A 112978-nucleotide genomic window follows, 5' to 3' on the forward strand; every position below is an offset into this window, starting at 1 on the left:
CGGGCGCGGGCCGAGGCGTTGATGCCGGATTTGGCGCTGGAGGTGAAATTGCTCGATCAGCCGGTGCATCGGCTTTCGACCGGGGAGCGGATGCGGCTGGCGTTGATCCGGATTTTGTTGAACGAGCCTGCGGTTTTGCTGCTCGACGAGCCGACCGGGGCGCTCGATCCGCATGCGACGGCGTTGGTGGAGGGGATTTTGCTGGACCGGTTGCGGGCGGGGGTTTCGGTGATGATCGTGACGCATGACATGGCGCAGGCGGGGCGGCTGGGGGCGCGGCGGTATCATTTGGCGGCGGGGGTTTTGAGTCCGGCATGAGTCCGATTTTACTGACGCCGGTCGATCTGCTGGTGGCATCGTCGCTGGTGGTGCTGGATGCGGTGGTTTCCGTCTGGCTGGGGTTGCGGCTGCACAAGCAGGTGCTGGTGGCGGCGGTGCGGTGCGCGGTGCAGCTGGTGCTGGTGGGGTATTTGTTGCGCTATGTGTTCGCGATCGACACCCCTGCCCTCACCCTGGGTTTGATTCTGGTGATGGTGGCGATTGCCGGGCGGGAGGTGGCGGCGCGGCCGGAGCGGCGATTGGTGCGGTATGGCAACCAGATTGCCGGGCTTTCGGCGGTGGCGCTGGCGACGTTTGTGACGGCGACTTTTGCCCTGGCGACGGCGCTGCGGCCGCACCCGTGGTATGCGGCGCGGTATGCGATTCCGCTGGCCGGTATCATGCTGGGCAATGCGTTGAATGCGGCTTCGTTATCGCTGGACGCGCTGCTTTCGGGGGTGATGCGCGAGCGATCCGCGATCGAGGCGCAGTTGGCGCTGGGGGTGCGGTTTGGCGAGGCAACGAAACCGTTGATCCGGGCGGCGGTGCGGCGGGGGATTTTGCCGATCATCAATGTGATGTCGGCGGCGGGCATTGTGACGTTGCCGGGGATCATGACCGGGCAGATTCTGGCGGGGTTGTCGCCGATCGAGGCGGTGAAATATCAGATCCTGTTGATGTTTCTGCTGGCGGGGGCGACGGGGATTGCTGCGGTGGGGGCTGCGTATTTCGCGATGGCGCGGTTGACGGACGGGCGGGAGCGGTTGCGGGTGGATCGGCTGGTTTAGAGCGATCGGGTCATATTTTGTTGCGATATCGTAACAATATAGGCGTGCTGCAATGTGGGGTCAGGCGGGTCGAAATTTGCACTCGTGGGGTGGAATTGGGGCGTCGTCGTGGCTGGGTTCTGGCGCGCCGAAGATGATGTGGCGGCGGGAATCGGCGATCGGCGGCAGGTTGGGCGCGAACGGCGGTTCGGGGGGCAGCTCGATGCCCATGGCGTTGTAGAGCGGGGTCAGGATGCGGACGAGTCTGGGGTTGGCGGCTAGAAAGCCGGCGAATTCGGGGTCGGACAGCAGGTGTTGCAGGCTGAAGCGGGCGAAGCCGGTTTCGGGGAGCAGGCGGTAGAGCCAGGATTCGCGGCAGGGCAGGGTGAGGCGTTTGCGGCGCGGCTTGGACGGTGGCTCGGTTTCTGGTGCGGTTTCGGGTGTGACTGCGGGTTTGGTGATCGGGCGGGGTTTGCGGGGTGGGACGTGGCCGCGGGCTAACGCTGCGAGGAAGCGGGCGGTGAGGTTGCGCAGGCGGGTCCAGATCAAATGGACCATCGGGGCGGGGATGTAGGCGGCGCGGCCTTTTTCGGCGACGACCGTGCAGAGCGCGTCCATGATGACGGCGAAGCATTCGATCGTGAAAGGGGCGCGGGTTTCTGACACGCCGGCACCTTAGGCCGGGTGGGTGGGGGTGCGAAAGCGTTTTGTTAGCGTTTTTGTTAGGATCGAGATCAGGGATTTTTGGGGGATGGATTGCATCGCCGCACCGGTGTCTCGCGATGACCTGATGGGGCTGGTGAAATGGGGTTGCTCAACGATCACTAAAACGTGACTTTGCTCTGCAAAGTAGTTTGTGGTTATCCTGGGGCCGGAAACAGGAGGGCTGCATGACCATTTCACCGATCGAGGCCGAGGCTTCACTGGCGGCGATCGCGGCGACGCGGCGCGATGCGAAGGATTATCTGTTCCAGCGCGGCTTGATCGTCGCGCTGGCCATTGGCGGGGTTGCCGCGGGGTTGTTGGCGGCAGGTGCGGTCGTGTTGTCGCCGGCCGATGATGCGACGGCTTCGATTGTCGTGAATTGTTCTGTCTCGGTGGCGTTCTTCGTGCTGCTGTATCGGCAGGAGGTGAAGCGTGGGCGCTCGGACGGATCGGGTAGTTTGGCGCTTCGATTGGAGGCGTTTGCGAGCTTCATTGTGATGATCGTGATCTGGGGCGCGCTGCATTACGGGCGCATCGCGCTGCATTTCAATATCGATCAGGCGAATTGTGCGGAACTTGTGGGGCTCGGCCTGTTGTTTGCGGGATTCGGGCATGGGCGTGGCATGGCTGGGCTGGTGACGACCGGGTTGGTGTTTGGTTTTTGCGGACTTGCCGGATTGATCGGGGTGACCGTGTTTGCGGTAATTCATTATGAAGCGTTCACCAGCCTCGCGTTGCTTGGGAGCGCCTGGGCTTTGAGCCGGGTGGGTTGGAGCCGGGCGCTATGAGGATGTCATGGGGTACGGTCACGGTTTTGCGAGTAGCGATCAAGCCCGGTCTTTGGTTGCGGCGGGCCTGAGCGATGGACATTTCAGGGCCTGACGAGACGATCCATCAGATTGTGCGGCTCAGGATCATGGCGGCGCTGACGGCGTTGCCGGAGGGGGAGATGCTGGAATTCATCCGGTTGCGGGCGATGGTGGCGGCGAGCGATGGGAATCTGGCGACACATTTGAATACGCTGGATGCGGCGGGATATGTTAGCGTTGTGAAAGATTATGCCGGCAGGAAGCCACGCACGCGGATTGCCGCGACGGCGGCGGGGCGCGCGGCGCTGGAGCGGCATGTGGCGTATCTGCGGTCGATCATCGATGGTGAAGGCGGCGGTGATGGCGTGACGACGGCCGGGCGGGCGGCGGTGGTGGTTTCGTGACAGGAGGTTTCGATGGTGGATCGGATTGAGGCTGCGCAATTCGCCCGCAAGCAGGGGGCGGGAATTGTGACGGAGGCGTTGGTCAATTTCATCCTGCCTTATGTGATCTATGTTTATGCCAAGCCGGGGCTGGGTGATGTTCATGCGCTGATGGCGTCTTCGCTGCCGCCGATTGCGTGGAGCCTGGCCGAGTTTGCGCGCAAGCGGCGGGTGGATGCGATTTCGCTGATCGTGATTGCGGGGATCGTGCTGTCGCTGCTGGCGTTCATCGGCGGCGGGTCGGTGCGGTTTTTGCAACTGCGGGAGAATTTGGTCGGCGGGCTGGTGGCGCTGGTGTTTCTGGGCTCGGCCGCGATCGGCAAGCCGCTGATCTATCAGTTTGCGCGGGCCGGCGCGGCGCGGAAATCGGCCGCCGAGGGTGCGAAACTCGAGGCGCTGCGCGCGGATGCCGGCTTCAAGCGGGTGATGCTGATCATGACGCTGGTGTGGGGGTTCGGGCTGCTGGCCTCGACTGTGGTTTCCTGCGTGCTGGTGTTTGCCATGTCGATCCGGAATTATCTGCTGGTCAGCCCGTTCATCGGGTACGGCACGATGGCGGCGCTGGGGGTCTGGAGTTTCGTTTATGGCAATCGGGCGCGGCGGCGGGGTGAGGCGCGGCGGGCGGCGGGCGGTCAGGGTGGTGCGGTAAGCGGTTAGGCGGTGATCAGGCGAGCGCCTGTGCGCGCACCAGCCGTGCGAAAGCCCCGTCTTCGGCGAGGAGGTCTTCATGCGTGCCGCATTCCAGCACGCCGCCATCCGCCATCACCACGATCAGGTCGGCATCACGCACCGTGGCCAGGCGATGCGCGACCACGATGGTGGTGCGGCCCCGGCGGAGCCGCGCGAGGGCTTGCTGCACGGCGGCTTCGCTTTCGGCATCGAGCGCGCTGGTCGCTTCATCGAGCAGCAGGATGCGCGGGTCGCGCAGCAGGGCGCGTGCCAGCGCCACCCGCTGGCGCTGGCCGCCGGACAGGCGTTGGCCGTTGACGCCGACGCGGGTTTCGAAGCCTTCGGGCAGTGCCGCGACGAATTGCGCCGCCGCCGCGTTGGCCGCCGCCTCGATTTCCGCCATCGTCGCGTCCGGCCGGCCCATGCCGATGTTGGCGGCCACGGTATCGTCGAACAGTAACGAATCCTGGCCGACATAGGCCAGCGCGCGGCGCAGGCTGGCGAGCGAGACCTGGCCGATATCCGCGCCGTCGATCAGGATGCTGCCGCGATCGAGGTCGTAGAGGCGGGGGATCAGGGCCAGCGCGGTCGATTTGCCGGCCCCCGAGGCACCGACCAGGGCGAGGGTTCGGCCTGGTTCGGCGATGAATGACAGATCGCGCAGGCCGGGCCGGCCATCCGGGTAGGCGAAGCCGACGTGGCGAAACTCGAGCCTGCCGGGGCCGGGCGGCAGAGGTGGCGCACCGGGGGGTTCGTGCGCGGCATCCGGTTCGTCGATCACGCGGTAGACGCGCTCCAGCCCGGCCATGCCCTCCTGCACCGCCGCGTTCATGGTGCCGAGCGCGCGCAGCGGGCGGGATGCGATGAGCAAGGCGGCGACGAAGCCGGTGAAATTGCCGATGCCGGACGCGCCGGCGGCGTGGCGCCAGCCGGCAAAGCCGATCACCAGCGCGATGGCGAGGCCGCCCAGCACTTCCAGCATCGGGTCGAGTGCGGCGCGGCCGCGGATCATGCGCATCAGGGCGCGGTACAATTGGTCGAACGCGCGCTCGGCGCGGCGGCGCTCCTGCGCTTCCAGCCCGTAGGCGCGCACGGTGCGGGCCTGGGCGAAGCTTTCGTTCAGCATCGAGGCGGCTTCGCCCATGCGCTCCTGCATGCCGCCGGAGGCGCGGCGGATGCGCCGGCCGATGCGCTGGATCGGCAGGCCGGCCAGCGGATAGAGCACGGCGGCGATCAGGCTCAATGACCAGTCGATCCAGATCATGGTGGCGATCAGCCCGACCAGGGTGAACGCATCGGCGATGCCGTTGACCGCGCGGTTCATCGCTTCGCGGATCACCGTGGCATCGGTGGTGAAGCGCGCCGCCAGGGCCGCGGGGGGTTCGCGATCGACGCGGGCGAGTTCGGCATCGGTCAGGTGGGCGAACATCGAGCCTTGCAGGCGGCGGATGGTGCCGAGCACGACCTGCTGGGTCAGCAGGGTCTGCGCATATTGGGCGAGCGCCTTGATGACGGTGACGGTGAACACGATGACCGGCACCTGATAGAGGATGCGGGGATCGCGCTTGGCGAACATGGTGAAGGCGCGGTCGATCAGCGCGGGATAGAGGGCGGTGGTGCCGGACATGATCAGCGTTGCCACCACGATGAGGGCGACGCGGCCGCGATAATGGCGGATGTGGTCGCGCCAGAGCCGGCGGGCCAATCCCATGCTTCCCAGAGGTTCGATCATCGGCGCTCCTACTGGCGCGGGCCTGACGGCAGGTCAATGTGCGGCACCGGTGCGGCATGGTGGCCGCTGACATCGTCGCCCGCTTCGGCGGCGAGGCGGGCGCAGATCGGCACCGAGATCAGGCCGATCGCGCTGATGATGATGAAGGCCCAGGAATAATCGGCGATGCTGGGGGCTGCGTGGCCGGACAGGGCGGTGGCGACCTCGAGCGAGCCCGCCGCGATCGAGATGCCGAGAGTGATGGTGATCTGCTGGAAGGTTGCGTAGAAACTGGTCGCCGCACTCATGCGGCTGCGCGGCACATCGGCGTAGGCGATGGTGTTGAAGGCGGTGAATTGCAGCGAGCGGAACACGCCGCCGATCAGCAGCACGGCATCGAGGGCGAGGACCGGCCAAGACGGGCGGAACGCGGCACAGGCGGCGGTGAAGGCGACCGAGAGCAGGCCGAAGCCGACCATGGAGATCCGAAAGCCGAAGCGGCGCAGGATGGGCTGGGCGAGCGGCTTCATTGCCAGCGCGCCGATGGCCGCCGCGAAGGTGACGGTGCCGCTTTTGGCGGCCGATTCGCCGAAGCCGAGTTGCAGCATGAGCGGCAGCAGAAACGGCATGGCGCCGGCCAGCACGCGGAAGAAACTGCCGGCGATGGTGGAATTGGCGAAGGTGTCGATCTTCATCAGGGTGAGATCGAGCACCGGATGTTCGTGGTGCTGCGCGTGGCGCCAGTAGGCCCAGCCGGACGCGCCGCCGACCGCGAAGCAGGCGAGGCTCCATGGCACCGCGATGATGCCGCGGCCGATGGTTTCGATGCCGGCCATCACCAGCGCCATCGCGAGGCCGGACAGGATCAGGCCGATGATATCGAGCCGTCCCGCGTGTTCGCTGTCGCGCACTTCGCGGATGAACAGGCTGACGGCGACGATGCCGATCAGCCCGATCGGGACGTTGATGTCGAAGGTCCAGCGCCAGGAGACATAGGTGACGATGAAGCCGCCGAGCGGCGGGCCGATGATCGGGCCGATCAGCGCGGGCATGGTGAGCCAGGAGGTTGCGGCGAGCATGTCGCGCCGGCGCACCGATTTCAGCAGCAGCAGCCGGCCGACCGGCACCATCATCGAGCCGCCGACGCCCTGGAGGATGCGGGCGGCGATGAGTTCGCCGAGGCTGTGCGCGAGGCCGCACAGGACCGAGCCGATCGTGAAGATCAGGATCGCGGCGCGGAACACCGTGCGGCTGCCGAAACGATCGGCGAACCAGCCGGAGGCGGGGATGAACACCGCGAGCGAAAGCAGATAGGAGGTGAGTGCCAGGCTCATGTGCAGCGGGTCGGCGTGGAAGCTTTTCGCCATGGCCGGCAGCGCGGTGGCGACGATGGTGCTGTCGAGATTCTGCATGAACAGAGCGGTTGCGACGATGACCGCGGTGATCCGCATCTGCCGCGTCGTCAGTGCGGACCGGTCGTCGTCCTCATCATCGATCATCTCCGGCTGTGGGTCACTTGGTCGGTGTTGCCGCCGGTGCCGGCCAGACCAGCGGCGGCACATCGGCGGCTTTTTTGCCGTTGGCGGTCAGCACGCCGCCGGCGAGGGCGAAATTCACGGTCAGGCGCTGGGCATCCGACGGCGCCTTGCTCATGTAGGGGGCGGTCTGGGCGGAGAGCGCGCTGATCATGCCCACAGCCGCCGGATAGGCGTTGGCGATGTCGCCGAGGAAGGCGCCCACGCCATCGGCCACCAGGGTCGCCTTGCCGGCGGGCTGCACGGTGGTATCGAAGCCGAAACTGCCGTGGGTGTGGGCTTTGAGCGGACCGAGATCGACCGCGAGGGTGAAATCACCGTGGCCGCCGCCCTTGGCCCAGTCGTGCACCGCGGGGCCGAGTTGCTGCCAGGCGGCGATCGCGGCGTCCGGGTTGGTCGTCACGCCGGCGGTCTGCGGGGTCAGCACCGATTGCGTGAACGGCGGCAGTTGCGGGCCTGAAAAATCGGCGTCCAGTTGCAGGGAGGCCAGTTTGCCATCGAACGGCAGGTGCGCGAGGGTGACGAAAATCGGCGACAAAGCAAGGCCGGTCAGGGTTTCATGCACGGTGAACGCGGTATCGCTGCGCCCGGCGGCGGGGTTGCGCGTGAAGTCGGTATGGAGGGACGCGAGGCTGATCAGGGTGAAATTGGTGTCGGCGCTGTCGATCCGCATGCCGGTGAAATTCAGCGTGCCCGACCGCAGCGGGTCCGGCGCGTGGTCGAGCAGGGCGTTCGGGTCGAAGTGATATTGATCGCTGATGGTGGTGAATTGCAGCGTGAAGGCCGGGCCTTGCGACATGGCGACGTGCCAGGCGAGCGGGAGGCCGATGTCGAGCGTGAAGGGTGAGGTGATTTTCGCGCGCATCACGAAACTGGGCAGGGTGATTTTCGGCGTGGGCAGGCCGCGATCGGGTGGGCTCAGGGTGAGATCGGTGACGGAATAGGTCGCCGCCAGCGGTGAGGACCCGCGCGCGGTGGCGCCGTGGCTCATGGTCCAGCCCGCCTGGCGCAACATGTGCTCCTGGGCGCGAAACGCCATCGCCATCCGCCCCTGGACGTACCACCAGGCACCGACATAGGCGATCGCGAGGACGACGATCAGCAGAACCAGGAACCGCAACACACCGCGCATCAATCATCCTTTCGGGGCCAGACCGGCCGCGCCACCATACCCATCGCGGCGCGGCTTGGCCAATGACCGGGGTAGGCGGCGGCCGAGACTTGACCCAAACGGGCGATCCGGGGCCATGTGCCACCGCCCGACCCATTCCGGCACACTGGAGTTGCCCATGCCATCCTGCGTTCCCTTCGAACAGTTACAAATCGGCCAGACCGCCTCGCTCGGCAAGACCATCACCGAGGCCGATATTCTGCTGTTCTCCGCCGTTTCGATGGATACCAACCCGGTGCATCTGAACGAGGAGCTTGCGGCGGAAACTCTGTTCAAGGGCCGCGTCGCGCACGGGATGCTGTGCGGCAGCCTGATTTCGGCCGTGCTCGGCACCGTGCTGCCCGGGCTCGGCACGATTTATCTCACCCAGTCGATGCGGTTTCGCGCGCCGGTGCGGATCGGCGATACGGTGACCGCCGTTGTTGAAGTCGCAGCACTCGACCATGAGCGGAAACGCGCGACCATGCGCACGCGCTGCCTGGTGCGCGGCAAAGTGGTGATCGAAGGCGAGGCGGTGGTGATTCCGCCCGGCGAAGCGGTGGTTGCGGTCGCTGAAACCCCGCGCGCCGCCGAATGATCCGCGTGGTTCGCGACTGGCGCGCGGTTCCGGGCGAGGCGCGCGGTGCCTCGGTCGCGCTGGGGAATTTCGATGGCGTGCACCGTGGGCATATCAAGGTGCTGCAGGCGGCTCATGCGGCGCGGCCGGATGCGCCGCGCGCGGTGCTGAGCTTTGCGCCGCACCCGCGCGAGTTTTTTCGCCCGGACGATCCGCCGTTCCGCCTGACGCTGGAAGCCGAACGCGCCGCCGCGCTGCAGGCCCAGGGCGTCGATATTCTGTATGAGCTGAGGTTCGACCGCGCGTTTGCGATGAGTCCGGCGACCGATTTCATTGGTGATATCCTGCACCGCGGCATCGGCGCCTGCCACCTCGCCTGCGGTGCGGATTTCGCGTTTGGCCACCGGCGTGGCGGTGATGTGGCGCTGCTGCGGACCGAGGCCGAGGCGCTCGGCATCGGGCTTTCCATTGTGCCGCATCTCGATGATGCGGAAGGGCCGATTTCCTCGACGCGCATCCGCCGCCTGCTGCAGGATGGCTACCCCGAGCGCGCGGCCGCCCTGCTTGGCCGGCCGCACACGATTCGCGGCATCGTTGCGCATGGCGATGCGCGGGGCCGCACGATCGGCTTTCCCACCGCCAATATCGCCCTCGGCCGCCACCTTGAACCGGCGCGCGGTGTTTACGCGGTTACCGCGACGCTGCCGGATGGGCGCGTGGTGCGCGGCGTTGCCAATATCGGCCGGCGCCCGACCGTTGCCGAAGGGGCGATCGCGCGGCTGGAGGCGCATCTGTTCGATTTCGACGGCGACCTGTATGGGCAGGATCTGGCGGTGTCGCTGCACCATTTCATTCGCGATGAACGTAAATTCGAGAGTTTTGCCGCGCTGCAGGCGCAGATCGTGCGGGATGCGGAGGAAGCGAAGGACAGGTTAAGGACTGCTTTTTTGTAAAAAAGAAGCAAAAAACTTTGATTTTTCATTGGATTGTTGCTTATCGGCTGTTCTGGAACGGCTTAGCGTTGCGGCATGGAGACGATTCCCCGCAAACGTCATTCCGTTTTAGAACGGAATTGTTAAGGTTTCGCTGTTAGCGTGCGCCGGCGTGTTTCGGCGAGACAATCGGGTCTGCCGCAGCCAGAGGGATTGTCTGATTGACGCGGAAACCTCGCGACCCGGTCGCAATCATACCTGGCACGGCGCTCGCTGGTACGTCCGAGTTGCCCTGGCGGTCGCTGCCGGGGCTCGATCAGCTTCTGGTCGCGCCGTTGGACCCGATCGGGTTCATGGAAATCCTGCTCGATATGCTGATGACGATTCCCGGGATCGATGCCGCCTGGATCGGCCACCCGAACGATGATGGGCGCCTCGTGCCGGAGGTGGTGCGCGGCCTGCACTCAGGCGTGATCAGCGATCCGGCACAGATGATCGATCTCTACGATGGGCCGCGGTCTCTGGGGCCGGCCGGCCGCGCGTGGCATAGCGGCAGAGCCGAGTTGTCGGCGGACGTCGTTGCCGATGGCGGGTTGGCCCCCTGGCGGCAGGATTGGCTGCGTTTGGGCTTGCGGGTCGGCGCATCGATTCCATTGACCGGGGTGAAGGGGGTTCATCGTCTCCTCAATCTCTATTCCGGCGAGCCGGAATTTTTTCTGCTGAACTGGCCGGTTGCCGTGTTGACCGAATTCGGCCGGGTGATCGGCACCGCGATCGAGAATCGCCTGAACCAGCGGGCGTTGCTGCGCGCGAACCGCCTGCTCGATACCTTGCTGGTCGGCGTTGAAACCCTGCTCGATCCGGCCAGCGAAGCCTCGGTTCTGCGCGACATCTGCAAGCGGTTGAGCGAGACCGATCTCTTTAGTTGCGCCGCGATCGGGCAGGTCGATCAGGACGGGGTGTTCGGTTATGCGATTGCCCATGGCAAGGCTGCGGAGGACGTGCGCGGACTGCGCCAACCGCTCGATCAACACGAAAGCCAGCAACTGCTGGGTGTTTTGGCGTGGAAAACCGGGGTGTTGCAGACGGTCGATGATTACGCGTCGTTGGCCCGGCTGCAGCAATGGCGCGAGTTTGCGCTGCGCGGCGGCTGGCAATCCGCCGCCGCCGCGCCAATCCGCCGTGCCGGCGCGTTGTTTGCCGTTTTGTTTCTGGTCTCCGAGGATAATGCGGTGATCGATGGCGACACGCGGCGGCTGATCAGCCAGCTTGCGAACAATATCGGCCGTGCGCTTGACGAGGTCGATCTGAAGGCGGCGCTGCGGGCCGAGCGCGAACAGCAGAGCGTCATCGCGCGGCACGACAAGCTGACCAACCTGCCCAATCGCCGCGCCTTCGAGGAGACCCTGCCGGTGTCGCTGGCGCATGCCGGCCGCCACGGCATGGTGCTCGGCCTCGGCATGCTCGATCTCGATAATTTCAAACCGATCAACGATCGCTATGGCCACGCCGCCGGTGACACCGTGTTGCGCACGCTGGCCCGAAGGCTGCGCGGTGCGTTGCGCGATGTCGATTTCGTGGCGCGGCTTGGTGGGGACGAATTCGCCCTGATCATCGAGGATCTGAATTCCATCGAGCGGCTCGGGGGATTCTGCGATCGGCTGGCCGCCATCGTCCGTCAGCCGATCGAACTCGATCATGGTGAGCTTGTTGTGGTCGAGGCGAGTCTCGGCTTCACGTTTTATCCGACCGATCCCGAACCGCCCGAAATGCTGATCCGCCACGCCGATATCGCGCTTTATGCCAGCAAGGCGGCGAAGACGACACGAACCCGGTTCTGGATGACCTATCAGGAGTTCATCGGCGCCGCGCCGGCGCAATCGCATTATCGCGCGCTGCTGCAAAGCCAGTCCGTCGAGGTTCATTTTCAACCGATCATTACGGTCAGCACCGGAGCGGTCACCGCGATCGAGGCGCTGGCACGCCTGCGCGATGGTGAGCAACTGCTGGCGCCCGCGGCCTTTTTGCCGGATTTGAACGCCGAGGATCGCGAAATCCTGTTCGATACGGTTCTGCGCCAAGGCATCGCGGCGCTGCGGCACCTGGCACCCATCGCCCCGGAATTGCTGCTTTCGGTCAATGTCGATGCCGAGGTGCTGACGCGGGGTGCCGTCCTGCCGATGATCGAGGCTGCGCTGGCGGGGAGCGGGATTGCGCCCGGCCGGTTGATCATCGAATTGCTGGAAAGCCACGAGTTTTCCGATCATGGCGTAGCGCAGGAGCGATTGGACGGGTTGCGCCGGCTTGGGATTGCCATCGCGATCGACGACCTTGGGATCGAATTCTCGACGGTGCAGCGGGTGCAGAAATTGAAGGTCGATCACCTGAAGCTCGACCGGGCGTTCCTGGCCAACGTGATGAGCAATCCGAACAATCTGGTTTCGCTGGCAAGCAACATCACCATGGCGGCGAGCCTGGGGTTGAGCCTGTGCATCGAGGGGGTCGAGACGACCGACATGCTCGATGCTCTGCGCATTCTTCGTGCGCCGCTCGCGCAGGGTTTCGCCATCGCTCGTCCGATGCCGCTCGCGCCTCTGACACAGTTTCTCGCGCGGGACGTGACGCATAAGGTCGGTGATCAGCCACGCAGTCTACTCGGTGCCTATGCAACACACATTCGCTGGGTGCGCGTGTTTCTGTTCGCGCCGGACGAGCCGGCGGTGTGGCATCATCTACGCCGCGCTTCGACTTTATCGCTGACGAAGTTCTTGCACCGGAACGGTTTAGACCAGACACCGTTGGGCGAGGCCTATGCGGCGCTGATGGCGCTGACCGATCAGCCGGAGCTTGATATTACGGCCGTCGCGACCGCTTCGGACCTGGTTCGAACCAGGCTGTGTGAGGCGATCATGGCACAGGGCTCGAGCGCGGCCGCTCCTCCCACGCTTCAGTCTGACCGTGCGCGACAGAGAAGCGTCGCCCGCGGATTGGTTTAGCCACGCGCAGTCTTTTCTGAGATTTGACGAAGGGGCACGCTGCCGGATCTGAACTGATTGGAACATGCTTGATCGTCTTGCGGTGACCGGATGGCGCTATGCCGGTTTCGGCGATTGGCCCGGCAGGTGGAGCCACGCCGGTGGGTGCCCCTGTGGCACGGTAAGCCCCGGATCGATCTTGCTGATCAGCAGCAACACGAGCAGGACAACAATGAGCGCTGCCAGGAATCGGCCGAACAGGCGCACCGCCAGCACGATCAATAATGCCGCCACGATGACCAGCAGAATGGTCTGCACGTTCGCCGGGATGCCGATGGCGGTCATCATACGTGCCAGCAATCCATCGATATAGGCGACGAAATCCATCACGAGCCCGGCGATTGCCAGGATGACGGAGACGATAACGTTAATCGCGTTGCTCATCGCTGGGTTCCTGATACTAGATCCGATACATGGGGACTGCTGCGCCGATTTTGCACTGCTCGATCAGGATGGGCCGCGACGCGATGGAGCATCTGCCTTCGATCGATCTTAGGGTTCGATCGGGGCCCGGCGGGCTTGCAAAATAGGGGATTGGGTGGCGGAGAGGGTGGGATTCGAACCCACGGTACCCGTGAAGGTACAACGGTTTTCGAGACCGTCCCGATCGACCACTCCGGCACCTCTCCGTCTCGGGGCGGCTTATAGGCAAAGGTTTCGGGGGAGGCAACTGGAGCGCGCATGGCGCACTCTTGACGCGATGAGGCCAAAGACGCTTTGTCCCGCCATGAACGACCAACCGGAGAGCAACACCCCCCGCACCCACGCCGAAATCGTGGCCGAGGCGCGGCGGCGGCGGGAGGCGGCGGCGTTGCGCGCCAACCTCGGCCGGCGCAAGGCGCAAAGCCGCGAACGGTCCGAACCCGATGACCTGACACCGCCCCATGACCCGAGACAGAAAGAGACAACATGCCGGTAATGCCCGATCGCTGGATTCGCGAACAGGCGCAGACCCGCGCCATGATCGAACCCTTCGTGGAAACCCAGAAACGCGATGGCGTGATTTCCTACGGCCTGTCGTCCTACGGGTACGACGCGCGGGTGGCGGATGATTTCAAGATTTTTACCAATGTCGATTCCGCCGTGGTCGACCCCAAGGATTTCGCGCCGAGCAGCTTCGTCGATCGCAAGGGGAAGGTCTGCATCATTCCGCCCAACTCCTTCGCACTCGCCCATACCGTGGAGTATTTCCGAATTCCACGTGATATTCTGGTCATCTGCCTCGGTAAATCGACCTATGCGCGTTGCGGCATCATCGTGAATGTGACACCGCTGGAACCCGAATGGGAGGGGCAGGTGACGATCGAGATTTCCAACACCACCCCCCTGCCCGCACGGATTTATGCCAACGAGGGCATCTGCCAGTTCCTGTTCCTGCAAGGTGCGGGGCCGTGCGAAGTCAGCTACGCCGACAAGGCGGGCAAATACATGCGCCAAACCGGCGTTTCATTACCAAAACTGTGAGGATTTGTGGATAGAATTCGAATTGTGGGCGGCCGGCCGCTCGAAGGCATTATCGATATTTCCGGCGCGAAGAACGCGGCCCTCATCCTGATGACCGCTGGCCTGCTCACCGATGAGCGACTCGTGCTGACCAACGTGCCCGAGCTTGCGGATGTCGCGACCATGGGCCAGCTGCTCGCCCAGCACGGCATCGCGGTCGACCCGATCGCGCCGCGCACGCTCTCGCTCGGCGGGGTGATTACCAATACCGAAGCGCCCTACGATATCGTTCGCAAGATGCGCGCCTCGATCCTGGTGCTCGGCCCGCTGCTGACCCGGACGCGCGAGGCGCGGGTTTCGCTGCCGGGCGGGTGCGCCATTGGCACGCGGCCGGTCGATCTGCATCTCAAAGGGTTGGAAGCCATGGGTGCTGAAATCCGGCTGGAGGGCGGCTATATCGACGCCACCGCGCCCCACGGGCTGCACGGCGCCACTATTACGTTCCCGTTCGTCTCGGTTGGCGCCACCGAAAACCTGATGCTCGCGGCAAGCCTGGCCGAGGGCGAGACCGTGCTGATCAACGCCGCCCGCGAGCCGGAAATCAGCGATCTCGCCGCCTGCCTGGTCGCGATGGGCGCGCAGATCAGCGGCGTCGGCACCGACCGGCTGACCATCACCGGCGTCAAGGCGCTGCACGGGGCCGAACACGGCATCATCCCCGACCGGATCGAGGCCGGCACCTACGCCTGCGCCGCCGCCATCACCGGCGGTTCGGTGCTGCTGCGCGGCGCCCGGCCGGATGATCTGGGCGCGGTGCTCGCAACCCTGGGCCAGGCCGGCGTCGATATCAGCACCACACCGGATGGGCTCAAAGTCAGCCGGCGCAACGGGCTGCACGGCACCGATGCGATGACCGAACCCTTCCCCGGATTCGCAACCGACATGCAGGCCCAATTCATGACGCTGATGGCCGTGGCGGAAGGCGCTTCGATGATCACCGAATCGATTTTCGAAAACCGCTTCATGCACGTGCCCGAACTCAACCGGATGGGTGCGCGCATCAATGTCCATGGTTCGTCGGCCATCGTGCGCGGCGTTGCCGCCTTGTCCGGCGCGCCAGTGATGGCAACCGACCTGCGCGCCTCGTTCTCCCTCGTGCTCGCCGGCCTCGCCGCCCGCGGGGAAACCATCGTCAACCGCGTCTACCACCTCGACCGCGGCTACGAAGCCGTCGAACGCAAACTCGCCGCCTGCGGCGCCACCATCGAACGACTGGCCGCTTGATTTCGGGCTCTGGTGGGGTGGGCCATGGGTAAGGAAGGCCAGGGGCTCTGCCCCTGGACCCCGTTAAAGGCGGAGCCTTTAAAATCCATTAGTTTTAGGCAAGGGGAGGGCGACACGGGCCAGATCGACGGAAAGTTCCAGGCAGCGCCCTCCCCTTGCCTAAAACTAGCGGGTTCTAAGGGCTAAGCCCTTAGTGGGGGGTTCGGGGGGCAAAGCCCCCTGATCTTGCTCGCCCATAGCCCACCCCACCAGCGGCCAAAATGACGCCGCCGGGCGGTCAGACTTTTTCGACTTGGGCGTATTCGAGTTCGACGGGGGTTGAGCGGCCGAAGATCGAGACGGAGACTTTGACGCGGCCTTTTTCTTCATCGACGTCTTCGACGACGCCGTTGAAGCTGGTGAAGGGGCCGTCTGCGACGCGGACTTGTTCGCCGATTTCGAACACGACGGCGGGGCGGCGGGTTTCAGCGCCTTCCTGGACCTGGCGCATCATGCGTTCGGCTTCGGAGTCCGAGATGGGGGTGGGGCGGATTTTGGTGCCGAGGAAGCCGGTCACTTTGGGAATGTCGCGCACCAGATGCCAGGCATCGTCGCTCATTTCCATTTTGATCAGCACGTAGCCGGGGAAGAATTTGCGTTCGGCGTTGACCTTTTGGGCGCGGCGGATTTCCACCACTTCCTCGGTCGGGACCAGGACCTGTTCGATTTCGTCGGACAGGCCTTTCTGGGCCGCGGTTTCGGTGATCTGGTTCGCGATTTTCTTCTCGAACCCGGAATAGACATGCAGAACATACCAGCGTTTTGCCACGGCTTTAACCCCCTACGCCGAACAGGAACCGCATGCCCAGCCCGATCACCTGATCCACCACGAGAAAGAACACGATCGTCAGCGCGACCATGGCGAGCACGACGCCTGTGGTCACCAGGGTTTCCCGCCGCGACGGCCAGGTGGTCTTCGAGGCCTCGATGCGCACGTCGCGCAGGAACTTCGCCGGGTTGAACGCCAATGCAGTCATGCTCCAGATTGCCTAAAAATGTCGTGTTGCGTGCCGGCCCAGAAAGACCGGTTGGCAGGGGTGGAGGGTCTCGAACCCACAGCCTCCGGTTTTGGAGACCGGCGCTCTAGCCAATTGAGCTACACCCCTGCAGTGACAGGTCGCTTGCGGACAACACGCGTCCGCTGGCTTGCACAACGTGCGGGCCCCGATGTCAAGGGCCGGCGCAGAAATGCCTGCCGGGCATTGGAGCGGGTGACGGGAATCGAACCCGCACAACCAGCTTGGAAGGCTGGGACTCTACCGTTGAGCTACACCCGCAACATCGTCCGTATAATGCGGTGGCGGGCCAGCTTCAATGGCCGGGGTGGCGAACCGAGAGCGCTGCCACCGGAGCGGGCCGTGAATTCGATTGAAACCGTTGCGGATCGCCGTTATGGGGCAAGATCATAACGTGTAGCAAAGGAGGTGTTTATCATGGTGGCCATCCTTCTTTCATTTGCCGGGACGCTATAGGGCGGGGTATTACACCCGCGATCGGTGACGGCGCCCGGCCTTCACCAAGCGAGATTTGAATGTTGAACCTTGTTCGTCTGACTGACGATCATTTCGCCGTGCTGCTGGGCGAATGCGAGAATGACTCCGGGCTGTCGCTGCCGGAGGGCGGTGTTGATGATGTCGGCATGATCAGAATGCTCCGGCGCATGGTTGCGCGCCTGCATGCGGGCGGGTCGGACGGTCATTGGCTGATGGTGTCCGACGGTGAGATTGTCGGGCTGTGCGGCTATAAGCGGCCGCCTGATGCTGCGGGCATGGTCGAAATCGGCTATGGGGTGGCCGCATCGCGCCGCAATCGTGGCTTTGCGACCGGGGCGATCGGGCTGGTGCAGCGGGCGGCACGCGCGGACCCGGCGGTGGCGACGCTGGTTGCGGAGACCGCGGTGGAGAATGTCGCCTCGCAGCGCGTGCTCGAGCGGAACGGGTTCAGCCGTGCGAGCGTGCGCGACGATCCGGAGGACGGGGCTTTGATCGTGTGGCGCTGGCCGGTGTGATAGCGCGGCCGGGCGCGCGCCGATCAGGGGATCAGCCGGTCGGCGCGGAGCTGGGTGAACAGGTCGTAGAACGCATCGTCGGTGGGCTGGTAGGCCGCAAAGCCGAGGCGGCGGCTTTTCGACATGTCGGTGACCACCTCGATCGGGCGGCCGAGGTCGGCATCGGTATGCCAGGGCGAGGCGAGACGCGCGAGGTCGGGTTCGGCGAGGCCGTGGCGTGCGGCGATATCGCGCCAGAGCGGTGCGTCCTGCGCCATTTGCTGTTCCAGCGGGCGGGTGGTGCCGTCGAACGGTGCGGGGGCGATGCCGAACCATTGCGCGATGCGCCCCCACATCCAGCTCCAGCGGAAGATGTCGCCGTTCACCACGTTGAACGCCTGGTCGCGCGCGGCCGGGGTGGTTGCGGCCCAGAGGATGTGTTGTGCGAGCAGACGGGAATCGGTCATGTCGGTCAGGCCGTGCCATTGCATCGGCGAGCCGGGAAAGGTGAATGCCCGGCCCTGTTCGCGGCAGATGACAGCATAGGTGGCGAGCGTGGTGCCCATGTTCATCGCGTTGCCAACCGCCTTGCCGATGATGGTGTGCGGGCGGTGCACGCTCCAGCCGAATCCGTCGCGCGCGGCGGCGGCGAACAGTTCGTCTTCCTGGGCGTAGTAGAAATTCTCGACATCGAGCCGGCCCTGGGTTTCGCGGAACGGGGTCTGCGGCAGGGTGCCTTTGCCGTAGGATTCGAACGGGCCGAGGTAGTGCTTCAGGCCGGTGACCAGGGCGACGTGGGTGACCGAGCCGGCGGGGCGCACGGCATCGAGCAGATTGCGGACCATGGTGCCGTTGACGCGGATGTTCTCGGCCTCGGTGGCGCCGCGAATCCAGGTGGCGAGGATGACGAGGTCGGGTTTGATTGGTTTGAGCGCCTCGGCCAGGGCTGCCGCGTCGCGCAGGTCGGCGGCAATCGGGGTGACGCCTGGTTGCGCCTGCGGGTGGCGGGCGAGGCCGTGGACCTGCCAGCCCTGATCGAGCAGATGCGTGCATGACGCGCTGCCGACGATGCCGCTCGATCCCACCACCAATGCCGTGCCTGCCATGATCCGCTCCGTTGTTGTGCAGGGCGAGATCTGGGGATGGCTGGCGGGGTGTGCCAGCGCTTCATGGCTGGGGTGAGTGCGGCGACAGGCGGCGCCGATCGGCCTATAGCGGTTGCATGATCGCGACCCATGACAGCATCAATCAGGTCGGTGAGCCGCCTGATTACAATGTCTATACCGCGGATGTCGCGCTCGGCGGCGCGGTGGCTGCGTTTGGCGGGGCGTGGGCGGAGGATCGGCTGGGCGCGTGCGGTGCGCGGGTGGGGTCCGCCCGGCTGCGGGGGTTGGCGCGGGATGCCAATCGGTACGGGCCGGAGTTGCGGGCGTTCGACCGGTTCGGGCAGCGGATCGATGAGATTGCCTATCATCCGGCCTGGCATGAGTTGATGGGGTTGATCCGCGGCGATGCGTATCATGCGCTCGCCTGGACGGCGGCGCGGCCGGGGGCGCAGGTGGCGCGGGCGGGGATTGCGTATGTATGGGGCCAGGGCGAGCCGGGCGTGTGCTGCCCCGAAGCGATGACCTATGCCTCGATGGCGGCGCTGCGCCACGCGCCGGAATTGCTGGCGCGGTTCAGCACGGGGATTCTGGCGACGGCGTATGATCCGCGCGCGCTGCCGCCGGATGCGAAAGTGGCGCTGACGGTCGGCATGGCGATGACCGAAAAACAGGGTGGCTCGGATCTGCGCCAGACCCGGACGGTTGCGCGCCAGGACGGCGGGCGATGGGCGCTGACCGGCCATAAATGGTTCTTTTCGGTGCCGATGAGCGATCTGTTTCTGACGCTGGCGCGCACCGATGCGGGGGTGAGCTGTTTTCTGGCGCAGGGCTGGCGCGATGACGGATCGCGCAACGCCGTTCGGATCCAGCGGCTCAAGGATAAATGCGGCAATCGGTCGAACGCTTCATCCGAGGTCGAGTTCGACGGGCTGGACGCCGTGATGGTCGGTGAGCCGGGCCGGGGCATCGCGACGATCATTGAAATGGCGCATCTGACCCGGCTGGAATGCGCGATCGGTGCTGCGGCGCTGATGCGCCATGCGACCAGTCTTGCGGTGTTTCATGCAAGCCGGCGCACCGCGTTTCAGCGCGCGTTGATCGATCAGCCGGTGATGCGCGCGGTGCTGGCGGATATGGCGCTCGATGCCGAGACGGCGCTGTGGCTCGCGATGCGGGCGGCCGCCGCGATCGATGCGGCGCCGGGTGATCCGGCCGAGGCGGCGCTGGCGCGGGTGATCGTGCCGGTTGCGAAATACTGGAATTGCAAGCGCGCGCCTGGTCTGGTTGCCGAGGCGCAGGAATGCCACGGCGGCAACGGGTTCATCGAGGAGCATCCGATCGCGCGGCTGTATCGCGAAGCACCGCTGAACGGTGTGTGGGAGGGTGCGGGCAATATCATCTGCCTCGATGTGCTGCGGGCACTCGCCCGCACGCCGGGGGCGGCGGATGCGCTGCTGGCCCTGCTGGCACCGGCGCGCGGGGTGGATGCGGCGCTGGATGGGCTGATCGCGGGCGTTGGGGCGGTGCTGGCGGCATCGGATGCGCCGGAAGCTGCGGCGCGGCGGTTGGTGGAACACATCGCGCTGGCGATCGCTGCGGCGCTGCTGGTGCGCCACGCGCCGGTGTACGTGGCCGAAGCCTTCATCCGGGCGCGGATTGCGGACCCGGGTCTTGCGTATGGTGCGTTGCCGGCCGATCTCGACCAAGCGGCCCTGGTGCGCCGTGCTGCGATCATTCCAACCGACTGAGGATAGATGCCGATGCAAGATGCGATAATCACCGAATACGGCACCACCGCCGATGGCGCGCTGGTGCGGCAGGTGACCTTGCGCAACCGTGCCGGCATGAGCGTCGCGGTGCTGGACTATGCCGGGGCGATCACCGCGATCATGGTGCCGGACCGGGAGGGCGCGTTCGGCAACGTCGTGCTCGGCTGCACCAACATGGCCGATTACGAGAGCAAGAGCCCATATTTCGGCGCGCTGCTCGGGCGCTATGCCAATCGGATTGCCGGCGGGCGGTTCAGCCTGGATGGCGAGGTGTTTCATCTGCCGGTGAACAACGGGCCCAATACGCTGCACGGCGGGTTGAAAACCGGCGCCACGCCGAATTTCGGGCATCGGATCTGGGATATCGTGACCGCGAACGCGCGGTCGGTCACGCTGCAACTGGTCAGTGCAGATGGCGACAACGGGTTTCCCGGCACGCTGACCGTGACGGTGGTGTACACGCTGGAGGAGGACAATGCGGTGCGGATCGACTACGCGGCGCAGGTGGAGGGCCGGCCGACCGTGCTCAATCTGTCCAACCATACCTATTTCAATCTCGCGGGGTCGGGCAGCGCGCTCGATCAGATCGTGACGATTCCGGCCAGTTTTTTTCTGCCGACCGATGCCGGGCAGATCCCGACCGGGATTCTGCTGGCGGTGGCGGGCACGCCGATGGATTTTCGCACGCCGCACGCGGCCGGTGCGCGGATCGGCGCCCCCTATGAGCAACTGACGCTCGCCGGCGGGTATGATCATTGCTACGTCCTCGACAAGCCGGCGGGCGCGATCGGGCCGGCCGCGACGCTGCACGATGCGGTATCCGGCCGGGTGCTGAGCATCGAGACCAGCGAACCCGGCATGCAATTCTACACGGGCAACAATCTGACCGGCACCATTACCGGGCAGGATGGCGCATTGATCGGCCCGGGGGACGGTATTGCGTTCGAGACCCAGCACTACCCGGATGCGCCGAACCAGCCGCATTTTCCGACCACGCGGCTCGACCCCGGGGACGCGTTCCGCTCCACCACGATCTGGCGGTTTTCGGTCGCCTGAGAACATCATAGGAACAAATAGTTAATAAATCCTTACCAGACGCGTTGCTGTTCTGTTCTCTCCATGCGAAACTCATACTCGACGAGTCGCATCGTGAAGCCTATGGTTATTTCCCGCCTAAGTTGCGCTGCCGATCCTGAAACACACGCTTGAGGAGTTGACCGATGGAAAAAAACAAGGCTCTCGACGCTGCCCTGGTGCAGATCGAGCGGGCATTCGGCAAAGGCTCGATCATGCGGATGGGCGCGCGGCCGGGCAATGAGGAGATCGACGTGGTGCCGTCCGGCTCGCTCGGGCTCGACCTCGCGCTCGGTATCGGCGGGTTTCCGCGCGGCCGGGTGATCGAAATCTACGGGCCGGAATCCTCGGGCAAGACCACGCTGGCGTTGCACGCGATTGCCGAAGCGCAGAAGCGCGGCGGCACCTGCGCGTTCATCGACGCGGAACACGCGCTCGACCCGATCTATGCGCGCAAGCTCGGCGTCGATGTCGATAACCTGTTGATCTCGCAGCCCGATACCGGCGAGCAGGGGTTGGAAATTGCCGATACGCTGGTGCGCTCCGGCGCGATCGACGTGCTGGTGATCGATTCGGTGGCCGCCCTGGTGCCGCGCGCCGAACTCGAGGGTGAAATGGGCGACAGCCATGTCGGCCTGCACGCGCGGTTGATGAGCCAGGCGCTGCGCAAGCTGACCGGGTCGATCTCGCGCTCGAAGACCATGATGATCTTTCTAAACCAGATCCGGCTGAAAATCGGCGTCATGTTCGGCAATCCGGAAACCACCACCGGCGGCAATGCGCTGAAATTCTATGCCTCGATCCGGCTCGAAATCCGCCGCATAGGCGCGATCAAGGACCGCGAGGAAGTGACCGGCAATCAGACCCGCGTGAAAGTGGTGAAGAACAAGCTGGCGCCGCCGTTCCGCCAGGTCGAGTTCGACATCATGTATGGCGAGGGCATCTCGAAGGTCGGCGAGTTGATCGATCTTGGGGTGAAGGCCGGAATCGTCGAGAAATCCGGCGCCTGGTTCAGCTACGACAGCGTGCGCGTCGGCCAGGGGCGCGAGAACGCCAAGCAGTTTCTGCGCGATCATCCCGACATGGCGGCGGCGATCGAGAAGCGCATTCGTGATCAGGCCGCGGTGGTCGAGAAATCGATGATGGTGGCACCGTCCGAGAATGAGGTGGCCGAAGCGGCGGAGTAACGCAGCAGGGTTGGCTTTCGCGACCGACCGGACGCGATCGCTTCGCCCCGAAAGATGACAGCGATGCCATGAGGCGGTATGCCTGGGAAACAAGCCGATTTTCCAGGGACACCTCGCCGCTCCATGACATCCAGCAACGATATCCGCGCCACGTTCATCGATTATTTCCAGCGCCATGACCACGAGGTGGTGCCGAGCGCACCGCTGGTGCCGCGCAACGACCCGACCTTGATGTTCGTCAATTCCGGGATGGTGCCGTTCAAGAACGTCTTCACCGGCCAGGAGAAGCGCCCCTATGTGCGCGCGACCTCGGCGCAGAAATGCGTGCGCGCCGGCGGCAAGCACAACGACCTCGACAATGTGGGCTACACCGCGCGCCACCACACGTTTTTCGAAATGCTGGGCAATTTTTCGTTCGGCGATTATTTCAAGGAACAGGCGATCACCAATGCCTGGACGCTGTTGACGCGGGATTTCGGCCTTGCGAAAGATCGGTTGCTCGTCACGGTCTATCACAGCGACGATGAAGCCGCGTCGCTCTGGCGGAAGATCGCCGGGCTTTCGGATGAGCGGATCATTCGCATCAAGACCGATGATAATTTCTGGCGCATGGCGGATGTCGGGCCGTGCGGCCCGTCATCGGAAATCTTCTACGATCATGGGCCGCACATCGCGGGCGGGCCGCCGGGCAGCCCCGAGGAGGATGGCGACCGGTTCATCGAAATCTGGAACCTCGTGTTCATGCAGTATTTCGAGGATGCGGCGAAGACGCTAACCCCCCTGCCCCGCCCCTCGATCGATACCGGCATGGGGCTGGAACGGTTCGCCGCCATCATGCAGGGCAAGCACGACAATTACGATACCGATACGCTGCGGGCACTGATCATGGCCTCGGTCGAAGCCTCTAACACAGATCCTGACGGCGTGCATAAAACCAGCCACCGGGTGATCGCGGATCATCTGCGCGCCACGGCTTTTATCATCGCCGATGGCGTGCTGCCCTCTAACGAAGGGCGCGGCTATGTGCTGCGCCGGATCATGCGCCGCGCGATGCGCCACGCGCATCGGCTAGGCATGCGCGAGCCGTTCATCTACCGGCTGGTGCCGGCGCTGACCCGGCAGATGGGGGTTGCCTATCCCGAATTGCAGCGGGCGGAACCGCTGATCGTCGAGACGCTCAAGCTCGAGGAGGCGAAATTCGCGATCATGCTCGAGCGTGGCTTGTCGCTGCTCGATGACGAGGTGGCCCGGCTTGACGCGAGCGCGCCGCTGGCGGGATCGGTCGCGTTCAAACTGTACGACACGTTCGGTTTTCCGCTCGACCTCACGGAGGATGCGCTGCGCGAGCAGGGCCGCAGCCTCGATCGTGACGGGTTCGATTCCGCCATGGCCGAGCAGCGCACCCGCGCCCGCGCGGCCTGGGCCGGCAGCGGCGATGCCGCCACCGAGACCATCTGGTTCGAGTTGAAAGAACAATTGGGTGCTTCGGAATTCCTTGGCTACGCCACGGAAGACTCCGATGCGAGCGTCACCGGCCTGATCGTCGATGGCGCGCCGGCCGAGAGTGCCGCCACCGGCCAGAGTGTCGCTATCATCCTTAATCAGACGCCGTTCTACGCGGAATCGGGTGGGCAGGTCGGCGATACCGGCACGCTGCTCGCCGAGGGGCTGGAGGTGGCGATTACCGACACGCAGAAGAAAGCCGGTGATCTGTTCGTGCATTACGGCACGGTGCGGACCGGTACCGTGACGCGCGGCCAGACCGTGCACGCCACGGTGGATCACGCGCGGCGCGGTGCGATCCGCGCGCATCATTCCGCCACGCATCTGCTGCACGAGGCGCTGCGCCAGGCGCTCGGCCCGCATGTGACGCAGAAGGGCAGCCTGAATGCGCCGGACCGGCTGCGGTTCGATGTGTCGCAGCCACGGCCTGTCACGTTCGCCGAATTGCGCGATGTCGAACGCGCGGTGAACGCCCGCATCCGCGAGAACAGCCCGGTGGAAACCCGGCTGATGACGCCGGATGAAGCGGTCAAGCGCGGCGCCATGGCGCTGTTCGGCGAAAAATATGGCGATGAGGTGCGCGTGGTTTCGATGGGTATCGGCGATGGCACGAAATCCGCCTATTCGATCGAATTATGCGGCGGTACCCATGTCAGCCGCACCGGTGATATCGGCGCGTTTCGGATTCTGGCGGAATCCGGCGTCGCCGCCGGGATACGCCGCATCGAGGCGGTGACCGGGGCGGCGGCGCTGACGGCGATCGAAACCGATGCCGATCTGCTGGCCGAAGCCGCGACCGCACTGAAAGCGCCCCCCTCCGAAGTGCCGGCCCGCATTGTTGCCCTGCTCGACGAACGCAAGCGCCTGGAACGCCAGATCGGCGAATTGCAGCGCAAGATCGCAACCGGCGCGGGTGAAGCCGCCGTCGAAGATGTGGCCGGGGTGAAACTCTCCGCGCGCAATCTGGGCGATGTCGCGCCGCGCGATCTGAAATCGCTCGCCGATTCAATTCTGAAATCGATGGGTCAGGGCGTGGTGGCACTGGTCTCCACCGCCGATGGCAAGGCGAGCATCGTGGTCGGCGTGTCGGACGATCTGACCGCGAAACATAACGCCGTCACTTTGGTGCGCGCGGCCGCCGAAGCCGTAGGCGGCAAAGGCGGCGGCGGGCGGCCCGATATGGCGCAGGCCGGCGGGCCGGATGCCACCCAGGCCGATGCCGCACTGGCCGCGGTCCGCGCGGCCCTCGCGGCGTAACGGCGCCGCAGCCTTATTCCGGGTCGGGCGGCTGCCAGACGGCGCGGACCAGATAGATCGGGCGTTGTTTGCTTTCTTCGTAAAGCCGGCCAAGGTATTCGCCGAGCACGCCGAGTGCGAGCAGCTGCACGCCGCCAAGAAACAGCACGGCGACCAGCAGCGAGGGGTAGCCCTTGACCGGGTTGCCGTAGACCAGTTTGTTGAAGATGGTGATGATTGCGTAGATGAACGCAAACACCGAAACGCCGAACCCGAGGTAGGACGCAAGCCGCAGCGGCGCGCTGGAGAAGCTGGTGATGCCCTCGATCGCGAAATTCCAGAGCTTCCAGTAGTTCCAGGTGGTGGTGCCCGCGTGGCGCGGCGCGCGGTCGTAGGTGATGGTCGCGGTGCGAAATCCGACCCAGGCGAACAGGCCTTTCATGAAGCGCCGGCGTTCCGGCAGGCGTTTCAGCGCCTCCAGCGCGGGCCGTGAGATCAGGCGGAAATCGCCGGTATCGGCCGGAATATCGACCTGGCTCATCCGGTTGATCACCCGGTAGAACGCGTGCGCGGTGGCGCGTTTGACCGGGCCATCGCCCTCGCGCGAGGAGCGCACGGCGTTCACCACCTCGAAACCTTCGCGCCATTTCGCGATCAGCGCGGGGATAATCTCCGGCGGGTCCTGCAGATCGGCATCGAGCGGGATGACGGCATCGCCCCGCGCAAAGTCGAGCCCTGCGGTCAGGGCGGCTTCCTTGCCGAAATTGCGCGACAAGTCGATCACGCGCACGCGGGCATCGCGCTCGGCGAGGGCGACCAGCCGGGCGAGCGTGTCATCGCGGCTGCCATCGTTGACGCAGACCAACTCCCACGGATCGGCCCCGGCATCGAGCACGGCGGCGAGGCGGGCGTGCAGGGTCTGCACGTTTTCGGCTTCGTTATGAAACGGCACGATGATCGAAATGAGCGATGGCGCCGGCGGTAAGGCGTTGGTCATTGCGCGTGCCGTCCTTTCGGGCTGATCCATCGCCCCACCATCTGCCACATCAGAACCAGTGCGCCCAGCCAGAAACCGAGCCACGCGAAGCCCGCGTAAGGCGGCGTAAAGCGGAAGCGGACGATGTTGCGTCCCGCATGCAGCGCGATGCTCTGCACCACGGCGTGATGCACATGAATAGCAACCGGCGCGCCGTTATCGGTCGCGTGCCAGCCGGCCATGAAGAGTTCGCGGCGGATCAGCGTCGCGGCGGCAGGGCAATCGATGATCGCGCCATTCACGCTGTGCGCGCCGATCCGGCAGGCGGCGCCGGTGGTGGTGTAGAATGGCTTTGCGCCGGCCAGCCGCCAGATCGTCATCAACTTGTCGGTATAGACTTTGCGGAACAAGGCTTGGTCGGGGCGGACGCTGAAGGCGATTTCGGGGCTGCGGTGCAGGATTGTGCCGGCCGTGGCGGTGGTCAGATGGCTATGGGAGGCCGGGTACAGCCAGATGGCGTCTGGCGAGGTACCGGAGATATGATCGATTTCGAGCGTGAAGGCCGCACCGGGTTGCAGCGGAATTGCTGGCGCGAGCGGCACGGTGAACGGCATGTTGTCGTGCGAGCGGCGCAGATCCGCGCTGCCGATGCCACAGAGACCGTTGCTGCATAGTCTCATGGCCATGGTACCGGTTGCGGTGTTGTCGTAATTGCCCTGGTTGACGCCGATCTGGCTGATCGGGGGCATGGCGGCGAGGCCTGGCGGCGCGATGCCGCGCACGGTGACGGATTGGCCGGGATAAAGCGGCAGGGCTGTGGCGCGACCGTGCGGGGCGGGGTACGTCATCGATGGGCTGAGCGCGGCATCGGGTCCGGTCAGAACGTAGCGCACGCCGAGATATCGATAGTCCCGCTGAAAGTGCTCGATGTCGTGCGCGGCGCCGCCGATTGAAAACGGCCGGAACGGTGCAAAGAAAATATCGCCATTGCCGAAGCTGGGATTGTCGATCAGATGATGGCGGACGAAATGCACCCAGTTCGCCGCGACCGGCAGATAGATATGATTGAGGCTGGGCAGGCGGAAATAGGCGCTGTAGTTGGGGTCGAGCGGGCCTAACGTGTAGTAACGGTGCAAACCAAGGTGAGACTTCAGATAGTCGATCCCGCGCCGGTCAAGCGTGCCGGGTTGGTGGCCGGATAGCTGCGGCACAATGAACAGCAGCATCGCATTGACCACGATGAGGCCGGCAAGGCACCAACGGCGACACTCGCCCCGCAGGACGAGCCAGACGATGACGACCAGCCCGAGGGCGATCAGTTCGAAACCGAGCGCGCGCACCAGCCAGAACACCATGACGCCCCGATAGGCCGCGTGCCAGTGCCAGGCTGCCGCCCAGGGCGATGCCAAATCGATCGCAAGGCCGAGGATGGCCAGCGTCACGATCAGCGGGATCAGCGGTTTGACGCGGTTGGACCGCAGATCATCGATCGCGAAAGATGCGGGAATGATCAGGGCGAGTTCCCAACTCGGCGAGGAATAGCGCGAGAACACGACATTCTTCATCAGCGGCACGGCATTCACCAGCGCCATGATCGGCGGAAAGCCGAACGTCTTTCCTAGGCTGAGCACGATCCACACCGCCAGCAGCGCAACCAGCGGCCGATCACGCCGGGAGGCGAAACCGGCGGCGCCGAACAGGACCAGCAGCAGGCCGACATAGCCGCCGGTCGAGGCTGAGACATCGAGCAGGAGGGGGCTGGCGGCGCCCATGCCGAGCGGGCCATACACATAGGGCAGAACCGTGACCGCGAAGCCACGGTAATTGATGTAATCGGTGCCGAACTGATGGGTGGCAAAGACACCGCTCGCCATCGAGAAATCGAAAAACGCGATGATCTGCGGCGATGCGATCAACAGTCCCGCAACGCCGCCGAGCGTGATGCTGCCAATGAAGCGGCGCAGGTCCGGTACCTGGAACGCCCGAACCACCGCCCAGAGCAGGGCGAGCACGCCATCGATATAGGCCGTTTCGGGAAACCCGGCGAGGATCGACCCGCCGATGCCGAGCCCGACCAGCACGATTGCGCGGCGCTGGTGGGCGGGGTCGCGCGCATCTTCGATCCCGTGCAGCAGCAGCGGCAGGAACGGCATCACGTTCAGGATGGTTTCGCCCGGCACCCAGGCGAAGGTGCCGCTGAAGGCGAACAGCAGCCCGCCCGCCAGCGCGCTCAACCGGCCAAGCTCGAGCCGCCGGAGCAAAGCGAATGTAGCGATGCCGGCAAAAATCTGGAGGGAAATTTCGAGGCAGATGATGCCGCTCTGAAACGACAGCAGCAGCACGAAGGGCAGAAACAGCGCCGCCGGCTGCATCTCGCCGGCCAGCGGCAGGCCGATGCCGGAATAGGGGTTCCACCACGGGATGATGAAATGCAGCCAGTCCTGCGCTGCAAGATGGCCAAGGGCCTGGTTCGTCCAGCCAACATTGGGGTCGCTGAAATCCAAGGCGAAGATAATGCTGCGGCCGATGCCGGTGACCGCACCGGATTCCGTCCAGATCGGGTTGGAACTGAGGCCGGTGAGCCAGGAGGCGGCGTGGCCCAGAAACGGCGCGAGGATGAGGATCAGGATCGGCACGCGGGGGTAGCGGTCGAGATGTTCCGCAGGCAGCGAGCGGGCGCGATCCAACCGCGGTGCCGCGCGGGATTTCATGCGCGAGAGGGACGGCGTTTCTGGTAAACGGCGCTGAACTGGACAGCCAGCAACGCGGCAACACTGAGCCAGAAGACCAGCCAGGCCAGTTGTGAAAACGGTGGCGCGAAGTGAAACCGAATGCGGTTCTCGCCCGGCTTAAGTGATATTTTCTGAACTATGTCATGATCGGGCGTGATCATGACGGGAGCGCCGTTGATGGTCGCGTGCCAGCCCGGCATGAATAATTCGCGCCGGACCAGTGCATCCGGCCCGCTACATTGAGCGATGACACTGTTCAAACGCATCACCCGAAGCGTACATGCTGAACCGTTCGTCGTATAGAAATTATCGGCATGGCGGACGCGCCAGATATCCATCAGCTGATCAGCATAGACATGCGTGAACGCGTGGCGGTTGGAACCCGTGTTGAAAACCAGCTGTACGGTCTGCCCCTTCAGCGTCTGGCCGGATGAGGTTTTCAAGCTCTGGTCGGGGCCAGCGCCGGGCCACAGCCAGATTGCGTCGGGGTGACTGCCGGTGGCGTGGTTGATCGTCACGCTCAAGCGATCGCCGGGGTTTATTGTAAGCGGCGGACTGATATTGATATGGAATGCGCTGTTATCGGCCGATGAGTCGAGATTGGCGCTGCCGGTCGAACAAAGGTTCCGGGCACAAACGGAAACGCTCAATATACCCGTCGCGGTGTTGCCGTAATTACCCTGAAAAATGCCAATCTCGGAGATCGGGCCAAGTTTTGAGAACACTGCCGGGGCAATTCTGCTCAGTGTCAATGACTGGCCCTGGCCAAGTTCGACCACGCTCTGTCGCGCACGATTGTCCGGGATCGAGATCGTCGATGTCAGTTGAACGCCCGGGCTCGCCACGATGTAGCGCACACCGAGGAATCGGTAGTTCTTGATATAGCGCTGCACATCGTTCATCGCCGTTGTGATCTGCATCGGCGGGAACGGTGCCCAGAAGATGCCGCCGTTCTGGCTTGCTGCCGAGGGAAACAGCGATTTTTCAATATAGGCCGTCCAGTTCAAGGAGACCGGAAGATAGTTATGGTTGACGTTCGGGATCGAAAAATACGCGCTGTAATTGGGCTGAATCGGCCCGACGGTATAAAATCGGTCAAGTCCGCTATGGGTTTTCAGGTAGTCGATCGCCGGCACATCGACCCGCCCTGGGCGGACGCCCGATAACTGCGGAACGGCGAACATGGCCATGGCGTAGGCAACCAGCGCGCCGCCGGCCATGGCACGCCCGCTCGGGCTGCGAAATCGCAGCCAGAGCAGCGATATCAGGATGATTGCGGCAATCTGAAAACCGCCCTCGCGCCAGAGCCACCGTGCCATGATCGCACGATTGGCGTCCGACCAGTGCCAGACCGCGGCCCAAGGCCATGCCAGTGCAAAGGATGCGACGAGCGCGACAACCGCACCCGCCAGCCCGATCCGATAACGCCACCCACCATGGTCCGACAGATCGAGCGCGCGCGCGATCAGTATAACGACCGCCAATTCCCAGGCCGGTGACGAGTACCGGAAAAACTCGGTATCCTTCATGAACGGCAACAAATTCATGGCGTACATGATCGGCGGGATGCCGAAGGTTTTGCCGGCGGATAATACGAGCCAGAGCACCAGGATAACGGCAATCGACCGATCGCGCCCGGTCAACGCGCCCATGATGGCGAACAGCAAGGCTGCCGCGCCAATATACCCGCCTGTCCCGCCTGAAATCGTCAATAACAAATTGTTGCCCAGGCTGGTACCGAGCGGCCCGTAGACGAACGGAATAATGACTTGTGCGGCACCTCGCGGATCGAGCGTGACACCACCGAGCGTATGAGATTGGAATACGTTGGTGAGGATCGTGAAATCGAAGAAGGCGACGATCTGTGGTGCCGCCAGCATCAGGCCGAGGATGCCGCCGATCGCTACAATCAAGGCGAATTTCAACCGCTCCGCGTTGCCGATGAAACGGCATATCGTCCATAACAATGCCAGGAGACCGTCGATATAGGCGGCCTCAGGAAAGCCGGCGAGCAACGATCCACCAATGGCCAGCGCAATCACCACGACCGCGCGACGGCGGGTTGCGGCATCGCGGGCATACTCGATGCCGAGCAGCAGCATCGGCAGGAACGGCAGAACATTGAGGATGGTCTCGCCTGGAACCGAGGTGAATGTGCCGTTGAACTCGAACAGAAGCGCGCCGATCAGCGCGCTCACGCGGCCCAGATCCAACCGGCGCAGCAAACAAAACGTCATCAACCCGGCAAAGATCTGCAGCGTGATCTCCAGCCACACGATGCCATCCTGAAACCCGAGTAGCAGAGCGAACGGCAGAAACATTGCCGCCGGCTGCATCTCGCCGGCGAGCGGCAGGCCGATGCCCGAATAGGGATTCCACCACGGTATCCGGCCATGCAGCCAATCCTGCGCGGCAAGATGGCCAAGCGCCTGGTTGGTCCACCCTACGTTCGGATCGCCGAATTGTGATCCGGCCAGCCAGGGCTGACCGACTCCGAGCACCGCGCCGGAGACGGTCCAGATCGGGTTCGAACTCAGCCCGAGGATCACCGATGGCAGATGGCCGATCAGCGGTAGCAGCACCAACAAAACCGGGATGATCCAGGGTCGGCGATCGAGAACAGAGGACGAAGCGCTTGGCGGGTCGGTGGCGGTCAGCGGCTTGGTCCCCAAACGGTATCTCCGGAACGTAGTGCGGTCGTGGCGCCGCACGTGGCTGATTGCGTGTAACGGCGAATTCGCGATCGGTCCATGCCGAACCGCCGCACGTGCCAAATGCTGGGCAATCGGGCATGATCTTGCGCATGAACCGATTCCGCTGGCCGCATCTGATCGCACAATTGGGGCTGGCCGGTCTGTTTCTGGTCCTCAGCCTCGCCACCGGCCTGCGCCTCGCGTTGCTCACGCCGATCGGCCAGGTGGCCGATGAGCCTGCGCATATCGCGCGGGCCGGGGCGTTGTTGCACGGCCAGTGGCTCGGGCGGCGGGTGCCGTTCAAGCCGGTTGGCAAGGCCGAGGTGATCGTTCCGGCGACGCGGATCAATTTCGGATTGTTGAATGCCTCGATCGGCGAGATGAACGCCACCTGCACAGCGCCGGCCTCGATCGCCAGTACCGCGCGCCAGCCCTGGACCAAGGCGCAGATCATCGACATCGATTTCAACACAACCCAGTATTTTCCAGCACTTTATCTGCCCGGCACGCTCGGCATCGCGGCCGGCCGCGCGGTCGGGCAGCGCCCGTTGGCCGCGCTGTTCACCGGGCGGGTGGGCATGTTGCTCGCCTATGTGCTGGTCGGCACGCTCGCCATCGCGATCGCGCGGTTCGGCCGCGCCGTGCTGTTCGCCACATTGTCGTTCCCCGAGGCGCTGAGCCTTGGCGCGTCGTTCAACCAGGATGGCATGTTGATCGCGCTCAGCGCGCTGGCCGGTGCGTTGCTCACGCTCGATCCGGTGCGGCATCGGCGGTGGCGCTGGTGGTTTCTGCCGGTGATGACGCTGATCATTCTCTCCAAGCCGCCCTACGGGCTGTTGCTGTTCGCGGTGCTGGCGCCGCTCGCGCTGCCGCACCGCTGGCGGCGCCTGGCGCTGACCGCGCTTTGGGCAGTCCCGCCGCTGATCTGGGTCGCGATCATGACGCGGGTCTCGCTGATGCCGTATCTGCTCGGCCCGTATCATCCCGGCCCGCTCTGGCCGGGGCCGGCCGGCACGATGTTCAGCACGACCGATCCGGCGGCCGCCGCGCGCGCGTTTCTGGCCGACCCCGCCCGGCTGCTCACCCTGCCGGTCGGGTTTCTGGTGGCGAATTTCGGGTTCCTGGTGAAATCGGGCATCGGCATGTTGGGCTGGCTGAGCATCAGCCTGGCGCCGCCGGCCTATCTCGGTTGGGACATCGCCAGTCTGTGTGCCGCGCTCGGCGTGCTGGCGGCGCCGCGCGCAGCTGGGCTGCGCTGGTCCTGGCGCGATGCGGCGCTGATCCTGGCGCTGGTTTCCCTCAGCGTGCTGGCGGTCGAGATTGCGGTCTATCTGAGTTGGGACAAAGTGGGCAGCGCGACGATCTACGGTCCGCAGGGCCGCTATTATCTGTTGTTCCTGCCGTTCCTGATGCTGATAATTCCCCGCCTCGGCGGGCGGATCGGCGCCATCGCCGCGCCGCTCAGCGCGTTGCCGGCGGTGGTGATGGCGGCGATCGATGTCTGGTACATCCCCGGCCTGCTGCTGCGGCGCTTCTGCCTGGGTTGAAGGCCGGCGCTATCTCGTTTTCGTGAGATACGCCTTTGACGGCGGGTTTTACCGCGCCCACGCCCCCTGCCCGCTTGCGTTCACCGCGTTTGAAGGCATCTTGGAGGGCATTGCTCTCGATGGGGGATATCCATGAACGCTTTCACGACGACGCCGTTGATTTCGCGGGCCGCACTGTTCGGCAATCCGAGCCGGCGGGGTGCGGCGATCAGCCCGGATGGGGCGCATATCACGTTTCTGGCACCGTTGGATGGGGTGATGAATGTGTTCATCGCCCCGCGCGCCGCGCTCGATCAGGCAACGCCATTAACCCGCGAAACTAAGCGCGGCGTGCCGTTTTATGAATGGGCAAAGGATTCGCGCCATGTGCTGGTCGTGCGCGATACCGATGGGGACGAGAATTATCACATCCACGCCGTCGATATCAAAACCGGTGCGGCGCGGGATTTGACGCCGTTCGAGGGCGTGCGGGCGGAGCTCGCGAAGGTTTCGCGCCAGCACCCCGGGGCGGTCGTGATCAGTCATAACGCGCGCAATCCGCAGTTTCCGGATGTGGTCCGGGTCGATATCGCGACCGGTGAGACAACGATGATCGCAGAAAATCCCGGGTTTGCCAGCTTCGGGATCGATGATGATTTCGCGGTGCGGTATGCGGTCGTGATCCAGCCAGATGGCAGCCAGCTGGTGCTGCGGCCGGATGCGGCTGCGGGGTGGGCGGAGTTCATGCGGTTCGCGCCGGAGGATGCCATGACATCCGGCATCGAAGATCTTTTCGCGTCGGATGGCAGCACGCTGCTGCGATCGAGCGCGGGGCGGGATACCGCAGCGTTATATCGGCTCGATTTCGCAACCGGTGCGGCACACGAAATTGCGGCGGATGAACGGGCGGATATCGGCGCGGTCCTGGTCGATCCGCACTCGAAAGCGCCGCTGGCCTACAGCGTGAATTACGAGCGCAACCGGTATGTGGCGCTCGATGCGGCGGTGGCGGCGGATCTGGCGTTTCTGGATGGGGCGGGGATCGGTGACTGGGGCTTGCAATCGCGCACCGATGACGACCGGTTGTGGGTGGTCGGCGCCGATGCGGATACCGCGCCGGCCGCAGCGTATCTGTACGACCGGACTTTGAAGACGCTGGAAAAACTCTATGATTCGCGCCCTGAACTCGCGGATGCGCCGCTGGCGGCGATGCATCCGGTGGTGATCGACGCGCGCGATGGGTTGAAGCTGGTATGTTACCTGACCCTGCCAAAGGGGAGTGATGAGGCAACACCGGGGCGGCCGGCGCAGGCGTTGCCGATGGTGCTGATGGTGCACGGCGGGCCGTGGGCGCGCGATATATTCGGCTACAATTCCTACCATCAATGGCTGGCGAACCGGGGTTACGCGGTGCTCTCGGTCAATTTCCGCGCCTCCACCGGGTTCGGCAAGGGGTTTCTGAACGCGGGCAACAACGAATGGGGCCGCGCGATGGACGACGATCTGCTCGATGCGGTGGATTGGGCGATCGGGGCCGGCATCGCCGATGCGTCGCGCATTGCGATCATGGGCGGATCCTACGGCGGCTACGCAACGCTCGCGGCGATGACGCGCAACCCGACCAAATACGCCTGCGGGGTCGATATCGTCGGCCCGTCGAATCTGGAAACGCTGCTGGCGACGATCCCGCCCTATTGGGAAGCGGCGAAGGCGATTTTCCATAAATCGATCGGCAATCCCGACACCGCGGATGGCCTTGCGCTGCTGCGCGAGCGCTCGCCGGTACATCTCGCGGACCGCTTGGCCCGGCCGCTGCTGATCGGCCAGGGTGCCAACGACCCGCGGGTGAAGCAGGCGGAATCCGACCAGATGGTCGCGGCACTGAAGGCAAAAGGGATCGCGGTGACCTACGTGCTCTTCCCCGACGAAGGGCACGGGTTCGCCCGGCCAGAGAACAATATTGCGTTCAACGCGATTACCGAGCAGTTTCTCGCAGCGCATCTGGGCGGACGGGCGGAGCCGATCGGGGCGGATGAAATCTCCCGCTCCACCGCGCCGATATTGGAAGGTGCCGATACGCTCTCATGACGACCGAACCGAAATCGCCGCTGATCACCCGCAAACGCGTGATGCTGGGGCTGGAACTCATCTTCAACTTCCTGCTGCCCTGGATCGTGTATCGAGTGGCGAAACCCCATGTCGGCGAGATCCACGCCATCATGGCCTCGGCCGCACCGCCGATGGCCTGGAGCCTGGTGGAGTTTGCCCGCAAGCGGCGGGTGGACGCCATTTCGGTGATGGTACTGGGCGGCATCGGACTTTCACTGCTCGGCTTCGCGCTCGGCGGGTCGCCGAAATTGCTGCTGATGCGGGAATCGCTGATCACCGGGTTGATCGGCATCGTGTTCGTGGGCTCGGCCATCATCGGCCGGCCATTGATGTTTGTGCTCGCGAGCGCCAGCCTGAAACGCCAATCCGCCGAAGACAGCGCCGAGTTCGAAACCTACAAAGACGATCCCGCCTTCCGCCGCATGATGGGCGTAATGACCATCGTGTGGGGCATCGGCTTCATCGCGGAAACCGCCGTCCGCAGCGTGCTGGTATTCTCGCTGCCGGTCGGACGATTCCTGATCATCGGGCCAATCGTCGGATACTCGACCATCGGCCTGCTGATGCTGTGGACCTTCCTATACGGCCGCGCTGCCGAAAAACGGGGGGTGTTGTCGTGAGGCGAGAAAGCAAGCAAGGCGGGGGGCTTTGCCCCCTCGACCCCCACTAAGGGCGAGGCCCTTAGAACCCGCTAGTTTTAGGGGTAGGGAGGGCATCCAGACCATACCGGTTCAGAGCCCAGCAGCCGCCCTCCCTACCCCTAAAACTAATGGATTTTAAAGGCTCCGCCTTTAACGGGGTCCAGGGGCAGAGCCCCTGGCCTTGCTTACTTCACCGCCGCGTCACAAAAACCCCGTCGATATCCACGGCACGGCGGCGATGATGATCAAGGTCACCACGAGGGTGGCCATGTAGGGCCAGATGCGGGTGACGGCTTCGTCGCTCGAGGTTTTGCTGATCAGGCAGGTTTGGTAGAAGCCGACGCCGAAGGGTGGCGAGAACAGGCCGATGCCCATCGCGAGGATCGAGACGATGGCGTATTGAACGACGTTGATGCCAACCTGTTGGGCGATCGGGAACAGGAGGGGGCCGAACAGGACCATGGCGGGCAGGCCTTCGAGCACGCTGCCGAGCACGATGAACAGCAGGATCGAGACGGCCATGAACCCGTATTTGCCGCCGGGGATGCCGGTCATCGCGGCGGTCAGCGCCTGGGCGAAGCCGGCCTGGGTGAGTGCCCATGCCATGGCGCTGGCGGCGCCGATGATGAGCAGGATGGCGCCGGACAGGGCGGCGGTTTCGACCAGCAGGGGGAACAGGCGTTTTAGGTCGAAGCTACGGTAGATCGTGATGCCGACGAAGACGGCGTATATGACGCCGATGGTGGCGACTTCGGTGGCGGTGGCGATGCCGGCGAGCACGGCGTAGCGGATCAGGAAGGGCAGGATCAACGCGGGGATGGCGATGATGAACAAGCGCAGGGCCTCGCGCGGGGCGACGCTGGTGCCGCTGGGTGTTTCGCCGCGGGTACGAAAGAAGATCAGCACGATAAGGCCGAGGGCCGCGACCGCGGCGGGGAGCAGGCCGCCGGTGAACAGGGCGGCGGTGGAAACGCCGGTGACGGCGCCGACAATGATGAGAACAAGGCTGGGCGGAATGGTTTCCGACATGGCGGCGGCCGAAGCGAGCTGGGCGACGAGTTCGCCGGGCGGGATGCCGCGCCGTTTCATTTCGGGCAGCAGCACAGGGGCGACGGCGGCCTGATCGGCGGCTTTGGAGCCGGAGATGCCGGCGATGAGGTAGATGGCGCCGATCAACACATAGGACAGGCCGCCGCGCCGGTTGCCGACCAGGGCGGTGAGCAGGTTGACGAGGGCGCGGGCGATGCCGGTCATTTCCAGCAGCAGGCCGAGGACGACGAACATCGGCACGGCGAGCAGCTCGATCGAGGCCATGCCCTGGTCCATCTGGCTGATCACGATGGAGAGCGGAATCGAGGTGGTAAAATAGATGTAGCCGATGGTGGCGATACCGAACGAGAAGGCGATGGGCACGCCGGCGAAGATGCAGATACCGACGATGACGACGAAAAAGACGATGAGGTCGCCGTTGCCGATGTCGTAGAGCAGATTTTCCGAAGCCCACAGGCCAACGCCGATGGCGATGCCGATGCCAAGGGTGATTAACAGTTCGGGCCAGGTGATACCGGCGAAGAGTTGGCGGAGGGCGACGTAGAACAGCATGAGCAGGGCCAGGATTTGCCCCGCGACTTCCCATGATCCAGGGATATGCAGGGTTGGCGTGGTGATCGCCTGCTGCGCCGCCATGTAGTCGAGCCCGGGGATAATGAGTTCGAGCGTGAACACCGCGACGATCAGCCCGGCGAGCCGGGCGAGGAAGCGCTGGCGGGAGGGGCTGAGTTTGGCGACCAGCACGGTCATGCGCATGTGTTCGCTACGGCGCAGGGCAATCACGGCGCCGAGGCTGACGAGCCACAGGAACAGGATTTCGGCGAGTTCGTTCGACCAGATCAGCGGCTTGTCGAGCCCGTAGCGGAACACGACGCCGACGAACAGGATGACGATTTCAATGACAACCAGGGCTGCGGCGAGCCCCTGGCTGACCCAGTCGACCGCCGTGTCCAGCCGCCCCAGAAGGGCGGCTGGCAGCGTCGTTTTTGGTGTCATCACGCGAACGCTGCGGCCGGCTCAGGCCAGCTTGCCGGTGTAGGCCTCGAGCGCGGACCACAGGCTGGGGCCGAACTTGGCCTGCCAGTCCTTGTAGAACCCGGCCTTGACCAGCGCATCCTGAAACTGGCTGGGGTCGGTGGTGTTGAACATCATGCCCTGCTTGGTCAGCTTGCCTTGCAGCGAGTTGTTCAGCGTGTTGTTGGCCATGCGCTGCTTGGGCGCCTGTTCGTTGAAGGCGGCTTCAACAATCTTGCGATCGGCGGCGGGGAGCGATTTCCAGAAGGTGGCGTTCACCAGCATCCAGTAGCCGACCCACATGTGGTTGGTCATCGAGCAGTATTTCTGGACCTGGTAGTATTTCTGCGTCTCGATCAGGCCGAGCGGATTTTCCTGGCCATCGACCACCTTGGTCTGCAGCGCGGTGTAGAGTTCGGCGATATTGAGCGAGGTTGGCGCGGCGCCGAGATATTTGAACAGCGAGACCGAAATCGGGCTGGGCGGGACGCGGATCTTGAAGCCCTTGAGGTCTGCGGGCGTCTTGATCGGCGTCGTGCTCGTGGTGATCTGGCGGAAGCCCTCGTCCCAGATGCGGCGCATCGGGTAGACGCCGGCCTTCATGATGTCGGCGCGAACCACATCGCCCACTTTGCCGTCGAGCGCCTTCCAGGCGGTTTCAATATTTTTGAACGCGAACCCGACGTTGTCGATCGCGGCACTCGGCACCAGGCTCGAGAGAATGTTATCACCGATGCCCATCATCTGGATCGCGCCGGAGCGCACTTCGGAGAGCATATGCGTATCATCGCCCAGTTCGTTGCTGGGGAACACCTGCACGCGGACGCGGCCCTTGGTTTCAGCGGCGATCATCTTGCCGGCTTCGGTCGCGTGGATGGCGGTGGGATGATCGATCGGCACGTCCAACCCGAGCTTGATAACATGAGGGCGCGCCGCGCGGGCCGAGCCGGGGGCCAGAGCCGCGGCACCGGCAGCGGCGCCGGCGCCGAGCAGGAATTGCTTGCGTGAAATACCGGTGGTCATCGGATGATTTTCCTTTCGTTTGCGCCATCGACGCATTCAATGATCGCAATGAATAAATCAGAGTTTTGCGCAGCCGTACGCGGCCCCCGTCTATCCGGTTCACCTCACTTTGACAAACCCTGGGCGGCGTTACGGCGGTCCCTACCATGGTCGATCCGGTCTTCGGGGGTCGCGCCGGCCCGAGCCACCAGGCGTCACAATCCTGTCGCAGGAAACCGCTTGACAGACTCTACGCAATGTCTGCGATAGTATAGACATGAAATCGGGACTGGTATCATCACCGCGCGCTTGACCGCACCGGCAACTCGGCACATCGACGGGCAGATGACACGCCCGGATGATCAGGAATGACCGAAACCACCCCAACCGCCGCGACCACCCAGAATTTGCGCACGCTCCACATCGTCACCTGGGGCTGCCAGATGAACGCCTACGATAGCCTCCGCATGGCCGATGTGTTGCGTCCCCTCGGCTACCGCGAAGTCGCGACCGACGATGCCGACATGGTCATCTTCAACACCTGCCACATCCGCGAGCGCGCCGCCGACAAGCTGTTCTCCGCCCTCGGCCGCCTCCGCGCGGTGAAAGACGCCCGCAACGGCCGCATGATGATCGCCGTCGCCGGCTGCGTCGCCCAGGCCGAAGGTGCTGAAATCCTGCGCCGCGCCCCCTATGTCGATCTCGTGGTCGGCTCGCAGGCCTACCATAAACTCCCCGAACTGATCGCCGCGGTCGAAGCGCAACACGCCGCCGTGATCGATACCGATTTCCCCGCGGAACAAAAATTCGACTTCCTGCCCGAAACCCAGTCGAGCCAGGGCCCGATCGCCAATCTCGCGATCCAGGAAGGTTGCGACAAATTCTGCACCTTCTGCGTCGTCCCCTACACCCGCGGCGCCGAAGCCAGCCGTCCCGTCGCCGCCATCATCGCCGAAGCCCGCCGCCTGATCGCAGGCGGTGCGCGCGAGATTGCCCTGCTCGGCCAGAACGTCAACGCCTGGCACGGCGAAGGTCCGGACGGCAAGATCTGGCCTCTCTCCCGCCTGCTCGCAACGCTGGCCGACCTGCAAGACCTCGCCCGCCTGCGCTACACCACCTCCCACCCGCGCGACATGAGCGACGACCTGATCCAGGCCCACCGCACCAACCCCAAGCTCATGCCCTTCCTGCACCTGCCCGTGCAATCCGGCGCCGATGCCATCCTCACCGCGATGAACCGCCGCCACACCGCCGACGATTTCCGCCGCATCGTCGAAAAACTCCGCAACGCCCGCCCCGATATCGCCTTCTCGTCCGATTTCATCATCGGCTTCCCCGGCGAGACCGATGCCGATTTCGCGGCCACCATGGCCCTCGTGCGCGAGGTCGAATTCGCCCTCGCCTACAGCTTCACCTACTCCCGCCGCCCCGGCACCCCCGCCGCCGACGCGCCCAACCAAATCCCCGCCTCGCTCGCCCACGCCCGCCTGATGGAATTACAGGAAACGCTGCGCAACCAGCAGCACGCCTTCAACCGCGCCCAGGTCGGCAAGCGGTTCGATGTCCTGTTCACCGGCCCCGGCCGCCACCCGGGCCAGATCGCCGGCCGCTCGCCCTATCTGCAACCCGTCGTGGTCGAACACGCCAATCTCGCCCAAGGCAGCATTCATCCCGTGACAATCACATCCGCCAACCCCAACTCCCTCATGGCCACACTCAACCAGGAGCAAATCGCAGCTTGAGCCAGATCATTGCGCCACAGGCTTCGCTATCCCGCACTTTAACCTTCAACAACAACGGCTTGTTATCGGTTCTTGTGGGCGACCACGACCGCAACCTCGCCCGCATCGAACAGCGCCTCGGCGTCCGCGTCGCCTGCCGCGGCAACCGCGTCTCGATCTCGGGTGAACCCAGCAAGGTCGAAGCCGCCGAAATCGCCCTCTCCTCGCTCTACCAGCGCCTCGCCCGCGGCGAAGCGATCGACGCCGCCGAGGTCGATGCCGCCGCCCGCCTGGTCGACCCCGCCGCCGACCCCCGCCTGCCGCTGTCCGACCTGCCGGCCATCCGCACCCGCAAGGGCGCCGTCGGCCCGCGCAGCCCCGGCCAGACCGGCTACATCGAACTCCTCGCCAAGCATGAAATGGTCTTCGCCATCGGCCCCGCCGGCACCGGCAAGACCTATCTCGCCGTCGCGCAAGCCGTCGCCATGCTGATCTCCGGCCGGGTCGACCGCATCGTTCTCTCCCGCCCCGCGGTCGAAGCCGGCGAACGCCTCGGCTTCCTGCCCGGCGACATGAAGGAAAAAGTCGACCCCTATCTCCGCCCGCTCTACGACGCGCTGCAGGATCTCCTCCCCGGCGACCTCATGACCCGCCGCATGGCCGCCGGCGAAATCGAAATCGCCCCCCTCGCGTTCATGCGCGGCCGCACCCTCGCCCACGCCTTCGTCATCCTCGATGAAGCCCAGAACACCACCCCCGTGCAGATGAAAATGTTCCTCACCCGCATGGGCGAAGGCACCCGCATGGTCATCACCGGCGACCTCTCGCAGATCGACCTGCCCACCGGCGCGCGCTCGGGCCTCGCCGATGCGCTGGACACGCTCGAAGGTGTCCCCGGCATCGGCATCGCCCGCTTCGGCGTGGGCGATGTCGTGCGCCACCCCCTGGTCGCCCGCATCGTCGAAGCCTACGACCAGCGCATGACCGCCCAGCAGGAGCGCGAACGCGGTCACTGATGGAGCCTTCCGAACCTTACAGTAAGCCCCCCCACGCCGCTCCGCCGGCGCGGGGGGAGATCATCGTCGCCAACCCGGCCTGGCGCCGCCACGTCAAGGCGCCCGAGCGCCTGATCGCCCGCGCCCTCACCATCGCCGGCCGTCACCCGACCATCATCCTGTCGGACGATACCACCGTCAAACGCCTCAACGCGCGCGACCGGGGTCGCAACAAGCCCACCAACGTCCTCACCTACGAAACCCCGCCCGAAATCATCCTCGCCCTCGGCATCGTCCTGCGCGAAGCCGCCGCCGCAAACCGCCGCCCCGCCCACCACCTCGCCCATCTGATCATCCACGGCGCGCTGCACCTCGCCGGCGAAGACCACCACACCGCCGGCGAAGCCCGCCGCATGGAACGCATGGAATCCCGCCTGCTCGCCAAACTCCGGGTTCCGAACCCCTGGAAGCACCAGTCATGACCGCGCGCAGGGTTGGCGTGGCGGCTGCGCGCCAAACGACCGATCATCGTCATCGGCTCCGCAGGAGACGATTTCGATGAGCGGTAGCTGGTTCACCAAACTCCTCCACAAAATCCGCGACCAGCCCGATCTGCGCCAGCAGATCGGCGAACTCATGGAAGAAGCCAACGCCGAAATCGACGCCGAAGACGGCGCCGGCACCGGGCTCGATCGCCAGGAACGCGCCCTGATCGCCAATGTGCTGCGCCTGCGCGGCTTCAATGCCGACGACGTCATGATCCCCCGCGCCGACATCATCGCCATGCGCGCCGATGTCACGCTCGATCAGTCGATCGACCAGATGCGCCGCGAAGGCCACTCCCGCATGCCCGTGTTCGGCGAACATCTCGACGACATCCTCGGCATGGTCCACGTCAAGGACGTCCTCGGCTACACCGGCAAACCCGAAGCCTTCAACCTGCGCGCCATCCTGCGCAAACCCCTGATGGTCGCCCCGCAAATCCCCGTGCTCGACCTGCTGCTGCAAATGCGCCAGCGCCGCATCCACCTCGCCCTGGTGATCGACGAATACGGCGGCGTCGACGGCCTCGTCACCATCGAAGACCTGGTCGAAACCATCGTCGGCGACATCGATGACGAACACGACGAAATCGAAGGCCCGATGATCACCGAACGCGAAGACGGCAGCATCGACCTCAACGCCCGCCTCCCCATCGAAGACTTCATCGCCCGCTACGGCGACATCCTGACCGAAGAAGAACGCGAAACCGACCTCGACACCGTCGGCGGCCTGGTCTTCACCCTCGCCGGCCGCGTCCCCACCCGCGGCGAAATCCTCCGCCACCCCTCAGGCCTGGAATTCCTGATCCTGGACGCCGACGCCCGCCGCATCCGCCGCCTCCGCGCCCGCCAGATCGACCAGCAAACCCCAGCGACACAATGACCGCACCATGCAAGTTCGCCGCGTCCTGATCGCCGCCCTCGCCCTGATCGCGGCACGCGCGCCGATCGCCCGCGCCGCCAATCCACCGCTCGCCGACGTGGCGCTCGCCGGCGGCAAAACCCTGTCCTATTTCGTCTCCCGACCGCCGAACCCCGGCCAGACCAGCGCCCTCATCGCCATCCAGGGCTACCCGCGCGATGCCAACCGCACCTTCCACGCCGCCGCCCGTGCCGCCCGCCAGGCCGGACGCTTAGCGACAACCCTGGTCATCGCCCCCATCTTCCAGGTGCCGCCCCCCGAGGCCGCCCGGTTCTGCCATTTCCACGGCGTGCCGGGCCCCGCGCCAACCAACGCGCTCTGGCGGTGTGGCACCTGGCTCGACGGCGCGCCCGCCAGCAACACGCCGATCACCTCATTCGGCGCCATGAACGCGCTGATCGATCAAATCCACCGCCGCTATCCGGACGTCCGCACCATAACCATCGCCGGTTTTTCAGCCGGCGCCCAGTTCACCCAGCGCTACGCCGCCTTCGCAGCCCCGCCACCCACGCCGGTGCGCGAGCGCTTTGTGATCGCCGATCCCAGCGCCTTTCTCTATTTCAACCGCTTCCGCCCGCACCCCAACCCGACCATGTGCCCCCGCTTCAATGACTGGAAATTCGGCACCGACCATCTGCCGCCCGACCTCGGTCGCAGCGCCGTCGCCGCCCGCACTGCCTACATCGCAGCCGACATCCATTACCTCGAAGGTGCGAACGACCAAGGCAAAGCCCGCAATACCGCCTACCGCATGCTCGAAAAAAACTGCGCCGCCGAAACTCAGGGCCGCTACCGCCTCGGCCGCGGCATCGCCTACGCCGCCTACGACCGCAAATTCCTCGCCCACGGCGGCCACAGCCTGACCATCATCCCAGGCTGCGCTCACAGCGTCACCTGCGTCTTCACCGCCAAACCCGCTGCCGCCGCCTTGTTCGGCAGACCCTGAACCTCAGCCCGCCAATCGATACGGGGCATCAAAGAAATAATAACAAGTCAAGCACTGCTTTTTTGAAAAAAGCAAAATTATGATGAGTATCCCTTGATACACATCAATCTGACGGCATCCCATCGGACATCGAGTTCCCCACCTTGGCAGCATCCGGCCGTGTGCCGTAACACCATACTAACCCGCTGGATGCGGCGCCCTTCCGTACCCCCACCAAATCCCGCCCCAGGCGTCCGTTAGCCCGCTTTCAGCATGCGCCAGTCACCCGATAGTCTCCCGACTTCAAACAACCATCGCCCAGAACCGCGCACGGTCTCCAACCCCAACCCCCTGCCGCCCCAGCATGCACGTCATACCGCACATATCGGCCAACCCCCGATCAAAACCGCGCCCAACCGCCAACACTTCTCACTAACGCATAAACCCGGTATTCCCGCACCGAAACAAACCAGCGGCAGGGAGACCAGCAACTTCAATGATAACGACCAACCAAAGAGCACAAACCACCGTCAACCTGATCGATGGACGTCCGGCCCGCGCCGTTTCGCGCAATCCTGCCCCAATTGTCCAAACGAGAACCCGGTTCCAAACCAGACTATCGCAGTTGATCGCATCCATCGCCCTCTTCGCCTTGGCCGGCTGCGCCTCCCCCTACCTGCCACCCGCAACCGGCCCCACAGCGAAATTGGATGTCGCGCTCGCCATCGGCCAAGGTAACGGATCACTGTCGTTCGATCGTTCGCCCGGCCTCCTGACCATCGATTTCGACCACACCGCCACAATTCTGAACGGCGACGCCCACAAGCAATCACAGACAACCGTCTCGATCCCCGCCGACCAGAACGACTTCTTCATCTACCTCGGTTTTCTCCGTGGTGGCACATGTAAAATACCATTCATTCTGCCCGTGAAATCCGGCCAAACCTACTTGATCCTCGCCGGCAACGAACCCCCACGCCCCTACACCGGCAGTTTTTTCGACAGGGTCGGCGAGGCCTTCATCCGCGGCAATGGCGTCTGCTACGTCCACGCCTTCGTGCGCGGCCCGCAAGGCAATTTCCTCCCCTACAAGCTCAAACACGGTTAGTCATTCCATACACCCACTAACCATCGGCTCTGATCGTCCCACAATTTACCCGCCGCGCGCCGATCGAAAATGAAACCAACAATGATAAACAAAACCCATAACACGAAGCGCTCACCCCTCCGGCGCGCGATCCTCCTGCCCGGCGCCGCAGTATTGGCCGCTCTTGCCGGTTGCGCGCCGCACCCCGCCACCCGCACGGCAAGCCAGCCAATCACCGCCCCGCAAAACCCAACGCCGCCGGCTCAGACGCAGGCGATGGCCACCTACGCCCACGCGATCGTACGCCAACTCCATCACGATCGCGCGTTCAACGCCATCCTCGCCCAGGTGGGTGTCAGCGCACCATTTGCCGCCCTCGTCGTCGTGACGCCGCAAGGTTACGTGCAAAAAGCCGGTGTCGCGAAGGGGGCCCTGCCACCGGCGGACAATGCCCCGGTCATCAATCATCTGATCAACGTCAATTTCGGCCCCTTCCTGCCCGGCATGCCCAATCGCCCGCTGACATTCGAATTCCCGGTCCACCCGGCGGCCGACGCGCCGAACCTGGCGGACACCGCGGCGTTCCACCAGCAAACCATCGTCGTCTATCAACCCAATCCGGTCCTGGTCGCTCGCGTCGGCTCCGCGGTGCCCCTGGCCGCCTACATCAAACAACTCGACGCAAGCCTCGCCGCTTTGTTCGATGCCATGCCCCCGCAGCACGGCGTCACCGCATCCCTGGTCATGGGCGTCAAACCCGGCCTCAAATCGCGCGCCTGGGTGGTAACCGGGCAGAACCACATCCCACCAGCTCTGATCGAGCGGATCAAGGCGGTGGCCGAGGCCGTACCACCCTTAAAAATCCAGGGCGGCCCGATCGCTTTCGCGATCATCTTCAACGTCTGGGGCGGCGGCGTCCCGATCACCGATGCGAAGCACCCCGTGCCATTCCCCAAACAATGGTACCACGGCGCGCCAAAAGGCGATTTCGAAGTGCCGGATGGCGTGTTCGCCCGGATTTGGCCGTAACGCCCCCCTCACGCCACCAGCCAGCTCGCCCCGCAGCCCCCATCCGCCGTCCACGCGAATTTCGCGCGCCGATGCCCGCCATGGTGCAGCCAAAGCCACTCCAACGAATCGAAATTCACCGCCAGCACGGCAAAATTGGCAAACCCCGCCTCGCTGAACACCGGGGCCGCCGGCGGTGCCGCAACCGACCGCCCCGGCCCCGGGTCGACCGCATAACACGCAAGGCTCGCCGGCAGAGCCCGCTGCCAAGCCGCGCGCGCCACCTCGTCATCCACGTGCAACCGCGCCGTCGCGCCCAGCCGGATCTGAATCGCCGCCCGCGCATCATAAACATGCACCGCAACGCGCGGCATCCGCACGATATCGCCGATTTTCTCGCCCCGCCGATCCGTATGCAGCGTCAACCGCCGCGCCGCCGCATCGAACCCGCGCAGCACCATGGTCCGCACCCGCGGCGCGCCATCCGCCCCCACCGTCGCCACGGTCGGCGTGCGAAACGCCGAACGCCGGTCCGCCACCCCGCGCGCGAACAGCCGGAACGCCGAGGCCACCACCGCGCCCAGATCATCAACCGGCGCACACAGCGCGCCCTCATCCCCCGCCATCGAATGATCCATCATCAACCCCGGCGCCGCGTCGCCGACGCACCCCGCCGCCAGAGCGGCCGCACCCGCAAAAACACCCGATACAAAACCTCCGCCGCCGCATCGAACGGCGGCACCGCAACCAGAACCCCCAGCCACCGCAAGCCGCGCATCCCGCGCCAGATCTCCGCAAACGCCGCCGCACCCGATACCAGCGTGCCATCCGCCCGCCGCACATGCATCCGCCCCAGCGCCGCCTCACGCGTCAGGCCCGCCCCCAGCTGCGCCCCATCCGCCCTGGTCACATCCAGCCACTCGAACCCCTCGCCACCCGCCCGGCGCCGATACTGGCCGATCTCGCGTGAACACACCGGGCAACCGCCATCGTAATAAACCACCGGCCGCGCGTCCGGCCGCTCATCGCTCAACCTGTCCATGCACGCCAGATTGGCGCGGATCATGGTTTTGCAATCACGCCCAGCCGCTACGTCGTCCCGCAAACCCAGTCCCGAAACAACGCCAGATCGATATTCCCCCCGCACAGCGGCAACCCGACCCGCTTGCCCGCCATCACCCCCGCCTCCTGCATCAGCGCCGCCAGCGGCGCCGCCCCCGCGCCCTCGGCCAGATTATGGGTATCCTGCCAATACGCGCGGATCGCCGCGGCAATCTCGTCATCCGTCACCGTCACGATCCGCGAAACCCCCGCCCGGATCATCTCGAACGCCGCCGGGTCGGGAATCCGCACCGCAATCCCATCCGCCCGCGTCATCGCGCTCTCTAAACTCACCGGCCGCCCCGCCGCCAGCGAGCGCGCATAGCTGGGCGCCCCCACGCTCTGCACGCCGATAATCTCGGTCGCCAACCCCAGCAGGTCGCGCGCCATGATCGCCCCGCAAACCCCCGAACCCAGCCCGATCGGCACATAAACCGCATCGAGCCCCGGCACCGCCCGAAACAATTCCAGCGCCCAGGTCGCCACCCCCAGCACCAGGTCCCGATGAAACGAGGGCGCGAACACCAACCCTTCCGCCTCTGCCAGCCGCATCGCCTCGATCCGCGCGGCATCGAAATCATCGCCATGCTCGATCAACCGCGCCCCCAGCGCGCGCATCGCCGCGTTCTTCTCGGTGCTGTTGCCCACCGGCACCACAATGGTCACCGCAATCCCGAACCGCGCCCCCGCATGGGCCAGCGACTGCCCATGATTGCCCCGCGTCGCCGAAACCACGCCTGGATGCCCCGGCCCACCCGCCGCCAACCGCTCCATATGCACCAGCCCGCCCCGCACCTTGAACGAACCGGTCGGCGTATGGTTCTCATGCTTCACCCACACCGCCGCCCCCGTCCGCGCCGCCAGCAGCGGCCAGGCGTACTGCGGCGTCCCCGCAAACGCCGCATGAACCCGCACCAGCGCCGCGTCCAACTCCGCCAACGAAAACATCATCATCCCCCCATCGCACCCGCGCAACCATCACCCGCCCAACATCGCGCACAACACCCCGATTACCCAGCCTTACACGTCCCTGTCGCACCCAAGCCCACCGTGGTTATCGCGCCCGGACCCGCGCAGCCGGAACCCGAACCACCGCCTGGGTGCCGACCACCACCGGCGCCCAGGATCGCCAAATATCAACCCCCACCGCCCCCACCGCCCCATCACAGTCATCTCATTGCGAATGAGGAACACCCTCGGGTGCACAACCGCTGGATTGCATCGAACGAGTCTTTGCCTGTCGGGCCAGATGCCGCCACCGAAACAAGGATTTCGAGGCAATAATCGCCAGCGCCTCTGTGGTGATTCTCCTTGCACATATCGGCTCACTCGTAAGAAAAATCGCCCGATATCGACAGGAGTACAACCACTCATAATCAGGGTCTGAGCAGCGAATTTTGTGGGAGACTACAAGGATAAAGCTTGGTAAAAATGGACACCGGGCGCGGAAGAGCATCACCTTATGCATGTTACCACCGCGCGCGATTAGGTGACCGTAATTGACCGGTTTCGGTCAGGCGAGTTTACCATGCCCGGAAATTAGGGTTTTTTGTATTGTGAACGAACGAATTTATTGAGCATAGATTTCAGACGTTCACGGCCCCACTGGATTGGCTGGATGTGTTCAGTCAAGCTTCCGGAGCTAGGGCACAAAAGTCAATGATGGTGTGTCCATGTTAAATGATTAGTCAGTCCTTCTTTTGGCGAAACGACAGTGTAATACCATTCAATTTTCCTAGGACTTGTTTCGCAACCTATAATAAACAAATAACACTCATGTGGGACTAAAAGTTTATTATCCATATTATTAAAAGAACTAAAGAAGCTTTTTTCTATTTTATATTTAACGAATTCTAGTCGATTTTCTAAATTATCTTTTTTATTTTCTATAATAGAATATGTTATTCCAACTTTCAGACCACATTTTACTGACAGTAATTTTTTGATTTCTCTTTGAAATTCCCGATAATTGTTTTCGTGTTCTATGGCAACGGATATTGGAAACCAGTCCCATTTTTCGGTTGGTGTGAATATAGCGTCTATACGCAAAGGTTCTCTCTGAGGGCAAACCAAACCAAATGATTCAGCCATCTGACGAATAACGGAATTATGATTATCAATCATAAAGAAAGACCAATTACTTGTATCTTCCCACAACTCTTTCCAATCAATATCTGAATATAATTCCCTATTTTTTTTATATTTATCGACGAATATATCAAAAAAATTCTTGGCATTTAGCGAGATGGGCGTCATGAATGCTCCTGTCTCAGAATCTCTAATTATGGAAATAGAGTCACGTGCGCACAACGACCAAGTGAGAGTGTTGCAAATTGAAACTATTATGGCGTTCCGGATGCAGGTCAAGCCATCGGTCTAGGATTTCATGCACCCTGCCAAGCGTCACGCGGAATTGGACCGCGAAACAGCCATTCGAATAATTCGCAATCATCCCACGGTTACAGGCAAGGAGACGTAATGTCGCATTCGGTCCTAAAATCAGAACGATCGGGTCGTATAAACGGTCAGATGGGCGGACAACACGCGCTCGTCGCGGATTGTCAAAATTTTGGGCAGGCGATTTTACTCTGCTGGAAAAAAAGGGTTTGGGCATTAAGAGCGGCGGGCTTTACTGGGCGTTGCTTTTGGAAAAAGGCGACCGTGGCAGTTTCAGCCAATCGGCGCGGTACTGAAACTCAAAATTTTGCAACGGATTTATGTGACGATCCCAAGATATCCAGCCACGCCGGTACCGGCTTGAATTCCTGCATTCCGGCCGCCCATCACGAGCAGCGCTTTTGGTGAGATTGTAGGGTGACGAAGAAACATGAACAAGTCCATGCCAGACAGCACCGAAGCGCCCAGCACGGTAACCGCTTCGGGGTCGATGCCCATCAGCATACCTGTAGCTGAGGCACCCTCTATGATTCCAACGTTGATTTCTACGAATATGCAGGCGCCGGTAAAATCATGTTTGGATAATTCCGCTCCCCTGAATTCGGCTGTCATGAAGATTTTGCCGGTGTTCCACCAAGGCATCGGGGCGACTGTACCGGCAATGCTGTGGCCGATCACGCTCAATTCGAGCTTGCCGATCCTCGGCAACTTGAGACCGAAGCCCGCGCCAGCACCGATCCCGCCGTAGTTGAAACGCTCCAGTCTCTTTCGAGGGTTAACCATGACGATCTGACCACCTGTCGCGGCGAAGACGTCGATATTGATCCCCGCACTGCCTGCGGTTTTGAACGCCCAATTACTGGGCCGAACGCCAAGCGCCATTTCAGGACTCCATCATCGCTTCACAAACAAGGCTGGAAGCACCAGCACGGCTAGCATAAAACTGCCGATGACAGCTAACATAATTGACGAGAAATATACGGCTCCAGGTCGATCGACGCATGCGGTTTCTTCTGGTTTTGCCGGATCATAGATAACTCTGATATGTTGCACGCCTGTTACTCGCACGGCACCGCCTTGTGGAAAGGTGACGATCTGTCCGGTTCTGGTGGTGAACCGGATATCAGGATGGGCCGAACCGAATTTCGATTTGATCGCAGTGCCAACTGCGAATGAGGCCGTCTTGACGAACGCCGCCCGCTGGTGTGCCAGAACGCCGGCCGCGATCAGAAGGCATACACCAAGGAGGCCGAACAGAAGGCGCATGACGGGTACCCTGAACTGTGCGGGACGGATCGCATTAGCGGTCAATTCAGCGCCGCACAGTGAGAAACAGCCCTATTTTGACCGGCTTGCGATGATTGTATGACTGAACAGGCTACCCATTGGTTGCCACGGTGCAGGAGATATCCGACCCCTCCTAGGCCGACTGCCAAATTGACGATTTTGTAGCCCTGATCAAGCAGGGCGGTCATAGGTTGCGGGATGATTTTTAGTTTCGTCACGTAATCTCCTTTTGGGAGCGAGGGCGCATCTGGCGGCGTGGCGTCGGTTTGTGCCAAGCATGGACCGGAGATCATGATCGACAGTGAGATCATCCAGCCATAGCGCGTAAATTTCCGATGATTCATGGGCGTTCAGTCTCCTGCTTCTTCCAACGCGCGGGTCGGGTCGTCGGCTGGTTTGCGTCGGGGCAACAAAAATTCGGCTTCTTTGAGCGAGGATTTGGAATGGCTGTGCCACAACCTCTAATTATGAAAACACGGCAGCAAGCGCACTACGAACGCACGAACGTGATGTAAAACGAAATCATCATATCGTTCCAGAGACAGGTCAAGCCATCACTCCACGATTTCATGTGCCTTGCCCACCGTCATCGATGGAGGTGTCGAGTCGCGGTCAATGTCCTGACCGATGCGCTGGTGCCCCATGACCGGCAATTTGCGTTTGCCCGACGCGATCCTGTTCATCCTCCTTCCGGATGGCAGCGTCTGACTGCCGTTTGCAGGCGCGTTAAGCCTATCGAAGGGTCCAGGCAAACCAGCATCGGGGCTTCGCCGGCAACGCACAACGCTCCGCCCGCATACGATCAGCACAGCGTTACCCCAAGTCGATAAAACCGCCCCGAACCCGGAACACCAAAAGTTTTTTGCTTCTTTTTTCCAAAAAAGAAGTGCTTTCTTCCTTTCTCACCCCCCGCCCACCGTGGTTATCTCCCCTGGTGCGCACCGCCCCAACCCCGTTGACGATCTCGCTCCTCGACCGCTTCGCCCTCATTATGGCGATGCTCGCCGAAATCGCCGTCACCCAGGGCCATGCGCAGCACCTTCCGGGGGCCAAAATCATCGCCATCTGGCAACGCCTCACCAGCATCGCCGCCCGCTTCGCGCGCGCTGTATTGCGCGGCCCCACCCCGAGCCGGAAGCGCCTCACGCCAGAAAAACCCAATCGCGCCAAGCGGCCATCCCTGCCGGATGGCTTCGGCTGGCTGCCCCGCGTCTTCCCCGGCACGCACGACATGCCCGCCGCAGTAACCTACCCCGCCCAGCAACTCCGCGATCTGCTCGCCGACCCCACCATGGCCGAGCTGATCGAAACCAACCCCGCCATCGGTCGCATCCTCCGCCCCTTGTTCGAAGCCCTCGGCATCGAACGCCCGGCCATCCTCGCCATCCTCCAACCGGCCGCACGAAGATCGATCCCGAAACCACCCCGTGACAACCAAAACCCCGCCATCTCTTTCTGGCCCCCGCAACCACCCTTCGAGCCTGAGGCCTGCTTTTCCGAGAACATGATCCAAAAAACCGCTGCCTGACCCACGGCACTGCAGCACGTCCATTTCATTACGATATCAAAACAAAACAGGCGTACGGGCGTGTTGTGGGTCAGCCAGCCGATTGTCCATCACCCAACCGGAAGGCGCATCACCGCCTTAAATCTGTCAAAAAACTTTACACTACCCCGGGACGTCCGCGATTAACGTCATGATATAGAAGAATATTATTTTTGGCACGGATGTTGCTTAATCTCAATAACTATATTTTCATTTAGCCTGATAACCTTTGGAGACGTTCATGACCTTCCCGAAACTACTCGCATTCACCGGCCTAGCCGCATGTCTCGCCGTCGGCACGGCCCAGGCCACCATCATTTCCGGCACCGGCACCTTCGCCGACACCGGATCGACCACCAACAAACTGAACTTCACCGGCACGGTGAACAACGCCGACATCACCGACCTCAACCTCGCGCTGGGTCAAACAATCACCTTCAACGATTTCCTGAACATCCAGGCGACCGATACGGCCGCCGCCTTTATTGGCATAGCGACGCGTCAAGATTCAATCGCCACCAACTTCACCTTCACCCTGCCCACCGCCGCGACGGGCAGCGTCACCGGCAAAGGCACCGATTCCACTTACAGCTTGGCGGGCGATGTCTTTTTTAGCGATGGTAAAATCGTCTGGAAAAACCCGACCGCGATTGATTTCACCGATGGCGCCATTCTCAGCATTTCCCTTGCGAACACCACCTTCATCACCGGCGGCACCGTCGCGAAAGACGTCGACGTCGCGGCAACCTTCCAACTGACCAAGGCACCTATCCCAGTCCCCGAACCCGGCTCGTTCCTGCTGCTCGGCACCGCTCTCGCCGGTCTCGGACTCGTGCTGCGCCGCCGCACCAAAGCCTGATCGAACGCGTTTGAATACCCGGTGGATCACCATCCACCGGGTCCCTACCCCCCGGTCACGCTCATATGCCGCGCCAGCGCCGGCCGGTTATGCGCCCGGTCGATCACGAAATCATGCCCCTTCGGCTTGCGCGCAATCGCCGCGCGAATCGCATCGGCAAGCACCGCATCATCATCCGAACCCCGCAGCACCTTGCGCAAATCCGCCGCATCCTCCTGCCCGAGGCACATATACAAGGTCCCCGTGCAGGTCAGCCGCACCCGGTTGCACCCTTCGCAGAAATTATGCGTGAGCGGTGTAATGAACCCCAACCGCGTGCCGGTCTCCGCCACATCGAAATACCGCGCCGGCCCGCCGGTCACATAATCGGTCGGCGTCAGCGTCCAGTTCGCCGCAAGCCGCTGGCGCACCAGCGACAACGGCAGATACTGATCCATCCGGTCGCCATCGATCTCACCGAGCGGCATCGTCTCGATCAGGCAAAAATCGAACCCATGCGCACCGCACCAGCCGAGCATGTGATCGAACTCATGCTCATTCACATCCTTCAAAGCGACCGCGTTGATCTTGACCTTCAACCCCGCCGCCTTGGCCGCCATCACCCCTTCGAGCACCTGCGGCAACCGCCCCCACCGGGTGATCGCCGCGAATTTCGCGACATCCAGCGTATCGATACTCACATTGATCCGCTTCACCCCGGCCGCCGCCAGCTCCTCGGCATAGCGCGCCAGCTGACTACCATTGGTGGTCAGGGTCAGCTCATCGAGCCCCGGTTCGCCTGGTTGCGCGCCGATCTGCAACCCCAGCCGATTGACCAGCGCCATCACGCCGCGCCGCACCAGCGGCTCACCACCGGTCAGCCGCAATTTCCGCACTCCGAGTCGAACGAACGCGGTGGCCAGCCGTTCCAACTCCTCGAGCGACAACAAATCGCCCTTGGGCAGAAAATTCATATCCTCCGCCATGCAATAGACACAGCGGAAATCGCACCGGTCGGTGACGGATATCCGCAAATAGGTGATGGCGCGGCCAAACGGGTCGATCATATCTGTCATCTTTACCCGTGAGCGCGGAAACGCAAGGGATAAACCATCCAACCAGCCACGCACAGGCGGGCTGCGCCGTTCACAGCACGGCATGGCTTGACCAGAGTGTCATATCTGCACCATATCAACAAGGCTATTGTATGTCGGCTGCGCCGAGGCACGAACTTGGCCGCCTGCCGCTCTCTCTGAGGTATGATCATGACGCTACCCTTGATGCCGAAAGCCACCGCCGTGTGGCTGATCGAAAAGACCGCGCTGACCTTCGAGCAGATCGCGGATTTCTGCGGCATGCACCCGCTCGAAATCCAGGCCATCGCCGATGGCGAGGTCGCGCAGGGCATCGTCGGCTACGATCCGGTCGCCAACAAACAGACCACCGCCGAACAGATCAAGCGCTGCGAAGCCGACCCCGCCGCCCGGCTGAAAGTGCTGGAAGCCGCCAACCCCGGCGCCAAACGCAGCAAGGGAGCACGCTACACTCCCGTCGCCAAGCGGATCGACCGGCCGGACGCCATCGCCTTCGTGCTGCGCAACTATCCGCTGGTACAGGATGCTGCGATCGTCAAACTGCTCGGCACCACGAAAGAAACCATCCAGAAAGTGCGCGAGCGCAGCCACTGGAACTCCGCCAACATCAAGCCGCGCGACCCGGTCATCCTCGGACTGTGCAAGCAATCGGATCTGAACGACGCGGTCAACGCCGCGAACACCCGCGCGGTGCGCGAGGGCCAGCCGATCCCGCCGCCCTTGCCGGCACACGCGGAAGACGAAGCCGCCTGAACCCGAAACGGCCGGAGCGGTTGAACCGCTCCGGCCGCGCTGATGTGATGATTTCGGTCGGTTTACTATCGCGTCCGCAGACGCTCCATTTCTTCCTTCAAACGGAGTTTTTCCAGTTTGAGCCGTGAGAGACTGTCGTCATCCGGTCGGGGCCGGCGATCTTCATCGGTGATCCGCGCATCGAGGCCGGCGTGGCGCTGCTTCAATGACTCGAGTCTCGCTTCCAAGCTCATCATTCACTCCTTTCCGAGAGTTGATCCAACGTGTGGAAGGCCCGGTGCCCGATCAAAGGCACCGGAACCGAGACTAGTCCCGCCGCGCGGCACTTGTCATCAAACTTTTATGCAAGGCTTCAGCCACACCCCCCATGGATCAGCGGCCGAAACCACGATAGGAGTTGATCGCGACCCTGTGCTAAGGAGCCGATCATGCTGACCGACAAGGATAATCTGCTCCGTCATCTGCACGGGTTGCGCAGCGAGCATCGCGACCTCGATACCGTGATCGCACGGCTCGGAGACCACGCCGCGATCGATCAATTGCAAGTACAACGCCTCAAGAAGCGCAAACTGCTGCTGCGTGACCAGATCCTGCGGCTCGAAAGCCGCCTGATCCCCGATAATATCGCATGAACCCACCGCTCGTCGGCGTCATCATGGGCAGCCGGTCGGACTGGCCGACCCTGCAAGCCGCCACCGCCATGCTCGATGACCTCGCCATCCCCTACGAAGCCCGCGTGATTTCCGCGCACCGCACGCCCGAACGCATGGTGGCGTACGCCAAATCGGCCAGCGCGCGCGGCTTGCGCATCATCATCGCCGGCGCCGGCGGTGCCGCGCATCTGCCCGGCATGGTCGCCTCGCTCACCACTTTGCCGGTGCTCGGCGTGCCGGTGGAATCCCACGCCCTGCGCGGCCAGGACAGCCTGTACTCGATCGTGCAGATGCCCGGCGGCATACCGGTCGCGACGTTTGCAATCGGCAAGCCCGGCGCGATCAACGCCGGATTATTCGCGGCATCCATCCTCGCTCTGGCCGATCCCGCCCTCGCCGCCCGCCTCGCTGACTGGCGCGCCGCCCAGACCGCGCGCGTGCCCGAACTGCCGGAAGACTGACCATGAATTTCCCCCTACCGCCCAACGCAACCATCGGCATCGTCGGCGGCGGCCAACTCGGCCGGATGTCCGCCATGGCCGCCGCCCGGCTGGGCTATCGCTGCCATATTTTCACCCCCGAACCCGATGCCCCGGCCTCGCAGGTCGCGAGCCTGACGACGCTGGCCGATTATGACGACAACGCCGCCCTGATCCGCTTTGCCGAATCGGTCGATGTCATCACCTTCGAGTTCGAAAACGTCTCTGCCGAGGGTCTCGACCTGCTGGCCGAGCGCCGCCCGGTGCGCCCCGGGCCGGACATCCTGCGCATCAGCCAGGACCGCATCGCCGAAAAAACCTTCCTGAACGCCGCCGGCGTGCGCACCGCACCCTGGGCGCCGGTCGAATCGATCGCGCAACTCCAGGCCGCCATCGCCACCATCGGCCTGCCCGCCGTGCTCAAAACCACCCGCCTCGGCTACGACGGCAAGGGCCAGGCGCTGATCCGCACCGCGGGTGAAGCCGAAATGGCCTTCGCGCTGCTCAACCCGAAACCGCTGATCCTGGAAGGCTTCGTCGATTTCGCCTGCGAATGCTCGGTCATCGTGGCGCGCGGCGCCGATGGCGCCAGCACCGCGTTCGACACCGTGGAAAACCGCCACCGCGACCACATCCTCGACCTCACCCTGGCCCCCGCCCCGTTCGACCCCGATCTGCGGCACGAAGCCCAGGCGATGGCGCTGCGCGTCGCCGATCACCTCGCCCTGGTCGGGCTGATGGCCGTGGAATTCTTCATCGACCGCGATGGCCGCATCCTCGCCAACGAAATCGCACCCCGCCCGCATAATTCCGGCCACTGGACCATCGATGCCTGCCCCGCGAGCCAGTTCGAGCTCCACATCCGCGCGGTCGCCGGCCTCGCGTTGCCCCAGGCGGTGCGCCATTCCGATGCGGTGATGAAAAACCTGGTCGGCCCGTCCGATATCGCGCTCTGGCCACAAATCGTCGCAAGCCAGGGCCTCATCCCGCATCATTACGGCAAAACCGCCGCCCGCGAAGGCCGCAAACTCGGCCACGTCAACACGCTGTTCCCGCACGGCGCGCTGCCCGGCGCCTTCGGCATCGCGGCAGCGCTGGGCGTTCTGGCCGCAGGCGAACCCTGATCGGGTCAGACCGCAGCGGCGCCGATCAACCGCGTCGCGGTTTCCAGCCGGTCCGCTTCGGCGACAGGCTTGTCGAGCCGCAGGCGCAAAATTCGCGGAAACCGCAGCGCGATGCCCGATTTATGCCGCGACGATCGCTGCGCCGCATCGAAGCCGATTTCGAGCACGATGCCCGGTTCCACCTCGCGCACCGGCCCGTAGGTCGCCGTGGTGTGCGACCTGATCCATTTATCCAGCACCAGCAATTCGGCATCGGTGTAACCGGAATACGCCTTGCCGATCGGCACCAGCCGACCTTCCTCGGTCCAGACGCCGAAGGTGTAATCCGAATAGAACGAGCTGCGCCTGCCATGGCCGCGCTGGGCGTACATCAGCACGCAGTCGAGGCTGAGCGGATCGCGCTTCCATTTCCACCAATACCCCTTCGGCCTGCCGGCGAGATAGGGGCTTGCGGCGGCCTTGAGCATCAGCCCTTCGATGCCGTCATCACGCGCGGAGGCGCGCAGACCGGCGAGATCGGCTTCAGTTTCGAAGTCGATCTGCGGCGAAATATCCATCCGTGCCGGGGTGGTCGCGGCAAACCAGGCCTCCAGCCGGGCGCGGCGCTGATCGAACGGCAAGCCGCGCAGATCCGCGGCACCGTCGAACAGCATGTCATAGAGCCGCACGGCGACCGGATATTCGGCGCGCGCCTTGGCGCTGACGATCTTGCGGTTGAGCCGTTGCTGCAAATCGGCGAACGGGGCGACCACGCCATCGCGGATCACCAGCAACTCGCCATCGAGCACCGCGTTGAATTCCATCGCGGCGAGGATTTCCGGAAAACTCGCTGAAATATCATCCGCACCACGCGAATACAGCCGCTTGCCGCCCGGGGTTGCGACCAGTTGGACGCGGATGCCATCCCATTTCCACTCGGCCCGGTAGGCCGACCAATCAAGCCCAGCGCGATCGGTGTCCTCAATTGGATGAGCCAGCATCGGCGGGCGAAACACCGGCGTGGTGCCCGGATCGGGCCGCGCGGTGCGGCGCTCCAGCCAGTCGAACAGGGTGGGATACGGCGGCAGCAGACCGTGCCAGATCTCCTCGATCGCATCGACCTCGACCCCGAAACGCTGCGCCAACGCCAGTTTCGCCAGCCGCAGCGACGCACCGACCCGCAACCCGCCAGTAATCAGCTTGATCAGCGCAATCCGGGTCGAAACATCGCTGGCATCGAGCCAAGTGGCGATCAGCGCCGGAATTGCCTCGCGCGGCGTTCGTCGCAACTGATCCACCACAGACGGCAATTCCGGCGGGCTTTCAACTTCGGCCTTCGGCCAGATCAGCGCGATCGCCTCGGCCAGATCGCCGACGTAATCATAGGACAGCGCGAATAATTCGGGGTCCGCCCTGGTCGCGACCAAAGCACGCAACACCGCGGGCTTGGCACCCGGAAAATCGAGCTTGCCGGCAATCGCCGCCAGCGCATAGCCGCGTTCGGGGTCCGGCCTGGTGGCGAAATAATCGGCAAGGAGGGCGATCTTGGCGTTGCGGCCCTGGGTGTAGAGCAGGCGCTCCAGGAGGTCGGCGAAGGGCTTCATGCGCGCAAAGACAAGGCAGGAGAAGCACTTCTTTTTTTGAAAAAAAAGAAGCAAAAAAACTTTTTGTCATCTGGTCCATACTGGTGAAACCCGCGATGACCCAGATTAACAAAAGTTTTTTGCTTCTTTTTTACAAAAAAGAAGTGCTTCCCTCGCCTTACGCCCGTCACGTATCATCCCCCTCGTCACCATACCCGATCAAACTCAGCGCCCGTCCGCGCCGCCCCATCAGACCGAGTTGGTAGATTAACGCGGTCTCATTGCCATGGGTCACCCAGATTTCCGGGGCCTGTACGTCGATCACGGTGGCCAGCAACTCGTCCCAATCGGCGTGATCGGAGATGATCAGGGGTAGTTCCACACCGCTCGCCTTGGCGCGCTGGCGCACCCGCATCCAGCCCGAGGCGACCGCGACGACCGGATCATCGAGCCGTCGCGCCCAGCGATCCGCCACGGCGGAGGGCGGTGCCAACACCACCGCCCCGCGCAGCGCCGATTTATCCGCCACGGTCGCCGGACGAAGGTCACCGAGGTTGATGCCGAGTTCGCCGTAGAGCGTGCATAATTTCGCAAGCGCGCCGTGCAGATAGATCGGCGCATCGTAGCCGGACGCACGCAGCAGCGCGATCACCCGCTGGGATTTGCCGAGGCCGTAGGCGCCGATCAGATGCGGTCGTTCGGGAAACACGGTCATCGAATGCAGCAGCTTGGCGATTTCCTTGTCGGTGTCGGGGTGGCGGAACACCGGCAGGCCGAACGTCGCTTCGGTGACGAACACATCGCACACCACCGGGGTGAACGGCGCACAGGTCGGGTCAGCCCGGCGCTTGTAATCGCCCGACACCACGGCCCGGCTGCCCTGATACTCCATCACCACCTGGCACGAGCCGAGCACATGGCCGGCCGGCACCAGGCTGACATCGACATCGCCGATCCGCAGCACCTCGCCGATCGCGAGTGCCTGCTGGGTGATGCCCGCCCTGCCCTCGCCCATCCGCGACCGCATGATCGCCAGGGTTTCGACGCTTGCCAGCACGTGTTGGTGACCGGGTCGGGCGTGATCGGCATGGCCATGGGTGATGATCGCGCGATCGACCGCGCGCGTCGCATCGATGAAAAAGCCGCCGGGGAGGCAGAACAGGCCTTCGGGGCGGGGTTGGAGCCAGGTTTCGGGGTGCGGAGGCATCGGTCTGGAGATGGATATTGCCTGGGCGGGCGACCAGAGTGTTTGATGTCGACACACCGCAGAATATTCTTGTATCGGACAAGCTGTGCATCATTACACGGGAGTTTCCGAGGCATGACGGACTTGGCCGATCGTATCATCGACCATTACGAGCGTCACGCCGCCGCGTGGGATGTTGATCGGAACCGCGAAGGTGCATGGCAGGAGAAGCCTTGGCACGATCGATTCATCGCTTCGTTACCGAAGGCGGCTATCGTTCTCGATATCGGTTGCGGCTCCGGGGCGCCGGTCGCGCGGCATCTGGTCGACCATGGCTTGATGGTAACAGGCATCGATTCTTCGCCGCGTTTCATCGATTTGTGCCGTCAGCGCCTTCCCGGCCATGAATTTCTGGTGCGGGATATGCGGTCGCTACAGCTCGATTGCCGGTTCGATGGTGTGCTGGCGTGGGACAGTTTTTTTCATCTCACGCCGGACGATCAGCGCCGCATGTTCGATGTCTTCGCCCGCCATGCCGCACCGTCTGGCGTGCTGATGTTCAACACCGGGACGGATCATGGCGAAGCCATTGGGGAGTATCGGGGTGACCCACTGTATCACGCCAGTCTGAGCGGCGATGAATACCGGAACCTGCTCGCCGAGTCCGGCTTCGACATCATCGACCACGTCGTCGAAGACCGGCAAACCGGCGGCGGTAGAACCGTCTGGCTAGCGCGCTGTATGGCGAAACCATAACCGCCCCAAACGAACAAAAGTTTTTTGCTTCTTTTTTACAAAAAAGAAGTGCTTGCTTGCCTGCGCTTCCTTCCCCGACCGCCCCGTCGCGTTATAGTCAAGAAGTGAACAAACCAAAAACATTCTTACCGAGGCGGTTCAGCGACTGGTTCGCTGCGCGCGGCTGGGCGGTTCGGCCGCACCAGATCGCGGTGCTCGATTCGGTCACACAGGGCGACAATACCTTGCTGATTGCACCGACCGGCGGCGGCAAGACGCTGGCCGGGTTTCTGCCGAGCCTGATCGCGCTGGCTGATGATCCGCGCCCCAGGCTGCACACGCTGTATATCAGCCCGTTGAAGGCGCTGGCCACCGATATCGCGCGCAATCTCGAAGCGCCGATCGCCGAGATGGCGCTGCCGATCCGTATCGAAACCCGCACCGGCGATACGCCGGCGAACCGGCGGGCACGGCAGCGCAGCGATCCGCCGCATATTCTGCTGACCACGCCGGAGAGCCTCGCGCTGCTGCTGTATCAGCCCGAGGCGGCGGACTATTTCACCGATCTTGCGGTGATCGTGCTCGATGAAATCCATGCGCTTGCCGGCACCAAGCGCGGCGATCAACTGGCGTTGTGCCTGGCGCGGCTGCACGCGCTGGCCCCCGCCGCCCTGCGGATCGGCCTGTCCGCGACAATTGCCCACCAAGGCGCCATGCTGAACTGGCTCTCGCCCGATGGGCGCGGCGGGGCAACGCGGTTGGTGCTGGGCGAGGCCGGTGCTGCGCCGGAGATCGGTCTGCTGATCGCACCGGGGCGGATGCCGTGGTCGGGCCATATGGGGCTGATGGCGGCCGAGGCGATTTTGCAGCAGATCCGCACGGCGCGCATGACCATCGTGTTCGTCAACACCCGCGCGCAGGCGGAATTGATGTTCGAGGCGCTGTGGCGGCACAATGACGAAACGCTGCCGATCGCGCTGCATCACGGCAGTCTCGATGTGAGCCAGCGCCGCAAGGTCGAGGCGGCGATGGCGGCCGGGCGGTTGCGCGCGGTGGTGGCGACCTCCTCGCTTGATCTCGGGATCGACTGGGCCGCAGTCGATCAGGTGATCCAGGTCGCGGCCCCCAAGGGCGTGTCGCGGCTGATGCAGCGGCTGGGCCGGGCCAATCACCGGCTGGATGAAGCCTCGCGCGCATTGCTGGTGCCGGCCAACCGGTTCGAGGTGCTGGAATGCGCCGCCGCGATCGAAGGGGTGGCGGCACTTGATCTCGATGGCGATCCGCCGCGACCAGGCGCGCTCGACGTGCTGGCCCAGCACGTGCTGGGGTGCGCGTGCGCCGCGCCGTTCCACCCGGATGAATTGTACGCCGAGGTGTGCCGCGCCGCACCCTACGCCATGCTCGCGCGGCACGATTTCGACGATGTGGTCCGCTATGTCGAGGATGGCGGCTACGCGCTCGCGGTCTATGAGCGCTACCGAAAATTGTTCCGTGATTCCGAAGGGTTCATGCATGTGCGCCACGCGCGCATCGTGCGGCAGTTCCGCATGAATATCGGCACCATCGTCGAGGCGCCGGTGCTGAAGGTGCGGTTGGGCGGCGGGCGCGGCGGCGGCATCACACTCGGCGAGATCGAGGAATATTTCGTCACCATGATGAGCCCGGGCGATACGTTTTTGTTCGCGGGGCGGCGGCTGGTGTTTCTCGGCATTCGCGAAACCAGCGTGATGGCGGCGGATGGCGGCACCGGCGAGCCGAAGATCCCCGCCTATGTCGGCGGGCGGATGCCGCTGAGCACCAACCTCGCCAACCGGGTGCGCGCCATGCTGCACGAGCCCGCGCAATGGCGGCATTTTCCGGATCAGGTGCGTGAGTGGCTGGAACTCCAGGCATGGCGATCATCCCTGCCCGGCCCCGATGATCTGCTGGTCGAGACGTTTCCGCGCGGCGGCCGGTGGTATCTGGTCGCCTATTGTTTCGAGGGGCGCCAGGCGCATCAGGCGCTCGGCATGCTGATCACCCGGCGGTTGGAACGGTTCGGCGATCAGCCTTTGGGGTTCGTCGCGACCGATTACGTGCTCGGCGTGTGGTGCGCGCGCGAACCGCACGACATCGCCCGGCTGTTCGAGGAGGACATGCTCGGCGATGATCTCGAAGCCTGGATGGCCGAAAGCACCATGCTCAAACGCAGCTTCCGCAACGTGGCGGTCATTGCGGGGTTGATCGAGCGGACGCATCCGGGCGGCGAGCGCAGCCGTAGACAAGTCAGTATCAATACCGATCTGATTTATGATGTGCTCCGCAAACATGACCCCACCCATATCCTGCTCCGCGCAACAAGGGCGGACGCCGCGCATGGGCTGGTCGATCTGGCGCGGATCGCGGGAATGCTGGCGCGGGCGCGCGGGCGGATCACGCACCGGCGGCTCAAGCGCGTCTCACCGCTGGCCGTGCCGGTGCTGCTCGAAATCGGTCGCGAGCAGATCCGCGGCGGCGAGGCGGAGGACGCGCTGCTGGCCGAAGCCGAGGCCCTGCTCGCCGAGGCCGGGATCGAGGATGATGTCGCATCGAGTGTCCATCTGGCGTGACACGGCACAATATGGAATGGAGGCGGTTATGAATGCTGCCCCGATTCACCGTGCCGGTCATCGTTTCATGCTCGACCCCGCCGGGGTGGTGTTCTGGCCCGTGCGCCGGACGTTGATCCTGGCCGATCTGCATCTGGAAAAAGCCTCGTCGAGTGCCGCGCGCGGTGCGCTGGTGCCGCCGTATGATACGCGGGCGACGCTGGACCGGCTGGCGCTGCTGCTGCGGGGATATGCGCCGGAGGTGGTGATCGCGCTCGGCGATTCGTTCCATGACGATCAGGGCCACGCGCGTCTGGCGGCCGAGGATGCGGCGCGGTTGGCGCGGTTCGAGGCGGCGCACCGGTTTGTGTGGATCGCCGGCAATCACGATCAGGCGATGGGTGGTGCCACAATGCTGCGCGATGAGGCCTGCGTGTTCCGCCATCAAGCTGAGGCGCTGGAGGCCGGGCAGGTCGAGTTTTCCGGACATTTTCACCCCAAGGCGCGAATCGCGACACGGGCGGGCGCGATCGCGCGGCCCTGTTTCGTGACCGATCAGCACCGCGTGCTACTGCCCTCGTTCGGCGCTTTTACCGGCGGGTTGGAGGTGACCGCGGCGCCGATCCGCGCGCTGTTCCCGCGCGGCGGGCAGGTGTTTCTGCTGAGCCGGGAGCGGGTGTTCGCGTTTCCGCTCGCACACGCAGCGAAAGCCGCATGATGGCGAGGAGTCTGGTCTGGCTGCGCAACGATTTACGGCTGGCCGATAACCCTGCGTTAGCAGCGGCGCTCGATGCGGGCGCGGTCGTGCTGGTGTTCGTGCTCGATCCTGCGGCGCAGTGGGGTGGGGCCGCGCTGTGGTGGCTGCACCGCTCGCTCGCGGCGCTGGGGCAGGATTGTGCGGCGCGCGGGGCGAAGCTTGTGCTGCGGCGTGGCGATTCGGTGGCGATCATCCCCGAACTCGCCGCATCGATCGGTGCTACCACGGTGCATGCCGGGCGCGCGCATGAGCCCTGGCTGCGGCAGGTCGATCGCGATGTGGCGGCCGCGTTGAAAGCGCGCGGTATCGGCTTTGAGCGGCATCGCTCGGCGCTGATGTTCGGTGCCGAGCAGATCCGCACGAAATCGGATGGCGTCTATGGCGTCTACACGCCGTTTTCGCGCGCGTGTTTCGAGGCGTTCGCACCGCGCGCGGCGATCGCGGCGCCCAAGCGCATTCCGGGCATTGCCGATGTCGCAAGCGATGCGCTGGAGGATTGGCATTTATTGCCCCGCGCGCCGGATTGGGCGGGCGGCTTGCGCGACACCTGGCAACCCGGCGAAGCCGGCGCGCAGGAGCGGCTCGCGCATTTCCTGCGTGACGGGCTCGATGATTACGATCGCCGGCGCAACCTGCCGGGCGAGACCGGCACCTCGATGCTGTCGCCCCATCTGCATTGGGGCGAAATCGCGATCGATGCGGTCTGGCGCGCGGCCGATGCGGTGGTGACCAAACGCCCTGACGGCAAGCACACATTTCTCAAGGAGCTGATCTGGCGCGAGTTCGCCGCCTATCTGCTCTGGCACAACGAAACGCTCGATGAAGTGCCGATGAAGGACCAGTTCGCGGCGATGCCGTGGCGCGACGCCCCGGATGATCTGCGCGCCTGGCAGCGCGGCGTAACCGGTATTCCGATCGTCGATGCCGGGATGCGGCAACTCTGGCGGACCGGCTGGATGCACAACCGCGTGCGGATGATCACCGCCTCCTTCCTGGTCAAGCATCTGCTGATCCCCTGGCAGGCGGGCGAGGCGTGGTTCTGGGATTGTCTGGTCGATGCCGATGCCGCGTCCAACGCCGCCTCGTGGCAATGGGTGGCCGGGTGCGGCGCGGATGCGGCACCCTATTTCAGAATCTTCAACCCGGTGCTGCAAGGTGAGAAATTCGATCCGGACGGTGCCTATGTCCGCCGCTTCGTGCCGGAACTCGCGCGCCTACCCGATCGCGCGCTGCACGCGCCATGGGACGCACCGGAGGCGGTGCTGCGCAGCGCCGGTGTCACGCTGGGCAAAACCTATCCGCGCCCGGTCATCGACCTCAAAGCGGGGCGTGAGCGGGCGCTGGCGGCGTTCAAGACGATCGGAAAATCGGCGGCATGAGCAGTGAAAAACCAAAACTCGCGGTGATCGGCGCCGGCATCGCCGGGATGGCGATGGCATGGCTCGCGCGCGATGAGTTCGACGTCGTGCTCTACGAGGCCGAGCCGCGGCTGGGCGGCCATGCCGATACCCAATTGGTCACGCTCAATGGCGTGGAGGTTGCGGTCGATACCGGGTTCATCGTGCTGAACGATCGGAACTATCCGAATCTCGAAGGATTTTTCAGGGAACTCGATGTCGCAACCCATGATACCGAAATGACCTTTGGCGTCTCGATCGGCGATGGCGCGCTGGAATACGGCGGCTCGAACCTCGCGCAATTATTCGCCCAGAAAACCAATCTGCTGCGCCCGCGCTTCTGGCGGATGATCCAGGACATTCTGCGCTTCAACCGCGAAGCCCCCACGCTGCTGACCAGCGAGACCACCGAAACGCTCGGCGATTACCTCGATCGGAACCGCTACAGCGCCGGTTTCACCGAGGATCATATCCTGCCGATGGGGGCGGCGATCTGGTCCGCCTCGGTCGCCGGCATGCGGGCGTTTCCGGCGCGGCATTTCGTGCGGTTTTTTCATAATCACGGCCTGTTGACCATCAACGACCGGCCGCAATGGCGCACCGTGACCGGCGGGTCGCGCATGTATGTCGCGAAGCTGCGTGCGGCACTCGGCGCACGGGTGCGCTCGGCGTCGCCGGTGCGCCGCGTCAGCCGCATGGGTGATCGGGTCAGCGTCAGCACCGATCATGATACAGCGATGTTCGATCAGATCGTGCTCGCCTGCCACGCCGATCAGGCGCTCGCGATGATCGAACAACCCACGCCCGAGGAACGCGCGCTGCTCGGCGCCGTGCGGTTTCAGGCGAACACCGCCGTTCTGCACACCGATCCTGCGCTGATGCCCCGGCGCAAAGCCGTGTGGTCGGCGTGGAATTACCTTTCGCGCGATGCGGCCGATCATGGCCAGGCTATCAGCGTGACCTATTGGATGAACGCGTTGCAGGGCATCAAGACCTCGAAACCCCTGCTGGTCAGCCTGAACCCGCTGATCCCGCCCGACCCCGCGCAGGTGCTGTTGCGGCGCCACTACACGCATCCGGTGTTCGACACGGCGGCGATGGCCGCACAGGCGGCGTTGCCGGGTATTCAGGGTGTCGATCGGCTATGGTTCGCAGGGGCCTGGACCGGCTGGGGCTTCCATGAGGATGGCATTGCCTCGGCGGTGCGGATCGCGCAGGCGCTCGGGCTTGGCATTCCCTGGCAGGCGCGCACGGAACGGCGCGCGGCATGAGCGGTGCGACCATCTATGCCGGGTCGGTCGGCCATGTGCGCTACACCACGCCGCGCCATAAATTCGCCTACCGGCTATGGATGCTCGCGCTTGATCTTGACGATCTCGATGGTCTGGCGCGGCGCAGCGCGATCTTCCGGCACAACCGGCCCGGGTTGATCGGCATCAACGATCGCGACCACGGCCCGCGCGACGGCAGCGCCCTGCGCCCGTGGGTCGAGGCGGCGCTGGCGGAAAACGGGCTGGCGGCGTTCGGCGCGCGCATCCGTTTCATGACGATTCCCCGTATACTCGGTTATGCATTCAACCCGATTTCCTTTTATTTCTGCGCCGACGCCGATGGCAGGCTGGGTGCCGTGCTGCACCAGGTGAAGAACACGTTCGGCGATCAGGTGGGTTACCTGATCCCGGTGACGGCGGCCTCGGGGTTGATCCGCCAGCGGGTCGCCAAGGCGATGCATGTATCGCCCCTGTTCGACATGCAGGGTCAGTATGATTTCACCTTCACCCGGCTGGAGCGGCGGTTTCGCATGAGCATCCGCTACGGTGCGGCCGAGCGCCGGATGAGCGCTGTAATGGCGCTCGATGCGACGCCGGCGACCGATCGTGCCCTGTTCGGCCAGCTTGCGCGGATGCCGCTGATGGCGGCCAAGGTGATCGCCGCGATCCATTGGGAGGCGATCAAGACCCTGGTTCGTGGTGCCAAATTTCATCGTGAACCGAAAGACTCTCACCCGACAATCGTCCGAGGAGACGCCGTATGAACGACGCCACCACTCTGTCCAACCCCGCCCTGCCGCGCGACCGCCGGCTGCGGCTCGGGCTCGGCATCGCCCGGATGATCAAGGCCGGCACGATCGAGGTGATCCTGCCGGATGGCTCGGTGCATCATTTCGCCGGCACCGAACCCGGGCCGAACGCCACGATGGTGGTGCGCGATGCGCGGATGATCGCGAAACTGCTGCTCGGCGGCAGCCTCGGTCTCGCCGAGGCCTATCTGGAAGGCTGGTGGGACAGCCCGAACCTGATCGATGTGCTGCGTTCGGGCACGGTGAACGAGGCGGCGTGGGAAGACATGCTGCGCGGCAAGCTCTGGGCGCGCGCGGTCAGCTATGTTGCGCATAAATTGCGGCCGAACACCCGCAAGGGCGCGCGGCGCAATATCGCCGAGCATTATGACCTTGGTAATGATTTCTATGCATCATGGCTCGATGAAACCATGACCTATTCAGCTGCCGTGTTCGAAACCGGCGACTCCAGCCTGGCCGCCGCGCAGGAGCGGAAAATCCATCGCCTGTGCCGCGCGCTCGGCCTGAGCGAGGGGATGAACGTGCTCGAAATCGGCTGCGGCTGGGGTGGCTTCGCCGAAATTGCAGCGCGCGATTATGGCGCCAATGTCACCGGCATCACCTTGTCGCAGGAGCAACTCGACTACGGCCAGGCGCGCATCGCCCGCGCCGGGCTCGGCAATCGCGTCACTCTACGGTTGCAGGATTATCGCGACGTGACGGAAACCTTCGACCGGATCGCCTCGATCGAAATGTTCGAAGCGGTGGGCGAGCAATACTGGCCGACCTATTTCGACTGCGTGCGCGACCGGCTGAACCAGGGCGGCCTCGCCGGGTTGCAGGTCATCACCATCGCCGACCGGTATTTCGACGACTACCGTTCGAGTGCCGATTTCATCCAGCGCTACGTATTCCCCGGCGGCATGCTGCCCTCGCCCACAAGGTTCGGTCAGGAAATCGCCCGCGCCGGGCTGAAACTGCGCGACAGTTTCTGGTTCGGCCAGGATTACGCCGAAACCCTGGCACGCTGGCAGCACGCGTTCCAGGCCGCGTGGCCGCAGATCGGCGCGATGTCGCGCCAGTACGACACGCGGTTCAAGCGGCTGTGGGAGTATTATCTGGCCTATTGCGAGGCCGGGTTCCGCGCCGGTTGGACCGATGTGGGCCAGTTCGTGATCGCGCGAGGCTGATTGCCGACAGTCCGCCTCAGCCTCCGCACCAAGCTGATCTACGCAGCCCCCGCGCTGCCGCTGGCGATGCTCGGCCTGCCGCTGCTGGTGATCCTGCCGGATTTCTGGGCCGGATCGATGCATATGAACCTCGCCACGGTCGGCTTCGTGCTGACGCTTGTGCGGATTTTCGATGTGATCGTCGACCCCGCGATCGGCCGGTTTTCCGACCTCTCGCATAGCCGCTTCGGCCGGCGCAAACCGTTCATGGCGGTGGCGATGCCGGTCGCGGCGATCGGCGCGGTCGGCCTGTTCTTTCCGCCGCACGGGGCCGGCGCGCTCTGGCTGTTCGTGTTCTACGCACTGGTCACCTGGGGCTGGACCGCGCTGTCCCTGCCCTATTGGGCGTGGGGGGCTGAATTGTCGGATGACTATACCGAACGCCAGCGCATCACCTCGCTGCGCGAAGGCGGCACGATTGTCGGCATCCTGATTTCCGCGATCGCGCCGGTCGCACTCGGCATCACCTCACATGTCGGCCAGGCGCATCTGCTGTCGCTGCTGACCATCGGGCTTGCGACACCCTTCGTGCTGTTCGCGCTGCTGCTGGTGCCCGACAAGCTGCCGACGCGGCGCACTGCCCCGGCCGGGCTCGGGCCGACCCTGAAACTGGTCGCCTCGAACGGCCCGTTCCGCCGGCTGATCCTCGCTTGGGCGGTGAACGGTCTGGCGAACGGGTTGCCGGCGGCGCTGATCCTGATCGTGTTCGACCAAATCCTGCATACGCCCGCCGCATCGGGGCCGCTGCTGCTGGTCTATTTCGCGGCGGGCGTGATCTCGGTGCCGTTCTGGCTGAAACTCGCGGCGCGGATCGGGAAGCATCAGACCTGGGCAGCGGCGATGGCGATGTCCGGCATCGCCTTCGCCTTCGTGCCGGCGATCCTGCACGTGCCGCATGTGCTGATCCTGTTCGGCATCATCAGCGTGTTCACCGGCGCTGGGCTGGGTGCGGATTTCACCATCCCGCCCGCGATCCAGGCCGATGTCGTCGATGTCGATGAAGCCGCGAGCGGCGAGCAGCGCGCCGGCATCTATTTCGCGGCCGCCACCATGGCCCAGAAGGCCGGCAACGCCCTCGCACCGGGTCTCGCGTTTCCGCTGCTCGGCCTGGTCGGGTTCTCGACCCACGGCGGCAACGACGCGATGCAGGACGCCGCTCTGATGGTGCTCTATTGCGGCATTCCGTCTGCGCTGAAAATCGTCGCCGCGCTGATCATGCGCCGCTTTCCGATCGACCGCGCCGCCCAGCAGGAACTGCGCACCGCGATCGCGGCACAGGCGTGACGCCGCCGCCCGGCTGCATCCCGCCCGGCATCGGTCTGCGCATCGTGGGTGATGTCCACGGCGACGCCAAAGGCTTCGCCGCGGCAGCGGCGACCGATCGGTTCATCATCCAGCTCGGTGATCTGGTCGATGACGGGCCGGACACGCCCGGCGCGCTGCATCTGATGTTCGACCTGATCGATGCCGGGCGCGGCCTGTTCCTGCTCGGCAACCATGATTTCAAACTGGCCCGCGCGCTGCGGGGCGATGCCGTGCAGCGCGGCCCCGGCCTTGCCACCACTTTGGCCGCGCTCGATGCGGCCACCGCCGCGCGCACCCTGGCCGAAATCAGCCGCGCACCGGCGTGGCTCACCCTGCACAGCGCACTCTGCGTCCACGGCGGGTTTCACCCCGCGATGCTCACCGAACCGGCCCCGCCGTTGCCGCCCGGCCGCGCCGGCCGCCTGCTCGCCCGCGCCCTGTTCGGCCAGACCACCGGCCGCGTCACCGGCGCCGGCAAGCCCGAACGCCTGCTCACCTGGGTCGACCGGATTCCACCGGGCATCACGGTCTATTGCGGCCACGACCAACGCAGCGCGGATGGCCGCCCGCTGCGCCTGACCGGGGCGCTCGGCGGCGTTGCCATGTTCATGGACACCGGCGCCGGCAAAGGCGGCCATCTCTCCTGGATCGACCTGCCCCCGTTGAACTGAGCCGGGTTTCGTGCCCTAAACCCCGGCATTCATGACACCGCTATCACTGACAGGACTCGATCGATGACCAATCTCACCCTCGCCACCGCCGAAACCATCCTCGCCGCCGCCCGCGCCAAAGGGCGCGCGCTCAACCTCGCACCCCTGACCGTGGTGGTGCTAGACGCCGGCGGCCACATGGTCGCGCTCGCGCGGGAGGATCGCTCGGGCATCGGCCGGGTCGAAATCGCAACCGGCAAGGCCTGGGGCGGCCTCGCCATCGGTGCCGGCTCGCGCGTGCTGTTCGACCGCTGGAACGCCGGCGGCGCCGGCTTCGTCACCGCCCTCGCCGCCGCCACCCAAGGCCGCATGGTGCCGGTGCCGGGCGGCGTGCTGGTGATCGATCCCGCCGGCGATATCATCGGCGCGGTCGGCATTTCGGGCGATACGTCCGATAACGACGAGGCCTGCGCGATTGCCGGGATCGAGGCGGCTGGGTTGACGGCTAAGGCGGGGTGAGGACGGGAAGCGCTTCTTTTTTGTAAAAAAGAAGCAAAAAACTTTTTTTAATCTGGGGTATCGGCGGTTTCGTCGGTATGAACAGATCTGATGAAAGTTTGTTGCTTCTCCTTTATAAAAAATGCTTACGTCTGAAACCCGGAGCCGGCCATGCTCGATCACGTCACGATCGGTGTCACCGATATCGAATCATCGAAACGGTTCTACGATCACGCGCTCCGTCCGCTCAGCATCGAACGCCTGCACACTGATCCAGAGTTCGCGGGCTACGGCGCCAACGAGATCGCCGTGTTCTGGATCGGCCTCCGCGATCGACTGCAATCCGGCACCCACATCGCGTTCGCAGCGGCGAACCGCGCCATGGTCAATGAATTCTACCGGTCGGCCCTCACCGCTGGCGGGCGCGATAACGGCGGCCCGGGTTTGCGACCCCACTACCACGACCATTATTACGGTGCGTTCGTGCTTGACCCCGACGGGCACAACATCGAAGCCGTCTGCCATGTTGAGCAGGGCTGACACCCGCTTGCCCTGACCGTCCACGGTGGATCTGCCGATTTGATCTTGTCCCACCGAGCAGAACCCACATCATTGCCTCGCCCGTAAAACAACCCGATATTTGATAGCGCAGTCCGATCAGGAGCATCGATGACCAAGCCAACAAGAGTCCGCGTTCTTCTGCTATCACCCGCCAAACGGATATTACTGATCAAATATCGCAACACCGGGCCAACCGGCATCCCGCAACCCTGCTGGACAACCGCAGGAGGTGGCCGAAAAAGCGGCGAAACCATCGAGCAAACAGCACTCCGGGAAATTGCCGAAGAAACTTGCATGACCGACATTCGGCTCGGCCCCGTGGTTTGGTACGGCGAAGATCGCCACCGTAGCGGCGCCTGGAAAACGCTGTTCCAAGAGCACTTCATCGTCGCCTTCGCTGCCCACGAAAAAATCGATCAAGCCCGATGGACCGAACACGAGCGCGAGCAGATTATCGAGACCCGCTGGTGGACGCTGGATGACCTTAGGACATCCAGCGAGGCGATCTATCCGTTCAACCTCGCAGATCGACTTGAGCCGATTCTCCGCGGCGAGTACCCGAGCGAGATCATCAAGTTACCGCGGATCTGATCACACTGCTGAAGTCACTAGCTGAGCGCAGTAAGCCGCCCGAATCCTGACCGGCCCATGACCTATCTGCAGCTCCGCGACATCGGAATACCGGGCGCAAAAATGAATACACAAAATTAGCCAGTTGAATTCATTGGGATTTCCTGATTTAGTCGATCACGTCGAGTGGGTCTCGCATCAGCATGATGGCTGTTCGATTCATCTTGAAAGATTCGAGATGACGAAACTATGATGCCTCAGAAAAATGTGAACGATCCTATTGGCACGGAAAACCTGTCCCAGCCCGGAGTACGGCATGGGAGACTCTAGATGAGATATGGCCTCCCAGCGACGACAGAAAATGGTGGTTTATGAGCCGACGGGCAACAGAAATCCATGAACCCAAGATGCCTTTGGCACTGAACCGGCTCCTTCTCTATGCCCGCGATGTCGAGGGAACCGTCGCTTTCTACGAAAAGCACTTTGGTTTTCAGGTGCTACGTTTGCCAGATGATCGAATCGTCGAGTTGGTGGCACCGAGCGGTGGTGCGAATATAATGGTCCATGCCGCTGCAAAGGGCGTGAGAACCGGGCAGGTCGCCGTGAAACCGGTATTCGACGTCGAAGATGTTTCGGGGTTTTGCGAGAGGAGTGCCGGCAATGGGCTCATATTCAGCGCCGAGCATCCGGCCGACGGTTATTCCTACGCGAACGCTAAAGATCCGTGCGGCAACAACATCCAGGTGTCGAGCCGCGCATTTCGTAAAGCAGATTAGGAATGTCGCCGCAAAGAACGATTGCTGGCTACCGCTTGGTAGTTACTGGATCTAATTCTCTGGACATGCAGCAATCTGATAATTAACCATAATTCGCTTCGCCAACGTATTGAGCTAGCTCTTCCGGCTCGCTCTGGAAAACTCTTGAATAGGTTGCGAGCGGCCGGGGAGAATTTTGCGCAGCTAGACCTATCGGCAGTACCGCCAGCCCAAACTAAAAGAGTTTTTTGCTTCTTTTTTACAAAAAAGAAGCGATTGCTGACTCTGCTGATCAAACGCCACCACTCAGTGCGTTGTAGCCTCATGGTCGAGCGGTACCGAAATCCATGACGTACCGTCCGGCCCATCGACCAGCAGGGCAACCGCATGTTTGCGGGCCAATTTGTCGTTCAGCGCTTTGGGCGAGGTGACGAAATCGGGCCCGACCGCTTCGATCAGCGTATCCGCCTGTAATCCGGCATGGGCGGCGGCGCCGTTTTTGTCGACCGAGACGACAATCACGCCCTGGGCACCGGGGTGGGTCATCACGCCGATGCCGAGGGCGCTGATCATATCGGGTTTCGGCGCTGTGGTGGCGGGTGCGGGTTTCGGTTTGGCACCTGGTGCGGCCGGTTTCGGCGGTACGGCGATGGTGATGGTCGCGTCGTGCACATCGCCATCGTGCCGGTAGCGCAATTGCGCGGTCTGGCCGACCGGAATTTCGGCGAGAGCGACCTTGAAGGCGTGCACCGTATCGATCGGGTTGCCATTGACGCGGGTGATCACGTCGGCCGGCGCTAATTTGCCGGCCGAGGGGCCGTGCGCGACGACGCCGCCGACCACGACGCCATCGGTCGTTTTCAGATGCCAGGCGTGCTGCATGTCGGCCGAGAGATGTTCAACCCGCAATCCGGCCCAGCCGCGCGTCATCGAGCCATGGGCGATCAGCGCGAGGGCGACCGGCTTGACCATGCTGGAGGGGATGGCGAACCCGATGCCGACCGATCCGCCCGAGGGTGAATAGATTGCCGAATCGACGCCGACGACGTGCCCCGCGGCATCGAGCATCGGGCCGCCGGAATTGCCGCGGTTGATCGCGGCATCGGTCTGGATAAAATTATCGAACGGGCCGGAGCCGATATCGCGGTGCAGCGCGCTGACCACGCCGGCCGAGACCGAAAACCCGAGGCCGAACGGGTTGCCGATCGCAACCACCCAGTCACCCAGTTCGAGCTTGCCGCTGTCGCCGAACGTCAGATACGGATCGGGCTTGCCGGTGTCGATTTTCAACACCGCGAGATCGGCCTTTTTATCGGCGCCGACCAGCTTGGCGGTGAAAATCCGCCCGTCATGCAGCGTCACCTTGATTTCGCTGGCACCGGCGATGACGTGATGATTGGTGACGATATAGCCATCCGGGCTGATGAAAAACCCGGTGCCGAGCGCCTGTTCGGCGCGCGGCGGCACGATCAGGCTGTGGCTGTCGGCTTTGTCGGTCGCGGTCTTGTGAAATCCGCCATCACCCGGCTTGCTCGCCGCACCGCTGCCGGGCTTGGCTTTCATCGGGTCGATGCTTTCGACATCGACCACCGCCGGCAACGCCGCCCGCGCGAGTTTCGCGATCGCCGGTGGCGCCGGTGCGGCATGGGCAGGTGCTGCGATGGCGAGGCCAAGGGCGGCGAGTGTCAGAACGGGCAGGGTTTTGCACAATGTCATGTCATGAGAGTGAGGTGATATTGCCGATCCGGCAAGAGATGATTTTCCGAACCTGATCGGGCGTTACACCACCCTCCCGCAGGTCGCGCAGTGTGGCGGCACGATCGCGCTTGGCCAGGCGCCGGCCGGCGGCATCGGTCAGCAGCGCGTGATGGGCGTAGCCCGGCGTTGGCCAGCCGAACAGGCGTTGCAGCACCACCTGAATGGGCGTGGCGTCCCGCAGATCCGCGCCGCGCGTGACCAGAGTTACGCCCTGCAACGCATCGTCATGCGTGACGCATAAATGATAGCTGCACGGCGCATCCTTGCGGGCGAGCACGATATCGCCGCACGCCGCCGCATCGCCGCTGATCCAGCCCTCGCCCGCCTCGTGATAGCGCACGGGGCCGGTTTGGCGGATGGCGGCATCGGTGCGCAGGCGCAGCGCATAGGCATCGCCGCGCGCCATGCGGTCGGCGGCAAATGCGGGATCGAGGTGGCGGCAGGTACCGGGATAGACCGCGCCCGCCCCATGTGGCGCCCCGAGCGCGGCGGCGATTTCGGCGCGCGAGCAGAAACACGGATACAGCAGGCCCATCGCCGCGAGTTGATCGAGCGCGGCGCGATAGGCGGCGACATGCGCGGACTGGATGCGCGGTGCGCCATCCCAGACGAGGCCGAGCCAGGCGAGATCCGCGAGGATCGCCTCGGTATAGCAAGCCCGGCACCGCGCGGTATCGATATCCTCGATTCGCAGCAGAAACCGCCCGCCGGCCGCCCGCGCATGCTCGAACCCGATCAAGCCCGCAGCGGCGTGACCGAGGTGCAGATACCCGGTCGGGCTGGGGGCGAAGCGCGTGGTGATGGACATCGGACGGTAGGATGATACCCTCAGCGGCAAATTCAAAGAGGGATCAGCATGGACGTACTGGATGGACCGCGTTGGGGACAGGCCGCGGGTGCCGCGAAGCAACTCATCGTGCTGTGCCACGGCGTCGGTGCCGACGGCAATGATTTGATCGATCTGGCACCCTATTGGGCGAAAGCCGCGCCGGAGGCGGCGTTCATATCGCCGCACGCGCCCGAACCCTTCGCGATGGCGCCGCATGGGCGGCAATGGTGGGATATCGCCGATCGTGATCCGGCGCGCATGGCGGTGGGCGTGCGACGGGCACGGGTGGCGCTCGATGGGTTAATCGACGCGGAATTGGCCCGGCTGGGTTTGCCGCCCGATGCGTATGCGCTGATGGGCTTCAGCCAGGGGGCGATGACCGTGCTGTTCACCGGCCTGCGCCGCGCCGTGCCGCCGCGCGCGATTCTCGCGTTTTCCGGTGCGCTGATCGACCCGGACTCGCTCGCGCGCGAACTCACCGGCCGCCCGCCGGTTCTGCTGGTTCATGGCATCGAGGATCAGGTGGTGCCGGTCTCGCGCTCGCGCGACGCCGAGGCGGTGCTGCGCACAAACGGTGTGCCGGTGCAGGCGCTGTATGTGCCGAAACTGGCGCACGGCATCGAGGATTCCGGCCTCTCGGCCGGCGCGCTGGCGCTGCAGAAAGGCTTCGCGACCGTTGTTTAAGTTTGATGACAAGGGTTTCGTCCAACCGGCTTCGGCTTGCGGGCTTGGCCGGTCTTTGTCATAAAGCGCGCATGAATTCGGCCTGCCACGACATCTGGCGATTCGATTTCCGAAACGCCCTCAAGCGTTGGTCTCCGTTCTGGGACCTGTTCAGTCCGGCCGCGGTCCGGTGCGGTGCGCCTGATGCCTGACGGCGGGCAGAATTTCCCCGCTCTCGTGCTGAACGCGGATTTCCGTCCGCTCTCCTATTTTCCATTATCGCTCTGGGCCTGGCAGGACGCCGTGAAAGCGGTGTTTCTCGACCGTGTGTCCGTCCTGTCGGAATACGAGCACGAGGTGCATTCCGTCTCGTTGTCGATGAAGCTGCCTTCGGTGATCGCGCTGAAGGATTTCGTGCCCTCGATGCGCCAGCCGGCGTTCACCCGGTTCAACGTATTTCTGCGCGACGGTTTCACCTGCCAGTATTGCCACGATCGGCTGCCCGCGCCGGATCTGACGTTCGACCACGTGATCCCCCGCGCGCGCGGCGGCCGCACGACCTGGGAAAACGTGGTCACCGCCTGCGGTGCGTGCAATCTGCGCAAGGGCTCGAAACTGCCGCGCGAGTGCAAGATGTTCCCGTATGAAACGCCGCGCCGGCCGAACAGCTGGGAATTGCAGGATCGCGGCCGGGCGTTTCCGCCGAATTTCCTGCACGAAAGCTGGCGCGACTTCCTGTATTGGGACAGCGAGTTGGAAACATGAGCGATCTGATCCTCTATACCAACCCGATGTCGCGCGGCCGCATCGCGCGCTGGATGCTCGAGGAGATCGGCCAGCCCTACCGGGTCGAACTGCTCGACTTCAAAGGTGCGATGAAAGCGTCGCACTACCTCGCGATCAACCCGATGGGCAAAGTCCCCGCGGTGCAGCACGGCGATACGATCGTCACCGAAACCGCGGCAATCTGCGCCTACCTCGCGGATGCGTTTCCCGAGGCCGAATTGGCACCGCCGCTCCGCGATCAGCGGCGCGGCCCTTATTTCCGCTGGATGTTTTTCGCGGCCGGCCCTTATGAGGCGGCGGTGACCAACAAGGCATTCGGCTTCGAAGTGCCGGCGGGACGCGAAATATCGACCGGCTACGGCAGTTATACTGCGGTGATGGACGCGCTGGAGCAGGCGGTCGGGCAGGGTGACTTCATTCTGGGCGATCAGTTTTCGGCCGCCGATGTCTATGTCGGCTCGCAGATCGCCTTCGGCCTGATGTTCGGCACGATCGAAAAACGCCCCGCGTTCGAGGCCTATGCCCAGCGTCTGGCAGCACGGCCCGCCGCCCAGCGCGCCGCCGCACTGGACGATGCCCTGATCGCCGCCGCCGGCGATAAATAGCGGCCGGCCCGGTTTCACCTGATCGTCATATCGGCTATCTCCGGTTCATTGGAGAGCCGCCATGAACAAACCGATCCCGAATTCCCTGCGCAACCTGCCCGACGAACGTGGCCGCTTCGGCGCGTTCGGCGGAAGGTTCGTCGCCGAGACGTTGATGCCGCTGATCCTGGAACTTGAGGCCGCCTACGAAGCGGCCAAAGCAGATCCGGCGTTTCAGACCGAATTCGACTATTACATGAAGCATTACGTCGGCCGGCCGAGCCCGCTGTGGTTCGCCGAACGGCTGACCCGCAAACTCGGCGGTGCCAAAATCTATTTCAAGCGCGACGAGTTGAACCACACCGGCGCGCACAAGATCAATAATTGCATCGGCCAGATTCTGCTCGCCAAGCGCATGGGCAAGACGCGGATCATCGCGGAAACCGGCGCCGGCCAGCACGGAGTCGCGACCGCGACCGTCGCCGCATTGTTCGGCCTGCCCTGCGTGATCTACATGGGCGCCGTCGATGTCGAGCGCCAGCAGCCCAACGTGTTCCGCATGAGGCTGCTCGGCGCCGAGGTGGTGCCCGTCACCTCCGGTGCCGCCACGCTGAAGGATGCGATGAACGATGCGATGCGCGACTGGGTCGCGAACGTGCGCGACACGTTCTACATCATCGGCACCGCCGCCGGCCCGCACCCCTACCCCGCCATGGTGCGCGATTTCCAATCGGTGATCGGCACCGAGGCGCGCGCCCAGATGATCGAGGCCGAAGGCCGCCTGCCGGATGTCGCGATCGCCGCGATCGGCGGTGGTTCCAACGCGATCGGCCTGTTCCACCCGATGCTCGATGACGAGGTGAAACTGATCGGCGTCGAAGCCGCCGGGCGCGGCCTCGATTCCGGCGAGCACGCCGCCTCGCTCTCGCGCGGCCGGCCCGGCGTGCTGCACGGCAACCGCACCTATCTGTTGCAGGATGCGGATGGCCAGATCCTCGAAGCCCATTCGATCTCGGCCGGGCTCGACTACCCTGGCATCGGGCCGGAGCATTCGCATCTGCACGACATCGGCCGGGTGGAATACGTCGCCGTCACCGATGACGAGGCGCTGGAAGCGTTCCAGCTCTGCTGCGCGACGGAGGGCATCATCCCCGCGCTGGAACCGGCCCATGCGCTCGCGCATGTCGCGAAAATCGCGCCCGCGATGGAGCCCTCGCAGATCATCCTGATGAATCTGTGCGGGCGGGGCGACAAGGATATTTTCACGGTCGCGAAACATCTCGGAGCAAAACTGTGAGCCGGATCGCCGCCACGTTCGCACGGCTGAAATCCGAAGATCGCGCCGCCCTGATCACCTTCGTCGAAGCGTTCGACCCCGATCGCGCGACTTCGGCCGCCCTGCTCGCCGGCATGGCCGCGCGCGGTGCGGACATCATCGAAATCGGCATGCCCTTCACCGACCCGATGGCCGATGGCCCGACCATCCAGCAGGCCGGCCGCCGCGCCTTGGCCGGCGGCGCCACCGTTGCCGGCACCCTCGGCCTGGTGCGCGACTTTCGCGCCGGCAACGACACCGTGCCGCTGGTGCTGATGGGCTACCTCAACCCGATCCTGTCCTACGGCGTCGCCCGCTTCACCGCCGATGCCGCGGCCGCCGGCGTCGATGGGTTGATCGTGGTCGATCTGCCGACCGAGGAGACCGATCTGATGCTGGCGGACGTGCGGGCGAACGGGCTCGACCTGATCCGCCTGGTCGCCCCCACCACCTCGGATGCACGCCTGCCGGTAGTGCTGAAAGACTCCTCGGGCTTTGTGTATTACGTGTCGATCACCGGCATCACCGGCACCCGCACCGCCTCCGCCGCCGACCTCGCGCGCGACATCCCGCGCCTGCGTGCGGCCACCAGCCTGCCCATCGCGGTCGGCTTCGGCGTGCGCACCCCCGAACAGGCCGCGATCGTGGCCCGCCACGCGGATGGCGCGGTGGTCGCCTCCGCCCTGATCGACCGCATGGCCGCCGGGCTCGACGATCAGGGCAAAGCTTCCGCCGCGCTGATCGCCACCGTACTCGACGATGTCACCGCCCTGGCCGCAGCGATGCGCCGCGAGCGGGTAACCGTTTTGGCGTGACGCCGCTACCGCTCAGCCGGTAACGGCGCCCACCCCGATATCCCGCCGGCAGAATCCGTCCGGAAACGCGATCGCATCCACCGCCCGATAGGCACGCCCAACCGCCTCGTCCACACCGCCACCGGTCGCGGTCACTGCAAGCACGCGGCCGCCCGCGCTGGTCAGACCGTCAGCGCCGAGCGCGGTGCCGGCATGGAACACCACCGTATCCGGCAACGCCACCGCCTCACCCAGATCGATCGCGCTGCCCTTTGCGTACGCGCCCGGATAGCCCTTTGCCGCCATGATCACGGTCGCTGCCGCCGCATCGCGCCAGACCGGCGTCATCGCCGCATCGAGCGTGCCATGCGCGCCGGCGGTCAGCAGCGGCAACAAATCGCTTGCCATCAGCGGCATCAGCGCCTCGCATTCCGGGTCGCCGAACCGGGCGTTGAACTCGATCAGCCGGGGCCCGGTCGCGGTCAGCATCAGCCCGGCGAACAGAAACCCACGGAATGGGGTGCCGCGCGCCGCCATGGTGGCGAGGGTCGGGCGGATAATGCCGGCCATGACGGTCTCGATCAGCGCGTCCGTCGCCGCCGGGTGCGGCGCAATCGCGCCCATGCCGCCGGTGTTCGGACCGGTATCGTTGTCGAAGGCGCGCTTGTGGTCCATCGCGGTGCCGCAGAACAACGCCGTCTCGCCATCGCACAGCGCGAACAACGACATTTCGCTGCCGGTCATGCACTCCTCGATCACGATGCTCGAACCCGACGCACCATGCACCCCATCTTCCAGCATCGCCGCAATCGCGGCTTCCGCCTCGGCATCGCTCGCCGCCACCACCACACCCTTGCCGCCGGCCAGTCCATCCGCCTTGATCACGATCGGCGCCGGATGGTCGGCCAGATAGGCGCGCGCTGCTGCCGCATCCGTGAAACTCGCCCAGGCGGCGGTCGGAATCGCCGCCTCATCGCATAATTCCTTGGTGAACTGCTTCGATGCCTCAAGCTGCGCCGCCGCCTGGCTCGGCCCGAAACAGGCGATGCCGGAGTCGGTCAGCGCATCCGCAATCCCCAGCGCCAGCGGCAGTTCCGGCCCCGGGATCACCAGATCGATCGCGTTCGAGGCCGCGAACCCGACCAGCCCGGCAATGTCATCCACCGCGATCGGCACGTTTTCGCCATGCTGCGCGGTACCCGGATTGCCGGGGGCGATGAACAGCCGGGTCAGCAACGGGCTTTGCGCGAGCTTCCAGGCCAGCGCATGCTCACGCCCGCCATTGCCGATAATCAGAACCCGCATCCTGTGCCCTCCTGCTTGCCATGCGAGCGGGCGCTTAGCATAGTCCCGCCCCATGAGCGAAACCCTGCCCCCACCAACCGGCAATCTGCCGGAACTCACCGTGTCCGAAATCGCCGGTGCGGTGAAACGCACCTTGGAAACCGCGTTCGGGCGGGTGCGGGTGCGCGGCGAAATCACCGAAATGAAGCTCTACGCCTCGGGCCACACCTATATGGCGCTGAAGGACGAGGGCGCGAAAATCCGCGCGATCATCTGGAAGGGCAACGCGTCGCGAATCGGCATGAAGCCGGAGAACGGCATCGAGGTGATCGCAACCGGGCGGATCACGTCGTATCCGGAGCGGTCGGAATATCAGTTGATCATCGAGCGGCTGGATTATGCCGGCGAAGGCGCCCTGCTCGCGCGGATCGAGGCGCTGCGCCTGCGCCTGCTCGGCGAAGGCCTGTTCGATGCCGCGCGCAAGCGGGCCTTGCCGATGCTGCCGCGCGTGATCGGCGTGGTCAGTTCGCCACAGGGTGCCGTCATCCAGGACATCAAGACCACCATCGCCCGCCGCTTCCCCAGCCACATCGTGCTCTGGCCGGTCGCGGTGCAGGGCGAAGGGGCCGCAGCACAGATCGCCGCCGCCATCGCAGGCTTCGGCGCCCTGCCGCCCGATGGCACCATCCCCCGGCCCGACGTGCTGATCATCGCGCGCGGCGGCGGCTCGCTCGAAGACCTGATGGCCTTCAACGACGAGGCGGTGGTCCGCGCGGCGGCAATGAGCCCGATCCCGCTGATTTCGGCAGTCGGGCATGAAACCGACACCACGCTGATCGATTTCGTCTCTGATCGCCGGGCGCCCACTCCGACGGCGGCGGCCGAGTTGGCGGTGCCGGACCGGATCGCGCTGGCGGCCGATCTGGCGCAGTCGGGTGCGCGGCTGGCTGGGGCGTTGCTGCGAATCGCACAGACCGTGCGGTTGCGGCTCGATCGGGCGGCTTCCGGCTTGCCCGACCTGCCCGCGTTGGTGGGTGCGGCGCGGCAACGGCTGGACGACCGGGGTGAGCGGCTGGTTCTGGCGCTGCCGGCGCTGCTCATCGTGCGGCGCGCGGCGCTCGATCGGCTGGCGGGGCGGTTGCTGCATCCGCGCGAATTGATCGCGGCCAAGCGCCATCAGGTGGCGCTGCTGGCGCAACGCCTGGCGGTGCCAACGGCCGCCCGGCTGCGCGAAAGTCGGTTGCGGCTCGACGCGGCGGCGGCGCGGCTGGAGAGCGTGTCCTATAACGCCGTGCTCGCGCGGGGATTCGCACTCGCGATCAACCCGAAGGGTGAGCCGGTCACCTCGGCCAAGGCGGCGGCGGCGTCACGCAGGCTGACGATCCGCTTTCACGATGGCGATGCCGGTGTGCAGACCAACGCGCGCGGCGCCGGTGCGGTGCAGCCCACCTTGGATCTCTGATCAGGCGCCGTTGTTGACCGGCAGGATCGGGCCCGCGAACACGATGGGCGTGTCCGGTTGGCCGGTCGGCGAACCGCCCGGCGGTTCGACCGTGACGGCCATCAGGATATTCGGCTTGCGCAGATCGGCTGGGATCTGGTGGGCCGGCAGCACGCTGGGCCTGGCCGAAACGAAGCCGATCGCCACCGGTTTTTCACCGCCCGCGACCGCCCACAACTGCCACACCTTGCCCGCCGGCGGCTTGATGTCGCCGACCGGGGCGATGTTCATGCCACCATCGCTGCGCAACGCGACGGTGAACACCGGACCGGCCTTGCTCGCGAGCACGGCGACCAGGCCTGGGGCTTGGGTCGGTTGCGGGCGGAGCACGGCGATCGCGATGGCGGCGGCGACGGCGATACCGCCGATGCCGCGCCAGACGGCGACGTTATCCCAGAAGCTTTCCCGCCAGGTCGGCCGACGACGCAGGGATGTCGGTGATTGCACGGGGCTGGCACTGTCGCGCGGTGCCAGGATGCGCTGGATTTCGAGCCACACCGATTCGGAGGGTTCGACCGGCGGCACCGCGAGCGAGAGTGGCAACAGCCTGACTTCCCACGCCGAAACTTCCATGGCAAGCACCGGGTCGACCGCGAGATCGGCCTCAAACTCACGACGCTCCTGACCACGCAGCAAGCCAAGCACATACAGACCCGCGCGATCCGGGATGGGGGCGATCAGGTCACTCATCGTTCAAGACATTTCTTCAACGCATCAAGCGATCGAACGATCCAGCTTTTGATGGTGCCCAGGGGCGTTTTCGTGAGATCAGCGATTTCGCTGTGCGAATAACCTTCGACGTAAGACAGCATGACGGACCGGCGCCAGTTCTCGGGCAGTTCGTTGATGCAGCTCGAAAGAGCGCGGCTGTCTTCGATATCGACCGGCAGTTCCGCGGCGACGTCCGGAAGCTCATCGGTCCCGGTGTGGCGCTTTTCGTTTTCCAGCCGATCGAGCGCGCGGTAGCGCAGAATACCGATCATCCAGGCCTTGGGCGAGCCGCGTTGGGTATCGAACCGGTCGGCATTGCGCCAGATCTGCAAAAACGCGTCCTGCAGTGTTTCCTCGGCGTGCGGGCGGTTGCGCAACAGCCGGAGCGCGACACCGAGCATGGTTGGCGCCATCGCGTCATAAAGAGCGCGCAATGCGAGCGGGTCCCGCTCGGCACACCGGCGAAGCAGGGCCGCAAGGCCGTCTTCCGCCGTCATACCAGCTGTACTGTCGCTCAAATGAATGAAACCTGTGCCATCGAACATCTTGTAGGTGACTACGGCAGGTCAGGCAATCCGGATGCATCACGAACCGAAATCTGCGTCTATTTAATTACCTTGGTCAAAATTGTCTCATTTTATGATCTTGTGTGAGCTGATCTATCAATGCGCCACGATCTTCCTCACGTGCAATCGAACACGATTTCGCGGCGCGCATTCGAAGTAATGCCTCGCAACCGGTCTTTTTCGCGCCAATCCGATCTGCGCGTTGATCTGAGTGCCATCTGTGACTTCCCCGCACGGATTTTGGATTTTACCGTCCGGACCTACCTGGGGATCGACGCAATCCTCCTCGATCGTTTCAATGACTGCCCGCGCCCGCAACGAATGGCGCGGGTTTTCACCGCAGGCATGCAAACGGCACGATCCGCCTCCGCGACATTTTGCGACTCACGGCGGGGCATTGCGCGCGATCCGGCTGCCACCGGGGCCGCGAATCGGCTGGCCCGTACCCGTGCGTTTGGGGTGGACCGGGCGGCTCAGATAGTTCACAACGCGCCTGATGGAGACCCGCATTGAGCGTCTGTGCATGGAAATCGGGCTCAAAATGACCGGCCCGCGCCGCGCCATTGCACGTATCCTGTCCGAAGCGAACGACCATCCCGATGTCGATGAACTGCACCGCCTGGCCCACACGCTCGACCCGCGCATCTCACTCGCTACCGTCTATCGGACCGTGCGCCTGTTCGAGCAGCACGGCATATTGGAGCGGCGCAACCTCGGCAGCCGGCGGGCGCGCTATGAAATGTCGGGCGATCGCGATCATTTCCATCTGGTCGACCAGGAAAGCGGCAAGGTCATCGAGTTCGACGAGCCGGAAACCGAAATCCTGATGCGGCGCGTCGCCGCACGGCACGGCTTCGAGCTCATGTCGCTCAAGATCGAATTGTTCGGCCGCAAACTCCGGGCCGAGGCCGGTCCGCTTGACGCCACGGCACCGGCGACCAGCCCGCCGGACAATATGCGTACCGCCGCCAAGAGTGCTGCCGAATGACCGCCGTGCTCGCGATCGGCCAGGAGCCGCTGTTCGAGGAGTTGCGCGCCGGCAATCTGGGCGTCCGCCTCGCCACCACCGCCGATGAGATCGATGCCGCCCAGGCGCTGCGGTTCAAGGTGTTCTACGAAGAGCTCAGCGCCCGGCCCGATGCCGGCACCCTCGCCAGCCGGCGCGACCGGGACCAGTTCGACCCGATCGCCGATCATTTACTGGTGATCGATCACGACATCGGGGATGATGCCCGTGGCGTGGTCGGCACCTACCGCCTGATCCGCCAGGAGGCCGCCGACAAGATCGGCCGGTTCTACTCGGCCGATGAATACGATCTGACCCTGTTGGAGCGGTTCCCCGGCCGGTTGCTCGAACTCGGCCGCTCCTGCGTCGATCAAACCCACCGCTCGCGCGCGGTGATGCAGCTGTTATGGCGCGGCATCGCGGCCTATGTGTTTCAGCACGGCATCGAGCTGATGTTCGGTTGCGCCAGCCTGCAGGGCACCGATCTCGATGGGCTCGCGGCCGACCTGACCTATCTCTACACCAATCACCTCGCCCCCGAGCCGATCCGGCTGCGCGCGGTGGCGGATCGCTACGTCGACATGTGCCGGCTCGACCCCGCCGCGATCGAGCCGCGCCAGGTGCTCGCCGGCCTGCCGCCGCTGATCAAGGGCTATCTGCGCCTCGGCGGTTTCGTCGGCGACGGCGCGGTGATCGACTGGCAGTTCAATACCACCGACATCGCCGTGCTGGTGAAAACCGACCTCGTGACCGAAAAATACTACCGTCATTATGCAAGATGAGCCGGATGGACGCTGAATTGCCGGCCTGACGGTTGGCCTCCGGCGCGCTGCGCGCTATGCGTGCGCACCGATAGCGAAGAGCAGATTGGACCTATGGCCGAAGACGACACGCCGATCCCCGACAGCCTGTTGCCCTACGATGTATGGACCGAGGAGGCGTTGCGCCTGGTCGCGGTGCGCGCCCTGCAGCACGCCGCGCGCGAAGGCATGCCCGGCGGGCATCATTTCTACGTGACCTTCGATACCCGGCATCCCGGGGTGGTGATGCCGGATCGTCTGCGCGCGCAATACCCCGAGGAAATGACCATCGTGCTGCAGCACCAGTATCGCGACCTGCTGGTCGATGAGGCGGAGCGCTGGTTTTCGGTGAAACTCTCGTTCGGCGGCGTGCCCTCCACCCTGCAGATCCCGGTCGCGGCGCTGACCGCCTTCGCCGACCCCGAAGTGCGGTTCGGCCTGCAATTCGCGCTGCACGGCAACACCGATATCGAGCCTGAGCCGCCGGCACCCGAACCGCAAGCCGAGCCGGCGCCGCCGGCCGAAAGCGGCCCCGCCGAGGTCGTCAGCCTCGATGCGTTTCGCCGCCGGCCGCCCGCCAAGGACTGAACGACAGAGTATGGAGCATTGGGGATCGCCATGAACGCCATTGTGAAAAAGACCGCCGATTTCGCCTTCTCCACCATGTTTCCGCTGGGGCATGACGATACGGTGTGGCGCAAGCTCGACCTTGCCGGCGTCACCACAATCGAGGCGGGCGGCAAAACCATCGTGCGGATCGCGCCCGAAACGCTCTCCGCCCTGACGTTCGAGGCGTTTCACGAGGTGTCGCATCTGCTGCGCCCGGCCCATCTGCGCCAGTTGCGGACCATCCTCGATGATCCCGAAGCGTCGCAGAACGATCGCTATGTCGCGATGGAATTTCTCAAGAACGCCAATATCGCGGCCGGCGGCGTGCTGCCGATGTGCCAGGACACCGGCACCGCCATCGTGTTCGGCAAAAAAGGCCAGCGCATCTGGGTTGATGGTGACGAGGAAGAAGCCTTCTCGCACGGCGTCTATCGCACCTTCACCGAAACCAATCTGCGCTATTCGCAAATGGCGCCGCTGAGCATGTATGACGAGGTCAACACCGGCACCAACCTGCCGGTGCAATGCGATATTCTGGCCGCGTCCGGCGACTCCCACGCCGAGGAGTTCGACCTCATGTTCGTCGCCAAGGGCGGCGGATCGGCCAACAAGAGCTTTCTCTATCAGGAAACCAGGGCAATCCTGAACCCGAAGAAACTCATAGAATTCATTGAAACTAAAATAAAAACACTGGGTACCGCCGCCTGCCCGCCCTATCACCTCGCCATCGTGATCGGCGGCACCTCCGCCGAGGCAACAATGAAGACCGTCAAGCTCGCCTCGACCAAATGGCTCGACGCTCTGCCGACCACGGGCGATGCCACCGGCCACGCCTTCCGCGATCTGGCGCTCGAACAGGACATTCTCGACCTCACCCGCCGCATCGGCATCGGCGCGCAATTCGGCGGCAAATATTTCTGCCACGATGTCCGCGTCGTGCGCCTGCCGCGCCACGGCGCTTCGCTGCCGGTCGGCATCGGCGTGTCGTGCTCGGCGGATCGCCAGATCAAGGCGAAAATCACCAAGGACGGCGTCTTCCTCGAACAGCTGGAAACCGAACCCGCGAAATACCTGCCGGAGGTGACCGATACGCATCTCGGCGGCGACGTCGTGCGGATCGACCTGACCCGCCCGATGCCCGAAATTCTCGCCGAACTGTCGAAACACCCGGTCAAGACCCGCGTCGCCCTCACCGGCACCATCGTGGTGGCGCGCGACATCGCCCACGCCAAGCTCAAGGAACGGCTCGATCGCGGCGAAGGCCTGCCCGACTACCTCAAGGACCATCCGGTCTATTACGCCGGCCCCGCCAAAACGCCGGAAGGCATGGCGACCGGCAGTTTCGGCCCGACCACCGCCGGGCGGATGGATAGCTACGTCGCCGAATTCCAGGCGGCCGGCGGCTCGCTGGTGATGCTTGCCAAAGGCAACCGCTCGCGTGCCGTGCGCGATGCCTGCAAGGCGCATGGCGGCTTCTACCTCGGCTCGATCGGCGGCCCCGCCGCCGTGCTGGCGCGCGACAACATCCGCCATGTCGAAGTGCTGGAATATCCCGAACTCGGCATGGAAGCGGTCTGGAAAATCGAGGTGGAGGACTTCCCGGCCTTCATCGTGATCGACGATAAGGGCAACGATTTTTTCGCGGACTTAGTATGAAATTCACCATCGACCGGATCGACCACGTCGTCCTCACCTGCAGCGACCTCGGCGTCACCGCCGATTGGTATGAGCGCGTGCTCGGCATGGAGCGCGAGGAATTCGGGCCGGACAAGCGCATCGCACTCCGCTTCGGCGCGCAGAAAATCAACCTGCACCAGGCCGGTAATGAATTCAGCCCGCACGCCGCCAAACCACAGGCCAGCGCGCTCGACATCTGCTTCATCACCGCCCTCGGCACCGAGGATATCGTCAGGCATCTCGGCGAACAGGGGGTCGACGTGGTCGAAGGCCCGGCGCCGAAAACCGGCGCGCTGGGCGCCATGCGTTCGGTGTATTGCCGCGATCCGGACGGCAATCTGATCGAGATTTCCAGCTATCTCGAAGGATGAACCTGGCGGATTTCGACTATGCGCTGCCGGCCGAGCGTATCGCGGCCGAACCGGCGCGGCCACGTGACGCCGCACGCCTGCTGCACGTCACCCAGGCAGAACTGCACGATTGCCGGATCGCTGACCTGCCCGAACTGCTGCGCCGCGGCGATTGCCTCGTCGTCAACGACACGAGGGTCATCCCCGCCCAACTGACCGGCCGGCGGGGCGATGCCGTCATCGGCATCACGCTCGATCGCCCGATGGATGATGGCACCTGGCGCGTCCTGCTGCGCAACGCACGACGGGCACGACCCGGCGAGATCATCACGATCGATCGCGGCGAAGGCCTCACCGCCACAGTGGTCTCGCGCGCGGATGACGGCGCGGCCCGGCTCCGCTTCAACGCCGAGGGCGATGCGTTCCGCACCGCGCTCGATGCCGCCGGCGCCCTCGCACTGCCGCCCTACATCCCGCGCGATGCCAGCGTGACCACGCAAGATCAGGCCGATTACCAGACGATGTTCGCCGCCCATGAAGGCGCCGTCGCCGCCCCGACCGCCGGGCTGCACTTCACCCCGGCCCTGCTCGAAGCGCTGGCCGCGAAAGGCATCACCACCGCCCGCGTCACCCTGCATGTCGGCGCCGGCACCTTCCTGCCGGTCCGCACCGAAACGCTGGCAGACCATCGGATGCACGCCGAACGCTGCATTATCACCGCCGCCACCGCCGCCACCATCAATGCCGCCCGCACTGCCGGCGGCCGCATCGTCGCGGTCGGCACCACCAGCCTGCGCGTGCTGGAAACCGCCGCCGCGGCGGATGGCACGATCATGCCCTGGTCCGGCGAGACCGATCTGTTCATCCTGCCCGGCTACCGGTTCCGCGCGGTCGATCGCCTGCTGACCAATTTCCACCTGCCCCGCTCGACCCTGCTGATGCTGGTCGCCGCCTTCGCCGGGCACGACCGCATCAAAACCGCCTATCAGCACGCTATCGCGCAGCACTACCGCTTCTATTCCTATGGCGACGCCTGCCTGCTGGAGCCGGCATGACCGAATTTGCCTTCACCCTGCTCGGCCAGGATGGCGCCGCCCGGCGCGGCCGCATCACCACCGCGCACGGCACCGCGCAAACCCCGGCGTTCATGGCGGTCGGCACCGCCGGTACCGTCAAGGCGATGACCGCCGATCAGGTCCGCGCCACCGGCTCGGAAATCGTGCTCGGCAACACCTACCACCTGATGCTGCGCCCGGGGGCGGACCGCGTCGCTGCACTCGGCGGCCTGCACCGCATGATGGACTGGCCCGGCATCATCCTCACCGATTCCGGCGGATTCCAGGTGATGTCGCTCGCCAAACTCCGCAAACTCGATGAAATCGGCGTTACCTTTCGCTCGCATATCGATGGTTCGGCCCATCACCTCACCCCGGAATCCTCCACCGCCATCCAACACAAGCTCGACGCCACCATCACCATGGCGTTCGACGAATGCACCCCATTCCCCGCCACGCCGGATGAAGCCGCGGCCTCGATGCGCCTGTCGATGCGCTGGGCCGCCCGCTCGCGCGCGGCCTTCACGCCCCGCCCCGGCTACGCCCAGTTCGGCATCGTCCAGGGCGGCATCTACCCCGATCTGCGGGCGGAATCCGCCGCCGCCCTCACCGCGCTGGGCTTCGAAGGCTACGCGATCGGCGGCCTCGCGGTCGGCGAAGGCCAGCCAGCCATGTTCGAAACCCTCGACGCCACCACCCCGCTGCTGCCTGCCACATCACCCCGCTACCTGATGGGCGTCGGCACGCCGGATGACCTGCTGGGGGCGATCGAACGCGGCGTCGACATGTTCGATTGCGTGATGCCCACCCGCGCCGGCCGCACCGGCCGCGCCTACACCGCGCGCGGCGTGTTCAACCTGCGCAACGCCCGCTTCGGCGACGATGCCACCCCGCTCGACCCCGCCTGCACCTGCACGCTCTGCACCCGCCACTCCGCAGCCTATCTGCATCATCTGTTCCGCTGCGAGGAAATGCTGGGCCCGATGCTGCTGACCGGGCATAACCTCACCTATTATCAGGCGCTGATGCACGGCGCGCGCACGGCGATCGAACAACACCGCTTTGCTGCCTACGCCGCCGCCGCGCGGGACGGATGGAGACAGACCCATGACTGACGAACGCTACGCCGGCCTGCACCAGCTCGGCCACTACACCAAAGCCCCGGAAACCCCCGAACAGGCCGAACTCGAACGCGTCGCCGCCCCCGCCCAAGGCAGCGCCTACGTCATCCGCTTCACCTGCCCGGAATTCACCTCGCTCTGCCCGATGACCGGACAGCCCGATTTCGCCCATATCGTGCTCGACTACATCCCCGATGCCTGGATCGTCGAAAGCAAATCCCTCAAGCTGTTCCTCGCCTCGTTCCGCAACCACGGCGCGTTCCACGAAGCCTGCACCATGATGATCGCCGAACGCCTGACCGATCTGCTCGCCCCGCGCTGGCTGCGCATCGGCGCCTATTGGTATCCGCGCGGCGGCATCCCGATCGATGTGTTCTGGCAGACCGGCGCCCCGCCCGAAGGCGTCTTCCTGCCCGATCAAGGCGTCGCCCCCTATCGCGGCCGTGGCTGAGGCGCAATCGCTCAAGGCCGCCATCACCACAAGCGCCGCGGCACTCGGCTTCGATGCGATCGGCTTCACCCGCGCCACCCTGACCGCGCAACACCGCGCCAACCTCGATGCCTACCTCGCCGCCGGCCACCACGGCACCATGGCGTGGCTCGCCGAACGCACCGCCCAACGCGCCGACCCCGCCACCCTCTGGCCCGAAGCCGTCAGCGTCATAGCACTCGGCCTGTCCTACGCCCCGGCCGGCGATCCGCTCGCCACACTCGCCCGACCCGATCGCGGCAATATCTCGGTCTACGCCCGCAACCGCGATTATCACGACATCATCAAAGGCAAACTCAAACACCTCGCCCAGTTCATCACCGCGCGCGCGGCCGCCGGCATCAAGGTCTTCGTCGATACCGCCCCCGTGATGGAAAAACCGCTGGCCGCCGCCGCCGGCCTCGGCTGGCAAGGCAAGCACACCAACCTCGTCTCGCGCACCCACGGCTCCTGGCTGCTGCTCGGCGAAATCATGACCACGCTCGACCTGCCGGCCGATGCACCCCACGCCGATCGCTGCGGCTCCTGCACCAAATGCCAGGCCGCCTGCCCGACCGATGCCTTCCCCGCGCCCTACCAGCTCGACGCACGGCGCTGCATCTCCTACCTCACCATCGAACACGAAGGCCCGATCCCGCAGGCACTCCGCCCCGCCATCGGCAACCGGATCTACGGCTGCGATGATTGCCTCGCCGTCTGCCCCTGGAACAAATTCGCGAGCCTCGGCCGCGAAGCCAAGCTCACCGCCCGCGCCGACCTCATCGCCCCGCCGCTCGCCGCCCTCGCCACCCTCGACGATGCTGGCTTTCGCGCCCATTTCGCCGGCGGCCCGATCAAACGCATCGGCCGCCGCCGCTTCGCCCGCAACGTCGCCATCGCAATCGGCAACTCAGCCGATCCCAGCCTCGCCCCCAGCGCCGCCCACCTCGCAACCGACGCCGATCCCACCGTCGCCGAAGCCGGCAAGTGGGCGCTCCACCAATTGCAAAATCTCTAATTTGAAGCTGGAATCGGGCGGATAAATCATCTATCCCCGAAGCCGATCACAAAAAGGATGCACCGGTGTCTCAATCATTCCGACCGAAAACCCCCGGCTGGGTCGATGAATTCAAAACCTTCCTCCTCCGTGGCAACGTCGTCGACCTCGCCGTCGCCGTCGTCATCGGCGCCGCCTTCACCGGCATCGTCTCCAGCCTGGTCGCCAATATCATCAACCCCCTCATCGGCCTGCTGACCGGCGGCGTCGATTTCTCGAATCACTTCATCACCCTCAAAGGCACCGTCGCCCCCACCCTCGCCGCCGCCAAAAAAGCCGGCGCCGTCACCCTCAACTACGGCCTGTTCATCAACGCCATCATCAACTTCGTCATCGTCGCCTTCGCGATCTTCTGGATGGTTCGGCTGATCCAGAAACTCTACCGCAAACCACCCCCGCCACCCGCCGTCGAACCACCCCCCACCGCCTCCGAAACCCTGCTCACCGAAATCCGCGACCTGCTGAAATCGCGCCCTACGGTTTGAGGTTAGGCGCTGGATAGCAAGCAAGGCCAGGGGCTCTGCCCCTGGACCCCGCTAAGGGCTTAGCCCTTAGAACCTCTTAGTTTTAGGCAAGGGGAGGGCTGTCCAGGCCAGACACATGACAAGTGCGAGGCAGCGCCCTCCCCTTGCCTAAAACTAGGGGATTTTAAAGGCTCCGCCTTTAACGGGGGTCCAGGGGGCAGAGCCCCCTGGCCTTCCTTCCTTCCTCAGCGCCCCACCCCAACCCGTCAGGCCCGAGTCCGCCGTTCGATGGCAGCGTGGCGGTCGAGGAGGGCTTGGGCGCGGCGGACGACGGGGATGTCGATCATGCGGCCTTCGAAGGTGATGGCGCCGGAACCGGCGGCGGTGGCTTTGGTGTAGGCGTCGACCAGGCGGGCGGCGTGGTCGAGTTCGGCGGGTTGCGGGCGGAAGCCCTCGTTCAGGATCGCGACCTGACCGGGGTGAATGACCGAGGCGCCGGCGAAGCCGAGGCGGCGGGATCGTTCGATCGTGGCGCGGAACTGATCGAGATCGTTGAAATCGGCGACGGTGCCGAGAAAGCCGAGCGGCAGGATGCCGGCGGCGCGGGCGGCGAAGATCGCCTGTTGCTTGGGAAACAGCAGCCCTTCGGCTTCGGGCAGCATCCCCACCGCCAGGGCGAGGTCTTCCGAGCCGACGGTGATGCCGACAAGGCGGGGGTGCGCACGTGCGATGCTTTCGGCACGAAAGATGCTGCCCGGGGTTTCCAACATGGCGATCAACCTGGTGTGGCCCGGCGTCATGCCGCGTTCCGCCTCGATTTCATCGATCGTCTCCGCGATCAGGCGCAGGTGATCCGCGCTTTCGATTTTCGGCAGCATGAGTGCGGTGACCGCGGGCATGATGGCGGCTTCGAGGTCGGGGATCAGTGCGCGCCAGGGGCGATTGACCCGCACGATCACGTCGGCGCCGCCGGCAGCGACGCTTGGTGCGGCGGCGGCGATCAGTCCGCGCGCGCGCGGTTTTTCGGCGGCGGGGATGGCATCTTCGAGGTCGAGAATGATCGCATCAGCGCCGCGCTTCGCGGCACCTGCAACGAAGCGCTCGACCGTAACAGGCACGAACAGCATGGAGCGCCAGATCGGCAGTTGTGTTGGGGCGGGAAAGCTCATGATCGTTCCTCGGTGCTGCCGCGCCGCCGCATCATTGGGCAGGGGCTGCGACCTGTCTATAATGAATTCAGAGCATGAGGGAGCATTGGGATGACGGACACTGGGTTGCATGAAAAACGCTATGAGCCTGATGCGCCGGCGCCGCTCAAGGACATTCGCGTGCTCGACCTGTCACGTCTCGTCGCGGGCAATGTGGTCACGCATGTGCTGGCCGATTTCGGTGCCGATGTCATCAAGGTGGAAAACCCCAAGGGCGGCGATGATCTGCGCAACTGGCGCGTCGAGGATATCGCGACCCATTGGAAGGTGTATGCCCGCAACAAGCGCAGCCTGGCGCTCGATTATCGCGATGCGGAGGGGCTGGCGCTGTTGTTGCGTCTGGCCGCGATCGCGGATGTACTGGTCGAGAATTTCATCCCCGGCAAGCTTGAGCGCATGGGTCTGGGGCCGGATGTGCTGTTCGCCGCCAATCCGCGCCTGATCGTGGTGCGGATTTCCGGCTGGGGCCAGACCGGTCCGTTCGCCGGGAAGCCCGGCTTCGGCAGTCTGGTCGAGGCGATGTCGGGCTTCGCGACCATGAACGGCTTCCCCGATCGTCCGCCGGTGCTGCCGCCGCTCGCCCTCGCGGACATGATCACCGGCCTGTACGGTGCCACCGCCATCATGATCGCGCTGCGCCATGTCGAGGTCGCGGGCGGTGCCGGGCAGGTGATCGACCTGTCGCTGTTCGAAAGCATGTTGAGCGTGCTCGGGCCGCAGGCGGCCAATTACGCGCTCACCGGCACGGTCCCCGCCCGCCACGGCAGCCGCTCCGGCACCACCGCCCCGCGCAACGTCTATTGCTGCGCCGATGGCAAATACGTCGCTTTATCCGCCTCGATGCAGGTCATGGCCGAACGCCTGTTCCGCGTGATGGGTCGGCCCGACCTGATCACCGACCCGCGTTTTGCGACCAACACCGCCCGCGTCGCCAATAACGACATCCTCGACCCGATCGTCGCTGCCTTCATGGCCGCCCACACCCAGGCCGAAGCCCTCGCCGTGTTCGAACAGGCCGGCGTCACGGTCGGCCCGGTGTGCGATCCGGCGGATTTGATGGACAGCGCATTCATCCGCGAGCGCGAAGCCCTGATCAGCCTGCCTGACGCCGACATGGGGCGTTTGCCGATGCACAACATCCCCGCCCGTCTCTCGGCAACGCCGGGTGCCATGGCAAGGCCGGCCCCCGCGCTCGGCGCGGATACCACGGCGATCCTGCGCCTGATCGATGTCGATCCGGCCACGATCGAAACCTTGCAGGCACGCGGCGTGCTCAAGGCAACCGCGCCCGACCAACCCTAACCCGGCGTGGCGCCCGCCCGCGTCACCTTCACCACCGCCTCGTTGCGCCGCAGGAACGGCAGCGTCCAGGGCGGGTCATAGAACCACGCGGCAGGCTCGCCGGCCGGAGTCCACGCGCTCGATTTCAGGGCCGCGAGCAACCGCGCCTGTTCTCGGGCGACCGATGTCTGGTTGGGCACGCCGGAGAAGCGCAGCGCGGCGTAATCCTCGGCCGGCACCGTCACCAGATGCACCTTGGAATCGTTCGGCACCGGCAGAGTTTCCATCGTGTAGCCGGCGGGCATGTAGAATCGAATGGTCCACGCATCAGGCCCGCTCTGCGACTGATCGACCGGCGCGGTCATGGCGATCTTTTCGGATGGCGCGTCGGAGGCCTGCGCGACCGGCGCGGTCATCGCGATTTTCGCGCGCGTTCGGTTGCCGCCGAAAATATAGCCGGCGAGGCGGCGAAACCCCTGGCTGCGGGCGTGATAGACACTGCCGTGAACCGTGGTTTCCGCGGCAATCCGGGGCGCGTACTGGCGAATCTGCACCGCGCCCACCGTGCCGATCACCCGGTACTTCGGCTCAGGCGTGCCGCTGCGAATGCCGACCACCGAACAGGCGCTGAGCGCCACACTCATCAACGCGGGCGCAATCAGGCGTGGTTTCATGTCGTTTGCCTCCATGACAGGAGAGATATGGGGATCAACGCCGAAAAATCATCGCATCCGCATCAATCCGCCGCTCCCAGCCTTCGCGCTCCAGTTCCGGCGTCCGGTGCGCGTCCTGCGGATAGCCGATGCAGAGATACCCGATGAACTGCCAGCCCGCCGGCACATCGAGCGCCGCGGCGATCGCGCCGGGGTCAAGGATAGACACCCAGCCGAGCCCGATGCCCTCGGCCCGCGCCGCGAGCCAGAGCGTGTGGATCGCCATGACCACCGAATAGGCGATGGTCTCCTTCATGGTGCGCCGGCCCAGGCCGTGGCCGGTGGCGGGATCGGGTTCGGCGAACACGCCGATATGGCAGGGCGCGTCGTCGAGCCCGGCGAGTTTCAACCGCGCATACAGCGCCGCCCGCTCATCGTCATAGCCCAGCCGAGCGGCGTCGTTGCACGCAACGAAATTATCCCGCACCCGGCGCCGCCGCACCGGATCATCGACCAGCACGAACCGCCACGGCTGGCTGAACCCGACCGAGGGGGCCAGGCAGGCGATGGCGAGCAGCCGTTCGATGGTTCCGGGCGGCAACGCATCGCGCCGGAAATGCCGCACATCGCGCCGCAGGGTGAACAGCGCCTCGAGCGCTGCGGCAAACTCCGCCCCGAATTCCGCCGCGCAGCCAGCAGTGCCAAACTGGTCTATCATGTCGGCCATGGCTTCACCCCCCTGCCCGCTTGCGCTGATCCGCCACCCGCAACCCGCCATCGCTGCCGGCCTTTGCTACGGCCGGCTGGATATCGGCCTGACCACAGCGGGCCATGCCGCCATCACCCCGATCATCGCACAACTCGCGGGCCATCCGGCGAGCATCGTCCTGACCAGCCCAGCCCAGCGCTGCCGCATCCTGGCCGAGGCGCTGGGTGCGGCGCGCGGCATCCCGGTTGAGACCGACCCGCGCCTGCAAGAACTCGATTTCGGTGCTTGGGAAGGTGTGGCATGGAACGATGTGCCGCGCGCCGCCCTCGATGCCTGGGCGGCATCGCCCGAAACTTTCGCCCCGCCCGGTGGCGAGAGCGGTGCCGCGCTGCTCGCCAGGGTCACCGCCGCCTATCATGATTGCCTGATCCGGGCGCGCCCCGCCATCATCGTCTCGCACGGCGGCCCGTTGCGGCTGCTGCTCGCGCTGGCGAACGGCACCAGGCCCGATCTGCTGACGCCCGCGCCGCCGCTGGGGTCGATCACCCTCATCGCAGACCCGGCCAGGTCGATGCCAGCAGGCTGAGGACCAGAATTTCGGTGCCGATGTCGATCGCGCCGAGCGTATCCCCGGTATGCCCGCCGAGCCGCGCGGTGACATACCGCGCCCACAGCCGCGCTGCCGCACCGCTGAGCATCGCCGCCAGCACGGCGGCCCAGAACGGCACCAGCACCAGCGCCGCCACCACCGCGATCGCTTCCGCCAGAAGCGCCGGTCCCGCCGGAATTACCCCCATGCTCGCCGCCAACCCATCGGGCCGGGCGAACGCGGTGCGCCGCTGCACCACCACCATCGCCGCGCGGCCGAACGCGCCGGCCACCATCAGCGCCGCCATCACCCGCCAGGGTCCCGCGATGCTCCCAATCGCCGCCAGCCGCAGCGCGACCGCCAGCACCAGCCCGATCGCGCCATAACTGCCGATCCGGCTGTCGCGCATGATCGCGAGCCGCCGCGCGATCGTGCCGCCGCCGCCCAGCCCATCCGCACTATCGGCCAGCCCATCCTCATGCAGCCCGCCGGTCGCGAGCACGCTGACCACCAGCGCCCAACCGGCCGCGAGCCAGGGCACCATGCCGAGCCAGAGCGCCAGCGCATAAACCACCCCGGCGATGCCGCCCACCGCCAGCCCGACCACCGGATAGGCCCAGACGCTGGCGGCATAATCGACCATCGCGGGAGCCGGCAACGCCGCACCCAGCGGCAGGCGGGTCAGCAGGCCGAACGCGGCGGCCATCTGGCAAGCGGCGGTGTTCATGCCCGGTCCGTCACGCCCGCTTCGGCAAAACTCGCCATGCCGGCGTGGCACGCCAGCGCCGCCCGCACCACCGGCACCGCCAGCGCCGCGCCCGAAGCCTCGCCCAGTCGCATCCCCAAATCGAGCAGCGGCACCATCCCCAGCGCTTCCACCAACCGCCGATGCCCGGCCTCGGCCGAGGCATGCGCGATCATCGCATGATCCAGCCCACCCGCCACCAGCCGCGCCAGCGGCGCCGCGGCGGCGGTGCACACGAATCCATCGAGCAACACCGGCACATGATGCACCCGCGCCGCGATCACCGCGCCCAGAATCGCCGCCAGTTCCCGCCCGCCCAGGCACGCAGCCGCCGCCAGCGGATCATCCAGCACGGCCCGATGCCGCGCCAACCCGCGATCGATCGCATCGCGCTTACGGCCAAGCCCGGCATCGTCGATGCCGGTGCCCCGCCCCGCCCAATCCGCCCCATCGCCGCCGAACAGCGCCGCCGCCAGCACCGCCGCCGCCGTGGTATTACCAATACCCATCTCACCCAGGCACAGCAGATCGGCGCCGGGATCGACCGCGTCATACCCCGTCATCACCGCCGCCTCGAACGCGTCCGGCGTCATCGCCACATCGGTGGTGAAATCGCCGGTCGGTGCCTCCAGCGACAGCGGAATCACCCGCAGCGCCGCCCCGGCCAGAAGCGCCAGTTGATTGATCGCCGCCCCGCCCGCCGCGAAATTCCCAACCATCTGCGCCGTCACCGCCGGCGGATAGGGCGAAACCCCCTGCGCCACCACGCCATGATTGCCCGCGAACACCAGCACCTCCACCAGGTCGAGCCGCGGCATCGCCCGCCCCTGCCAGGACGCCAGCCACGCCGCGATATCCTCCAGCCGCCCCAGGCTGCCCGGCGGCTTGGTCAGCGTCGCCTGGCGCGCCCGGACGGCGGCGGCGGCGGCCTCATCGGCTGGCGGAAAATCCGCGCAACGGGCTCGAACGGCGGCAAAATCGGTCATGGCGATCCTCGGTCAACGGAAGCGATCAGATGAAAAAAAGTGCCGGACACGCGCCCCCGCCGCCCGCCCTCCGGCCCGCGCGCGGCACCCAGCGCATCGTGCATCATGGCGAACGGCGCATCGTCGCCCGGCGCGGTCACGCTGGCATAATGAAACTCATGGCCCCGCACCACCGCCCCGGCCGCGCCCAACGGCCCATCGGCACACAAAACCGCCTCGCGATAGCCCAGATGCAGCCGGCGCCGCGCGAAACTCGTCTCATGGCCGAGCAGCCCGGTCATCGCATGGCGCACGCCATCCGCATCCTCCAGCGCCACCCCCAGCACCATGAACCCGCCGCACTCGCCATGCACCGGCCATCGCGCCGCGAAATCGCGCAACCCGGCCTGAAACCGCCCGGCCGCGGCCAGTGCCGGCGCGTGCAATTCCGGATACCCGCCGGGCAGCCAGCACGCATCGCACCCATCGGGCGGCGCCTCATCCGCCAGCGGCGAAAACGCCACGATCTCAGCCCCCGCCGCGCGCCACCCCGCCACCACATGCGGATACATGAAACTGAACGCCGCATCATCGGCCAGCGCAATCCGCTGCCCCGGCGGCGGCACCGCCGCAGCACTTACCCCGCCACCATCCTCGATCACCCCAGCCGCCGCCAGCAACCCATCGATATCGCATTCCCGCTCGGCCCGTTCGCCCAACCCCGCGCAATAGCCCGCCAGCCCATCCTGCTCGCGCGCCTGCACCAGGCCCAGGTGCCGCTCCGCCAAACTCAACGCCGGATCGCGCGGAATGCTGCCGAACACCGCAACCCCGGCCCGCGCCATCGCCGCCACAATCCCGTCGCGATGCCGCGCGCTACCCACCCGGTTCAACACCGCCCCCGCCACGCGCACCGCCGGATCGAACCCGGCAAACCCCACCGCGACCGCCGCCGCCGATTGCGACTGGCCCGAAACATCGAGCACCAGCACCACCGGCAGCCCGAACCGCGCCGCGATATCCGCCGCCGCCCCCCGCCGCAGCGCCGCCTCGCCCACCCCGTCGAACAACCCCATCGAGGCCTCGATCAGCAGCACATCGGCATCCCGCGCCTGCGCCACCAGAATCGCCCCCAGCAAATCCGGCGTCATCGCCCAACTGTCCAAATTAACTCCGGGATGCCCCGAAGCCGCCTGATGAAACGCCGGATCGATATAATCCGGCCCCGATTTCGCACAGCGCACCTTGAGCCCGCGCCGCCGCAGCGCTGCGGCCAGCGCCAGCGTCACCATCGTCTTGCCGCTGCCCGAACGCGGCGCCGCAATCACCAACGCCCGCGTTTTTGAGGCAAGCGTCATCGCGCCATCGCCTCCAACGCCGGCAACAATTCCAGCAGCCGCGCCCGCGACGCCACCACCTGCCCGATCACAATGATCGCCGGCGCCGCAATCCCCTCGATCGTCACGCGCTCGGCAAGCTGCGCCAGATCCGTCACCAGAATCCGCTGCTCCGCCAGCGTCGCCGAGGCGATCGCCGCCGCCGGCGTCGCCCCGTTCAACCCGCCCGCCATCAGCGCCGCCGTGATCGAGGCCAGATTGGTCATCGCCATATACAGCACGATCGGCTGATCGAGCCGCGCCAGCGCCGCCCAATCCATCCCGTCCGCCCGGTCGGCACCATGCCCGGTCGCCAGCACCACCGCCTGATTGACCCCGCGCAACGTCAAGGGAATCAACGACGCAGCCATGCTCGCCAACCCCGAAGTGAGGCCCGGCACAATCCGAAACCGCACCCCCTGCGCCGCCAGCGTAAACGCCTCCTCGCCGCCCCGCCCGAACATGAACGGATCGCCGCCCTTCAGCCGCAACACCCGCCGCCCCGCCCGCGCCAGCGCAATCAACTGCGCCGTGATATCCGCCTGCACCGCCGATGGCTTGCCGCCCCGTTTGCCCGCCGGAATCAACTCGGCCCCCGCCCGCGCCAACCCCAGCACGCGCGGATCGATCAACGCATCATGCACCACCGCATCCGCCTGCCCGAGCCCCGATAGCGTCAGCAACGTCAGATGCGCCGGATCACCCGGCCCGGCACCGGCCAGCCAGACCTCGCCCGGGTTCAGGCGTGGCAGATCGGTCATTATCCGGTCCAGGCTGGTCATCGGCGAAATCCATCATCCAATAAGAAGCAAGCACTTCTTTTTTTGGAAAAAAAGAAGCAAAAAAACGTTTCGACCTTGAGTGATTGCTGCGGAAACCGTCCGTGCGTCATTGCTGTGTGACTTGTTGGGCGTCCACGGGTATATCCACCTCTGTGACGAACCGGACGCCGCTCCGCCGTGGCTGGACCACGGGCGCCTGTGCGACCGCCGCGGCCAAATCCGCCTGCGCGGCGCTGCTCACCGGCGCCTTCCCCGATCCCGTCACCATCACCCTGCCCAACGGTGCCACCACCAGCTTCACCCTCGCGGAGGCCGCCCGCACCGCAACCACCGCGACCGCCGCCATCGTGAAAGACGCCGGTGACGATCCGGATGTCACCCACGGCGCCCTGGTCCGCGCCACCATCAGCGCTGCCACGCCCGGCGCAGGCATCATCTTCCGCGCCGGCGAAGGCGTCGGCACCATCACCCGCCCCGGCCTGCCCATCCCGCCCGGCGAACCCGCCATCAACCCCACCCCGCGCGCCATGATCCGCCAGGCGCTCACCGAAATCGCCGGCCCCAACCCCGATTTCATCGTCGAAATCGCCATCCCCGGCGGTGCCACCCTCGCCGAACACACGCTCAACGCCCGCCTCGGCATCGTCGGCGGCCTCTCGATTCTCGGCACCACCGGTATCGTCATCCCGTTCTCCTGCGCCGCCTGGATCGACAGTATCCACCGCGGCATCGATGTCGCGCGCGCCTCCGGCATCACCCACATCGCCGGTGCCACGGGCCGCACCTCCGAACGCGCCGTCCAAGCCCTGCACCATCTCGAAGACACCGCCCTGATCGAAATGGGCGATTTCGCCGGCGGCCTGCTGAAATACCTCCGCCGCAACCCGATCCCCCGCCTCACCATCGCCGGCGGCGTCGCCAAAATCACCAAACTCGCCCAAGGCAGGCTCGATCTCCATTCCAGCCGCAACGCGGTCGACCGCACCGCCCTCGCGTCGCTCGCCCACACCAGCGGCGCGCCCGCCGCCTTCACCGCCACCATCCTTGCCGCCAACACCACCGCCGAAATCTTCGATCACGCCACCGCCACCGGCCTCAACCTCGGCGATACCGTCGCCCGAGCCGCCTGGCACACCGCCGCCGCCGTGCTCGCCCCCGCCGCGATCGATCTCGAAATCATCCTGTTCGACCGCACCGGCGCCATCGCCGGTCGCGCCGGATTCGCGCCGGTTCACGAGTTATCCCCCGCCGATGAGCGAAACCGCCGGTCATAAGCCGCATCATACAAGGCACTCTCCCGCGCCGCACCACCCGCCAGACCCGGCCCCACCAATATCACTGCCGTCCGCTCGACCTTATCACCCGCCAGCACCGCCTCGATCGTGCCCAAATTCGCCCGCACGATCCGCTGATCCGGCCAACTCGCCCGCGCCACCACCGCGACCGGACAATCCACCCCGTAAAACGGCACCAGCCGCGCCACCACCGCCCCAATCGCATGGATCGCCAGATGCACCGCGAGCATCGCCCCGGTCCGCGCAAACCCTTCGAGCGTCTCACCCGCCGGCATCGCCGAAGCCCGCCCGGAAATCCGCGTGATCACCAGACTCTGCGCAATCTCCGGCAAGGTCAGCTCCTGCCCCAGCGCCGCCGCCGCCGCCGCAAACGCCGGCACCCCCGGTGTCATCGTGTAGTCGATGCCCAGCCGCTCCAGCCGCCTGATCTGCTCCGCCACCGCCGAATACAGCGACAAATCCCCCGAATGCAGCCGCGCCACATCCAGCCCCGCCGCCGCCGCCGCCGCAAACTCCGCCTCGATCTGATCAAGGCTCATGGGCGCGGTATCGACAATCCGCGCCCCCTCCGGGCAATGCGCCAGCATCGCGCGCGGAATCAACGAGCCCGCGAACAAACACACGCGGCACCGCGCCAGAATATCGCGCCCGCGCAACGTCAATAAATCCGCCGCCCCCGGCCCCGCGCCGATGAAATGCACCGTCACGACGCCTCACCCCGCGCCAACGCGCACGTCGCCCCATCGCCTGCAATCCGCGCCAGCACCAGCCGGCCCTGCGCCCCCGCCACCGCCAACGCGCATCCTTCCGCGACCGATGCCACACCCACCGCCGCCGCCACCCGCGCCGATCGCGTCACGCACCGCGCCTGCGCCAAATCCAGCGCATCGGGCTCGACCCAGACCATCGCCACATCCAACAATCGCGCCGCCGCCGCCACGCCCGCCTCATCCATCTTGAACCGCGGCGCCGCCAGCACATCCACCCGGCACCCGGCCAACCCCGCCGCCCGCGCCACCAGCGCCACGATACCAGCCGCATCGCACCCCGCCCGGCAGCCGATCCCCGCCACGATCACGGCTTCACCCCGCGCCACTGCGTCACCGTCATCGCCGGGCGAAACCCGTGCAGCCCGCCCACCGGATCGAGCCGATCGATCGATAACCGCGTCAACGCCCCGCCATACTCCCGATGCGCCGCGAACAGCACGGCCTCGGTCTCGATCGTCACCGCATTCACCACCAGCCGCCCGCCCGCCCGCAGCGCCGCCCAGCACTGGCCGATCAACCCATCCAACCGCGCCCCACCGCCGATGAACACCGCATCCGGCGCAGGCCACAAATCATCGATATCGTCAGGCGCCGCCCCCTGCCGCACCTCGAACCGCGGCACCCCCAGCGTCAGCGCATTATCCCGCGCCCGCGCCGCCCGCACCGCATCCCGCTCCAGCCCGATCGCCCGATTGGCCGGATGCGCGAGCAACCACTCGATCGCGACCGAGCCCGACCCGCAGCCGATATCCCACAGCAAATCCCCCGGCACCGGCGCCAGCGCCGCCAGCGTCGCCGCCCTGATCTCGGATTTGGTGATCTGCCCGTCATGCGCGAACCACCCATCCGCCAGCCCGGCCACGCGCGGCATCCCCGCAGCACCCGCCACCTCGATCGCCAGCAAATTCAGCGGCCCCACATCATCCGGCATCCGATCCGCCGCCACCACCCGATGCCGCTCGCAAGGACCGCCCAGCGCCTCCAGCACATGCACGCGCGATGCCCCAAATCCCCGCGCCAACAGCACCGCGGCAACATCGCCCGGCGTCGTCGCATCGGCGGACAGCACCAACAGCCGCGCCCCGTCATGCAGATGCGGAATCACCCGCGCCACCGGCAGGCCGCAGCACGAAATCACCGGCGTATCCTGCAACGCCCAGCCCAGCCGCGCCGCTGCCAGCGACACGCAGGACGCGACCGGCAGGCACACAAACTCCCCCCGCGCGACATGCGCCGCCAACACCGACCCCACCCCATGAAAAAACGGATCACCCGAAGCCAGCACCACCACCGGTTGCCCCCGCCGCGAAAAAATCGCCGGAAACGCCTGATCCATCGGCCGCGGCCAGACCATGACCTCGCCCGTGATCAACCCCGCCGCCAGCCGCAAATGCCGCGCACCGCCCACCACCAGCGCCGCCCGCCCGATCAAGCCGCGCGCCGCCCCCGACAACCCATCGACACCATCCTCCCCGATCCCCAGAATGCTCAGCCATGGAACCAAGCTCATCGCTGCCCCTGCGCACCCTCATTCTCGGCGGCACCACCGAAGCCACAAATATCGCCCGCGCGCTCGCGCACGAACCCACGATCGCCGCCACATTGTCGCTGGCCGGCCGCACCGCCGCGCCAATCCTGCCGCCCATCCCCCATCGCATCGGCGGCTTCGGCGGCATCGCCGGTCTGGTCGCCTACCTCCGCACCACCGAAACCGCAGCGATCATCGACGCGACCCACCCCTTCGCCGCCCAAATCAGCGACCACGCCTGCCAGGCCGCCGCCCTTACCGCCACACCAATCCTGCGGATCGACCGCCCCGCGTGGCGCGCCGAACCAGGCGACCAATGGACGCACGTCACCACCATGACCCAGGCGGCCGATGCGCTCGGCCCCATGCCGCGCCGCGTCTTCCTCACCATCGGCCAGCAAGACCTCGCGCCGTTCCGCGCCGCCCCCTGGCACGACTACATCATCCGCAGCGTCGATCCGCCCGCCGCCGCACTGTGCCCGCCAAACGCCGAACTCATCACCGCCCGCGGCCCGTTCACCGTGGCGGGGGAAACCGCCCTGCTGCAAACCCACCGGATCGACATCATCGTGACAAAAAACGCCGGCGCCGCCGCAACGTCGGCCAAACTCACCGCCGCCCGCACCCTCGGCATCCCGATCATCATGATCGCCCGGCCAAGCCTGCCACCCTGCCCGACCGTGCCCGACGCCGATGGCGCGCTGGACTGGCTGAAACGCGAAGTCAGCACGGCGCGCCAGGCGAGCATCGCAGTAAAACGAAGTGAGAAGACTTCTTTTTTTGAAAAAAAAGAAGCAAAAAAACTTTGATCCATTGGGCTCGTGCCGCTGAAACCGCCCATGCCCCAGATAAACAAAAGTTTTTTGCTTCTTTTTTTCAAAAAAGAAGTCTTCCCCTACCCGTCCCTGCCTCACCCCACCCCCCGCGGCGTATAAACCCACGGCGTCCCCGCCTCGCGCGCCACCATCCGTGTCGCCGCACTGCCCACCAGCACCAGCGTCCGCATATCCGCCAGTGCCGGGTCCGCCGCATCCAACCGCACCACCGTTACCGCCTCATCCGCGCGGCTCACGGCGGTCGCGAAAATCACCGGCACCGATCCGGGCAGCACGCCGCGCAGCACCTCGAAACACCGCCCGATCTGCCACGGCCGCGCCCGCGACGCCGGATTATACAGCGCGAGCACGAACCCCGCGCCCGCCGCCGCAACCAACCGCTGCTCGACCAGGTCCCACGGTTTCAGATTATCCGAGAGCGAGATCGCACAAAAATCATGCCCCAGCGGCGCGCCCACCCGTGCCGCCACCGCCAGCAGCGCCGAAATCCCCGGCACCACGCTCACATCCAACGCCCGCCAGGTCGCCTCGCCATGATCGATCGCCTCGAACACCGCGCTCGCCATCGCGAACACCCCGGCATCACCGGATGACACGACCACCACCACCCGCCCCGCCGCCGCCAGCGTCAGCGCATGGCGCGCCCGGTCCAGTTCCACCCGATTATCGGTCGGGTGCTGCACCACGCCCGGCCGCGCCGGCACCCGCGCCAGGTACGGCCCATACCCGATCAGATCGGTCGCCGCCGCCAGCGCCGCCGCCGCCTGCGGCGTCTGCATCGCCGGATCGCCCGGCCCCAACCCGACCACGATCAACCGCCCCGCCCCGCTCATCGAACGCCCTGCCGGCCGGGCACCAGGATCATCGAAAAATACGGCGCGGTCGGCGTCACCAGGTCCCGCAGCGGCACGATCCGCTCCCCGCTCATCGTGCCCCGCTCGACATACACGGCCCGATCGATCAGGCTGGCAAGCTCCAGCGCGCGGCGGATCTTCTCCAGATTTCGCCCCACTTTCATGATCACCGCCGCGTGCGCGCCCGAAAGCCGCGCGACCAGATCGGCCTCGTCCAGCGTGCCCGGCAGAATGCTCAGCACGTCATCGCCATGCACCATCGGCAGCCCGGCACGGCTCCAACACCCGCTCATCCCCGCCACCCCCGGCACCGTCTCGCTCCGATAGGCGCGCGCCAGCCGATCGAACAAATACATCGCCGAGCCATAGAAAAACGGATCGCCCTCGCACAGCAGCGCAACATCGTCGCCACCATCCAGCGCCGCCGCCACGGCCTCAGCGGATTTGCCGTAAAAACAATCCATTGCAACCCGATACTGCGGATCATCATGCCCGATTTCGGTGGTATACGGATATTCGAACCGCAACTCCGCAGCCCCCGCCCCGATCAGCGACGCCGCGATGCTGCGCGCATGGCCAACCCGCCCACGCTTGGCGAAAAACGCCACCACCGGCACCCCAGCCAGAATCCGCGCCGCCTTCAGCGTCACCAACTCCGGATCACCCGGCCCCATCCCGATCGTATAGAGCGTGCCGGTCATTCCACTGGGCTCGCCAGCGCATTCACCGCCGCCGCCGCCATCGCGCTGCCGCCGCGCCGCCCGGTCACGATCACGAACGGCACCGCGCCCTGCGCCGCCAGTGCGGCCTTGGATTCCGCCGCCCCGACAAATCCCACCGGCATGCCGATGATCGCGGCGGGACGCGGCGCGCCAAGGTCGATCAATTCCAGCAGATGAAACAGCGCGGTCGGCGCATTACCGATCGCCACCACCGCACCGCCCAGCCGCTCACCCCATAAATCGAGCGCCGCCGCCGAGCGCGTATTGCCGATCGCCGCCGCCAGCGCCGGCACCTCGGCATCGCGCAAGGTGCAGATCACCGAATTTCCCGCCGGCAGCCGCGCCCTGGTGATGCCATGCGCGACCATCTCGGAATCGCACAACACCGGCGCCCCCGCCCGCAGCGCCGCCGCCGCCGCATCGGCGAACCCCGGCGAAAACCGCAAATCCCGCACCACATCGACCATGCCGCACGCGTGGATCACCCGCACCGCCACCAGCGCCTCGCCCGGCGGCCACCCGCCGAGATCGGCCTCAGCGCGAATCGTCGCGAACGAGCGCGCGTAAATCGCCGCGCCATCGCGGATGTAATCGTAATCACTCATACCGCAGCACCCGCGAGCATCCCGAACTGCGCCACCACATCCGCCAACCCGAGGCCCAGCCGCACCGGCGCATCGCCCGCCCGGCCGTCCACCACCACATCATACCGCCCGTCCCGCCCGACCAGCGTCAGCGCCGCCGCCATCGGATGCGCGCAACCCTTGGCACAACCCGAAACATGCACATCGCAATCCGCCCCAAGTCGCGCCGCCAGCAGCGCCGCATCCGCCCGCGTATCCGTACTCGCCGCCGCACAACCCAGCCGCCCGACGCAGGCCCGCACCCGCGCCCCCGCCGGCGCAGCGGCATCGGCATCGGCACGCGCCCCCGCCAACATGATCACGCGCCACGGCGTCAACCGCAGCACGCCATCCCCCGACTCAGCCCTATCCGCGATGGCCCGCAACCGCGCCGCATCCATCGCCCCGAACGGCACCGAAACCATCGCAACACCTGGTATCCTATCCACAGTCACCGCCGCACTGCCCCGCGCCGCAGCCTCCACCCCCGGAAACATCTCCCGCATCCGCGCCACCCCGGCCCGCAGCCAGTCGCGCAGCCACCCCTCGACCACGCCCACCACCGCATCGGTCGCACAAAACACCGCGTGCGGATCACCATCCCGCCGCAGCACCCAGCCCGCGTCCTGCATCGCCGGGGCTGCCGCCGTCATCGCGATATCCGCCCCGATCGCGCCCAGCCCCGCCGCCCCACCGCCATCGAGCGTGATGAAAAACTTCTCCGCCCGGCCGCTCACCTCCGGCAGCGCCGCGATCACCGCACCCAACCGCGCCGCCAACACCTCACCCGCCGGATGCGCCGCCGGATCGACCCCGAGCAACGGCGCCGTCAGCAGCCCCGGCCGCCGCACCGGCTGGTCCAGCGGCCCGATCATCGCCGCCGCCGCCGCCGCCGATGCCGCGCTGAACCCGCGCAGCTGCAAATTGCCCCGATTGGTCAGCTCGATCGCGCCATTGCCGTGCCGCGCCGCCGCATCGGCGACCAACCGCGCCTCGGCCGCGCTCAACCGTGCGAGACGCGGCCGCAGCCGCACCAGCAGCCCATCCGCCGCCGGCATCGGCTCAGCCAGGCTCGGGCACCAACCGCGCAGGCTCACGCCACCGCCTCCAGCACAGCGGCAACATCGTTGCGATGCGGATGCCACAAATCCTGCCCCCGCGCGTCCGCCAGCCGTGCGATAATCGCCGCCCGCGCCGCCGGATTCTCCCGCCGCAGAAACCCATCCACCACCGCATCACCCAGCATCGCGTCGAACACCAGATCGAACTGCGCATCGAACCGCGCCGGCATCGTCGCGGCGAATCCGTGCAGCGCCGCCACCCCGCGCGCCATCTCGGCCCCGCCGCGATAACCATGCCGCATCATCCCCGCGATCCAGCGTGGATTGGCCAACCGCCCGCGCACCACCCGCGCGACCTCCTCGGCCACCAACCGGCTGCGCGGCGCGTCCGGGCGCGACACATCCATATGATACAGCGCAGCCTCGCCCCCCAGCAGCACCGCCGCCGCGGCAAACCCGCCCTCATGCGCCGCGTATTCCGGACTATCGAGAATATCCGTCTCGGCATGATCCTGCTGATGCACGAACGCCCCCGCCTTGCGCACCAATTCGGCAAATCCCCCAGCATCCGCCGCGCCATCCAGCCCCTGGCCATACGCGCTCGACGATGCAGCGAGATAGGCCCGCCCCAATTCGTCGCGATCCCGCCAGCCGCCGCGCGCCAGCCGATCCGCAACGCCGCTGCCATAATCCCCTGGTGCCGCGCCATAAATCCGCGCCGTCGCCGCCCGAAACGCCTCGCCGGTCAAGTCCCGCGCCGCCGCCAACGGATTCCACGCGACCGCTTCATCCCGCGCCGCCACCGCCCGCACCGCCGCGTCGAACAATAAAATCTGAGTCTCGAACGCATCGCGAAACAGGCCGGAAATCCGCAGCGTCACATCCACCCGCGGCCGATCCAGCACCGCCAGCGGCACGATCTCGAACCCGCCGACCCGCCCGGTCCCCGCATCCCACACCGGCGCAACACCGAGCAATATCATCGCCAGCGCCAGATCCTCACCGCCGGTCCGCAGGCTCGCGCTGCCCCATAAATCGATCACCGCCGCCCGCAGATCATCGCCCTGATCCTGCCGATGCCGCGCCAGCAGCACGCCGGCCGCCTTCGCCGCCAGCGCCATCGCCGAACCGGTCGGGATCATGCGCGGATCGAGCGTGGTCAGATTGCGCCCGGTCGGCAGCACATCCGCCCGCCCCCGGCTCGGCGCACCGGCGGGTCCCGGCGCCACGAACCGCCCCTCGAGCGCCGCCAGCAACGCCGCCCGCTCACCGCCGCCCGACCCATCGAGCCGCGCCGCCAGATCATCCACACCAGGGCACGCCGCCGTCAGCGCAGCCAGCATCGCCGCCCGGCCGCGCGGCGCCCGGCCGAACACGTGCAGCCCATCGCGGATCTGCAAATCCTTGACATCGCACAAATACGCATCGAGCCGCGCCAGCGCCACATCCTCATCCGCCCCCGCCGGCACGCCGCATTCCGCGAGCCACCCGCCATCCGCCGCCTGCTCGATAATCTGGCGCCGCAACAGCGCCGCCCGCCGGCGATCCATCCCATCGGCGGCGGCATATTCATCGATCAGCCGCTCCAGCGCCGCACTCCCCGAACCCGCCGCCACCAGCGGCGGCGTCAGATGCCCGATCGTCACCGCCCCCAGCCGCCGCTTCGCCGCCGCCGCCTCGCCCGGATTATTCACAATGAACGGATAGATCACCGGCAACCCGCGCAGCAACGCCACCGGCCAGCACGCCTCACCCAGCGCCGCCGCCTTGCCCGGCAGCCACTCCACCGTGCCATGCGTGCCCAAATGCACCAGCGCATGCACCCCGAGTTCACGCCGCAACCAAACGTAAAACGCCACATAGGCATGGCACGGCGGCAGCGCCGCATCGTGATACCCCGCCTTGCGATCGGTCAAACTCCCCCGATCCGGCTGCACCGCCACCACAACCTGCCCGCACCGCACATGCCGCAGCCGAAACACCCCCGCCACCACCGCGGCATCCGCCTCCGGCTCACCCCAGGCCGCCAGCATCGCATCCCGCAACGCCTCAGGCAGGTCCCTGAAATACTGCCGATAATCCGCCACCGCGAGCACCGCACCCGGCGCGTCATGGCACAACCCAAGCACCAGCGCCGCCGCATCCACCGGCGCGCCGCACGCATACCCAGCGCCCGCCATATCCTCGATCATCGCCGCCAGGCTCGCGAAACAATCGAGCCCCACCGCGTGCCCAATCTCACCCGAACCAACCTCACCCGAACCCGCCCCATCCACCCCGGGATAATCCGAAATCACCACCGCCACCCGCCGCTCGGCCACGCCCGCCCGCGCCAGCCGCACCCACCCCGCCGCCCGATCCGCCGCCAGCGCCACCCCCGCCGGATCGGGCCGGTTGATCACCCGGGCAAACTCCAGCCCCGCAACCTCTTCCACCGCCGCCTTGAACGAAATCGCCGTGGTCAGCAGCCGCCCATCCAGCTCCGGCAACGCCACCTGCATCGCCAGATCGGTTTGCGAAACACCGCGAAACCCCGCCCCGCCCGCATCGAACGAAGCCGACAAAATCACCTGCAACACCGGCACATCAGCAAAATCCAGCACGAACCCCGCGCCAGCCCGCGCCGCAAACCCCGTCGCATTCAAAACAATCGCCGGCCGCACCACCGCCAGCCGCGCCGCAATGAAATCCGCCGCCGCCGCATCCTTCAAACTCGCGACGAACCAAACCTCCACCGCCATCCCGCGCGCCGCCAGCGCCGCGGCCAACGCCTCGACCGGCGCGGTATCCCCCGCCAGCACGTGCGAGCGATACACCACCACAACCGCCACCGGCCGCCCGCGTGCCTCCGCCGGCACCCCGAACACCCCCGCCGCCGGCAACGCCACCGGCATCACCCCGGCATCCTCACCCACCCCCGCCAGATGCGCCGCCAACCCCAGCGCCGCCGCCATGTTCGCTGTCCCCCCCTCGCGCAGAAACCCCGCCATCCGCGCCCGCATGGCCCCGCCGATGGTCGACATCGCAGCGAGCCGCGCATCCACCCGCCCATCACCCTCGATCATGATCAGCGCAATCCCGGCCGCCCGGCATACCCGCGCCACCTCCGCGCAGCCATACGCCCAGTAATCCACCCCGCCGAGAATACGGATCACCACGCACCGCGCCCGCGCGATCACCTGCTCGACATATAAATCCACCGAAAGCGGATGCCGCAGCCGCACCAAATTCGCCAGCCGCAAGCTCGGCCGCGCCTCGCCCATCGCCTGCCAGGCCTGCGCCATCCCGCCCAGATCACTGTCGGAAAACGACAGCATGACAATATCCGCGGCACTCTGCCCCAGATCGACCGCGGCCTCCTGATCATCCAGCGTCGCCGTCTCGCGGACGAGCAGATGCATCGCTACGCCGCAACCGTCTCGGAACCGATCGCCGCCTCGATCGCCGACCGATCCAGCCCGCTCAGCCCGATCACCACGACATCCCCGCGCCGCACCTCGCCCGCCGCCCACGCCCGATCGAAATGCCAGGTGAACCGCGCGCCCACCCCCTGCACCGCCAGCCGCATCGGCTTGCCCGCAATCGCCGCAAACCCCTTGATCCGCAGCACATCATGCGCCGCCGCCACCGAACGCAGCCGCGCGATCAACCCATCGACATCATCCTGCACGCCGATGCCCACCGAAAAACTCTCGAAATCATCATGCTCATGCGCGCCATCCTCGGCATCATGATGCGATGGCCGCGCCGCCAGATCCGCCTCCGCCGCCGCCCCCAGCCCGAACACCACCGCCGGATCAAGCTGGCCCTGCCGCGCCGCCACCAGTTTCACCGCCCGCGGCAACGCCGCCGCAATCCCCTCCCGCACCGCCGCCAATTCATCACCCGACAGCAAATCCGCCTTGTTCAGCACGATCAGATCCGCCGCCTGCAACTGATCCTCATAAACCTCGGCCAGCGGATTATCATGATCGAGCGAAGGGTCCGCCGCCCGCTGCCGCGCCACCGCCGCCGGATCATCGGCAAACCGCCCCGCCGCCACCGCCGGCCCATCCACCACCGCGATCACCCCATCCACCGTCACCCGCGTGCCGATCCCCGGCCAGGTGAACGCCTTCAGCAACGGCTTCGGAATCGCAAGCCCCGACGTCTCGATAATAATGTGCTCCGGCGGCAACGCCCGATCGAGCAGCGCCGTCATGGTAGGGATAAAATCCTCCGCCACCGTGCAGCACAAACACCCGTTCGCCAGCTCCA

General features: G+C 65.2%; 113 protein-coding genes and 3 tRNA genes (2 of these 116 running past the window's edge). 66 read left to right on the forward strand and 50 right to left on the reverse strand.

Going from position 1 to position 112978, the window contains the following annotated elements:
* Together BW994_RS03165 and BW994_RS03170 are read left to right on the forward strand one after the other, a co-directional pair.
* A protein-coding gene (locus BW994_RS03165) for an ABC transporter ATP-binding protein (protein WP_029311583.1) crosses the window boundary here: on the forward strand, nucleotides 1-318 show its 3' portion. It extends 276 nt beyond the left edge of the window; only the last 318 of its 594 coding nucleotides appear in the window; the start codon falls outside the window, past its left edge; the stop codon is at nucleotides 316-318.
* Nucleotides 315-1106 (forward strand): ABC transporter permease, encoded by a 792-nt coding sequence (locus tag BW994_RS03170; protein ID WP_029311584.1) that lies wholly within the window; start codon nucleotides 315-317, stop codon nucleotides 1104-1106. The genes BW994_RS03165 and BW994_RS03170 overlap by 4 nt, the downstream gene beginning before the upstream one ends.
* A 60-nt stretch (nucleotides 1107-1166) precedes the next feature.
* On the opposite strand, the gene BW994_RS03175 is transcribed toward BW994_RS03170, so the two are convergent.
* Nucleotides 1167-1751, reverse strand: a complete 585-nt coding sequence (locus tag BW994_RS03175; RefSeq protein ID WP_051657295.1) for a hypothetical protein — start codon at nucleotides 1749-1751, stop codon at nucleotides 1167-1169.
* A gap of 224 nt (nucleotides 1752-1975) precedes the next feature.
* Between BW994_RS03175 and BW994_RS03180 the strand changes: the two genes are divergently transcribed.
* From BW994_RS03180 to BW994_RS03190, 3 genes are all read left to right on the forward strand, one after another.
* Complete coding sequence (locus BW994_RS03180; RefSeq protein WP_029311586.1) at nucleotides 1976-2578, forward strand: hypothetical protein; 603 nt, start codon at nucleotides 1976-1978, stop codon at nucleotides 2576-2578.
* A 74-nt stretch (nucleotides 2579-2652) separates the two neighbouring features.
* A complete protein-coding gene (locus tag BW994_RS03185) occupies nucleotides 2653-3003 on the forward strand; it encodes a transcriptional regulator (RefSeq protein ID WP_211252772.1) in 351 nt (116 codons plus the stop codon).
* A 12-nt stretch (nucleotides 3004-3015) separates the two neighbouring features.
* The gene (locus BW994_RS03190; protein ID WP_051657296.1) at nucleotides 3016-3699 is read left to right on the forward strand and encodes a VC0807 family protein; all 684 of its coding nucleotides are present in this window, start codon (nucleotides 3016-3018) and stop codon (nucleotides 3697-3699) included.
* A gap of 7 nt (nucleotides 3700-3706) precedes the next feature.
* On the opposite strand, the gene BW994_RS03195 is transcribed toward BW994_RS03190, so the two are convergent.
* Genes BW994_RS03195 through BW994_RS03205 form a run of 3 tightly spaced genes read right to left on the reverse strand, consistent with a single transcriptional unit; the run spans nucleotide 3707 to nucleotide 8089 of the window.
* Nucleotides 3707-5443 carry an ABC transporter ATP-binding protein gene (locus BW994_RS03195; RefSeq protein WP_029311589.1) on the reverse strand — a complete coding sequence of 579 codons (1737 nt, stop codon included), beginning with the start codon at nucleotides 5441-5443 and terminating at the stop codon, nucleotides 3707-3709.
* 8 nt (nucleotides 5444-5451) lie between these two features.
* Nucleotides 5452-6921: an MFS transporter gene (locus BW994_RS03200; protein WP_029311590.1), complete on the reverse strand. Its 1470-nt coding sequence runs from the start codon at nucleotides 6919-6921 to the stop codon at nucleotides 5452-5454.
* Between the two features lie 13 nt (nucleotides 6922-6934).
* The gene (locus BW994_RS03205; protein WP_029311591.1) at nucleotides 6935-8089 is read right to left on the reverse strand and encodes a DUF2125 domain-containing protein; all 1155 of its coding nucleotides are present in this window, start codon (nucleotides 8087-8089) and stop codon (nucleotides 6935-6937) included.
* A gap of 157 nt (nucleotides 8090-8246) precedes the next feature.
* Here BW994_RS03205 and BW994_RS03210 point away from each other — a divergent pair, with 157 nt between their 5' ends.
* The 3 genes from BW994_RS03210 (at nucleotide 8247) to BW994_RS03220 (ending at nucleotide 12612) form a co-directional block, all read left to right on the forward strand.
* Nucleotides 8247-8705, forward strand: coding sequence for a MaoC family dehydratase (locus BW994_RS03210; protein WP_035228688.1), 459 nt, complete (start codon nucleotides 8247-8249; stop codon nucleotides 8703-8705).
* Entirely contained in the window at nucleotides 8702-9637 is a 936-nt protein-coding gene (locus tag BW994_RS03215) for a bifunctional riboflavin kinase/FAD synthetase (protein ID WP_029311593.1), read from the forward strand. The genes BW994_RS03210 and BW994_RS03215 overlap by 4 nt, the downstream gene beginning before the upstream one ends.
* Before the next feature lie 200 nt (nucleotides 9638-9837).
* Nucleotides 9838-12612: a putative bifunctional diguanylate cyclase/phosphodiesterase gene (locus BW994_RS03220; RefSeq protein WP_139333957.1), complete on the forward strand. Its 2775-nt coding sequence runs from the start codon at nucleotides 9838-9840 to the stop codon at nucleotides 12610-12612.
* A 96-nt stretch (nucleotides 12613-12708) separates the two neighbouring features.
* On the opposite strand, the gene BW994_RS03225 is transcribed toward BW994_RS03220, so the two are convergent.
* Together BW994_RS03225 and BW994_RS03230 are read right to left on the reverse strand one after the other, a co-directional pair.
* Entirely contained in the window at nucleotides 12709-13035 is a 327-nt protein-coding gene (locus BW994_RS03225) for a hypothetical protein (RefSeq protein ID WP_029311595.1), read from the reverse strand.
* A 155-nt stretch (nucleotides 13036-13190) separates the two neighbouring features.
* Nucleotides 13191-13280: transfer RNA gene (locus tag BW994_RS03230), tRNA-Ser, on the reverse strand.
* Nucleotides 13281-13378: 98 nt separating this feature from the next.
* On the opposite strand from BW994_RS03230, the gene BW994_RS03235 reads away from it, so the two are divergent.
* The 3 genes from BW994_RS03235 to murA are packed head-to-tail and all read left to right on the forward strand — an operon-like array spanning nucleotide 13379 to nucleotide 15378.
* A complete protein-coding gene (locus BW994_RS03235; protein WP_029310798.1) occupies nucleotides 13379-13570 on the forward strand; it encodes a hypothetical protein in 192 nt (63 codons plus the stop codon).
* Nucleotides 13561-14115 (forward strand): dCTP deaminase, encoded by a 555-nt coding sequence (dcd, locus tag BW994_RS03240; protein WP_029310799.1) that lies wholly within the window; start codon nucleotides 13561-13563, stop codon nucleotides 14113-14115. Before BW994_RS03235 ends, dcd begins: the two co-directional genes overlap by 10 nt.
* Nucleotides 14116-14121: 6 nt before the next feature.
* Nucleotides 14122-15378 (forward strand): UDP-N-acetylglucosamine 1-carboxyvinyltransferase, encoded by a 1257-nt coding sequence (gene murA / locus BW994_RS03245; protein WP_029310800.1) that lies wholly within the window; start codon nucleotides 14122-14124, stop codon nucleotides 15376-15378.
* A 277-nt stretch (nucleotides 15379-15655) separates the two neighbouring features.
* On the opposite strand, the gene nusG is transcribed toward murA, so the two are convergent.
* The 4 genes from nusG to BW994_RS03265 all read right to left on the reverse strand — a co-directional run bounded on the left by nusG (nucleotide 15656) and on the right by BW994_RS03265 (nucleotide 16694).
* On the reverse strand, nucleotides 15656-16186 hold the full coding sequence (gene nusG, locus BW994_RS03250) for a transcription termination/antitermination protein NusG (RefSeq protein WP_029310801.1): 531 nt from the start codon (nucleotides 16184-16186) through the stop codon (nucleotides 15656-15658).
* 4 nt (nucleotides 16187-16190) lie between these two features.
* On the reverse strand, nucleotides 16191-16385 hold the full coding sequence (gene secE, locus BW994_RS03255; protein ID WP_029310802.1) for a preprotein translocase subunit SecE: 195 nt from the start codon (nucleotides 16383-16385) through the stop codon (nucleotides 16191-16193).
* A 61-nt stretch (nucleotides 16386-16446) separates the two neighbouring features.
* Nucleotides 16447-16523: transfer RNA gene (locus BW994_RS03260), tRNA-Trp, on the reverse strand.
* Nucleotides 16524-16620: 97 nt separating this feature from the next.
* Nucleotides 16621-16694, reverse strand: a tRNA-Gly gene (locus BW994_RS03265).
* Between the two features lie 254 nt (nucleotides 16695-16948).
* On the opposite strand from BW994_RS03265, the gene BW994_RS03270 reads away from it, so the two are divergent.
* On the forward strand, nucleotides 16949-17425 hold the full coding sequence (locus tag BW994_RS03270; RefSeq protein ID WP_035228071.1) for a GNAT family N-acetyltransferase: 477 nt from the start codon (nucleotides 16949-16951) through the stop codon (nucleotides 17423-17425).
* A 23-nt stretch (nucleotides 17426-17448) separates the two neighbouring features.
* On the opposite strand, the gene BW994_RS03275 is transcribed toward BW994_RS03270, so the two are convergent.
* Nucleotides 17449-18510, reverse strand: a complete 1062-nt coding sequence (locus BW994_RS03275) for an SDR family oxidoreductase (protein ID WP_029310804.1) — start codon at nucleotides 18508-18510, stop codon at nucleotides 17449-17451.
* 116 nt (nucleotides 18511-18626) lie between these two features.
* Between BW994_RS03275 and BW994_RS03280 the strand changes: the two genes are divergently transcribed.
* The 4 genes from BW994_RS03280 (at nucleotide 18627) to alaS (ending at nucleotide 25300) form a co-directional block, all read left to right on the forward strand.
* Entirely contained in the window at nucleotides 18627-20258 is a 1632-nt protein-coding gene (locus BW994_RS03280; protein ID WP_029310805.1) for an acyl-CoA dehydrogenase family protein, read from the forward strand.
* 12 nt (nucleotides 20259-20270) lie between these two features.
* Nucleotides 20271-21335 (forward strand): aldose epimerase family protein, encoded by a 1065-nt coding sequence (locus BW994_RS03285; protein WP_029310806.1) that lies wholly within the window; start codon nucleotides 20271-20273, stop codon nucleotides 21333-21335.
* Between the two features lie 164 nt (nucleotides 21336-21499).
* Nucleotides 21500-22540 carry a recombinase RecA gene (gene recA, locus BW994_RS03290; RefSeq protein WP_029310807.1) on the forward strand — a complete coding sequence of 347 codons (1041 nt, stop codon included), beginning with the start codon at nucleotides 21500-21502 and terminating at the stop codon, nucleotides 22538-22540.
* Nucleotides 22541-22663: 123 nt separating this feature from the next.
* Entirely contained in the window at nucleotides 22664-25300 is a 2637-nt protein-coding gene (gene alaS / locus BW994_RS03295) for an alanine--tRNA ligase (RefSeq protein ID WP_029310808.1), read from the forward strand.
* A gap of 13 nt (nucleotides 25301-25313) precedes the next feature.
* On the opposite strand, the gene BW994_RS03300 is transcribed toward alaS, so the two are convergent.
* The 3 genes from BW994_RS03300 to BW994_RS03310 are packed head-to-tail and all read right to left on the reverse strand — an operon-like array spanning nucleotide 25314 to nucleotide 31659.
* Nucleotides 25314-26276, reverse strand: coding sequence for a glycosyltransferase family 2 protein (locus BW994_RS03300; protein ID WP_029310809.1), 963 nt, complete (start codon nucleotides 26274-26276; stop codon nucleotides 25314-25316).
* Nucleotides 26273-28966, reverse strand: coding sequence for a glycosyltransferase family protein (locus tag BW994_RS03305; protein WP_076454356.1), 2694 nt, complete (start codon nucleotides 28964-28966; stop codon nucleotides 26273-26275). The genes BW994_RS03300 and BW994_RS03305 overlap by 4 nt, the downstream gene beginning before the upstream one ends.
* Nucleotides 28963-31659 carry a YfhO family protein gene (locus BW994_RS03310; RefSeq protein WP_139333959.1) on the reverse strand — a complete coding sequence of 899 codons (2697 nt, stop codon included), beginning with the start codon at nucleotides 31657-31659 and terminating at the stop codon, nucleotides 28963-28965. Before BW994_RS03310 ends, BW994_RS03305 begins: the two co-directional genes overlap by 4 nt.
* Before the next feature lie 131 nt (nucleotides 31660-31790).
* Here BW994_RS03310 and BW994_RS03315 point away from each other — a divergent pair, with 131 nt between their 5' ends.
* From BW994_RS03315 to BW994_RS03325, 3 genes are all read left to right on the forward strand, one after another.
* The gene (locus BW994_RS03315) at nucleotides 31791-33227 is read left to right on the forward strand and encodes a DUF2142 domain-containing protein (RefSeq protein WP_051657164.1); all 1437 of its coding nucleotides are present in this window, start codon (nucleotides 31791-31793) and stop codon (nucleotides 33225-33227) included.
* 132 nt (nucleotides 33228-33359) lie between these two features.
* On the forward strand, nucleotides 33360-35294 hold the full coding sequence (locus BW994_RS03320; RefSeq protein ID WP_029310812.1) for a S9 family peptidase: 1935 nt from the start codon (nucleotides 33360-33362) through the stop codon (nucleotides 35292-35294).
* Entirely contained in the window at nucleotides 35291-35935 is a 645-nt protein-coding gene (locus tag BW994_RS03325) for a VC0807 family protein (RefSeq protein ID WP_051657165.1), read from the forward strand. The genes BW994_RS03320 and BW994_RS03325 overlap by 4 nt, the downstream gene beginning before the upstream one ends.
* Nucleotides 35936-36157: 222 nt before the next feature.
* Here BW994_RS03325 and BW994_RS19030 read toward each other — a convergent pair whose 3' ends face one another.
* Nucleotides 36158-38002, reverse strand: a complete 1845-nt coding sequence (locus BW994_RS19030) for a TRAP transporter large permease (protein ID WP_051657166.1) — start codon at nucleotides 38000-38002, stop codon at nucleotides 36158-36160.
* A 21-nt stretch (nucleotides 38003-38023) separates the two neighbouring features.
* On the reverse strand, nucleotides 38024-39043 hold the full coding sequence (locus BW994_RS19035) for a TRAP transporter substrate-binding protein (protein WP_029310815.1): 1020 nt from the start codon (nucleotides 39041-39043) through the stop codon (nucleotides 38024-38026).
* A 347-nt stretch (nucleotides 39044-39390) separates the two neighbouring features.
* Here BW994_RS19035 and miaB point away from each other — a divergent pair, with 347 nt between their 5' ends.
* From miaB to BW994_RS03370, 7 genes are all read left to right on the forward strand, one after another.
* The gene (miaB, locus tag BW994_RS03340) at nucleotides 39391-40764 is read left to right on the forward strand and encodes a tRNA (N6-isopentenyl adenosine(37)-C2)-methylthiotransferase MiaB (RefSeq protein ID WP_029310816.1); all 1374 of its coding nucleotides are present in this window, start codon (nucleotides 39391-39393) and stop codon (nucleotides 40762-40764) included.
* Nucleotides 40761-41759, forward strand: coding sequence for a PhoH family protein (locus tag BW994_RS03345; RefSeq protein ID WP_029310817.1), 999 nt, complete (start codon nucleotides 40761-40763; stop codon nucleotides 41757-41759). The genes miaB and BW994_RS03345 overlap by 4 nt, the downstream gene beginning before the upstream one ends.
* Nucleotides 41759-42220, forward strand: a complete 462-nt coding sequence (gene ybeY / locus BW994_RS03350) for an rRNA maturation RNase YbeY (RefSeq protein ID WP_029310818.1) — start codon at nucleotides 41759-41761, stop codon at nucleotides 42218-42220. Before BW994_RS03345 ends, ybeY begins: the two co-directional genes overlap by 1 nt.
* A 76-nt stretch (nucleotides 42221-42296) precedes the next feature.
* Entirely contained in the window at nucleotides 42297-43163 is an 867-nt protein-coding gene (locus BW994_RS03355; RefSeq protein ID WP_029310819.1) for a hemolysin family protein, read from the forward strand.
* Nucleotides 43164-43170: 7 nt separating this feature from the next.
* Nucleotides 43171-44148, forward strand: coding sequence for a hypothetical protein (locus BW994_RS03360; RefSeq protein WP_029310820.1), 978 nt, complete (start codon nucleotides 43171-43173; stop codon nucleotides 44146-44148).
* Nucleotides 44149-44752: 604 nt separating this feature from the next.
* Entirely contained in the window at nucleotides 44753-45235 is a 483-nt protein-coding gene (locus tag BW994_RS03365) for a hypothetical protein (protein WP_029310821.1), read from the forward strand.
* A gap of 81 nt (nucleotides 45236-45316) precedes the next feature.
* Nucleotides 45317-46243, forward strand: coding sequence for a hypothetical protein (locus BW994_RS03370; protein ID WP_139333960.1), 927 nt, complete (start codon nucleotides 45317-45319; stop codon nucleotides 46241-46243).
* Nucleotides 46244-46251: 8 nt separating this feature from the next.
* Here the strand turns inward: BW994_RS03370 and BW994_RS03375 are convergent, their stop codons facing one another.
* The 8 genes from BW994_RS03375 to BW994_RS20350 form a co-directional block, all read right to left on the reverse strand.
* Complete coding sequence (locus BW994_RS03375; protein ID WP_211252755.1) at nucleotides 46252-46863, reverse strand: pyridoxamine 5'-phosphate oxidase family protein; 612 nt, start codon at nucleotides 46861-46863, stop codon at nucleotides 46252-46254.
* Nucleotides 46863-47264: a thiol-disulfide oxidoreductase DCC family protein gene (locus BW994_RS03380; protein ID WP_051657174.1), complete on the reverse strand. Its 402-nt coding sequence runs from the start codon at nucleotides 47262-47264 to the stop codon at nucleotides 46863-46865. Before BW994_RS03380 ends, BW994_RS03375 begins: the two co-directional genes overlap by 1 nt.
* Before the next feature lie 47 nt (nucleotides 47265-47311).
* Complete coding sequence (locus BW994_RS03385; RefSeq protein WP_342667827.1) at nucleotides 47312-48277, reverse strand: threonine dehydratase; 966 nt, start codon at nucleotides 48275-48277, stop codon at nucleotides 47312-47314.
* A gap of 702 nt (nucleotides 48278-48979) precedes the next feature.
* Nucleotides 48980-49579 carry a hypothetical protein gene (locus tag BW994_RS19040; protein ID WP_139333961.1) on the reverse strand — a complete coding sequence of 200 codons (600 nt, stop codon included), beginning with the start codon at nucleotides 49577-49579 and terminating at the stop codon, nucleotides 48980-48982.
* A 459-nt stretch (nucleotides 49580-50038) separates the two neighbouring features.
* Nucleotides 50039-50602, reverse strand: a complete 564-nt coding sequence (locus BW994_RS03390; RefSeq protein WP_029310826.1) for a hypothetical protein — start codon at nucleotides 50600-50602, stop codon at nucleotides 50039-50041.
* A gap of 12 nt (nucleotides 50603-50614) precedes the next feature.
* Complete coding sequence (locus BW994_RS03395) at nucleotides 50615-50986, reverse strand: DUF3592 domain-containing protein (protein ID WP_076454362.1); 372 nt, start codon at nucleotides 50984-50986, stop codon at nucleotides 50615-50617.
* 41 nt (nucleotides 50987-51027) lie between these two features.
* Complete coding sequence (locus BW994_RS19045) at nucleotides 51028-51351, reverse strand: hypothetical protein (protein ID WP_139333962.1); 324 nt, start codon at nucleotides 51349-51351, stop codon at nucleotides 51028-51030.
* A 210-nt stretch (nucleotides 51352-51561) separates the two neighbouring features.
* Entirely contained in the window at nucleotides 51562-51690 is a 129-nt protein-coding gene (locus tag BW994_RS20350; protein ID WP_281174427.1) for a hypothetical protein, read from the reverse strand.
* Nucleotides 51691-51941: 251 nt separating this feature from the next.
* Between BW994_RS20350 and BW994_RS03400 the strand changes: the two genes are divergently transcribed.
* Nucleotides 51942-52535 carry a hypothetical protein gene (locus BW994_RS03400; protein ID WP_162176775.1) on the forward strand — a complete coding sequence of 198 codons (594 nt, stop codon included), beginning with the start codon at nucleotides 51942-51944 and terminating at the stop codon, nucleotides 52533-52535.
* Nucleotides 52536-52763: 228 nt separating this feature from the next.
* On the opposite strand, the gene BW994_RS19870 is transcribed toward BW994_RS03400, so the two are convergent.
* Nucleotides 52764-52952, reverse strand: a complete 189-nt coding sequence (locus tag BW994_RS19870; protein WP_217696428.1) for a hypothetical protein — start codon at nucleotides 52950-52952, stop codon at nucleotides 52764-52766.
* Between BW994_RS19870 and BW994_RS20095 the strand changes: the two genes are divergently transcribed.
* Nucleotides 52936-53412 carry a PEP-CTERM sorting domain-containing protein gene (locus BW994_RS20095; protein WP_245801501.1) on the forward strand — a complete coding sequence of 159 codons (477 nt, stop codon included), beginning with the start codon at nucleotides 52936-52938 and terminating at the stop codon, nucleotides 53410-53412. The two genes, BW994_RS19870 and BW994_RS20095, sit on opposite strands and share 17 nt — an antisense overlap.
* 44 nt (nucleotides 53413-53456) lie before the next feature.
* Here BW994_RS20095 and moaA read toward each other — a convergent pair whose 3' ends face one another.
* On the reverse strand, nucleotides 53457-54458 hold the full coding sequence (moaA, locus tag BW994_RS03410) for a GTP 3',8-cyclase MoaA (protein ID WP_029310829.1): 1002 nt from the start codon (nucleotides 54456-54458) through the stop codon (nucleotides 53457-53459).
* A 195-nt stretch (nucleotides 54459-54653) separates the two neighbouring features.
* Here moaA and BW994_RS03415 point away from each other — a divergent pair, with 195 nt between their 5' ends.
* Nucleotides 54654-55238 carry a DUF1013 domain-containing protein gene (locus BW994_RS03415; RefSeq protein WP_175612082.1) on the forward strand — a complete coding sequence of 195 codons (585 nt, stop codon included), beginning with the start codon at nucleotides 54654-54656 and terminating at the stop codon, nucleotides 55236-55238.
* 65 nt (nucleotides 55239-55303) lie between these two features.
* Here BW994_RS03415 and BW994_RS03420 read toward each other — a convergent pair whose 3' ends face one another.
* Complete coding sequence (locus BW994_RS03420; RefSeq protein WP_076454376.1) at nucleotides 55304-55471, reverse strand: YdcH family protein; 168 nt, start codon at nucleotides 55469-55471, stop codon at nucleotides 55304-55306.
* Nucleotides 55472-55666: 195 nt separating this feature from the next.
* Here BW994_RS03420 and BW994_RS03425 point away from each other — a divergent pair, with 195 nt between their 5' ends.
* From BW994_RS03425 to BW994_RS03435, 3 genes are read left to right on the forward strand one after another with little or no spacing between them, the layout of a single operon-like run.
* Nucleotides 55667-55870, forward strand: coding sequence for a YdcH family protein (locus tag BW994_RS03425; RefSeq protein WP_029310831.1), 204 nt, complete (start codon nucleotides 55667-55669; stop codon nucleotides 55868-55870).
* The gene (gene purE, locus BW994_RS03430) at nucleotides 55867-56352 is read left to right on the forward strand and encodes a 5-(carboxyamino)imidazole ribonucleotide mutase (protein WP_029310832.1); all 486 of its coding nucleotides are present in this window, start codon (nucleotides 55867-55869) and stop codon (nucleotides 56350-56352) included. The genes BW994_RS03425 and purE overlap by 4 nt, the downstream gene beginning before the upstream one ends.
* A gap of 2 nt (nucleotides 56353-56354) precedes the next feature.
* Nucleotides 56355-57494 (forward strand): 5-(carboxyamino)imidazole ribonucleotide synthase, encoded by a 1140-nt coding sequence (locus BW994_RS03435; RefSeq protein ID WP_029310833.1) that lies wholly within the window; start codon nucleotides 56355-56357, stop codon nucleotides 57492-57494.
* Nucleotides 57495-57499: 5 nt separating this feature from the next.
* On the opposite strand, the gene BW994_RS03440 is transcribed toward BW994_RS03435, so the two are convergent.
* Together BW994_RS03440 and BW994_RS03445 are read right to left on the reverse strand one after the other, a co-directional pair.
* A complete protein-coding gene (locus BW994_RS03440) occupies nucleotides 57500-59077 on the reverse strand; it encodes a cisplatin damage response ATP-dependent DNA ligase (RefSeq protein WP_029310834.1) in 1578 nt (525 codons plus the stop codon).
* A gap of 166 nt (nucleotides 59078-59243) precedes the next feature.
* On the reverse strand, nucleotides 59244-60263 hold the full coding sequence (locus tag BW994_RS03445; protein WP_029310835.1) for a ligase-associated DNA damage response exonuclease: 1020 nt from the start codon (nucleotides 60261-60263) through the stop codon (nucleotides 59244-59246).
* A gap of 114 nt (nucleotides 60264-60377) precedes the next feature.
* Between BW994_RS03445 and BW994_RS03450 the strand changes: the two genes are divergently transcribed.
* The 13 genes from BW994_RS03450 to BW994_RS03510 all read left to right on the forward strand — a co-directional run bounded on the left by BW994_RS03450 (nucleotide 60378) and on the right by BW994_RS03510 (nucleotide 73346).
* Entirely contained in the window at nucleotides 60378-60998 is a 621-nt protein-coding gene (locus BW994_RS03450; protein WP_029310836.1) for a class I SAM-dependent DNA methyltransferase, read from the forward strand.
* A gap of 104 nt (nucleotides 60999-61102) precedes the next feature.
* Nucleotides 61103-63565: a ligase-associated DNA damage response DEXH box helicase gene (locus tag BW994_RS03455; RefSeq protein ID WP_029310837.1), complete on the forward strand. Its 2463-nt coding sequence runs from the start codon at nucleotides 61103-61105 to the stop codon at nucleotides 63563-63565.
* 28 nt (nucleotides 63566-63593) lie between these two features.
* Nucleotides 63594-64262: a ligase-associated DNA damage response endonuclease PdeM gene (gene pdeM / locus BW994_RS03460; protein WP_245594050.1), complete on the forward strand. Its 669-nt coding sequence runs from the start codon at nucleotides 63594-63596 to the stop codon at nucleotides 64260-64262.
* Nucleotides 64262-65680 (forward strand): cryptochrome/photolyase family protein, encoded by a 1419-nt coding sequence (locus tag BW994_RS03465; protein ID WP_029310839.1) that lies wholly within the window; start codon nucleotides 64262-64264, stop codon nucleotides 65678-65680. The genes pdeM and BW994_RS03465 overlap by 1 nt, the downstream gene beginning before the upstream one ends.
* Nucleotides 65677-66969, forward strand: a complete 1293-nt coding sequence (locus BW994_RS03470) for an NAD(P)/FAD-dependent oxidoreductase (protein ID WP_029310840.1) — start codon at nucleotides 65677-65679, stop codon at nucleotides 66967-66969. The genes BW994_RS03465 and BW994_RS03470 overlap by 4 nt, the downstream gene beginning before the upstream one ends.
* The gene (locus BW994_RS03475; RefSeq protein ID WP_029310841.1) at nucleotides 66966-67733 is read left to right on the forward strand and encodes a DUF1365 domain-containing protein; all 768 of its coding nucleotides are present in this window, start codon (nucleotides 66966-66968) and stop codon (nucleotides 67731-67733) included. Before BW994_RS03470 ends, BW994_RS03475 begins: the two co-directional genes overlap by 4 nt.
* Nucleotides 67730-68947, forward strand: a complete 1218-nt coding sequence (locus tag BW994_RS03480) for an SAM-dependent methyltransferase (RefSeq protein WP_029310842.1) — start codon at nucleotides 67730-67732, stop codon at nucleotides 68945-68947. The genes BW994_RS03475 and BW994_RS03480 overlap by 4 nt, the downstream gene beginning before the upstream one ends.
* Nucleotides 68948-70270 carry an MFS transporter gene (locus BW994_RS03485; protein WP_245594051.1) on the forward strand — a complete coding sequence of 441 codons (1323 nt, stop codon included), beginning with the start codon at nucleotides 68948-68950 and terminating at the stop codon, nucleotides 70268-70270.
* Nucleotides 70267-70962, forward strand: a complete 696-nt coding sequence (locus tag BW994_RS03490) for a metallophosphoesterase (protein ID WP_051657168.1) — start codon at nucleotides 70267-70269, stop codon at nucleotides 70960-70962. Before BW994_RS03485 ends, BW994_RS03490 begins: the two co-directional genes overlap by 4 nt.
* 63 nt (nucleotides 70963-71025) lie before the next feature.
* Nucleotides 71026-71460 carry a GlcG/HbpS family heme-binding protein gene (locus tag BW994_RS03495; RefSeq protein ID WP_029310845.1) on the forward strand — a complete coding sequence of 145 codons (435 nt, stop codon included), beginning with the start codon at nucleotides 71026-71028 and terminating at the stop codon, nucleotides 71458-71460.
* Nucleotides 71461-71610: 150 nt separating this feature from the next.
* Nucleotides 71611-71979, forward strand: a complete 369-nt coding sequence (locus BW994_RS03500; RefSeq protein WP_029310846.1) for a VOC family protein — start codon at nucleotides 71611-71613, stop codon at nucleotides 71977-71979.
* 129 nt (nucleotides 71980-72108) lie between these two features.
* On the forward strand, nucleotides 72109-72591 hold the full coding sequence (locus BW994_RS03505; protein WP_076454364.1) for an NUDIX hydrolase: 483 nt from the start codon (nucleotides 72109-72111) through the stop codon (nucleotides 72589-72591).
* 350 nt (nucleotides 72592-72941) lie between these two features.
* Nucleotides 72942-73346: a VOC family protein gene (locus tag BW994_RS03510; protein ID WP_217696429.1), complete on the forward strand. Its 405-nt coding sequence runs from the start codon at nucleotides 72942-72944 to the stop codon at nucleotides 73344-73346.
* A gap of 285 nt (nucleotides 73347-73631) precedes the next feature.
* On the opposite strand, the gene BW994_RS03515 is transcribed toward BW994_RS03510, so the two are convergent.
* Together BW994_RS03515 and gluQRS are read right to left on the reverse strand one after the other, a co-directional pair.
* Nucleotides 73632-75041: a trypsin-like peptidase domain-containing protein gene (locus tag BW994_RS03515; RefSeq protein ID WP_051657169.1), complete on the reverse strand. Its 1410-nt coding sequence runs from the start codon at nucleotides 75039-75041 to the stop codon at nucleotides 73632-73634.
* 1 nt (nucleotide 75042) lies between these two features.
* Nucleotides 75043-75891: a tRNA glutamyl-Q(34) synthetase GluQRS gene (gene gluQRS, locus BW994_RS03520; RefSeq protein ID WP_029310850.1), complete on the reverse strand. Its 849-nt coding sequence runs from the start codon at nucleotides 75889-75891 to the stop codon at nucleotides 75043-75045.
* Between the two features lie 48 nt (nucleotides 75892-75939).
* On the opposite strand from gluQRS, the gene BW994_RS03525 reads away from it, so the two are divergent.
* The 5 genes from BW994_RS03525 to trpA all read left to right on the forward strand — a co-directional run bounded on the left by BW994_RS03525 (nucleotide 75940) and on the right by trpA (nucleotide 80075).
* The gene (locus BW994_RS03525) at nucleotides 75940-76596 is read left to right on the forward strand and encodes an alpha/beta hydrolase (RefSeq protein WP_029310851.1); all 657 of its coding nucleotides are present in this window, start codon (nucleotides 75940-75942) and stop codon (nucleotides 76594-76596) included.
* Between the two features lie 183 nt (nucleotides 76597-76779).
* Nucleotides 76780-77340 (forward strand): HNH endonuclease, encoded by a 561-nt coding sequence (locus BW994_RS03530; RefSeq protein WP_029310852.1) that lies wholly within the window; start codon nucleotides 76780-76782, stop codon nucleotides 77338-77340.
* Nucleotides 77337-77966, forward strand: a complete 630-nt coding sequence (locus BW994_RS03535; RefSeq protein ID WP_029310853.1) for a glutathione S-transferase family protein — start codon at nucleotides 77337-77339, stop codon at nucleotides 77964-77966. The genes BW994_RS03530 and BW994_RS03535 overlap by 4 nt, the downstream gene beginning before the upstream one ends.
* A 61-nt stretch (nucleotides 77967-78027) precedes the next feature.
* Nucleotides 78028-79242, forward strand: a complete 1215-nt coding sequence (trpB, locus tag BW994_RS03540; RefSeq protein ID WP_029310854.1) for a tryptophan synthase subunit beta — start codon at nucleotides 78028-78030, stop codon at nucleotides 79240-79242.
* Nucleotides 79239-80075 carry a tryptophan synthase subunit alpha gene (gene trpA, locus BW994_RS03545; protein WP_029310855.1) on the forward strand — a complete coding sequence of 279 codons (837 nt, stop codon included), beginning with the start codon at nucleotides 79239-79241 and terminating at the stop codon, nucleotides 80073-80075. The genes trpB and trpA overlap by 4 nt, the downstream gene beginning before the upstream one ends.
* A 12-nt stretch (nucleotides 80076-80087) precedes the next feature.
* Here the strand turns inward: trpA and purD are convergent, their stop codons facing one another.
* The gene (purD, locus tag BW994_RS03550) at nucleotides 80088-81359 is read right to left on the reverse strand and encodes a phosphoribosylamine--glycine ligase (protein ID WP_029310856.1); all 1272 of its coding nucleotides are present in this window, start codon (nucleotides 81357-81359) and stop codon (nucleotides 80088-80090) included.
* A 52-nt stretch (nucleotides 81360-81411) separates the two neighbouring features.
* Here purD and xseA point away from each other — a divergent pair, with 52 nt between their 5' ends.
* Complete coding sequence (gene xseA, locus BW994_RS03555) at nucleotides 81412-82800, forward strand: exodeoxyribonuclease VII large subunit (RefSeq protein WP_029310857.1); 1389 nt, start codon at nucleotides 81412-81414, stop codon at nucleotides 82798-82800.
* Here the strand turns inward: xseA and BW994_RS03560 are convergent, their stop codons facing one another.
* On the reverse strand, nucleotides 82801-83529 hold the full coding sequence (locus BW994_RS03560; protein WP_029310858.1) for an anti-sigma factor: 729 nt from the start codon (nucleotides 83527-83529) through the stop codon (nucleotides 82801-82803).
* A complete protein-coding gene (locus tag BW994_RS03565; protein WP_342743243.1) occupies nucleotides 83526-83963 on the reverse strand; it encodes a sigma-70 family RNA polymerase sigma factor in 438 nt (145 codons plus the stop codon). The genes BW994_RS03560 and BW994_RS03565 overlap by 4 nt, the downstream gene beginning before the upstream one ends.
* Here BW994_RS03565 and BW994_RS20100 point away from each other — a divergent pair.
* From BW994_RS20100 to mscL, 11 genes are all read left to right on the forward strand, one after another.
* The gene (locus BW994_RS20100; RefSeq protein ID WP_245801506.1) at nucleotides 83844-84203 is read left to right on the forward strand and encodes a hypothetical protein; all 360 of its coding nucleotides are present in this window, start codon (nucleotides 83844-83846) and stop codon (nucleotides 84201-84203) included. The two genes, BW994_RS03565 and BW994_RS20100, sit on opposite strands and share 120 nt — an antisense overlap.
* A gap of 409 nt (nucleotides 84204-84612) precedes the next feature.
* Nucleotides 84613-85104, forward strand: a complete 492-nt coding sequence (locus tag BW994_RS03575; RefSeq protein ID WP_076454365.1) for a Fur family transcriptional regulator — start codon at nucleotides 84613-84615, stop codon at nucleotides 85102-85104.
* Nucleotides 85101-85904 carry a GNAT family N-acetyltransferase gene (locus tag BW994_RS03580; RefSeq protein ID WP_029310862.1) on the forward strand — a complete coding sequence of 268 codons (804 nt, stop codon included), beginning with the start codon at nucleotides 85101-85103 and terminating at the stop codon, nucleotides 85902-85904. Before BW994_RS03575 ends, BW994_RS03580 begins: the two co-directional genes overlap by 4 nt.
* A gap of 93 nt (nucleotides 85905-85997) precedes the next feature.
* The gene (locus BW994_RS03585) at nucleotides 85998-86510 is read left to right on the forward strand and encodes an SspB family protein (protein WP_029310863.1); all 513 of its coding nucleotides are present in this window, start codon (nucleotides 85998-86000) and stop codon (nucleotides 86508-86510) included.
* Nucleotides 86511-86540: 30 nt separating this feature from the next.
* Nucleotides 86541-88187, forward strand: a complete 1647-nt coding sequence (locus BW994_RS03590) for a fumarate hydratase (protein WP_029310864.1) — start codon at nucleotides 86541-86543, stop codon at nucleotides 88185-88187.
* Nucleotides 88184-88579, forward strand: a complete 396-nt coding sequence (locus BW994_RS03595; RefSeq protein WP_029310865.1) for a VOC family protein — start codon at nucleotides 88184-88186, stop codon at nucleotides 88577-88579. The genes BW994_RS03590 and BW994_RS03595 overlap by 4 nt, the downstream gene beginning before the upstream one ends.
* The gene (gene queA / locus BW994_RS03600; RefSeq protein ID WP_029310866.1) at nucleotides 88576-89613 is read left to right on the forward strand and encodes a tRNA preQ1(34) S-adenosylmethionine ribosyltransferase-isomerase QueA; all 1038 of its coding nucleotides are present in this window, start codon (nucleotides 88576-88578) and stop codon (nucleotides 89611-89613) included. The genes BW994_RS03595 and queA overlap by 4 nt, the downstream gene beginning before the upstream one ends.
* Nucleotides 89610-90728, forward strand: a complete 1119-nt coding sequence (gene tgt, locus BW994_RS03605; RefSeq protein WP_029310867.1) for a tRNA guanosine(34) transglycosylase Tgt — start codon at nucleotides 89610-89612, stop codon at nucleotides 90726-90728. Before queA ends, tgt begins: the two co-directional genes overlap by 4 nt.
* Nucleotides 90721-91185 carry a preQ(1) synthase gene (gene queF / locus BW994_RS03610; RefSeq protein ID WP_029310868.1) on the forward strand — a complete coding sequence of 155 codons (465 nt, stop codon included), beginning with the start codon at nucleotides 90721-90723 and terminating at the stop codon, nucleotides 91183-91185. The genes tgt and queF overlap by 8 nt, the downstream gene beginning before the upstream one ends.
* Nucleotides 91178-92221 carry a tRNA epoxyqueuosine(34) reductase QueG gene (gene queG / locus BW994_RS03615; protein ID WP_029310869.1) on the forward strand — a complete coding sequence of 348 codons (1044 nt, stop codon included), beginning with the start codon at nucleotides 91178-91180 and terminating at the stop codon, nucleotides 92219-92221. Before queF ends, queG begins: the two co-directional genes overlap by 8 nt.
* A gap of 65 nt (nucleotides 92222-92286) precedes the next feature.
* The gene (gene mscL, locus BW994_RS03620) at nucleotides 92287-92745 is read left to right on the forward strand and encodes a large conductance mechanosensitive channel protein MscL (RefSeq protein ID WP_029310870.1); all 459 of its coding nucleotides are present in this window, start codon (nucleotides 92287-92289) and stop codon (nucleotides 92743-92745) included.
* 245 nt (nucleotides 92746-92990) lie between these two features.
* On the opposite strand, the gene BW994_RS03625 is transcribed toward mscL, so the two are convergent.
* Entirely contained in the window at nucleotides 92991-93893 is a 903-nt protein-coding gene (locus tag BW994_RS03625; RefSeq protein ID WP_035228098.1) for an HpcH/HpaI aldolase/citrate lyase family protein, read from the reverse strand.
* A 90-nt stretch (nucleotides 93894-93983) separates the two neighbouring features.
* Here BW994_RS03625 and BW994_RS03630 point away from each other — a divergent pair, with 90 nt between their 5' ends.
* Complete coding sequence (locus BW994_RS03630) at nucleotides 93984-95234, forward strand: CaiB/BaiF CoA transferase family protein (protein ID WP_029310872.1); 1251 nt, start codon at nucleotides 93984-93986, stop codon at nucleotides 95232-95234.
* Here BW994_RS03630 and BW994_RS03635 read toward each other — a convergent pair.
* Entirely contained in the window at nucleotides 95231-95887 is a 657-nt protein-coding gene (locus BW994_RS03635) for an SOUL family heme-binding protein (RefSeq protein WP_245594052.1), read from the reverse strand. The genes BW994_RS03630 and BW994_RS03635 overlap by 4 nt on opposite strands.
* Nucleotides 95888-95921: 34 nt before the next feature.
* Nucleotides 95922-96584 carry a 5,6-dimethylbenzimidazole synthase gene (bluB, locus tag BW994_RS03640; RefSeq protein WP_051657176.1) on the reverse strand — a complete coding sequence of 221 codons (663 nt, stop codon included), beginning with the start codon at nucleotides 96582-96584 and terminating at the stop codon, nucleotides 95922-95924.
* A gap of 7 nt (nucleotides 96585-96591) precedes the next feature.
* On the opposite strand from bluB, the gene BW994_RS03645 reads away from it, so the two are divergent.
* Nucleotides 96592-97161, forward strand: a complete 570-nt coding sequence (locus tag BW994_RS03645; protein ID WP_051657170.1) for a histidine phosphatase family protein — start codon at nucleotides 96592-96594, stop codon at nucleotides 97159-97161.
* Here BW994_RS03645 and BW994_RS03650 read toward each other — a convergent pair.
* From BW994_RS03650 to cobA, 4 genes are read right to left on the reverse strand one after another with little or no spacing between them, the layout of a single operon-like run.
* Nucleotides 97124-97891, reverse strand: a complete 768-nt coding sequence (locus BW994_RS03650) for an adenosylcobinamide-GDP ribazoletransferase (RefSeq protein ID WP_035228109.1) — start codon at nucleotides 97889-97891, stop codon at nucleotides 97124-97126. The two genes, BW994_RS03645 and BW994_RS03650, sit on opposite strands and share 38 nt — an antisense overlap.
* Nucleotides 97888-98895, reverse strand: coding sequence for a nicotinate-nucleotide--dimethylbenzimidazole phosphoribosyltransferase (gene cobT, locus BW994_RS03655; RefSeq protein WP_029310877.1), 1008 nt, complete (start codon nucleotides 98893-98895; stop codon nucleotides 97888-97890). Before cobT ends, BW994_RS03650 begins: the two co-directional genes overlap by 4 nt.
* Nucleotides 98892-100232 (reverse strand): cobyrinate a,c-diamide synthase, encoded by a 1341-nt coding sequence (locus BW994_RS03660; protein ID WP_029310878.1) that lies wholly within the window; start codon nucleotides 100230-100232, stop codon nucleotides 98892-98894. The genes cobT and BW994_RS03660 overlap by 4 nt, the downstream gene beginning before the upstream one ends.
* Nucleotides 100229-101032 carry a uroporphyrinogen-III C-methyltransferase gene (gene cobA / locus BW994_RS03665; RefSeq protein ID WP_051657171.1) on the reverse strand — a complete coding sequence of 268 codons (804 nt, stop codon included), beginning with the start codon at nucleotides 101030-101032 and terminating at the stop codon, nucleotides 100229-100231. The genes BW994_RS03660 and cobA overlap by 4 nt, the downstream gene beginning before the upstream one ends.
* A gap of 152 nt (nucleotides 101033-101184) precedes the next feature.
* Here cobA and BW994_RS03670 point away from each other — a divergent pair, with 152 nt between their 5' ends.
* Nucleotides 101185-102306 carry a cobalt-precorrin-5B (C(1))-methyltransferase gene (locus BW994_RS03670; RefSeq protein WP_051657172.1) on the forward strand — a complete coding sequence of 374 codons (1122 nt, stop codon included), beginning with the start codon at nucleotides 101185-101187 and terminating at the stop codon, nucleotides 102304-102306.
* On the opposite strand, the gene cobM is transcribed toward BW994_RS03670, so the two are convergent.
* Genes cobM through cbiE form a run of 3 tightly spaced genes read right to left on the reverse strand, consistent with a single transcriptional unit; the run spans nucleotide 102264 to nucleotide 104607 of the window.
* Nucleotides 102264-103034 (reverse strand): precorrin-4 C(11)-methyltransferase, encoded by a 771-nt coding sequence (cobM, locus tag BW994_RS03675; RefSeq protein WP_029310881.1) that lies wholly within the window; start codon nucleotides 103032-103034, stop codon nucleotides 102264-102266. The two genes, BW994_RS03670 and cobM, sit on opposite strands and share 43 nt — an antisense overlap.
* Nucleotides 103031-103423 (reverse strand): cobalamin biosynthesis protein, encoded by a 393-nt coding sequence (locus BW994_RS03680; protein WP_245594053.1) that lies wholly within the window; start codon nucleotides 103421-103423, stop codon nucleotides 103031-103033. The genes cobM and BW994_RS03680 overlap by 4 nt, the downstream gene beginning before the upstream one ends.
* On the reverse strand, nucleotides 103402-104607 hold the full coding sequence (gene cbiE, locus BW994_RS03685; protein ID WP_029310883.1) for a precorrin-6y C5,15-methyltransferase (decarboxylating) subunit CbiE: 1206 nt from the start codon (nucleotides 104605-104607) through the stop codon (nucleotides 103402-103404). The genes BW994_RS03680 and cbiE overlap by 22 nt, the downstream gene beginning before the upstream one ends.
* Here cbiE and BW994_RS03690 point away from each other — a divergent pair.
* On the forward strand, nucleotides 104592-105434 hold the full coding sequence (locus BW994_RS03690; RefSeq protein ID WP_081849003.1) for a cobalt-precorrin-6A reductase: 843 nt from the start codon (nucleotides 104592-104594) through the stop codon (nucleotides 105432-105434). The two genes, cbiE and BW994_RS03690, sit on opposite strands and share 16 nt — an antisense overlap.
* 101 nt (nucleotides 105435-105535) lie before the next feature.
* Here BW994_RS03690 and cobJ read toward each other — a convergent pair whose 3' ends face one another.
* The 6 genes in view from cobJ to cobW are tightly spaced (at most 2 nt apart) and all read right to left on the reverse strand, a layout consistent with a single transcriptional unit that may run on beyond the window.
* Nucleotides 105536-106294 (reverse strand): precorrin-3B C(17)-methyltransferase, encoded by a 759-nt coding sequence (cobJ, locus tag BW994_RS03695; protein ID WP_029310884.1) that lies wholly within the window; start codon nucleotides 106292-106294, stop codon nucleotides 105536-105538.
* Nucleotides 106291-107016: a precorrin-2 C(20)-methyltransferase gene (locus BW994_RS03700; RefSeq protein ID WP_029310885.1), complete on the reverse strand. Its 726-nt coding sequence runs from the start codon at nucleotides 107014-107016 to the stop codon at nucleotides 106291-106293. Before BW994_RS03700 ends, cobJ begins: the two co-directional genes overlap by 4 nt.
* Nucleotides 107013-107642 (reverse strand): precorrin-8X methylmutase, encoded by a 630-nt coding sequence (locus BW994_RS03705; RefSeq protein ID WP_029310886.1) that lies wholly within the window; start codon nucleotides 107640-107642, stop codon nucleotides 107013-107015. Before BW994_RS03705 ends, BW994_RS03700 begins: the two co-directional genes overlap by 4 nt.
* A complete protein-coding gene (locus BW994_RS03710) occupies nucleotides 107639-108757 on the reverse strand; it encodes a precorrin-3B synthase (RefSeq protein ID WP_139333965.1) in 1119 nt (372 codons plus the stop codon). Before BW994_RS03710 ends, BW994_RS03705 begins: the two co-directional genes overlap by 4 nt.
* On the reverse strand, nucleotides 108754-112122 hold the full coding sequence (gene cobN / locus BW994_RS03715) for a cobaltochelatase subunit CobN (protein WP_029310888.1): 3369 nt from the start codon (nucleotides 112120-112122) through the stop codon (nucleotides 108754-108756). The genes BW994_RS03710 and cobN overlap by 4 nt, the downstream gene beginning before the upstream one ends.
* 2 nt (nucleotides 112123-112124) lie before the next feature.
* Nucleotides 112125-112978: the 3' portion of a cobalamin biosynthesis protein CobW gene (gene cobW / locus BW994_RS03720; protein WP_029310889.1), read on the reverse strand. Its footprint extends 190 nt past the window's final position; 854 of the gene's 1044 nt are visible here — the last part of the coding sequence; its start codon lies beyond the right edge, outside the window; the stop codon is at nucleotides 112125-112127.

The sequence above is a fragment of the Acidiphilium rubrum genome (assembly GCF_900156265.1).
GTDB lineage: Bacteria > Pseudomonadota > Alphaproteobacteria > Acetobacterales > Acetobacteraceae > Acidiphilium > Acidiphilium rubrum.

Coding starts and splice junctions, on each gene's coding strand:
- BW994_RS03170 (WP_029311584.1), top strand. CDS start 315: ATGAGTCCGATTTTACTGACGCCGGTCGATCTGCTGGTGGCATCGTCG.
- BW994_RS03180 (WP_029311586.1), top strand. CDS start 1,976: ATGACCATTTCACCGATCGAGGCCGAGGCTTCACTGGCGGCGATCGCG.
- BW994_RS03185 (WP_211252772.1), top strand. CDS start 2,653: ATGGACATTTCAGGGCCTGACGAGACGATCCATCAGATTGTGCGGCTC.
- BW994_RS03190 (WP_051657296.1), top strand. CDS start 3,016: ATGGTGGATCGGATTGAGGCTGCGCAATTCGCCCGCAAGCAGGGGGCG.
- BW994_RS03195 (WP_029311589.1), bottom strand. CDS start 5,443: ATGATCGAACCTCTGGGAAGCATGGGATTGGCCCGCCGGCTCTGGCGC.
- BW994_RS03200 (WP_029311590.1), bottom strand. CDS start 6,921: ATGATCGATGATGAGGACGACGACCGGTCCGCACTGACGACGCGGCAG.
- BW994_RS03205 (WP_029311591.1), bottom strand. CDS start 8,089: ATGCGCGGTGTGTTGCGGTTCCTGGTTCTGCTGATCGTCGTCCTCGCG.
- BW994_RS03210 (WP_035228688.1), top strand. CDS start 8,247: ATGCCATCCTGCGTTCCCTTCGAACAGTTACAAATCGGCCAGACCGCC.
- BW994_RS03215 (WP_029311593.1), top strand. CDS start 8,702: ATGATCCGCGTGGTTCGCGACTGGCGCGCGGTTCCGGGCGAGGCGCGC.
- BW994_RS03225 (WP_029311595.1), bottom strand. CDS start 13,035: ATGAGCAACGCGATTAACGTTATCGTCTCCGTCATCCTGGCAATCGCC.
- BW994_RS03235 (WP_029310798.1), top strand. CDS start 13,379: ATGAACGACCAACCGGAGAGCAACACCCCCCGCACCCACGCCGAAATC.
- dcd (WP_029310799.1), top strand. CDS start 13,561: ATGCCGGTAATGCCCGATCGCTGGATTCGCGAACAGGCGCAGACCCGC.
- BW994_RS03270 (WP_035228071.1), top strand. CDS start 16,949: ATGTTGAACCTTGTTCGTCTGACTGACGATCATTTCGCCGTGCTGCTG.
- BW994_RS03275 (WP_029310804.1), bottom strand. CDS start 18,510: ATGGCAGGCACGGCATTGGTGGTGGGATCGAGCGGCATCGTCGGCAGC.
- BW994_RS03280 (WP_029310805.1), top strand. CDS start 18,627: ATGATCGCGACCCATGACAGCATCAATCAGGTCGGTGAGCCGCCTGAT.
- BW994_RS03285 (WP_029310806.1), top strand. CDS start 20,271: ATGCAAGATGCGATAATCACCGAATACGGCACCACCGCCGATGGCGCG.
- recA (WP_029310807.1), top strand. CDS start 21,500: ATGGAAAAAAACAAGGCTCTCGACGCTGCCCTGGTGCAGATCGAGCGG.
- alaS (WP_029310808.1), top strand. CDS start 22,664: ATGACATCCAGCAACGATATCCGCGCCACGTTCATCGATTATTTCCAG.
- BW994_RS03300 (WP_029310809.1), bottom strand. CDS start 26,276: ATGACCAACGCCTTACCGCCGGCGCCATCGCTCATTTCGATCATCGTG.
- BW994_RS03305 (WP_076454356.1), bottom strand. CDS start 28,966: ATGAAATCCCGCGCGGCACCGCGGTTGGATCGCGCCCGCTCGCTGCCT.
- BW994_RS03315 (WP_051657164.1), top strand. CDS start 31,791: ATGAACCGATTCCGCTGGCCGCATCTGATCGCACAATTGGGGCTGGCC.
- BW994_RS03320 (WP_029310812.1), top strand. CDS start 33,360: ATGAACGCTTTCACGACGACGCCGTTGATTTCGCGGGCCGCACTGTTC.
- BW994_RS03325 (WP_051657165.1), top strand. CDS start 35,291: ATGACGACCGAACCGAAATCGCCGCTGATCACCCGCAAACGCGTGATG.
- BW994_RS19030 (WP_051657166.1), bottom strand. CDS start 38,002: ATGACACCAAAAACGACGCTGCCAGCCGCCCTTCTGGGGCGGCTGGAC.
- BW994_RS19035 (WP_029310815.1), bottom strand. CDS start 39,043: ATGACCACCGGTATTTCACGCAAGCAATTCCTGCTCGGCGCCGGCGCC.
- miaB (WP_029310816.1), top strand. CDS start 39,391: ATGACCGAAACCACCCCAACCGCCGCGACCACCCAGAATTTGCGCACG.
- ybeY (WP_029310818.1), top strand. CDS start 41,759: ATGGAGCCTTCCGAACCTTACAGTAAGCCCCCCCACGCCGCTCCGCCG.
- BW994_RS03355 (WP_029310819.1), top strand. CDS start 42,297: ATGAGCGGTAGCTGGTTCACCAAACTCCTCCACAAAATCCGCGACCAG.
- BW994_RS03360 (WP_029310820.1), top strand. CDS start 43,171: ATGCAAGTTCGCCGCGTCCTGATCGCCGCCCTCGCCCTGATCGCGGCA.
- BW994_RS03370 (WP_139333960.1), top strand. CDS start 45,317: ATGATAAACAAAACCCATAACACGAAGCGCTCACCCCTCCGGCGCGCG.
- BW994_RS03375 (WP_211252755.1), bottom strand. CDS start 46,863: ATGATGGATCATTCGATGGCGGGGGATGAGGGCGCGCTGTGTGCGCCG.
- BW994_RS03380 (WP_051657174.1), bottom strand. CDS start 47,264: ATGGACAGGTTGAGCGATGAGCGGCCGGACGCGCGGCCGGTGGTTTAT.
- BW994_RS03385 (WP_342667827.1), bottom strand. CDS start 48,277: ATGATGATGTTTTCGTTGGCGGAGTTGGACGCGGCGCTGGTGCGGGTT.
- BW994_RS19040 (WP_139333961.1), bottom strand. CDS start 49,579: ATGACGCCCATCTCGCTAAATGCCAAGAATTTTTTTGATATATTCGTC.
- BW994_RS03390 (WP_029310826.1), bottom strand. CDS start 50,602: ATGGCGCTTGGCGTTCGGCCCAGTAATTGGGCGTTCAAAACCGCAGGC.
- BW994_RS03395 (WP_076454362.1), bottom strand. CDS start 50,986: ATGCGCCTTCTGTTCGGCCTCCTTGGTGTATGCCTTCTGATCGCGGCC.
- BW994_RS19045 (WP_139333962.1), bottom strand. CDS start 51,351: ATGAATCATCGGAAATTTACGCGCTATGGCTGGATGATCTCACTGTCG.
- BW994_RS20350 (WP_281174427.1), bottom strand. CDS start 51,690: ATGAACAGGATCGCGTCGGGCAAACGCAAATTGCCGGTCATGGGGCAC.
- BW994_RS19870 (WP_217696428.1), bottom strand. CDS start 52,952: ATGTCGGCGTTGTTCACCGTGCCGGTGAAGTTCAGTTTGTTGGTGGTC.
- moaA (WP_029310829.1), bottom strand. CDS start 54,458: ATGATCGACCCGTTTGGCCGCGCCATCACCTATTTGCGGATATCCGTC.
- BW994_RS03420 (WP_076454376.1), bottom strand. CDS start 55,471: ATGAGCTTGGAAGCGAGACTCGAGTCATTGAAGCAGCGCCACGCCGGC.
- BW994_RS03425 (WP_029310831.1), top strand. CDS start 55,667: ATGCTGACCGACAAGGATAATCTGCTCCGTCATCTGCACGGGTTGCGC.
- purE (WP_029310832.1), top strand. CDS start 55,867: ATGAACCCACCGCTCGTCGGCGTCATCATGGGCAGCCGGTCGGACTGG.
- BW994_RS03435 (WP_029310833.1), top strand. CDS start 56,355: ATGAATTTCCCCCTACCGCCCAACGCAACCATCGGCATCGTCGGCGGC.
- BW994_RS03440 (WP_029310834.1), bottom strand. CDS start 59,077: ATGAAGCCCTTCGCCGACCTCCTGGAGCGCCTGCTCTACACCCAGGGC.
- BW994_RS03445 (WP_029310835.1), bottom strand. CDS start 60,263: ATGCCTCCGCACCCCGAAACCTGGCTCCAACCCCGCCCCGAAGGCCTG.
- BW994_RS03450 (WP_029310836.1), top strand. CDS start 60,378: ATGACGGACTTGGCCGATCGTATCATCGACCATTACGAGCGTCACGCC.
- pdeM (WP_245594050.1), top strand. CDS start 63,594: ATGAATGCTGCCCCGATTCACCGTGCCGGTCATCGTTTCATGCTCGAC.
- BW994_RS03465 (WP_029310839.1), top strand. CDS start 64,262: ATGGCGAGGAGTCTGGTCTGGCTGCGCAACGATTTACGGCTGGCCGAT.
- BW994_RS03470 (WP_029310840.1), top strand. CDS start 65,677: ATGAGCAGTGAAAAACCAAAACTCGCGGTGATCGGCGCCGGCATCGCC.
- BW994_RS03475 (WP_029310841.1), top strand. CDS start 66,966: ATGAGCGGTGCGACCATCTATGCCGGGTCGGTCGGCCATGTGCGCTAC.
- BW994_RS03480 (WP_029310842.1), top strand. CDS start 67,730: ATGAACGACGCCACCACTCTGTCCAACCCCGCCCTGCCGCGCGACCGC.
- BW994_RS03495 (WP_029310845.1), top strand. CDS start 71,026: ATGACCAATCTCACCCTCGCCACCGCCGAAACCATCCTCGCCGCCGCC.
- BW994_RS03500 (WP_029310846.1), top strand. CDS start 71,611: ATGCTCGATCACGTCACGATCGGTGTCACCGATATCGAATCATCGAAA.
- BW994_RS03505 (WP_076454364.1), top strand. CDS start 72,109: ATGACCAAGCCAACAAGAGTCCGCGTTCTTCTGCTATCACCCGCCAAA.
- BW994_RS03510 (WP_217696429.1), top strand. CDS start 72,942: ATGAGCCGACGGGCAACAGAAATCCATGAACCCAAGATGCCTTTGGCA.
- BW994_RS03515 (WP_051657169.1), bottom strand. CDS start 75,041: ATGACATTGTGCAAAACCCTGCCCGTTCTGACACTCGCCGCCCTTGGC.
- gluQRS (WP_029310850.1), bottom strand. CDS start 75,891: ATGTCCATCACCACGCGCTTCGCCCCCAGCCCGACCGGGTATCTGCAC.
- BW994_RS03525 (WP_029310851.1), top strand. CDS start 75,940: ATGGACGTACTGGATGGACCGCGTTGGGGACAGGCCGCGGGTGCCGCG.
- BW994_RS03530 (WP_029310852.1), top strand. CDS start 76,780: ATGCCTGACGGCGGGCAGAATTTCCCCGCTCTCGTGCTGAACGCGGAT.
- BW994_RS03535 (WP_029310853.1), top strand. CDS start 77,337: ATGAGCGATCTGATCCTCTATACCAACCCGATGTCGCGCGGCCGCATC.
- trpB (WP_029310854.1), top strand. CDS start 78,028: ATGAACAAACCGATCCCGAATTCCCTGCGCAACCTGCCCGACGAACGT.
- purD (WP_029310856.1), bottom strand. CDS start 81,359: ATGCGGGTTCTGATTATCGGCAATGGCGGGCGTGAGCATGCGCTGGCC.
- xseA (WP_029310857.1), top strand. CDS start 81,412: ATGAGCGAAACCCTGCCCCCACCAACCGGCAATCTGCCGGAACTCACC.
- BW994_RS03560 (WP_029310858.1), bottom strand. CDS start 83,529: ATGAGTGACCTGATCGCCCCCATCCCGGATCGCGCGGGTCTGTATGTG.
- BW994_RS03565 (WP_342743243.1), bottom strand. CDS start 83,963: ATGGCGCCAACCATGCTCGGTGTCGCGCTCCGGCTGTTGCGCAACCGC.
- BW994_RS03575 (WP_076454365.1), top strand. CDS start 84,613: ATGGAGACCCGCATTGAGCGTCTGTGCATGGAAATCGGGCTCAAAATG.
- BW994_RS03580 (WP_029310862.1), top strand. CDS start 85,101: ATGACCGCCGTGCTCGCGATCGGCCAGGAGCCGCTGTTCGAGGAGTTG.
- BW994_RS03585 (WP_029310863.1), top strand. CDS start 85,998: ATGGCCGAAGACGACACGCCGATCCCCGACAGCCTGTTGCCCTACGAT.
- BW994_RS03590 (WP_029310864.1), top strand. CDS start 86,541: ATGAACGCCATTGTGAAAAAGACCGCCGATTTCGCCTTCTCCACCATG.
- BW994_RS03595 (WP_029310865.1), top strand. CDS start 88,184: ATGAAATTCACCATCGACCGGATCGACCACGTCGTCCTCACCTGCAGC.
- queA (WP_029310866.1), top strand. CDS start 88,576: ATGAACCTGGCGGATTTCGACTATGCGCTGCCGGCCGAGCGTATCGCG.
- tgt (WP_029310867.1), top strand. CDS start 89,610: ATGACCGAATTTGCCTTCACCCTGCTCGGCCAGGATGGCGCCGCCCGG.
- queF (WP_029310868.1), top strand. CDS start 90,721: ATGACTGACGAACGCTACGCCGGCCTGCACCAGCTCGGCCACTACACC.
- BW994_RS03625 (WP_035228098.1), bottom strand. CDS start 93,893: ATGAGCTTTCCCGCCCCAACACAACTGCCGATCTGGCGCTCCATGCTG.
- BW994_RS03630 (WP_029310872.1), top strand. CDS start 93,984: ATGACGGACACTGGGTTGCATGAAAAACGCTATGAGCCTGATGCGCCG.
- BW994_RS03635 (WP_245594052.1), bottom strand. CDS start 95,887: ATGAAACCACGCCTGATTGCGCCCGCGTTGATGAGTGTGGCGCTCAGC.
- bluB (WP_051657176.1), bottom strand. CDS start 96,584: ATGATAGACCAGTTTGGCACTGCTGGCTGCGCGGCGGAATTCGGGGCG.
- BW994_RS03645 (WP_051657170.1), top strand. CDS start 96,592: ATGGCTTCACCCCCCTGCCCGCTTGCGCTGATCCGCCACCCGCAACCC.
- BW994_RS03650 (WP_035228109.1), bottom strand. CDS start 97,891: ATGAACACCGCCGCTTGCCAGATGGCCGCCGCGTTCGGCCTGCTGACC.
- cobT (WP_029310877.1), bottom strand. CDS start 98,895: ATGACCGATTTTGCCGCCGTTCGAGCCCGTTGCGCGGATTTTCCGCCA.
- BW994_RS03660 (WP_029310878.1), bottom strand. CDS start 100,232: ATGACGCTTGCCTCAAAAACGCGGGCGTTGGTGATTGCGGCGCCGCGT.
- cobA (WP_051657171.1), bottom strand. CDS start 101,032: ATGACCAGCCTGGACCGGATAATGACCGATCTGCCACGCCTGAACCCG.
- BW994_RS03690 (WP_081849003.1), top strand. CDS start 104,592: ATGGAACCAAGCTCATCGCTGCCCCTGCGCACCCTCATTCTCGGCGGC.
- cbiE (WP_029310883.1), bottom strand. CDS start 104,607: ATGAGCTTGGTTCCATGGCTGAGCATTCTGGGGATCGGGGAGGATGGT.
- cobJ (WP_029310884.1), bottom strand. CDS start 106,294: ATGAGCGGGGCGGGGCGGTTGATCGTGGTCGGGTTGGGGCCGGGCGAT.
- BW994_RS03700 (WP_029310885.1), bottom strand. CDS start 107,016: ATGACCGGCACGCTCTATACGATCGGGATGGGGCCGGGTGATCCGGAG.
- BW994_RS03705 (WP_029310886.1), bottom strand. CDS start 107,642: ATGAGTGATTACGATTACATCCGCGATGGCGCGGCGATTTACGCGCGC.
- cobN (WP_029310888.1), bottom strand. CDS start 112,122: ATGCATCTGCTCGTCCGCGAGACGGCGACGCTGGATGATCAGGAGGCC.